An 89,109-nucleotide genomic window follows, 5' to 3' on the forward strand; every position below is an offset into this window, starting at 1 on the left:
GCGCGCCTTCGGCTTCCAGCAACAGCCGGGCGGCCTCGCGGCTGCTCGACACCGCCATCTTGCGCCGCGCGTCGCGCAGCCGTTCGTTGATGGTATGGACCGACAGGTCCAGGCTGCGCGCGATCGATTTCGCGTCATGGCCCCGGACCATCAGGCGCAGCGTCTGCTTTTCCTTCTCGGTCAGCGCCCAAAGGCCGTCTGTCATCCCGCTGGTCATGGCGCCAGATGTACGAAGCCCCCGGTGCGCCAGCTACCCCAAAAAATTCGTATCTTTGGCGGGGCCGGCTAGTCCGACAGGCTGCGCAGATAGGCGATCAGGTCGGCGCGCGCGAGCGGGTCGGGGATACCGCTGAACTGCATCTTGGTGCCGGGCACGAAGCGCTGCGGATTGGCGATCCAGGCGTCGAGCGCCTTGTCGTCCCAATCGCCGCCCTTGGCGCGCAACGCGGCGGTATAGCCGAACCGGGCGCTGTGCTGGCCGATCGGCTGACCGTAAATGCCGTGCAGATTGGGTCCGCCCGTATCGGGGCCGCCGGCGCTGCTGGTGTGGCAGGCGGCGCAGGTGCCGAACAGGCGGGCGCCGGCCTTGGCATCGGCCACCGTCATCAGCTTTTCCAGCGTCGGATTGGGGCCGGCCGCCTTCAACCGCTCGGCGCGGCGATCGTCGGCACAGCCGATCAGGCTCAGGGTCAGCAACAGGGCGGCGGAGGCGGGACGCAACATGGCGCGCCCATGCCCGATCGGCGCGCGCGCGGCCAGCGGACCAATTGTCCTACGACGCCGCCGGTGCGGCCTCTTCCACCAGCCGGGCGCGGATCTGCTGCTTCAGCACCTTGCCGGCGTCATTCTTGGGCAGGGCGTCCCACAGCGCCACCGCCTCGGGATATTTGAAGCGGGCGACGCCATGGCCGGCCAGATGCGCGGCCAGCGCGGCGACGTCGGGCGCGGCGCCGGGCCGCGGCACGATCACCGCCACCGCCCGTTCGCCGGTGCGCGGGTCGGGGACGCCGACGATCGCGATCTCGGCAATGGCGTCATGGCCGACCAGCAGATCCTCGATCTCCTTGGGTGCGATATTCTCGCCATTGCGGATGATCAGATCCTTGATCCGGCCGGTCACCACGAGATGGTCGCCATCGATCCAGGCGCCCTGGTCGCCGCTGCGATAATAGCCGTCCGGATCGAAGCTCGCGGCCTCATCCGCCTTGTGGATATAGCCGACCATCATCTGTGGCCCGCGCGCGCGAATCTCGCCATCCTCCGCGATGCGGACGGTGGCGATGCCGGGGCGGCCGTCGGTCTCGGCGGCATGGGCGACATCGGCCCGGTCGATCACGCCGACGGTCGTGACCGGCAATTCGGTCGATCCATAGACGCGGCTGACCACCGCCTGCTCGAAATAGCCGGCGGCTTCGCGGATCAGCGCCGGCGGCACCGACGCCCCGCCACAGATGAACAATTTGAGCGCGGGCAGTCGCGTCTCCGCCGCGCGCGCCGCCGCCAGCAGATGCTGCAGGAAGGGGGTGGCCCCGGCCATATGGGTGCAATCGGCCTCGGCCATGATCCGCACCGCATCGTCCGGGTTCCACTGTTCCATCAGGATCGCCGTTGCGCCCAGCAGCAGCGGCGTCTCGAACGCATAGATCGACCCGCCAATATGGCTGATCGGCGATGGCACCAGGAAACGGTCGCCCGGCTCGACCAGCCAGTGGCGGCCGATCTGGCGGATCAGCGCATTGATCGAATTATGGCTGTGCATCACCCCCTTGGGCCGGCCGGTGGTGCCGCTGGTGTACATCACCATGCGCACTTCGTCGGCATCCAGCGCGGGCAGGGGCCGGCCGGCCGGGGCCGAAGCCAACAGGGCGTCATAGGCGCAAACCTTGCCATCTTCCGCCCGAACGATGACGATCTCCGGCGGGTTTTCCATCTCCGCCGCCACCCGTTCCAGCATCGCGCCATAATCATGGCCGCGAAAGCGTTCCGGCACGAAGATCATCCGGCTGTCCACATCTGCCAGGATAAAGCGCAGGTCATGGTCGCGCAGCGACGGCAGGATCGGGTTGGCGACCATGCCGGCCAGGGTCGCGCCCATGTAGATGACCGCCGCCTCCTGCCAGTTGGGCAGCATGAAGGATATGACGCTGCCGACCGGGACGCGCGCCAGCAAGGCCTGCGCCAGCCGCTGCGCCTGATCGTGCAGGCCGGCGGCGGTCAGGCAATGATCACCGTCGATCAGCAGGATGCGATCGGGCGTATCGCGCGCTGCATGCGCCAGCGCATCGGCGGCGGTGTCCGATCGCCACCAGCCATCGGCATAAGCCTGCGCTGCCTGATCGGCGTCCCAGCGTATGTCCCATCCTGCGGCGGTGATCCGCCGTCCTGCTCCTGTCCCGGCCATGCTCGCTCCGCTGTCGATGGACGAGCCATGCGAAAGAAGCGCCGACCGGGCAAGCGCGGCGCCGATCCAACGTCCCCGCGATCAAATCGGCGAGCCGGTTCCGACCCTTCCGATCCTCCTTTATGGCCGACCCGATCCGTTTCGAGAGGGCAGCATGCGCATAGTCGACAATTTCATCGGGGGGCAGCATCGCGCATCGGCGTCGACGCGCCTGGGCGACATCTTCAACCCCGCCACCGGCCAGGTGCAGGCGCAGGTCCGCCTGTCGGCGCCCAGCGAACTGGATGAAGCGGTCGCCAATGCGCAGGCCGCGCAACCCGCCTGGGCCGCGATGAACCCGCAGCGCCGCGCCCGCGTGATGTTCAACCTCAAGGCGCTGATCGAACAGCATATGGACGAGCTGGCCGAATTGCTGTCGGTCGAGCATGGCAAGGTTCATTCCGATGCCAAGGGCGATATCCAGCGCGGCCTGGATGTGGTCGAATTTGCCTGTGGCATCCCGCATCTGCTCAAGGGCGAATATACTGAGGGGGCAGGTCCGGGCATCGACGTCTATTCGCTGCGTCAGCCGATCGGCATCGCGGCGGGCATCACCCCGTTCAACTTCCCGGCGATGATCCCGATGTGGATGTTCGCCCCGGCAATCGCCTGCGGCAATGCCTTCATTCTGAAGCCCAGCGAGCGCAATCCCTCGGTGCCGGTGCGCCTTGCCGAACTGGCGATGGAAGCGGGCTTGCCGGCCGGCGTCCTGAACGTCGTCCATGGCGACAAGCAGGTGGTGGACGCGATCCTCGATCATCCCGCGATCAAGGCGGTCAGCTTCGTCGGCTCGTCCGACATCGCCCAATATGTCTATGGCCGGGGCGCTTCGAACGGCAAGCGGATGCAGTGCATGGGCGGCGCCAAGAATCACGGCATCGTCATGCCCGACGCCGATCTGGATCAGGCGGTCGCCGACATTCTCGGCGCGGCCTATGGTTCGGCGGGTGAGCGCTGCATGGCGCTGCCGGTAGTGGTGCCGGTGGGCGAGCAGACCGCCGTGGCGCTGCGTGCCAAGCTGGAGGCGGGTATCGCCGGGCTGCGCGTCGGCGTGCCGAGCGATCCCGACGCTCATTATGGCCCGGTGGTGAGCGCCGCGCACAAGGCGCGGATCGAGAATTATATCCAGATGGCGGTCGATGAAGGCTCCGAACTGGTGATCGACGGTCGCGGCTTCGCGCTACAGGGCTATGAAGATGGCTTCTTCCTTGCCCCAACCCTGCTCGACCGCGTGACACCGCAGATGAAAAGCTATCAGGAAGAGATTTTCGGTCCCGTCCTGCAGATGGTTCGTGCCGAAACATTCGAGGAAGCGATCGGCTATCCGACCAGGCATCAATATGGCAACGGCGTCGCGCTCTTCACCCGCAATGGCGATTTCGCGCGCCGCTTCTGCGCCAATGTCGAGGTCGGCATGGTCGGGATCAACGTGCCGATCCCGGTGCCGGTCAGCTATCACAGCTTCGGCGGCTGGAAGCGCTCGGGCTTCGGTGACATGAACCAATATGGCATGGACGGCGTGCGTTTCTACACGCGGGTCAAGACCGTCACCCAGCGCTGGCCGAGCGGCGGCGCGGTGCTGGATCAGAGCTTCGTCATCCCGACCATGGGTTGACGCGTCTCCTGAGGGGGGAGAAGGCAAGGGCGGGCCGGGCAATCGGACCCGCCCTTGGTCCTTTTGCTGCGTGGTGAAACGCGCGCCGGCCGCTATAAGTTAGGGATCGACCACAGGAGAGAGGCGATCCATGACCCCAAAGGGCGACCAGGCATTATATCAGCGGATACGGCGTTCGGCGCAGGAGGCGGCGGCGCTGATCCCGTCGGGCGCAAAGATCTGCATGGCGTTGGGGACGGGCCAGCCGCCCGCCTTGCTCGCCGCCCTTGCCGAACGCGTCCGGTCCGCTTCTGTCGCTGATCTGCGTATCTATTATATGCTCTGCACCGGGATCGCCGGGGCCAGCCTGTTCGACTTCGCGCTGCGCGACCGGATCACGCCGATGAGCCTGTTCCATGGCGGTGTCGAACGGATGCTGGATCGCCAGCATGGCGACGCGCATCTGCCGATGGTCGATTTCCTGCCCTGCCATTTCAGCCAGGTGCCGCGCGCCATGGTCGAGCATGTCGGCGTCGACACGCTGATCGCGACGGTCGCGCCGATGGATGCGGACGGCAATTTCAGCCTGGGAACCGATGTCGACTATGCGCTGGCGGTGGCGCGCAAGCCCGGCACCCGGATCATCCTGGAGGTGAATGCGCATATGCCCTATGTGCGGGGCGATTGCATGATCCCCCTGTCGGCGGTGACGGCGCTGGTCGAGCATGACGTCGCATTACCGACGCTGCCGGCCATCACCCGCACGGCGGTCGACGACGCGATCGGCGCCACCGTCGCCGGGCTGATCCGCGATGGCGACTGCCTGCAGATGGGGATTGGCGCGCTGCCGGAGGCGGTGTGCGCGGGTCTCGCTAACCATCGGCATCTGGGCATCCATACCGAGATGATGACCACGGGCCTGGCCGGGCTGATGCAGTCGGGTGTGGTCGACAATAGCCGCAAGCAGATCCATGCCGGCAAGGCGATCTATACCTTCGCGCTTGGCGACCAGGCGCTGTATGATTTCCTGCACGACAATCCGGCGGTCGAGGCGCATCCGGTCGATTATGTGAACAACCCGTTCCTGATCGCGCGCAACGACAATATGGTGTCGGTGAACGCCACGCTGCAGGTCGATTTCCATGGCGCCTGCAATTCCGAATTCGTCAACGGGCGACAGTTCAGCGGCACCGGCGGACAGGTGGATTTCGTGCGCGGCGCCTATGCCTCGCGCGGCGGCCGATCGATCATCGCCTGCCATTCGACCGCGGCCAAGGGCACGATATCGCGCATCACCCCGCGTCTGGACGGGCCGGTGACGACGCCGCGCATGGATACGCATCTGATCGTCACCGAATATGGCCTGGCCGACCTCAAGGGCAAATCGGTGGGCGAACGGGCCAAAGCCCTGATCGCCATCGCCCACCCCGATTTCCGGGAGCAACTGGATCGCGCCGCATTCGAAGCGGGATTGTTCGCCGGCTGATCAGCGCGGGCGGATCGTCAGCCATTGCGAGACGGTCCCGATCGCGCCGTCCCGGTCGTGAAGGATGCTGTGGGTAAGGCCGATGCCATCGGCGCCGAAGGAAACGGTGACGTCGCAGCCCAGCCATTCGCCGACCGGCGCGCGGAAGATATGGGCGGTGAGGTCGAGATTGGGAAAGGCGGCATCGGCGGTCGACACCAGGGGTGCCAGGCCATTGGCGGTATCGACCAGCCCCATGGCGCGGGCGAGCGTCGATACCGCCTCATCCTCGATCAGCGCATGGGGCGTGCGGATCCAGCCAATGGCGCGGCCCGGCGCGATAGACTGGCGGCGAGCATCGATGCTGGCGATGAAGCCGCCGGGCCATTCGCCGGTGCCGTCCCAGGGTGCCATGGTTTCCGGGCCGGCAATAGCAGCAAAGCCGCCACCGGCGATCGCGCTTGTGTCATAGGCCTGGGCCAGCCAGGCGCGCAGCAGGATTGCCGGCCGACCGCCATGGCTGAGCCGCGCTTCGACCAGTTCGATGGTGCGGCCGGGACGGATGACGGTGACGTCGATCTCGACCGTATCGAGCGGGATGGTGCCCAGGATATCATAGGACAGGCGCCCCAGTTGCAGTGGATCGGGCCGGCGCGCCTTGGCGTCCACCTCGATCGCATGGGCCAGCAGGCCGATCGCGGGGGCAACATGCTGTTCCGTCACGTTCCAGGCGCCGCCGACCAGTTCCGTCGGGGTGAAATGGCGGGCATCAAGCCGCCGGAAATAGGCCATGGGATCCTCTTCATTGCCGTCTGGGCGGGTTGGAGTTCCCCCTATCAGCAGGAGCCGGCCGGCCGCAAGCTGACGGCGAAGATGACAGTCCGGCGTCGGTCGGATGACGGGTGCCGCCTTCAAAATTTAACCCCATTGCCGCGCGATCGACATCGGCATGACTCATGTGCCCGCTAGGGAGGAGGCAGGGGAATGAGGGATGGCGAAGCCTTTGCGTGCGATATTGGTCGCGAGCCTGGCGGTGTTGGCCGCCACGGGATCGCAGGGCGAAAGCCGGCGGAGCGATACTGCCGGGCTGGCGGTGACCGCGCTGCAGCCGGATAGGCCGCTGTCGGTGATGACCTATAATGTGATGGGCCTGCCCTGGCCTATCGCCCTTGGTCGGGACGAGGCACTGGGCCGCATCGCCGATCGGCTGGCGGCGCTGCGCCGGGCCGGGCGCCAGCCGCATATCGTCCTGCTGCAGGAAGCCTTTTCGCCGCAGGCCGGACAACTGGCGCGCCGTGCGGGCTATGCCCATGTCGCTATCGGCCCGGACAGCGGGTTGCGCACGGCGATTGCCGCGGGACCGGATGACCGCGCCTATGTGCAGGCGGCGCGCTGGGACCGGGGCGAGACGGCGCCCAAGCAGTTGAACAGCGGGCTGCTGATCCTGTCCGATTATCCGATCACCGGCGTCGACCGCATGGCCTTTCCCGATTTCGCCTGCGCCGGCTTCGATTGCCTGGCGAACAAGGGCGTGCTGATCGCTCATCTGGCGGTGCCGGGCTTCGACCGGCCCATCAGCATCGTCAACACCCATCTCAACGCGCGCAAGGCGGCAGGCGTGGCGATCGCCCGGTCGCAACATGCGTTCGACAGGCAGGCCGGGTTGCTGGCCGATTTCGTGCGTGCCCATGTGCCGGCCGGACAGTCGATGATCCTGGGCGGCGACCTCAATATCGGCGGTGATCGCAACCGCATCCAGGGCTTCTTCGCCCATTGGGCGCGCGCGGGCATGGGCTTTGTCGCGGCGCATCTGGGCGGCGCGCGGCGGGCTTTGGCGGACAGCCTGCCATCCGATGCCGGCACGCACCGGGATCTCGAACAGGCGAGCGCGCGGGGCAAGGACTGGCTGTTCGCGCGCGACAATCGTGGTCGGCCGATGCGGGCCATCCACGCGGCCGTGCCCTTTGGTACGGAGGTGGAGGGCGCGCCGCTGTCCGACCATTTCGGTTACATGATCGCCTATGAACCGGAACGTCGCGCCGGGGCCGCTGTCCAGTTGGCGCAGGTGGCGTCATGACGATGATCCGCTGGATGTTGGTGCCGCTGGCAGCCCTGGCGTTCGCGGTCCCGGCATTGGCGCAGACGATTAACTCCGACCATGGCGGCTTTGTGCTGAAACGGCCCTTGCGGTTTTCCCTGCTGCCCGCGCCGCTGGCCGGCGTCACCCATCCCGCGCGCATCTATGCGGTCGAGCTGGCGCCATCGCTGGCCGAGCCGGCGGCGATCGGCATCGCCGTCCAGCGCAAGCGTAACCGTATGGTGGCGCTGCCGGCTCGTCGGATCGGTACGGTACCCCTGCCTACCGACCTGTCTGGTGATGCCCAGCCGCGCAGCAGTCTGATGCTGGTCGACGCCCATGGCAGCCTGCCACTGGCGGACGGCTTGCAGGCCGAACTGGGCTGGCAGGGCGCCAAGCTCAACAATCGCGGGGCCAATGTGACGGCGCTCTATGGCAGCGACGCAATCAAGAGCCGCGACCTGTTCTTGCCGACGGGGCGGCTGGCCTATGACGCCGCGCCCGGCGTCACCCTGCGCGCGGACTATCGCGAAACGATAGAGGCCTATGCCGGGGTCGGCCTGTCGGGTGCGCTGGGGCTGACACGGGAGGCGTTCCGCACGTTGCAGGCCGGTCTGCAGCCGGAACGCGACAGCCGCATGCGGCTGGGCAGCGACTGGATGGTGGCACCGGACCTGACATTGGCGGTCGATGCCTTTGACGGCGAGGTCGAAGACCGGCTGGCCTTCGTCGAGGACGGCTATCTGCCGGTCAATCGCGGGTCGGCGCATGTGCGGGGGCTGGCGATGCGGGCGGAGCATCGGCTGACGTCCGCGCTCAGCCTGTCGGCGCGATACCATATGGCGCAGTTGCGCCAGGACCGGGGCGGCAATGTGCAGGAGCAGCAACTGATGCTGGAAGGACTGTGGGCGCAGGGCCCATGGCGCTGCCGGATCGCTGCCGCGCAGAGCAGCGCGCCGGCGCTGATGCAGGATGATGGTGGCCTGCGGCTGGAGGCCGGCATCGATTATGCGTTGACCGGGCGTCGACCGATGCGGGTTGGCCTGCACCTGACCGATCCCGACCAACTGGCGAGCAGCAGGCTGATGCGCGTTGATGCCTCCGGCGCGGCGCGGCCGGAGGATCAGGCGCAGGCGCTGATGCTGACCGCCGCCCTCGCCTGGTAAGGCAAGGGGCGGCAGGAAGCACCTCAGTTCAGGGCATAGGCGATCAGTGCATCACCCACTGGCGTCTGCATGAAATGATGACCACCGGCCATGATGACCAGATATTGCTTGCCATTCTGGCTGTAGGTCATCGGCGTCGCCTGACCACCGGCGGGCAGCACGTCCTGCCACAGCGTCTTGCCGGTCTTGAGGTCGATCGCGCGGATCAGATTGTCAGTCGCGGCGGCGACGAAGATCAGTCCGCCCGCCGTCACCACCGACCCGCCATTATTGGGCGTGCCGATCGTCAGCGGCAGCATGGAGGGGATGCCGAACGGCCCGTTGGTGCGCGCGGTGCCGAAGGGACGATCCCAGATGGTCTTGCCGGTGGCGATATCGATCGCGCGGATGCCGCCATAGGGGGGCTGCTTGCAGAGCAGGCCGGTGAAGGGCAGGCGCCAGCCGGCATTGACGTCGATCGCATAGGGAGTGTGCGCCTGCGGATCGCCAGCCCCCTCCGCCCCGCCAATCTCGCCACGCGCCTGGTCGCGCGGTGCCCAGCCCTTCTTGTTGGCTTCCTTGCGGGGCACCAGCCGGACATAGTTGGGCATGTCGTTATAATTGGCGACGATCACCCCGCGCGCCGGATCGACGGCGATGCCACCCCAGTCCGTGCCGCCATTGTAGCCGGGATATTCGATCGAGCGTCTGTCGGCTTCGGGCGGCGTGAAGAAGCCCTTGTAGCTCGCCCGGCGGAACTGGATGCGGCAGATCATCTGGTCGATCGGCGACATGCCCCACATGTCCTTTTCGGTGAGGTCGGGCTTGCGCAGCGTATGGTAGAGCGAGATGCGCTGGGTCGCGGCGCGCTGCTCCGGCTCCACGCCGATCTGTGGTGCCTTGATATCACCGATCGGGGTCAGCGGCCGGCCGGTACGGCGATCGAGCACATAGATGTCACCCTGCTTGCTGGGCAGCAGCATCGCCGGCACCGGACCGCGCGCCGTCGGGAAATCGATCAGGGTCGCCTGGGCGCCGAAATCATAGTCCCACACATCCTTGCGCACCGCCTGGAAATTCCATCGCGGCTTGCCGGTCATCACGTCGATCGCGACCAGCGAGGTGGCGTAGCGATTTTCCTCCGGCCGGCGCAGGCTGCTGTAATAATCGGCGGCGCTGTTGCCCATCGGCAGATAGACGAGGCCAAGCTGCTCGTCGCCCGAGGCGATCGTCCACATGTTCGGCGTGCCGCGGGCATAGGTCTGGCCGGCGGGTGGCGGGCCGCTGCGTTCCGGGTGCATCATGTCCCAGGCCCAGCGCATCTTGCCGGTGACCGCGTCATAGGCCTGGATCACGCCGGACGGCGCCCAGCGATCCTGCCCGTCCAGCACCTGATGGCCGGTGACTATCACGCCGCGCACGATGGTCGGCGGCGAGGTGATGGAGACATAGCCCGGAGGCACGCTTCCCATACCGTCGGTGATGCGAACCTGGCCATTGCTGCCGAAGTCGCGACATTGCTGGCCGGTGCGGGCATCCAATGCCATGATCCGCGCGTCGAGCGTGCCGAGGATGATGCGCTGGGCGCAGGGCGTGTCGGCCGCGGCGCCGGGCACGGCATAATAGCTGACCCCGCGACAGGCCGCGGTATAGGGAATGGCCTCGTCCGACACCTTGGGATCGAAGCGCCATTTCTGCTTGCCGGTGGCGGGATCGAGCGCGATCACCATGCTCTTGGGCGTGCAGACATAGAGGGTGTCGCCGATCTTGAGCGGCGTGTTTTCCGCGCCATAGGTGTTGCGGATCTGGGCCGAGGCCGGCAGGTCGCCGGTGTGGATCAGCCAGGCGCGCTTGAGGTTACCCACATTGGCCGGCGTGATCTGGGCGAGCGGCGAGTAGCGCCGGGCGCTGTTGGTGCCGCCATAGGCCGGCCAGTCGGCGCCGGTGGTGCCGATCGAGGGATCGGCCATGGCATAGCGGGCGTCGGGCAGACCCTGCAGCACCGGCGGGATGAAGTTGCCGGCGATGCTCCAGAAAAAGCCGATCGCGACAGCGAAAGTGACAGCCACCCCGACCCATGCACGGCGCCAGCGACCGGCGCTGCGGTCGAGCGTCGGCCAGACGAGTTGCAGCGCGATCAGGAGGACCAGCGGGGCGACGACGCGCGGCACCAGTGCCCAGGGATCAAGGCCCACTTCCCAATAGGCCCAGAGCAAAGTGACAGCGAAGATGACAATGTAGAGCCAGCCGCCCGCCTTGCGCCCGCGTGCCAGCAGCACGCCCGCGACGATCAGGGCGATGCCGGTGACCAGATAATAAGGCGAGCCGCCCGAGATCAGCAGCCAGGCGCCGCCGCCGGTCAGCACCAGCCCGATAAGGCCGAAGACGATGCCCAATATCAGGGCGGCGATCGATCGGCGGGGCGGTGCGTTTGTCATGATCGGATACTCCCTGGGCAGGAGGCACGGGCAGGTGCCGGTTTACAAAGGAGAAACCGACCAGCTTCGTTCCAGACATGAACAAAATTTCATCTTCGTGGCGTGATTGTAGCGCGCATGCAATGCTAATGCGTTTGACTCGCATTCTGGACATGCCTAACGCGCGGCGCAGATAGAGAGCCATCGGGGAAATCAAAATGCGTCTGTCCTTGCGCCACCTCCTGTTGAGCAGCAGCTTTGCCCTTGTCGTGATGCCGCATGCCGCTCACGCGGCAGAAGCGGACAATGCCGCAGAGGACGCGTCGCGGATCGTCGTGACCGCGGCCAACCAGCCGTCCAGTTCCGCCACCGCGCTGTCGCTGTCGGTGCGCGAGACGCCGCAGTCGGTGACGATCATCAATCGCGAACGGATCGAGGATTTCGCGATCACCAACGTCAACGACCTGCTCGACCAGACGATCGGCATCAATGTCGAGCGCGTCGAGACGGACCGCACCTATTTCAACTCGCGCGGTTTCGACGTGTCCAATTTCCAGGTCGATGGCGTCGGCCTGCCGCTGGCCTGGGGCATCCAGTTCGGCGACCTCGACACCGCCCTGTTCGAGAATGTCGAGGCGGTGCGCGGCGCCAATGCGATCATGACCGGCATCGGCAACCCGTCGGCGACGATCAACTATGTCCGCAAGCGGCCGCTCGACGAGTTCCAGGCCAAGGGCACGGCCCAGGTCGGTTCGCGCGACCTGTGGCGCGTGGAAGGCGACATCAATGTCCCGGTGACCGATACGGTGTCGGCGCGCTTCATCTATGCCCATGAGGATCGCGACACCCATCTGGACTATAACCATATCAATCGCGACGTTTTTGGCGCGATTGTCGCCTGGCAGGTGACGCCCGATCTCAAGGCGACGGTCGGTTATACGCGCCAGGAAAATGACGCCGACGGCGTGCTGTGGGGCGCGATGCCGCTGGTCTTCACCGACGGCACGCGGATCGACCATGCGCGTTCGGCAACCACGTCGGCCGACTGGACCTATTGGAACACCAAGGACCAGAATAGCTTTGGCGAACTGGTCTATACCATGGGCCAATGGACGCTGAGCGGCATGTTCACCTACAAGCGCTTCCAGGAGAATGCGAAGCTGCTTTATGCCTATGGCTATCCCGACAAGGAGACGGGCGAGGGCGTCTATGGCATGTCGGGCATCTACCCGTCCGACTATAAGCAATATCTGGGCGATTTCAGCGCCACCGGCCCGTTCAGCCTGTTCGGCCGCGAGCACAAGCTGGTGCTGGGCCTGTCCTATGCCAAGTCGAATGCCAAGGAGTGGGAGAATTTCGCCGAGGACACGGCGCTGGTCTATCCGTCGGTCTATGACTGGGGCAGCGCGCAGGTGACCGAGCCGGATTATCCGGGCGAATATCTGGCCGCCAAATATAGCGACGAACTGACCCGCCTCTATGGTGCGGCGCATCTCAACTTCACCGACCAGCTGAAGGGCGTGGTCGGCGCCAGCGCGATGTGGATCAAGTCGTCCGGCTATTCCTATGGCACCGACCAGGCGCGCGACGACCACAAGATCAGCCCCTATCTCGGCCTGCTCTATGACGTGACGCCCAACGTCACCCTTTATGCCAGCTATACCGACATCTATAACCCGCAGGCGGAAGTCGACGCGAATAATCGCAAGTTGGACCCGGCCAAGGGCACCAGCATCGAGGGCGGCATCAAGAGCAGCTGGTTCGGCGATCGCCTCTATGCCACCGCCACCGTGTTCCGCGCCAAGCAGAAGGGGCTGGCCGACTATGCCGGCACCTTCGACGAAAATGGTCCGGGCAAGGCCGGCGGCAGCTATTATGCCGGCGTCGATACCACCTCGACCGGTTTCGAACTGGAAGTGGCAGGCAAGATCACCGACCAGTGGACGCTGAGCGGCGGCTATACCCAATATGATATCGAGGATGACGAGGGCAACGACACCCGCACCTGGCTGCCGACCAAGTCGTTGAAACTGGCCACCACCTATCAGGTGCCGCAGCTCAACGACCTGAAGCTGGGCGCGCAGATGCGCTGGCAGAACGCGATCAAGACGACGCTGACCGATGTCTATGACGGCGATGTTTACATGGGCGATGTGGTCGTTAAGCAGAAGAGCTATGCCGTGCTCGACCTGATGGCGGGTATCCGGGTGGTCGATCATCTGCGGGCGAGCGTGAACGTGAAGAATGTCACCAACACCAAATATCTGGGCAGCCTGATGTGGGGCCAGGCCTTCTACGCGGCGCCGCGCACGGCGGTGTTCACGCTGAGCGTCGACTATTGACGAAGGCGGCCGCTGTGCGTGCCCGTAGCGGCTGGCGTTATCGCGGCAATGTCGCGCTGCGCACGCTTGCGGGCACGGTGGGCGCCTATGCGGTTGCGGCGCTGGCGGCGATGCTGCTGGCCCGCACCCTGCCGATGGGCCGGCTGGAGGCGGTGACGGTGGCGACCATGTTCTCCTATCTGTTCGCCCCCGCAGTCAGCGTGTGGGCCTTTCTGGCGCGCGGACCCTGGGTCGCTCTGGGCGGCGTTGTGTTGCTGTCCGCCGGGCTGGCGGGACTGGTCTGGACCAGCGGAGGCTTTGCATGAGCGGGGCATCGGCGATGGTGCGGGATGGCGTGCGGCAGGCGATGGCCTGGCTGCACGGCTGGACCGGGCTGCTGCTGGGCTATGTGCTGTTCGTCATGTGCCTGGCCGGGACGCTCAGCGTCTTCAAGCCGGAGATCGGCCGCTGGATGCGACCCGAGGTGACGGCGCAAGCGGACAGCAAGAGCGCGATCGTCGCGGCGACAGGCTGGCTGTCGAAACATGCGCCCGGTTCCACAGGCTGGTATCTGACCGCGCCTGACGGCCGGGCCAATACGGTCGAGGCATCCTATGACCAGGGCAGCGACTATCTGTATCGCGCGCTCGATCCGGTGACCGGCGCGCCGGTCGCGCGCGAGACGCTGGGCGGCGAATTCTTCTACCGCCTCCATTTCGAGCTGGAAATTCCCTATCCCTGGGGCCGGCTGCTCGCCTCGCTGGCGGCGATGGTCATGCTGGTGGCGCTGGTCACCGGCATCATCGCGCACAAGCGCATCTTCAAGGACTTCTTCACCTTCCGCCCGGCCAAGGGCCAGCGGTCCTGGCTCGACGGGCATAATGCGACGGGCGTGCTGGCCATGCCCTTCCACCTGATGATCACCTTCACCGGGCTGCTGACGCTGGCGTCGCTCAACATGCCCTGGCCGATCAGTGCCGGCTATGGTGGCAAGGTAATGGAGATGTATGAGGCGCTGGCACCGGGTTCGGTGACCCGTCCGACGGCCGGAAAGCCCGCGTCGCTGGCGCCGATCGCACCGATGCTGACGGCGGCCGAGCGCGCATTTGGCGGCGGCCATGTCGGCCGCGTCTATGTCTTCAATCCCGGCGACGCGGCATCGGTCGTCACCGTCTACCAGTCCGATGCCGACACGATCGGCTATATGCGGGGGCAGGCGAGTTTTGACGGGACCACGGGCCGGCTGCTCAAAAGCTGGGTCGAGCGGCGGCCGGCGATGCGGACCTATCAGGTCATCTATGGGCTGCACATGGCGCGCTTCGCGCCGATGGCGACGCGCTGGCTCTATGTGCTGGGCGGGGCGATGCTGACACTGGCGATCTCGACCGGCATGGTGCTGTGGATCGCCAAGCGACGCGAGCGCCAGCCGCTCTCGATCGGCAATCGCATCCTCGAACGGCTGAATGTCGGCGTGATCATCGGCGTGCCGCTGGGCGCGGTGGCCTATTTCATCGCCAATCGCCTGTTGCCGATCGGCATGGCGGGGCGACCCGAAGCGGAAGTGTCCGTGGCCTTGTGGACGGCGGCGGCGGCCGTGCTGGCCGGGCTGACGCTGCGTCCGGCCATCGGCTGGCCGCTGATGATGGGGCTGCTGGCCTTTGCCTGCGCGTTGGCGGCGATGCTTGGGCCGGTCTGGTCGACCGAGCCGATCCTGCTGGCCGGCAATCTTCTGTTCCTGGCCATGGCGGCCGCGCTGGCGCTGATCGTGCGTCGGCAGGTGCGGCGGCGCAATGCGCCGACTCCGGCGCGTCGGCGAATGCGGGAGCAGCCGGCATGATCGTCGCGGGGCTGCTCTATATCGGTTTCTTCGCATTGGCGGCGGCGATGACGCGGCATGGACCGGCGCTGCTCGGCCCCTGGCAGCGCCATGGGCTGGCCCGGCATCTGCCGCTGCTCGGCTGGAGCGCGATTGCCCTGTCGCTGCTCGGCGCGATCCTGGCCGGTGCGGACGGGATCGGCATCGTCACCTGGTGCGGGCTGCTGCCGCTGATGGCGGGGGCGGTGCTGCTGGCGCTGACCTATGGCCCCCGGCTGGCGCGCGGCGGGCTGCTGCTGGCATTGGCGCTGATGGTCGTCGGCGCGGTTTAGGCCGCCTTCATCTCGATACTGGCGATCAGCCCGCCATCGGGCGCATTGCGCAGCGCGACGATCGCACCAAAGCTGAGGCCCAGCGACCGCGCGATGGTGAGGCCGATGCCGGTGCCGTGGCGGCCGCCCGGCTGGCTGCTGGCGCCGCGGGTGAAGGGTTCGAACATCTGGTCCAGATCCTGCGGCGGGATGCCGGGGCCATGGTCGCGTATCTCGATCGTGACATGGCCGGGCGTGCGCAGGCAGCTGATCTTTGCGCATCCGCCATATTTGACGGCATTGTCGACCAGATTGCTCATACAGCGGGTCAGCGCATTGGGTTTGACCCGGACCGATGCGCCGCAGCCGGCGGCGAACTGGACGGGCGCTCCCAGTTCCTGCGCATCCTCGGCCATGCTGGCGAGCAGGGAGTCGAGGTCGATCACCGACCAATCCTCATGCGTCTCGGTGCTGGCGGCAAGGTCCAGCCCTTCGCGCACCAGCCGCTGCATCGCCTCATGATCCTGCAGCAGGCGGGCGCGCAGTTCCTCATTCTCGACCAGTTCCAGCCGCAGCCGCAGCCGGGTGAGCGGGGTCTGGAGATCATGGCTGATCGCCGCCAGCAGCTGGGTCCGTTCGGTGAAGCCGGCGCGGACGCGGCGCTGCATCAGGTTGAAGGTGGAGAGGGCGGCGCGCACCTCCTCCGGCCCGCGCTCGGGAATTTCCTCCGGGTCGCGCGACACGGAAAAGGCTTCGGCGGCCTGCGACAGGCGGCGCAGCGGCTTGGCGGCGATCCGGCCGATCAGGATCGAGAGGCCGGCGGCCGACAGCAGGATAACGACCAGATAGGCCGGGCTGAACAGCGAACTGGGCGGCCGGGCGAGGCGCGGGAAGGTGAGCGCCATGCCGCGGCGCTGGCCGGTCGCGTCGGTCATGCGCACGATCCAGCAATCGGGCCGGGGCGCATCGATCAGGCCGGCAGCCCGGCTGCGCCCGGCATCCTTGTCCGGAAAACAGAGGCCGAAGGGCACCTGCCCCGCCTCCGGCTGGGCGCGGGGGCCGAAACGCCGGGCGAGCGCGGCTTCGAGATCGGGATCGGGCTCGTTGATCGAGATGCCGTCAGGGGCGATGGAAGCGCCGACAATGCCATGATTTTCCAGCATCTGCTGGACGCGCACCGGATCGCGGCGCAGCCGGTCGGCGACGTCGAAGGCGCTGGCCAGCACGCGCTGGCGGCGGACGCGCTCGAAATCATGGCGGCGGCCCTGTTCCGACACGGCGAGCGCCAGGATGGCCGAGAGCGAGATGCCGACGGTCAGCAGCACGAAGATATGCCCCGCCATCGAGCGGAAGAAATCCCGCACGCGCTGCACCGGCTGGCCGATCATTCGTAGCGCACCGGGCTGGCGAGGACATAGCCTTCGCCACGGACGGTCAGGATCAGGTCGGCGCCGCCGGTGGCGCCGGCCAGCTTCTGTCGCAGGCGGCTGACCTGCAGGTCGATGGTGCGGTCGAAGGCGGCGGTGGCGCGCCGTTCGGGCAGCAACGTCTCACGCGCCAGCACGACATTGGGTTCCTCGATGAAGCGGGAGAGCAGGCGGAATTCGGCCGAGGACAGCATCACCAGCCGGTCGTCCGGGGCGATCAGCCGGCGTTGCAGCAGATCGAGCCGCCAGGGACCGAAGACGGCATAGCGGGACTGGTCGGCTGGTGCCGGGACCTCGACGCGGGGGCGGCGCAGCAGGTTGCGGATGCGCACCAGCAGCTCGCGCGGCTCGAACGGCTTGGTCAGATAATCGTCGGCGCCCAGTTCCAGCCCCAGCACCCGGTCGATCGCGCTGCCACGCGCCGTCACCATGATGATCTGAATGCCCGATCCTTCGGCGCGCAGCTCGCGGCACAGCGACAGGCCGTCGCCATCGGGCAGGTTGAGATCGAGGACGATCAGGTCGACCGGCTGGTCGCGCAGGGCCTGGCGCAGTTCGGCCAGGTTCGATGCAGAAAGCAGGTCGTAATTTTCCTGCCGCAGCTGATCGACGATCAGACCGCGAATATCGGCATCATCGTCGACGACGATGACGCTGTTGCGGCGGGGATCGGACAGGTCAGCCATGTTGCGCTTCTAGCGGCGGATATTGCAAAAGTCTGTGCCTCTACCGGGGATGATACAGGGCGATACAAAGCGATACGCGTTCGGATGTCACGCGACATGATGATGCGTCAGGATATCAACTTGGTCTAGCAGGATACCGCCCAAATCGCGATCAGGCGATCGTCGGCGCTGCCTGCCGGCGGTAACGATGTGAAGCCATGCCCATTTTCGCAGAGCTCCGGAGCCTCCGGGTCGCACCGATCGCATTATGCATCCTGATCACCGCTTGCGGACAGGAAAAGGCGCCAAAGAAAGGGCCTGTGGAAGTGGGCGTGGTGACGCTGGCGGCACAGAATGTGACCGTCTCGTCCGAATTGCCGGCGCGCACCGTGTCGACCATGCAGTCGGAAGTCCGGCCGCAGATCACCGGCGTGATCCAGAAAAGGCTGTTCACCGAAGGATCGATGGTGACGGCCGGCCAGCCGCTCTACCAGATTGACGAACGGCTCTATCGCGCGTCGCGCGACGAGGCGCAGGCGGCGCTGGTGAGCGCGCAGGCGACGGCGGTGGCAGCGCAGGCCAAGGCGCAGCGCTATCGCGGCCTTGGCGATACCGAGGCGGTGAGCGCGCAGGACCGCGACGATGTGATCGCGACGGCGCGCCAGGCAGCGGCCGCCGTGGGCCAGGCGCGCGCCTCGCTCGACACCGCCAATGTGAACCTGACCTTCACCCAGGTGCGCGCGCCGATCAGCGGCCGGATCGGCCGGACCCTCTTCACCCCCGGCGCGCTGGTGACCGCCAGCCAGACCGATCCGCTGACGACGATCCAGCAGCTTGACCCCATCTATGTCGACGTCACCCAGTCGAGCAGCCAGCTGCTGCAGCTGCGGCGATCGCTGGCGGCGGGCAAGACGCTGCCGGCCAGCGCGACGATCCGGCTGAAGCTGGACGACGGCACCGAATATCCGCTGGAAGGGCGGATCGAATTTGCCGAGCCGATCGTCGATGTCGACAGCGGCACGGTGACGCTGCGCGCACGCTTCCCCAATCCTGACGGCATGTTGCTGCCCGGCATGTTCGTGCGCGTCGTGGCGCCCCAGTCGGTCGTGCCCGGCGCGATCCTGGCGCCGCAGCAGGGCATCGCCCGCGACGCCAAGGGCAATGCGACCGCGCTGGTCGTGACCAAGGACAACAAGGTCGAGCGCCGCACCGTCACCGCCGCGCAGGCGATCGGCGACAAATGGCTGATCACCGCAGGCCTGAAGGCCGGCGACCGGCTGATCGTCGAGGGCACCGACAAGGTCCAGCCCGACGACAAGGTAAAGCCCGTCGCCGTCGCGGCGAAGAAGTAGGAGAGGCCCGGTGCTGAGCCGCTTTTTCATCGACCGGCCGATCTTTGCCTGGGTCATCGCCATCGGCATCATGCTGGCGGGCCTGGGCGGCATGCTGTCGCTGCCAGTCGCCCAATATCCTGACATCGCGCCGCCGGGCGTGGGCATCAGCGCCACCTATCCGGGCGCGTCGGCCGAAACGGTCGAGACCAGCGTCACCCAGGTCATCGAGCAGCAGCTGACCGGCATCGACGGGCTCATGTATTTCTCCTCCTCGTCGACGTCGACGGGGCAGTCGCGCATCACCGTCACCTTCCAGAAGGGCACGGACCCCGACACCGCGCAGGTGCAGGTGCAGAACCGGGTGCAGCAGGCGCTGAGCCGCCTGCCCAGCGCCGTGCAGCAGCAGGGCCTGTCGGTCACCAAGCAGCAGACCGACTTCCTGATGCTGGTGGGTCTCTATGACGAGACCGACAATGCCACCCAGGCGGACATTGCCGACTATCTGGTCAATAATTTCCAGGATTCGATCGCCCGTATCGACGGCATCGGCGCGACCCAGATCTTCGGGTCGCAATATGCGATGCGCATCTGGCTGGACCCCTATAAGCTGGCCGCGGTCAAGCTGATGCCGTCGGACGTCGAAACGGCGATCAAGGCGCAGAATATCGAAGTGTCGGCCGGCCAGATCGGTGCCGATCCGGCACCGGCCAACCAGCAGATCAACGCCACCGTCACGGCGCGTGCGCGCCTGGAAACGCCGGACCAGTTCCGCAATATCGTGGTGAAGACGCAGAGCGACGGGTCGGTCGTCCACCTGTCCGACGTCGCCCGCGTCGAGCTGGGCAATGAAAGCTATACCACCAGCGCGCGCCTCAACGGCCATCCGGCATCGGGGATGGCGTTGCAGCTGGCGCCGGGCGCCGACGCGCTCAAGACCGCCGAGCTGGTGAAGGCGCGCGTCGCCGAACTGGGCGGCAACCTGCCGCACGGCTACAAGATCGTCTATCCGCGCGACACCACGCCCTTCATCAAGCTGTCGGTCGAGGAAGTCGTGCAGACGCTGATCGAGGCGGTCGTGCTGGTCGTGATCGTGATGTTCGTCTTCCTGCAGAGCTGGCGCGCGACGCTGGTGCCCGCGATCGCGGTGCCGGTCGTGCTGCTCGGCACGTTCGGCATCCTTGCCCTGTTCGGCTATTCGATCAACACGCTGACCCTGTTCGGCATGGTGCTGTCGATCGGCCTGCTGGTCGACGACGCGATCGTCGTGGTGGAGAATGTCGAGCGCATCATGGAGGAAGAGGGGCTGTCGCCCCGCGACGCCACGATCAAGTCTATGATGGAGATTGGCAGCGCGCTGGTCGGCATCGCACTGGTGCTGTCGGCGGTGCTGCTGCCCATGGCCTTCTTCGGCGGATCGACCGGCGTCATCTATCGCCAATTCTCGATCACGATCGTGTCGTCGATGCTGTTGTCGGTCGTGGTCGCATTGATCCTGTCGCCGGCCCTGTGCGCCACCATCCTGAAGCCGATCGACAAGGCGCATCGCGAGAAGGGCTGGTTCGGCAAGTTCAACCGCTGGTTCGAGCGGCTGACCAATGGCTATGTCCGCCGCACCCAGGGCGTGATCGGCAAGCGGGGTATCTTCTGGGGCCTCTATGTGGTGGTGCTGGGTATATTGGTCGTGCTGTTCATGCGCCTGCCCACCAGCTTCCTGCCGGTCGAGGATCAGGGCCAGGTGATGGTGCAGGTCACGCTGCCGTCCGGCGCCAAGTCGAGCCGCACCAATGCGGCGATCGACCAGGTGCAGAGCTATTTCCTCAATGACGAGAAGGACAATGTCGCCTTCGCCTTCATCATGACCGGCTTCAGTTTCCAGGGGCAGGGCGAGAATGTCGGCCAGGGCTTCATCAACCTGGCACCATGGGACGACCGCAAGGGCAAGACGAACGAGGCCGGCACGATCGCCAATCGGGCGACCAAGCAGCTGGGCGCGATCCGCGATGCCAAGGTGCTGGCGATGACCCCGCCGGCAATCCGCGGCCTGGGCCAGTCCAACGGCTTCACCTTCGAACTGCTGAACAGCGGCGGCCTCAGCCGCGAGCGCTTCCTGGAGCTGCGCAACCAACTGATCGCGTCCGCGCAGCAGGATCCGGTGCTGGCCGGCGTGCGTGCAGCCTCGCTGGAGGACACGCCGCAGCTCAAGATCGACATCGATACCGAGAAGCTGACCGTGCTGGGCCTGACCCAGGCCAATGTCGACGATGTGCTCAGCTCCGCCTGGGGCAGCACCTATGTCAACGACTTCGTCGATCGCGGCCGGGTGAAGCGCGTCTATATGCAGGCCGACGCCCCCTATCGCGCCTTGCCGAGCGATCTCGACAACTGGATGGTGCGGTCGAGCACGACCGGCGAGATGGTGCCCTTCTCCGCCTTTGCCACCAGCCACTGGGTGATGGGGCCGAGCAGCGTGCAGCGCTTCAACGGCCTGTCCTCCTTCGAGATCCAGGGCCAGTCGGCGCCGGGCGCCAGCTCGGGCGATGCGATGGACCGGATGGTGGCGCTGCAGAAGCAGCTGCCGGCCGGCACCAGCTATGCCTGGAGCGGCCTCAGCTATCAGGAGCAATTGTCCGGCGGACAGGCGCCCCTGCTGTATGGCCTGTCGGTGCTGGTGGTCTTCCTCTGCCTCGCTGCCCTTTATGAAAGCTGGTCGATCCCGCTGTCGGTGCTGCTGGTCATTCCGCTCGGCCTGATCGGTGCGGTGCTGGCGGTAACGCTGCGCGGGCTGGAGAATAATATCTTCTTCCAGGTCGGCCTGCTGACCACCATGGGCCTGGCGGCGAAGAATGCGATCCTGATCGTCGAGTTTGCCGAACTGGCGCATCGCAATGGCCGCAATGCATTGGAAGCGGCGCTGGAGGCGGCGCGGCTGCGCTTCCGTCCGATCCTGATGACCAGCCTGGCCTTCATCGCGGGCGTCATTCCGCTCGCCATCGCTACCGGGGCCGGCGCACAAAGCCGCGTGGCGATCGGCACGGCGGTGGTCGGCGGCATGGTGACGGCGACGGTGCTGGCGATCTTTTACGTCCCGCTCTTCTTCGTCTCGATCGCCCGCCTGTTCGGCATGGACAAGAAGAAGCCGGGAGGCGAGCCGCCGGCCCAGGAACCGCCCGTGGACGGAGTGCCCGCATGACCCGCGCTGCATGGATGATGATGCCGCTGTCGGCGCTGGTGCTGGCCGGGTGCGACATGGCGCCCAAATATGTCCGGCCGCAAACGCCGGTGGCGCCGGCCTTCCCCACGGGTGAGGCCTATGCCCCGGCCAGCGCCGAGCCTGCGGGCCTGCCCTGGACCGCGCTGATCGGTGATACGCGGCTCAAGACCGTGATCGAGCGGGCGCTGGCCAATAATCGCGACCTGCGCGTGGCGCTGGCTAATGTCCAGTCGGCGCGGGCGCAATATAAGGTCGAGCGGGCGGCGCAGCTGCCGACGATCACGGGTGACGCGGCGGCGAGCTTCAGTCGCCAGAATGACAATCGGCAGAACAGCTATAGCGCCGATGTCGGTTTCAGCGCGTTCGAGATCGATCTGTTCGGCCGGGTCAAGAATCTGACCCGGTCGGCGCTGGAATCCTATCTGGCGACGCAGGAAGGCATGCGGTCGACCCGCATCACCCTGATCGCGGAGACCGCGAACGCCTATGTGACGATGGCGGCGGACCAGGAATTGCTGGCGCTGTCGCGCCAGACGCTGGCGAGCGCGGAGCGCAGCCTGAAACTGACGCAGACGCTCAACACATCGGGTCTGGCCGGCAAGCTGGACGTGCATCAGGCCGAAACCACGGTGGAGCAGGCGCGCTCCGACATCGAGGCGAATGTCACCCAAGTGGCGCAGGATCGCAACGCGCTGGAACTGCTGGTCGGTGCGCCGGTCGAGGATGCGTTGCTGCCGCAATCGCTCGACAGCCTGTTGCAATCGACCGCGAAGGTGCCTGCCGGCCTCTCCTCCGACGTGCTGTTGCAGCGACCCGATGTGTTGCAGGCGGAGCATCAGCTCAAAGCCGCCAATGCCGATATCGGCGCGGCGCGGGCGGCGATGTTCCCCAAGATCAGCCTGACCACGGCGATCGGCGTGGCCAGCTCTGCCCTGTCCTCGCTGTTCAGCGATGGCGGATTTGCCTGGTCGGCGGCGCCATCGGCCAGCATGCCGATCTTTGGCGGGGCGGCGCGCGGCAATCTGGACTATAGCAAGGCGCAGCGCGACCTCTATGTCGCGCAATATGAGAAGGCGATCCAGACCGCCTTCCAGGAAGTATCTGACGGGCTGGCGCGGGCCGGCACGATCGACCGGCAGCAGGCGGCACAGCAGGCGCTGGTGACGGCGAACCAGCGTTATTATGCGCTGGCGGACCAGCGCTATCGGGCGGGCATCGACACCTTCCTCAATTCGCTGACCAGCCAGCGGTCGCTCTACAGCGCGCAGCAATCGGCGATCGCGACACAGCTGGCGGCGGCGCAGAATCGCATCCTGCTCTACCGGGTGATCGGCGCCGACCAATAGGCGCCGATCTGCCCTCTTCTCCCGCTTTTCCATGCCCGCGAATCCTGTTATTCTGCGCGCATAAAGAAGAAGGAGAGGGCCATGGCATTTCTGGCTCGGTGTCTGGACTGGCTGTGCGGTATCTGTGCATCCGCCGCGCAGGATGAGTGCGTCATCAACCAGCTGATCTCCAGCGTGACGCGATCCCGACATACGCCCTGAACCCTTCGCAGCCGCAACATAGTTCTTCACCTGCGCGCGCCGCCGTGTAGACTGGCGCTGCGGCAGGATGCGCCGCAGGCTTGGGACATGGGGTGGCGCAAATGGCTCCCGACAGTCGTGATGCAGGCGATCGGCCCTGGTGGAAGGGTGCGGTCCTCTATCAAATCTATCCCCGCAGCTTTCAGGATTCGAACGGCGATGGCATTGGCGACCTGCCGGGCATCACCGCGCGGCTGGAGCATGTCGCGCGGCTGGGCGTGGACGCGATCTGGATTTCGCCCTTCTTCCCCTCGCCGATGCGCGATTTCGGCTATGATATCGCCGATTATTGCGGGGTGGACCCGATCTTCGGCACGCTCGCCGATTTCGATGCGCTGGTGGCGCGCGCGCATGAACTGGGGATCAGGGTCACGATCGACCAGGTCTATGCCCATAGTTCCGACCTGCATCCCTGGTTCGCGCAGAGCCGGCAGGACCGGGACAATGACAAGGCGGACTGGTTCGTCTGGGCCGACCCCAGGGCGGACGGCACCCCACCCAACAACTGGCAGTCGGTGTTCGGCTGCCCGGCCTGGACCTGGGACGCGCGGCGGCGGCAATATTATATGCACCAGTTCCTGACCAGCCAGCCGCAGCTCAACGTCCATAATGTTGCGGTGCAGGATGCGCTGCTGGGCGCGATGCAATTCTGGCTGGACCGGGGCGTCGATGGCTTTCGCCTCGATGCGCTCAACCATGCGATGCACGACCCGGAATTGCGCGACAATCCGCCCGCGCCCGAGGGGGAAGGGCCGCGCACCCGGCCGTTCGACTATCAGATTCGCCGCTACAGCCAGTCGCATCCCGGCGTGGTCGATTTCGTCGCGCGCATCCGCGACCTCACCGATCGCTATGGCGCGATCTTCACCGTGGCGGAGGTGGGCGGCGACCTCGCCGAGCAGGAGATGAAGGCCTATACGGCTGGGGAGGGTCATCTCAACAGCGCCTATGGCTTCAACTTCCTCTATGCCCCGGCGCTGACCCCCGGCCTGATCGCCGATACGCTGGCGCGCTGGCCGGACGAACCGGGCATGAGCTGGCCGAGCTGGGCGTTCGAGAATCATGATGCGCCGCGCGCCCTGTCGCGCTGGTGCGCGCCGGAGGATCAGCCCGCCTTCGCCCGGCTCAAGATGCTGCTGCTGATGGCGCTGCGCGGCAATGTCATCCTCTATCAGGGCGAGGAACTGGGCATCACCCAGGTCGATATCCCGTTCGAGAAGTTGCAGGATCCCGAGGCGATCGCCAACTGGCCGCTGACCCTGTCGCGCGACGGCGCACGCACGCCGCTACCCTGGTCGGTCGATGCGGCGGAAGCCGGTTTCACCGATGGCGAGCCCTGGCTGCCATTGGGTGCGGAGAATGTCGCGCGGGCGGTGGCAGCGCAGGAGGGCGACCCCGCGTCGCTGCTGCACTTCACCCGCGCGATGATCGCGCTGCGCAAGGCCAATCCGGCGATGCGCCATGGGCGCCTGGATATCATGCGCGCCGACGACCAGTGCCTGGCCTTCCGCCGGGTGGCAGAGGATCAGGCGCTGACCTGCATCTTCAACCTGTCGCCGACCCTCGCGCCCTGGCCGCAGGAAGTGGAAGGGCGCGGCGCGATCATCGCGGCGATCGGCGATGCGGCGCCGGGGATGGCATTGCCGCCTTATGCGGCGCTGCTGCTGGCGCAGGAATAGGTCAGCCTACCGGCGCGAGTTCCGGCGTGACGAGGCCGGCGAGGCGGCGTTGGATAATCGCGGTGGCGTCCTCGACGATGCGGGTGATGAGGTCCTGACAGGTCGGGATGTCGTGGATCAGGCCCTGAATCTGGCCGGCCCAGATCAGGCCGGCGTCGAGATCGCCGGTTTCGAGCGCGATCCGGCCCTTGGCGCCTGACACGAGCGGCTGGATGTCGGGGAAGACCGATCCTTCGCGTAGCGAGATTTCGACCACCTCGTCCGACACGCTGTTCTTGGCGACGCGCCCGGTATTCTTGAACTTGCGGAAGATGAGGTTGGTGCCGCGTTCGTCATTGTCGACCAGGAACTGCTTCACATTCTGGTGGATCGGCGCTTCGACCGTGGCGCAGAAGCGGGTGCCCATGTTGATGCCCTCGGCACCCAGCGCCAGCGCGGCGGCGAGGCCGCGCCCGTCACCAAAGCCGCCGCTGGCGATCATCGGGATGCTGAGCTTGTCGGCCGCCGCCGGGATCAGGATGAGACCGGGAATATCGTCCTCGCCCGGATGGCCGGCGCATTCAAAGCCGTCGATCGAGATGGCGTCGACGCCCATCCGCTCGGCCGAGAGGGCATGGCGGACGGCAGTGCATTTATGGACGACGATGATGCCATGCGCCTTGAAATCATCGACATGTTCCTGCGGCTTGTGGCCGGCGGTCTCGACGATCTTGACGCCGCTGTCGATGATCGCCTGGCGATATTCCGCATAGGGCGGCGGATTGACCGAGGGCAGGATGGTGAGGTTCACGCCAAACGGCTTGTCGGTCATCGTCCGGCAGCGGTCGATCTCGCGGCGCAGGTCGTCGGGCGTCGGCTGGGTGAGGGCGGTCAGGATGCCCAGCCCCCCGGCATTGGAGACGGCGGCGGCCAGTTCGGCGCGGCCGACCCACATCATGCCGCCCTGCACGATCGGATGCTCGATGCCGCACAATTCGGTGAAACGCGTCTTCAAAGCCATCACAGTGCCTCCACGATCGTCACATTGGCGATGCCGCCGCCTTCGCACATGGTTTGCAGGCCATAGCGCTTGCCCCGCGCCTTGAGCGCATGAACGAGCGTGCTCATCAGCTTGGTGCCCGATGCGCCGAGCGGATGGCCGAGCGCGATCGCGCCGCCATGGACGTTGAGCCTGGCCGGATCGGCGCCGATCGCCTTGAGCCAGGCCATGGGGATGGAGGCGAAGGCCTCGTTCACCTCGAACAGGTCGATATCGTCGAGTTTCAGGCCCGAGCGTTCGAACGCCTTGCGGGTGGCGGGGATCGGCTCCTCCAGCATGATGACCGGATCGCCCGCCGTGACGGTCAGGTTGATGATGCGGGCAAGCGGCGTGAGACCGAAGCGCTTGATCGCCGCTTCGCTCGCCACCAGCACGCCCGACGCGCCGTCGGTCATCTGGCTGGCATTGGCGGCGGTGATGGTGCCGCCTTCCTCCAGCGTCTTGACGCTGGCCATCGCCTCCATCGTGCCGCCGCGGCGCACGCCGTCGTCGGTGTCGAAAATCCCTTCGGGGGTCAGGACGGGGACGATCTCCGCCTTGAAGGCGCCGCTGTCGATCGCGGCCGCCGCCTTGGCATGGCTGGCCAGCGCATAGGCGTCCATATCCTCGCGGGTGAAGCCATATTTGTTGGCGATCGCCTGGGCGCCATGGAACTGGCTGAACTCGGCGACGCCATAACGTTTCTGGATGCTCTTGGGCCAGGGACCATCGCCCAGGCCGGCGGCGGCGTGGAGCTGGAAGTTGGAGCCCATCGGCACGCGGGTCATGCTTTCGGCGCCCGCCGCTATCACCAGATCCTGGGTGCCGGACAGGATCGCCTGCGCCGCGAAATGCAGCGCCTGCTGCGAGGAGCCGCATTGCCGGTCGATCGTCACGGCCGGCACGCTGTCGGGCAGCTTGGAGGCGAGGACGAGGTTACGGCCGAAGGCGAAGCTCTGTTCGCCCGCCTGGCTGACGCAGCCGACGATCACATCCTCGATGGCGGCGGGATCGATGCCGGTGCGGTCGACCAGCGCGTTGAGAATGGTGGCGCCCAGATCGGCGGGATGGACGTCGATCAGCCCGCCCTTGCGGGCGCGGCCGCCGGCGGTGCGGACGGCATCGACAATATAGGCCTCGGCCATGGATCAGGCTCCTCTGAAATTGGGGGGACGCTTGGCGAGCAGGGCGGCAAGCCCTTCCTGCGCCTCACCGGCGCCGGCGACCGCCATCGATCGGAGTTCACGGTCGAGCTGGGTCTCGAAGCCGGTGTCGAAACTGTCATGCAGCAGGGTGCGGGCGGCGCCGTATGCTGCCGTCGGCGCATCGGCGAGGCGGGCGGCGAGCGCCAGCCCTTCCGCCTCCAGCGCCTCATCATCGACCAGCCGGGTGACAAGGCCGATCGCTTCGGCCTCTTCGCTTTTGATGCGGCGGTTGGTGAGGATGATTTCCTGCGCGCGGCGCAGGCCGACCAGGCGCGGCAACAGCCAGCTGAGCCCGCCATCGGCGGTGAGGCCGATCGCGCCATAGGCGGCGGTATAATGGGCCGAGCGGGCCGACAGAACGACATCGCCGAGGATGGCCAGGCTGAAGCCCGCGCCGGCAGCGGGACCATTGACCAGCGTCACCAGCGGCTTGGCCATGCGGGCGAGGGGCAGGTCGATCGCATTGCCGACGGCTGGCCGGTCGAGCATGATCCGGGCGATGCCGTCGGCGATCGCCAGCGTCACGCCGCTGCCCGACCCGTTCATCAGCGCGGCGCCATGCGGATGGCGCCGTCGAGGCGGATCACCTCGCCATTCAGCATCGGGTTGCGGACGATCGATTCGACCAGCTGGGCATATTCGGCCGGCTTGCCGAGGCGGCTGGGGTGGGGCACCTGCGCGCCTAGCGCATCCTGCACATGCTGGGGGAAGGCCTCCAGCATCGGCGTCAGGAAGATGCCCGGCGCGATCGTCATGACGCGGATCTTGTGCTGGGCGAGATCACGGGCGATCGGCAGGGTCATGCCGACCACGCCGCCCTTCGACGCGGAATAGGCGGCCTGGCCGATCTGGCCGTCATAGGCCGCGACCGAGGCGGTGTTGACGATGACGCCCCGCTCGCCGTCCATCTCCTCGGCCGCGGCCGCGCGGGCGGCGAATTTGGAGATCATGTTGAAGGTGCCGATCAGGTTGACGGTGATCGTCTTGCTGAACGTGTCGAGCGGATGAGGCACATTTTCCTTGCCCACCGTCTTCACGGCCGGGGCGATGCCGGCGCAATTGACCAGGATGCGGGCGGTGCCATGGGCGGCTTCCGCCGTGTCGAGCCCGGCGGTGACGCTGGCATCGTCGGCAACATTGACGCCGACATAAAGCCCGCCGATTTCGGCGGCGACCGCCTTGCCGGCGTCCTCATTGAGGTCGAAGATCGCGACCTTGGCGCCCTGCGCCGCGAGCATGGTGGCGGTGGCACGGCCGAGGCCGGAGGCGCCACCGGTGACGATGGCGGCCAGTCCCTTGATATCCATTATCTGTCCTCTCCCGGCAGAATTATACGAGTTCGACGGCCATGGCGGTGGCTTCGCCGCCGCCGATGCAGAGGCTGGCGACGCCGCGCTTGAGGCCGCGGGTTTCCAGCGCGCCCAGCAATGTGGCGACGATGCGCGCGCCCGATGCGCCGATCGGATGGCCGAGCGCGGTGGCGCCGCCATTGACGTTGAGCTTGTCGGCCGGGATGCCCAGTTCCTTGGCGGCGATCATCGCGACCACGGCAAAGGCTTCGTTGACCTCGAACAGATCGACATCCTCGACCGACCAGCCGGCCTTGGCTAGCAGCTTGCGCATCGCGGGCACCGGCGCGGTGGTGAACTTGGCGGGCTCATGGGCATGGGCGGCGGTGGCGACGACCTTCGCGACGATCGTCAGGCCCTGCTTTTCCGCGACGCTCTGGCGGGTCATCACCAGCGCGGCGGCGCCATCCGAAATGGACGAGGCATTGGCGGCGGTGATGGTGCCATCCTTGACGAAGGCGGGCTTGAGGCCGGGGATCTTTTCCGGTCGGGCCTTGCCGGGCTGTTCGTCGGTATCGATGACGGTGTCGCCGCCCCGGCCCGATACGGTGACCGGCGTGATCTCGCGGACGAAGGCGCCGCTGCCGATCGCCGCATTGGCGCGGTCGAGCGAGCGGATGGCATAATCATCCTGGTCGGTGCGGGTGAACTGATAGTCGCGCACGGCCTCTTCGGCGAAGACGCCCATCGCCTTGCCGGGTTCATAGGCATCCTCCAGCCCGTCCATCATCATCGTGTCGATGATGCGGTCATGGCCGATGCGGGCGCCGCTGCGATGCTTGGGCAGGGCATAGGGGGCGTTGGTCATGCTCTCCATGCCGCCGGCGATGACGATATCGGCCGCGCCGGACGCCAGTGCCTCATGCGCCATGATCGCCGCCTGCATGCCCGACCCGCACATCTTGTTGACGGTCGTCGCCTCGGTATTGAGGCCGAGGCCTGCGCCCAGCGCCGCCTGGCGCGCGGGCGCCTGGCCAAGGCCGGCGGGCAGGACGCAGCCCATATAGATACGATCGATGGCGTCAGTGGCGACGCCGGCCCGCTCGACCGCGGCCTTGACCGCCGTCGCGCCAAGATCGGTGGCCTTGACCGCCGAGAGCGCGCCCTGGAACCCGCCCATGGGGGTGCGGGCATAGCTCGCAATGACTACCGGATCGTCCTGCATCCTAATTCTCCTTCAAAGACTGCGCGCAATGACCATGCGCTGGATGTCCGACGTGCCCTCGTAAATCTGGCACACGCGGACATCGCGGTAGATTTTCGCGATTCCAAATTCTTCAAGATAGCCATAGCCACCCAGCGTCTGCATCGCGCCGGATACCACCGCCTCGGCCGCTTCGGAGGCGAACAGCTTGGCCATCGACGCCTGGGTCAGGGCTGGCTGGCCGCTGTCCTTCATCGCGGCGGCGGACAGGACGAGCTGGCGCGCGGCCTCCAGCCGGGTGGCGAGGTCGGCAAGGCGGAAGCCGACCGCCTGATGCTCGATGATCGCCTTGCCGAAGCTCTTGCGGTCCTTGGCGTAAGCGATGGCGATCTCCAGCGCGGCCTGGGCCATGCCGACGCACTGGGCGGCGATGCCGATGCGGCCGGTCTCCAGATTGGCCAAAGCGATGCGATAGCCCTGGCCCGGCTGGCCGATCAGCAGATCATCCTCGACGAACATATCCTCGAACCGCAGCGCGCAGGTGTCCGACGCGCCCTGGCCCATCTTGTGTTCGACCTTGTCGACCGCATAGCCGGGGCGGTCGGTCGGCACGATGAAGGCGGACAGGCCCTTCTTGCCGGCGTCGGGATCGGTGACGGCGATGATCATCACCAGCCCGCCAATCTTGCCGGAGGTGATGAACTGCTTGGCGCCGGTGATGCGCCAGCCGCCATCGACCTTGACCGCGCGGGTGCGCACGGCCGATGCGTCGGAGCCGGCGTCGCTTTCGGTGAGGGCGAAGGCGCCGATGGTGCGGCCGCCGATCAGGTCGGGCAGGAAGCGGGCCTTCTGCGCCTCGCTGCCATCCTTGAGCAGGCCGGAGACGAGGATCGAATTCTGGATCGAGACGATGGTGGAGAGCGCGCCGTCGGCGGCGGCCAGTTCCATCAGCGCGAGGGCATAGGAAACGGAGTCCGCCTCCGCGCCGCCATAGGCTTCGGGCGCGGTCATGCCCCAGAGGCCAAGGCCGGCCATCTCCTCGAACAGCGAACGGGGATAGCCGCCCTCCGCCTCGAACCGGGCCGAATGCGGGCGGATCGTCGCCTGGGCGAAATCCCGGACGGTGTCGCGAATCGCGCTCTGGATTTCGGTCAGCATAAACCCTTGCGTCTCTCCTATACTCATGAGTAGGTTGCGCCTGTTGCGATTTCTTGTCAACAGGCGGCATGGAGGAACAGCGAGTGTCGGCGAAAAGCGCAGTGGCGATCCCGTCTCCCTTCCGCACGCGGGAGGAGAAGGCGCGCGAGCGGGAGGAAAAGCGCGAGGCGGTGCTGCGCGCGGCGGTGCGCATGTTCAACGCGCGCGGTTTCCATGCGACCTCGCTGGACGATGTCGCCGCGAGCCTGGGGATCAGCAAGCCGACCATCTATCATTATCTGGGCAACAAGGAGCAGGTGCTGATCGAATGCGTCACCCGCGGCCTGGAGATGCTGCGCGCGGCGGCCGATGAGGCCCGCGCGGGGGAAGGCAATGGCCTGGCCCGGCTCGGCTATTTCCTGCGTCGCTATGGCGCGGTGATCATGGATGATTTCGGCGCCTGCGTGGTGCGGACGGGCGACGAATGCTTGTCGGCCGAAGGGGCGATCCTGTTCCGGTCGCGCAAGCGCGACATCGACCTGGCCATGCGTGGGCTGATCGCCGATGCGGTGGCGGACGGGTCGATCGCTCCGGTCGACGTGAAGCTGGCCGCCTTCACCCTGGCCGGCGCACTCAACTGGTCGGCGCGTTGGCGCGATCCTGCCGGCGCGATGAGCGCCGAGGCGATCGCGGCGGCGCAGGTCGACCTGCTGATCGCGGGGCTCGCCCCGCGCGGCTGAGGACGCCCGCTTCCCTCCTGTCCGAATTGGTCAAGCGACGCGCCATGGCGCGCGCCTATGACCGGCCCATGGACAGACAGCCCGCCGCGACGGGCGGGAAGGAGAGGGCCGGATGGAGAGTGCCGCGACGCAGGTGCAGGCGATGCTGGACAAGGAGGCGATCCGCGATTGCCTTGCCCGGCTGGCGCGCGGCGAGGACCGGCGCGACGCTGATCTGATCCGGGCCTGCTGCTGGCCCGACGGCAGCACCGATTATGGCGTGTTCGCCGGCGATTTCGATGCCTATCTTGCCTGGGTGGTGCCCGGCGCCGACGCGATCTTCTGCACCCAGCATCTGCTGGGGCAGAGCGTCATCGACCTGGCGGGCGACACGGCGCGGGTCGAAACGCAGGTCCAATCCTATCATCGTATCGACATGGGCGATGCGCAGCGCGACGTCATGATCGGCGGCCGCTATCTCGACCTTTTCGCGCGGCGCGAGGGCCAGTGGCGGATCGCGCGGCGCACCATGCTCTACGACTGGGTGCAGGATATCGGCGTCTCAGCCGACTGGAGCCAGGGCGTCATGGGCATGGCGTTCAGCGCGCCGCATTTCACTGGCCGCGCGAACGGCGATCATAGCGTGCGCTTCTTCGCGCGCGAAACCGACTGAGGGAGAGGATCATGAAACCGCTGGACGGCAAGGTCGCGATCGTCACCGGCGCGAGCCGGGGCATCGGCAAGGGCATGGCGCTGGCGCTCGCCGAGCAGGGGGCGACCGTCTATGTCACCGGGCGCACGGTCAAGGCGGGCGACCATGAATTGCCGGGCACGGTCGGCGAGACGGCGGCGCAATGCGATGCGCGCGGCGGCCGGGGCATCGCGGTGCAGGTCGACCATGGCGACGACGCGCAGGTGGCGGCGCTGTTCGATCAGGTGCGGCGCGAACAGGGGCGGCTCGACCTGCTGGTCAACAATGCCTTTGCGATCCCCGAGGACCTGACCGTGCCGGGCAGCTTCTGGGAAAAGCCCTTGTCCAACTGGGACATGGTCGATGTCGGCGTCCGTTCCAACTTCGTCGCTGCGCGCCATGCCGCGCAGATGATGGTGCCGCAGGGTTCTGGGCTGATCGTGGCGATATCGGGCTATGTCGGCGTCACCTACACCTATGGCGTGGTGTTCGGCACTGCCAAGTCGGCGGTCGACCGCATGGCGCGCGACATGGCGATCGAGCTGCAGCCTTATGGCGTCGCCTCGCTCTCGCTGTGGCAGGGGCTCACCATGACCGAGCGGGCGCAACGCAACATCGCCGCCAATCCGGCGATGAAGGCGCTGACCGTCACCAATCCGCTGGTCGGCTGCTCGCCCGAATTTCCCGGCCGGGTGATCGCCGCGCTGCTGGCCGATCCGGCGATCATGGCGCGATCGGGCGGCACCTTCATCACCGCCGAACTGGCACAGGATTATGGCATCACCGATGTCGACGGAAAGACCATCCCGTCGCTGCGGGCCGAGCGCGGCGCGCCGATCTGGCAGCCGATCGCCCCACGGACGGAGGCATAGGATGGACGCGGATCGCCAGGCGCGGATCGACGCGCTGCTCGACCGGCAGGATATTGTCGACTGTCTGACCCGGTTCAGCCGGGGCATGGACCGGTTCGACCGCAACCTGTTCCTGTCGGCCTTCCATGATGACGCCACCGTCGCGGCGGGCAGCTTCGTCGGCGCGCCCGATGCGCTCTATGCCTGGGCCAGCGCCCTGCACGAGGGCGGGCAGGTGGCGACGCATCATAATCTGCTCAACATGACCATCGATATCGATGGCGACAGCGCCCATGCCGAAACCTATTATCTGTTCGTCGGCCGCAACCGGGACGAGAGCAACTGGATCGCCGGGGGCCGCTATCTCGATCGGCTGGAACGGCGCGATGACCAGTGGAAGATTGTGCTGCGCACCAACATGATCGAATGGTCCGGGCTGGTGCCGACGCTGCCGCTCCCCTTTGGCGACATACCGGACCTGCATGCCAATGGCGCGCCGGCACGGGACAAGAGCGATCCCTCCTATCAGCGGCCGCTGGTCAATCTGCGGGCGCCGCATATTCCCCAATAGCGCGCATCGCGGGGTCGATCCTTGGGCGGGGACATTCTGTCCACGTTGACGCCGCCTGCCGCGCATCCCACCTTCGCATCGAAATGGGGCCATGCTGCGTTGGACGCAGCGACGGGTGCGCCCTGCGCCCCTTGCCCCGCATCCTGCCGAAGAAGGTGATCCGATGACCATAGCCCTTGCCGACCCCAGCCTGCTGCGCGAACAATGCTATGTCGACGGCCAGTGGATCGGCGCCGCCAGCATCGACGTGACCGATCCGGCGACGGATGAGCGGCTGGCCGGAATTCCAGCGATCGACGAGGCGGGCACGCGCGCGGCGATCGAGGCGGCCGAGGCGGCACTGCCGGCCTGGAAGGCGAAGACCGCGGCCGAACGCTCGCGCATATTGCGCCGCTGGTTCGAGCTGCTGATCGAACATCAGGATGACCTGGCCATGATCCTGACCCGCGAGCAGGGCAAGGCGCTGACCGAGGCCAAGGGCGAGATCGCCTATGCCGCCAGCTTCATCGAATGGTTCGGCGAAGAGGCCAAGCGCATCTATGGCGAGATCATCCCCAGCCATCGCGCCGACAGCCGCATCGTCGTCATCAAGCAGCCGGTCGGTGTGGTCGCGGCGATCACGCCGTGGAATTTCCCCGCCGCGATGATCACGCGCAAGGCGGCACCGGCGCTGGCGGCGGGCTGCACCATGGTGCTGAAGCCCGCCACCCAGACGCCGCTGACCGCGCTGGCGCTGGCCGTGCTGGCCGAACGGGCGGGCGTGCCCAAGGGCGTGTTCAACGTCGTCACCGGATCGTCGCGGGTGATCGGCGCGGAACTGACCGGCAACCCGCTGGTACGCAAGCTGAGCTTCACCGGATCGACCGAGGTCGGCAAGACGCTGATGGCGCAATGCGCGCCGACGATGAAGAAGCTGTCGATGGAACTGGGCGGCAATGCGCCTTTCATCGTCTTTGCCGACGCCGATCTGGATGCGGCGGTCGAAGGCGCGATCGCGTCCAAATATCGCAACAGCGGCCAGACCTGCGTATGCGTCAACCGCATCCTTGTCCAGCGCGACGTCGCGCCGGCCTTTGCCGAAAAGCTGAAAGCCGCCGTCGCGAAGCTCAAGGTCGGGCCGGGCACCGAGGCGGGCGTCACCCAGGGGCCGCTGATCGACGAGAAGGCGGTGGAGAAGGTCGAGGAACATGTCGCCGACGCGCTGACCAAGGGCGGCACGCTGGTGAGTGGCGGGCATCGCCACGCGCTGGGCCACAGCTTCTTCGAGCCGACCATCATCAGCGGCTGCACGCCGGAGATGAAGCTGGCCGACGAGGAGACGTTCGGGCCGCTCGCCGCGCTCTTCCTGTTCGATACCGAAGAGGAAGCGGTCACGCTGGCCAACGCCACCGAGGTCGGCCTGTCGGGCTATTTCTATACCCGCGACCTGTCGCGCGCCTGGCGCGTGGGCGAGGCGCTGGAGGTCGGAATGGTCGGGATCAATACCGGCCTGATTTCGACCGAAGTGGCGCCGTTCGGCGGCATCAAGGAATCGGGCATGGGCCGCGAAGGATCGCGCCATGGCATCGAGGACTATGTCGAGATCAAATATCTGTGCATGTCCGGGATCTGACGCAGACTATCGAAAGGGGATGATGATGGCAGGAGTGGTGGCGGTAACTGGCGCGGCCGGTGCGCTGGGCCGGGCGGCGGTGCAGGTTCTGCGCGCGGCCGGCTGGACGGTGGCGGGTATCGATCTGGGCGATGTGCCGGCCGATAGCGTCGACCTGGCGCTGGGCGGCATCGACCTGTCCGACGAGCAGGCGGTGGCCGGCGCAGCGGACAAGATCGGCGAAGCGCTGGGCGGGCTCGACGCGCTGGTCAATATCGCCGGCGGTTTCAGCTGGGAGACGGTGGAAGACGGGTCGGTCGCCACCTGGGACCGGCTCTATGGCATGAATGTCCGCACCGCGCTGATCGCGACTCGCGCCTTGTTGCCGCTGCTGCGCGATGGCGGCGGCGCGATCGTCAATATCGGGGCAGCAGCGTCGGCAAAGGCGGCGGCCGGCATGGGCGCCTATGCCGCGTCCAAGGCGGGCGTCGCGCGCCTGACCGAAGCGCTGGCCGAAGAATTGAAGGATGCGGGCGTGCGGGTGAATGCGGTGCTGCCCAGCATCATCGACACGCCGGCCAACCGCGCCGACATGCCCGACGCGGATGCCAGCCGCTGGGTCTCGCCCGAGGCGCTGGGCGGGGTGATCGCCTTCCTGCTGTCGCCCGCCGCCGCGCCGATCACCAGCGCGCTGATCCCGGTCACCGGCCGGGTCTGATCGCGATCGACCGGTTGCCGTTGCAAGGCGCGCAACCGGTCGATGGCGTTTCGTGCAACTGGCTTTGGCGCCTTTGCATTTGCGAAAAAAGCCGGGGAGGACCAGATGAACCTCGATGCTGCGACGCAGCAATATTCTTGTCCGAGGTTCTTATGTTTTCGCTCATCTCGCTCTATTTCGCCTATCGCCGGGACGTCGTCACCGCCGAGCGTTATATCGCCGCGCTGACCCCCGCTGCCGAGCCGGTTTCGGCCGACGTCGTGACCTTCCCGGTCGCCAAGGAAGAAAAGCTGGCCCGCGCCGCCTGATCGGCGCGCTAGCTGACGACTGACTACCTCTCCCGCTGACTGCCCATTTTCGGGGCAGCGCCGCGGCCAGAAGGCCGCCAAGGGATCGCCACAGCGCTAACAGCGCCGGCCCGCCGCTCCGCCATTGCAAGTCAACATATGTGTTGATTAACAAAATGGCGAGAACAGCGATCCCCAGGAGAGGTCATGACCTGCAAGCCGACGCAGACGCCTGCGGCTGACACATTCGATATCCCGACCCTGCGCGAGAAATATCGCGCCGAGCGCGACAAGCGGATGCGCGCCGACCGGGAAGGCCAATATCAGCCGACCACCGACGACACGACGCACAGCTATGACGTCGACCCGCATATGCCGGTCGTCGCCCGTGACCCGATCGTCGAGGAACTGGATGTCGTGGTGCTGGGCGGGGGCTTTGCCGGCCTGCTTGCCGGCTATCATCTGACCAAGCAGGGCATCACCAATTTCCGCAACGTCGACCATGGCGGCGACTTCGGCGGCGTCTGGTACTGGAATCGCTATCCCGGCATCCAGTGCGACAATGACGCCTATTGCTATCTGCCGCTGCTGGAAGAAACCGGCTTCATGCCGTCGAAGAAATTCGCCGATGGCGCGGAGATCCAGGCCTATTGCCGCCAGATCGCCGAAAGCTTCGGTTTCGCCGAGAAGGCGCTGTTCCACACCCTCATCACCTCGCTGAAATGGGACGAGACGATCCAGCGCTGGCGCGTCGGCACCAGTCGGGGCGACGAACTGCTGGCCCGCTTCGTGGTGATGGGTTGCGGCGTGCTCAACATGCCCAAGCTGCCCGGCATCGCCGGCATCAACAGCTTCAAGGGCAAGATATTCCACACCGCCCGCTGGGACTATGAGTATAGCGGCGGCAGCTACGCCAATCCGGTGCTCGACAGGCTGGCCGACAAGCGCGTCGCCATCATCGGCACCGGCGCGACCGCGATCCAGGCGGTGCCCTATCTTGGCCGCTACGCCAAACAGCTCTATGTCATCCAGCGCACGCCATCGACTGTGGACGAGCGGCCCAATCCGGCGACCGACGCCGACTGGGCGGCGTCGCTCCAGCCCGGCTGGCAGGCGGATCGCCAGGCCAATTTCCACCGCGCCGCGATGGAGTCCTTCGCGCCGGGCGAGCCTGACCTGATCTGCGACATCTGGACCGAGATTGCCCGCAACCTGTCGGCCGAACTGGAAGCCGAAGGCTGGCCGGAAATGTCGATCGAGCAGTTCATGGCCAAGCGCGAGGTGGTCGATTATCGCGTGATGGAGCGGCTGCGCGCCCGCGTCGACGAGATGGTCGAGGACCAGGCGACGGCCGAGGCCTTGAAGCCCTGGTATCGCTTCCTCTGCAAGCGTCCGCTGTCGAGCAATGAGTTCTACCCGACCTTCAACCGGCCCAATGTCACGCTGATCGATGTCGCCGACAGCAAGGGGCTGGAGAAGATCACCGAGAAGGGCTTCGTGTCGGGCGGCGTCGAATATGAGGTCGACTGCATCATCTTCGCCAGCGGTTTCGAGGTGACGAGCGAGCTGAAGCGTCGCTGGGGCATCGATGCGGTGGAGGGGCGCGATGGCCTGTCCATCTACGATCATTGGGCCAATGGTCCGCGCACCCTGCACGGCACCATGACCCATGGTTTCCCCAATCAATTCTTCATCGGCTATATCCAGGGCGGCCTCAACGCCAGCGTGACCGAACAGTTCGGCCGCCAGGCGGAACATATCGCCCATATCATCCATGCGGTGATGGATAAGGGCGCCAAGGTGGTCGAGACCACCCTGCTGGGGCAGGAGGATTATGTCCGCCATTTCGAGGAAATGGAAATCGACATGACCGCCTTCCAGCAGGAATGTACCCCCAGCTATTTCACCAATGAGGGCCAGGTGAAGGCGCCCTGGGCTTTGTTCCGCGGCTATGGTCCGGGCTGGGGCGCATTCCAGAAACTGGTGCAGGACTGGCGCGCGAAGGGCGATCTGGACGGCATGGAATTGCGGTCCTGAGCCATGGGCCGGATCGCCCCGGGGATGGTTCGTGGCGGTCGCCGCTCTTCCCTTGGGGCGCTCCCGCCAGTTGCGATAGGCAGGTTGAAAATATTGTCCTTGCGGACCCGGCGAGCGGACTCGCGGGCCGTACCCATCGGGCAACGCGGACGTTGCAGGAGGATGCCATGAGCAAGATCGACAATATCGATGTGGAGGCACTGGCCAAGCCGCTGACCTACCCGACCGAGGCATTCCTGTCGAAGGACTATGCCCTGGCGGAGAAGGAGAAGCTGTGGCCCCATGTCTGGCAGATGGCAGCGCGGGTCGAGGAACTGCCCGATGTCGGCGACTGGATGACCTACGACATTTGCGATGAGTCGATCATCATCGTGCGGACCGCGCCCGACACGTTGCGCGCCTTCTTCAATGTCTGCCCGCATCGCGGCCGCCAGCTGGTCGACGTGCCCAAGGACGTGCATTCGGTGCGCGGCAAGAACCGGCGCAGCTTCGTCTGCGGCTTCCATGGCTGGACCTTCGATACCGAGGGCAACAACACCTATATTCTCGACCCGCAGGACTGGCAGGGCGCGCTCAATGCCGAATGCACCCGCCTGTCGGATGTGAAGATCGACATATGGGGCGGCTGGATCTGGATCCATATGGACCTCAATGCCGAGCCGCTGATCGATTTCCTGGGCGATGCCGGCCGCATCCTGTCCCACTTCGAAATGGACAAGATGCGCTACAAATGGCGCAAATGGGTGGTCTATCCGGCCAATTGGAAGACCGCGCTGGAGGCTTTCATGGAGCCTTATCATGTCGCGGGCACCCATACCCAGCTGCTCGATTATGGCGATTATTACGCATATAGCGCGGCCTATGGCCTGCATGGGGTGAGCGGTTTCGACCAGCGCGACCCGGCCTTCCAGATGAGCCAGAGCAGCAGCGTCACCCGCGCCGGCAAGGGCGACGATCCGCGCCGCTCCACCTATGAGCTGATCCGCGAAAATTACGAGACATTGAACTATGCCGCCTCGACCGAGACTTTGGTCAATGCGGCGAGCCGGCTGGTCGACGAACTGCCCGAGGGCACGGCGGCCGGCGACGTCATCGCCCATTGGCTGAAATCCGCCAAGGCGGACGATGCCGCGCGCGGCGTCATCTGGCCGGAAATTCCGCCCGAGGTGATGGCCGAGGCGGGCCTCGCCTGGCACGTCTTTCCCAACATGTCGGTGCTGCAGGGGATCACCTTCGCCCTTTGCTACCGCACCCGTCCCTATGGCGACGATCCCGACATGTGCATCTTCGAATCCTACGCGATCGAGCGCTTCCCCGAGGGCGAAGTGCCGGTGACCGAATGGGAAGAGACGGAGGCGACCGCCGAGGGCTGGGGCGCCGTCCTCGCCCAGGACTTCTCGAACATGGAATGGGTGCAGAAGGGCATGAAGTCGCGCGGCTTCCGCGGACCGCTGCCCAACCCCCACCAGGAACGCAAGATCACCAATTTCCACCGCAACCTAGCCACGTACATGGGTACGGGCGCACCGAGGTTACTCAAATGAGCTATGACGATCCCAAGCCCGCCGTCAACGTGAACGCCACCGACAAGAAGGGCACGCCGGTCTACAAGCGGATGCTGGACCTGTTCGAGGCCGAAGGCATCAACACGCTGTTCGGCATTCCCGACCCCAATTTCGTCCACATGTTCCTGGAGGCCGAACGGCGCGGCTGGACCGTGGTTGCGCCCCATCATGAGGCCGCTGCCGGCTTCATGGCCGAGGCCGCGTCGCGGATCACCGGCAAGCCCGCCGTCGCCATCGGCACGCTGGGGCCGGGCATCGCCAATATGGCGCCCGCCATCCAGTGCGCGCTGGTCGAAAATTCGCCGGTCATCTTCCTGTCGGGCCAGCGCGCCCGCGTCACCGAACAGCGTGTCCGTCGCGGCCGCATCCAGTTCGTCAAGCAGATGCCCCTGTTCGAGAATAGCGTCAAATATGCCGCCTCGATCGAATATGCCGACCAGACCGACGAGGTCGTGCGCGAGGGCATTCGCAAGGCGATGGGCGGCACCCCCGGCCCGGTCTATATCGAATATCCCAGCCACATCATCCTGGAGGAGCTGGACCTGCCCGCGCCGCTGGCACCGGACCGCTATCGCCTGGTCAATCAGGGCGCGGACATCGACCGTGTCAAGGAAGCGGCCGACCTGATCCGCGCCGCCAAGAACCCGATCCTGCTGGTCGGCCATGCCGTCCACACCTCGCGCTCGGGCGCGGCGGTCAAGGAGCTGGCAGACCTGATGAACTGCCCGGTGATCCAGACCTCCGGCGGCACCAGCTATATCAAGGGGCTGGAAGACCGCACTTTCCAGTACGTCTTCTCCAAGGCGTCGATCGAGGCGGTCACGGAATCGGATCTGGTGCTGGCGCTGGGCACCGAACTGGGCGAGCCGGTCCATTTCGGCAAGTGGCGCTACTGGATGAAGAATGAAGCGATCCGCAAATGGATCTATGTCGAGCAGGATCCCGCTGCGATCGGCGTCAACCGCCCGATCGACGTGCCGCTGGTCGGCGACCTGCGCGGCGTCGTGCCGCAGCTGGTCGAGGCGCTGAAGGATACGCCGCGCCCGCCCGCGCCGATGCTGGAAGCCTTCATGCGCGACGGCCAGGCCGAGCTGGACGAACTGGCGGCGGAATCGCGCACCAAGAGCGACGGCACCGGCGACCTGCCGATCCATCCCGCCCGTCTGGCGGTGGAAGCGACCGAGGCCTTCCCCAAGGACGGCATCCTGATCCGTGACGGTGGCGCCGGTGTGATCTTCCAGTGGACCTATTCGCAGTGCAAGCCGAACGACGTCATCTGGAACCAGAATTTCGGTCATATCGGCACCGGCATTCCCTATGCCACCGGCGCGATGCTGGCGGACAAGGCGGCCACCGGCGTCAGCCGTCCGGGCCTGCTGCTGACCTCCGACAGCAGCTTCATGTTCCATATCGCCGAGCTGGAAGTGGCGGTGCGCACCAAGCTGCCGCTGGTCTGCGTCGTCGGCGTGGATAATCAGTGGGGCCTGGAAGTGGGCGTCTACAAGCGTACCTTCGGCCAGGGCACGGAAGAAACCGGCACCCATTGGAGCAAGGAAGTCCGCTTCGACAAGATCGGTGAGGGCTTTGGCTGCCACGGCGAATATGTGACCCGCGCGGAGGACATCAAGCCGGCAATCGCGCGTGCCTATGCCAGCGGCAAGCCGGGCGTCGTCCATGTCGTGATCGACCCCAAGGCCAATTCGGAAGAAATGCCGAAATATGCCGAATTCCGCACCTGGTACGCCGAAGGCACCCAGTAAAACGCCCTTCCTCCCCGGATAAGGGGAGGGGGACCGCCGCAGGCGGTGGAGGGGTGTTACTCCGGCGGACACACCCCTCCGTCTGGCCTTTGGCCAGCCACCTCCCCTTCAAGGGGAGGATTTTGGAGAGGATGGGACATCGACATGCGCGACTATCGGAACTTCTATATCGACGGCCAGTGGGTCGCCCCGGTCGAACCGAAGACCGCGGATGTCATCAACCCCGCGACCGAGGCGGTGGCCGGCACCATTTCGCTCGGCGGTGTCGCCGACGTGAACAAGGCGGTGGCCGCCGCGCGCAAGGCCTTTGCCGGTTGGTCGCAGACCACGCGCGAACAGCGGCTCGACCTGCTGCTCGCCATCCAGGCGGAATATGCGCGGCGCCAGACCGAGCTGGGCGACGCGATTATCGAGGAAATGGGGGCGCCGTCCTCGCTGGCCCATGGCTTCCATGTCGGGCTGGGCGCGGGGCATCTGCAGACCGCGATCGAGGTGCTGCGCGAGTTCAGGTTCGACGAGCCGCATGGCGCGACCATGATCGCGCGCGAGCCGATCGGCGTCTGCGCGCTCATCACGCCGTGGAATTGGCCGATGAACCAGACCTGCGTCAAGATTTTCCCGGCGCTGGCGACCGGCTGCACCATGATCCTGAAGCCGCCACAGCTCGCCCCCTTCTCGGCTCAGATCCTGGCCGAAATTCTCGACACGGCGGGCGTGCCGGCGGGCGTGTTCAACATGGTTCAGGGCAGGGGCAGTGTGATCGGCACCGCGCTCTCCACCCATGAGGATGTCGACATGGTGTCCTTCACCGGGTCGGAGCCGGTCGGCGTCCAGATCCAGAAGGATGCCGCGACCACGATCAAGCGGGTCGGGCTGGAACTGGGCGGCAAGAGCGCCTTCATCGTCTTGGATGATGACGCGCTGGCCGCCAATGTCGCGGGCGCGACCGGCGGCATGATGGGCAATTCGGGCCAGACCTGCAGCGCGGGATCGCGCCTGCTGGTGCCGGCAGCGCGCATGGATGAGGTGGTGGCTGCAGCCAAGGGCGCAGCGGACGCGGTGACGGTCGGTGATCCGACCGGCAATGTCGCCATGGGCCCGGTCGTGTCGAAGAGCCAGTACAACATCATTCAGGACTATATTCGCAAGGGCCTGGACGAGGGCGCGACCCTGATCGCTGGCGGCGCCGGTCGCCCGGACGGGATCGACAAGGGCTGGTTCGTGAAGCCCACCGTCTTCGTCGGCACCAACGACATGGTGATCGCGCGCGAGGAGATATTCGGCCCGGTGCTGGTGATCATCGGCTATGACGATATCGACCATGCGGTCGAGATCGCGAATGACAGCAATTTCGGCCTCGCCGGCTATGTCAGCGGCACCGATGTCGACCAGTGCCGTGCCGTCGCCCGGCGGATGCGCACCGGCTGGATCAGCATCAATGGCGGCTTCGATTTCCATGCGCCCTTTGGCGGTTACAAGCGCAGCGGCAATGGCCGCGAATGGGGCGAGCATGGCTTCCTCGAATATCTCGAAGTGAAATCGCTGCTGGGCTACGCCTGAGATGGCGGTCCAGTCCGGGCGCTATGGCGCTGCCAGTGCTGCAGTCGCTGCCGAGGGCTGGTCCCTTGCGCGGCTGACTCCGCCCAGCCGGCTGCACGGCGCCAATGGCCTGGCGACCGGGCCGGACGGGCGCCTCTATGTCGCACAGGTCGGTGGCAGCCAGGTCAGCGCGATCGATGTCGACAGCGGCGCGATCGAGACGATCAGCGCGATGGGCGGCGCCATCGTCGCGCCTGACGATCTGGTGTTCGACGATGCCGGCAACCTCTATCTGACCGAAATTACCGAGGGCCGGGTCGCGATGCGCACGCCATCGGGCGATGTTCGCGTGATCCGCGGCGACATTCCGGTCGCCAACCCGATCACCTGGCATCAGGGCCGGCTGATCGCGGGCGAATGCCGCATCGGCGCGCGGATCATGGAACTGGACCTGGATGGCGGCGAGCCGCGCGTCATCCTCGACAATATACCGATGGCCAACGCCTTTCAGGTCGGCCCGGACGGCAAGCTCTATTTTCCCGTGATGGGCGCCAACGAGATTTGGCGGGTGGATATCAATGGCGGCGCGCCCGAGGTGGTGGCCGGCGATCTGGGCGTGCCGGATTCGGTCAAGTTCGACAGCAAGGGGCGGATCGTCACGACCCAGGTGGCCAGCGGTCAGGTGTTGCGGCTCGATCTGGTGAGCGGCACGCGCGAAGTGCTGGCCGACCTTGGCCCCGGCCTCGACAATGTCAGCTTCATCGGTGACCGCATCTTCGTGTCGAGCATTCCGGGCGAGATCACCGAATTGCTGGGCGACGGCAAGGTCCGCTCCGTCGTGCCCCGCGCACTGCAATGGCCGCTGGGCCTGGCCATGGGTGCGGACGGCGCGCTGTTCGTCGCCGATGGCACCTTCGGTTACACGCTGCAACCCGGCGAGGCACTGACCCTGGCCGGCATGATCTTCTACCCCGGCTGCCCCGGATATATGCGCGGCGTCGCAGCCGGCGCGCAGGTGGGCGAGTGGATCATCAGCACCGGGCTTGGCGCGGTGGCGCGCTATCGGCCGGGGCAAGGGGAAAGCGATTTCCTCGCCACCGGCCTCGACCAGTTGATGGGCGTGGCGGTCGCGCCGGGCGGGGCGGTGGTCGTCGCCGAATATGGCACTGGCCGGCTGCTCTCGATCGAGAATGGCGCGGTCAGCGAACTCGCGACCGGCCTCGACAAGCCGATGGGCGTGGCGCTGGCCCCGGATGGGACAGCCTATGTCGCCGAGGCAGGGGTGGGGCGCGTGCTGCGCATCGCGGGCGGTCGCAGCGAGACGATCGTCGATGGTCTCGGCCGACCGGAAGGGCTGGCGATCCATGACGGGCAATTGTTCGTCGTCGATACGCGGGCCAAGACATTGGTCGCCACCGACCTGTCGGGCGGCGCGCGCGAGACGATTGCCAGCGCCCTGCCGGTCGGCGCACCGGCGGGCGTGACGCCCAAATTCCTGGGGCCGATCGGCGACATGGCCGGGCCGATGATCAATTTCGCCGATGTGACGGCGGGACCGGACGGCACGCTCTATGTCTCGGGCGACGCTGAAGGCAGCGTGCTGGCGCTACGCCGCCGGTAGGGGACGGTCGCCGCTGAGCTGCTCGCTGAGCGCGGCGGCCGCCTCGACCAGCGCCTGTTGCAATGCGCCCAGCCCCTCGCGTTGCAGCGCCGCGCCGATGCCGATCGCGACCAGCGCATGGACCGGGCGGCCCGCGCCTTTCCACACCGGCGCGGAGACGACAGTGACGCCGGCAATATATTGGCCCTCGTCCACCGCGAAGCCCTGCGCGCGGGTCTGGCGCAGTTGCTCCATCCAGTCGGCGAAGGGCGGCGGATCGTCCCAGCGCAGCGTGTCGAACCGCGCCTTCAGCTCCTGCTCGCCATAATCGCCAAAGGCGGCGATGCAGCGGCCGGTGGCGCTGATGAGGGCGGGGAAACGGCTGCCGACCTGGGCGCTCAGCTGAAAGCCGCTGCCCGACTGCGCCATGGCGACGACGATCATATGATCGAGGCCCACCGCCTGCACCCCCAGCATGGTGAGGCCGAAGCGCTGGGCCAGCCGATCCAGCACCGGCTGGGCAAGGTCGTTGAAGGCGTCGCGGCGCAGCCAGTTGCGCGCCAGCGTCAGCACGCCGGCCTGCAGCGCATAGCGTTTGGTGTCGGGATCGAAGGCGACCAGTTCCTCCTCCACCAGCGCGCGCAGCACATAGAGGCAGGTGCTGGGCACCAGCCCCAGTTCCTTGGCGATCGCCTGTACGCCCAGCGGCCGGTCGCTCTTGCCCAGCAGGCGCAGGATCGCGGCGGCACGGGCAATGGCGGGCGCCTTGCTCTCCTGCACGGCCTTGGCGACCTTGCGGACGGTGGAGGGCGGGCGGGGCGTGGTGCGGCTGTCGGTCATGGCGTCATCCTATCGCGACGCCGATGGCCTGTCATTCGAAATATAGAACATCATTCACCATTTACAACAAATGAGTCGCTGTGACATCGCTTGTTGCAAGCAGCGACGGGGTTTCGACCCGTTCGCCCGGTTGAATGCCGGACCGATGGGATGGGATGATGGCGAAGCTAACCGACTATCGCAGCTATGCCGATGCACAGGCACATGCGACCTCAGCGGCGCTGTGGGATCTGTTCGACGGCGACCGCGAAGACCTGAACATCGCCCATGAATGCATCACCCGTCATGCCGACGGATCGGGCCGCGCCGCCGTGCGCATCGCTCATGCCGCCAATGGTGATGATGGCGGCCGGGACGAGATATTGAGCTTCGACGCGATCGCGGCGGGGGCCGCGCGCTTCGCCCATTGGCTTGATGCCGAGGGTATTCAGCCGGGCGAACGCATCGCCTTCATGCTGGAGCCTTCGCTGCCCTTCTATGTCTGCCTGTTCGGCGCGATGCAGACCGGCGCGATCTCGGTACCGCTCTTCACCCTGTTCGGCCCGGATGCATTGCGGCTGCGGGTCGATGACTGCAAGCCGACCATCCTGATCACCAATGCCGAAAAGGCGGAGCTGGCGCGCAGCATGGACGGCCCGCGCGTGATCGTCGCCGACGACGCATTGCTGGCCGATCTCGCCCGCTTCCCGGCGACTTACAGCCCGAAGACCAAGGCCAATGACCTGGCCGTCTTCCAATATACGTCGGGCACCACCCGCGAACTGCCCGAGGCGGTGAAGCACAGCCATCGCGCGCTGGTGACCTTGATGTTCGCCGCCCTCTACGGCACCGGCATCCGGCCGGGCGACGAATTTTTCTGCCCCTCCTCGCCGGCCTGGGGCCATGGCCTGTGGCATGGCACGCTGGCGCCGCTGGGGCTGGGCGTGACAACGGGCACCTTTGCCGGCCGGTTCGATCCGGTGCGGCTGATGCAGGCGCTGGAAGCCTATGGCATCACCAACATGTCGGCCGCCGCGACCCATTATCGCATGATGAAGAATAGCGGCCGGGCCGCCGACTTCGCCTTCCATTTCGACAAGCTGTCCTACACCGGCGAGCCGATCGACCCGGCGACGCTGGAGTTCATCGACGCCCATTTCAAGGTGCCGGCCTGTTCCATGTACGGCACGACCGAGATTGGCGTGGTGCTGGTCAACTATCCCGGCGCGCAGGATTTCATGGTGAAGCCGGGTTCGCTGGGCAAGGCGGTGCCGGGCCAGAGGCTGGAGGTGCAGCGCCCCGACGGTAGCGCCTGCGATCCCGGCGAGATTGGCGAGCTGATGCTGTGGCGCCGCGACCGGTGGGAAACCACCAAGGACCGGGCGAAGATCGACGCCGACGGTTATTTTTACCATTGCGGCCGCGCCGACGACGTCATCATCTCGGCCGGCTGGACGATGAGCGCGGTCGAGATCGAGAATACGCTGCTCAAGCATGAGGCGGTGCTGGAATGCGCGGTGATCGGCGTGCCCGACGACAAGCGTGGCCAGGTGGTGAAGGCCTTCATCATCCTCAATCGCGACGGCAGCGACGCGCTGGTCCGCGAACTGCAGGACTTCACCCGCGAGAAGCTCGCCCAGCATGAATTCCCCCGCATCGTCGAATTCGTGACCGACCTGCCCAAGACGCCGGCCGGCAAGGTCCACCGCAAGATTTTGAGAGATCGTGAGGCCGCCAAGGCGGTCGAACTCGCCAACTGAAGTCAGGAGAAGAGAGATGGCAACATTGGCCGACGCGCCCGTGAACAAATTCCCCAAGATCACCGAGGAGGGGCTGGACGACCTGCGCAAGCGCATCGGCGTCAAGATCGAGAATACCGTCGAACCGTGGAACTACGAAGCCACGCGCGACGCGATCCGCCATTATGCCCATGGTATCGGCGACGATAATCCGCTGTGGTGCGATCCGGCCTATGCCGAAAAGACCAAGCATGGTTCGCTGGTCGCGCTGCCCAGCTTCCTGTTCACCACCAGCCGCATCATCTCGGGCTATTGCGGTGGCCTGTCGGGCGTCCATGCGATGTGGGCGGGCGCCGACTGGACCTGGCACAAGCCGGTGCTGCGCAACGACACCATCCGCACCGAGGCCTATTTGAAGGATCTGGTCGAGCATCAGACCAAGTTCGCCGGCCGCAGCTTCCAGCAGATCTATCATGTCGATTTCTTCAACCAGTCGGGCGACAAGGTCGCCGAAGGCGACAGCTGGGTGTTCCGCACCGACCGCGACGAAGCGCGCGAGCGTGGCACCAAGTACACCGAAGCCCGTGGCCGGGTGGAGCCCTTCACCGACGAACAGCTGGCCGAAATGTACAAGCTGTACGAGAAGGAAGAAATTCGCGGCGCCACGCCCCGTTATTGGGAAGATGTGCAGGTCGGCGACGAGCTGCCGCGCATGATGAAGGGGCCGATGACCGTCACCGGCTTCATCTGCTACGCGCAGGGCTGGGGCGGCCTCTATATCCGCGCCAACAAGCTCGCCTGGAAGATGCAGCAGAAGCATCCCGGCACCGGCATCAAGAACCGCTTCAACGTGCCCGACTGCCCGGAACGCGTCCATTGGGACGAGGCGTTCGCGCTCGAAGTCGGCGCGCCGGGCGCTTATGACTATGGTCCGGAACGCTGCAGCTGGCTGACCCATCAGGTCACCAACTGGATCGGCGACGACGGCTTCCTGCACAAGAGCAAGTGCCAGATCCGCCGCCACAATCCCGATGGCGACGTGATCTTCATCGACGGCAGCGTGATCCGCAAGTTCGAGGAGAACGGCAAGAAATATGTCGAGATCCAGCAGCGCGCGGAAACCCATCGCGGCGAAGTCTCGGCCTTCGGCACCTCGATCGCCGAACTGCCCAGCCGCCCGGCCTGATCCGCGCGCGGCGGACCGTTCCTTCCCCCTGGGGAGGATTTGGGATGGGACGGTCCGCTGGACGATACATGATGGACGGCCACGACAACAGTATATGGGCAGGGCCGCTGGCCGGGGTGCGGGTGCTGGATTTCACCCGCGTCCTGGCCGGCCCCTCGGCTGCATTGGCGCTCGCGGATCTGGGCGCGGAGGTGATCAAGGTGGAGCCGCCGGGCAGCGGGGATGACACCCGCAGCTTCCCGCCGCTGCGCGACGGCGAGAGCCATTATTTCCTCAGCGTCAATCGCGGCAAGAAGAGCATCGTGCTCGACCTCAAGGCCCCCGAGGGGCTGGCGATCGCCCGCGATCTGGCGGCCAAGTCCGACATCGTCATCGAAAATTACCGGCCCGGCGTGATGGACCGGCTGGGCCTTGGCTATGAGGCGCTGTCGGCGCTCAACCCCGGCCTCATCTATTGCGCCATTTCCGGCTTCGGCATGACCGGGCCACTCAAGGACCGTCCGTCCTTCGACATCGTGCTGCAGGCCATGTCCGGCGCGCTCAGCGTCAATGGCGAACCGGGCGGGCTGCCGACCAAGCTCGGCATTCCGCTGGGCGATCTGGTCGGCGGCATCAACGGGCCGATCGCCATCCTCGCCGCCCTGCACGAACGCCATGCCACCGGGCGCGGCCGGCTGATCGACATCAGCCTGATGGACGGGATGATCGGCCTGCTCGGCTATCTGGCGCAATTGAGCTTCTTCACCGGACAGGATCCGGTGCCGCAGGGATCGCAGCATCCCAATCTCGTCCCCTATGGCATCTTCCCGGCCAGCGACGGGTCGATCGTCATCGCCTGCCTCACCAATCATTTCTGGGGCAAGATCTGCGCCGCACTGGGGCTGGACGCGCTGGCTGACGATCCGCGCTATGACAGGCTGGACAAGCGGCGCGAACGGCGGGCGGAGGTGAACGCCCTGCTGTCGGCGGTGACGCAGACCCGTACCGTGGCCGACCTCGCCGACCTGTTCGCCGCGCATCAGGTGCCGCACGCGCCGATCCTGACCATCAGCGAGGCGCTGGCCCAGCCGCAGACGCTGGCCCGCAACATGGTGGTGGAGACCGAGCACAGGACGCTGGGCATGATCCCGATCGTCAACCGCCCGTTCCGCTTTCCCGGCGCAGAGCAGCCGGTGCCGAGCGCGCCGCCGGTGCTGGGCGAGCATAGCGACGCGGTGCTGGCAGACCTTCTCGGGATGGACGCGGAGGCCATCGCCCGGCTGCGCGACGCCGGGATCGTCGCCTGAGCGATCATTTGGCGCCACGCTTGGGGCGACGGCACCGCCGTCGCTAAGCTCCCCGCCAATCATCATCCGGGAGAGAGACTATCATGCTGCGATTTGACGACCGTGTCGCCCTGATCACCGGCGCCGGGCGTGGCCTCGGCCGGGCCTATGCGCTGTTGCTGGCGGCGCGCGGCGCGAAGGTCGTGGTCAATGATCCCGGCGTCAGCATGCAGGGCGAGGGGACCGATGCCGGCCCGGCCCAGTCGGTGGTGGACGAAATCCGCGCCGCCGGCGGCCAGGCGATCGCCTCGACCGACAGCGTCGCCACCCCCGAAGGCGGGCAGGCGATGATCGACCTCGCCCGCGACCATTTCGGCAGCATCGACATCCTTATCCACAATGCCGGCATCGTCCGGCGCGGCGGTCTGGCGGAGCTCAGCTATGCTGATTTCGAGACGGTGCTCGACGTTCATCTGCGCGGCGCCTTTCATGTCGTGCGTGCCGCCTTCCCGTATATGTGTGCGGCGAACTATGGCCGCATCGTCCTCACCGGATCGATCAACGGCCTCTACGGCAATGCCGGCGTGGTCAATTACAGCGTCGCCAAGGCGGGGATGATCGGCCTGTCCAACGTCGCCGCGATCGAGGGCGCGGCCCATGGGGTGAAGAGCAACATCATCCTGCCCGGCGCCGTCACCCGCATGGCCGAAGGGCTGGACACCAGTGCCTATCCGCCGATGGATCCGGAGCTGGTCGCACCCGCCGTCGGCTATCTCGCGCATCAGGATTGCGCGGTCAGCGGCGAAATGCTGATTGCCATGGCCGGGCGTGTCGCGCGGGCCTATACGATGGAGACGGTCGGCGTGTTCCAGCCCGACTGGACGATCGAGCAGATCGCCGATCGGCTGGCGGCGATCCGCGACACGCAGGACGCATTGCTCTTCCCGCCGGTGCCGACCGGCCATCTCGACCATCTGCGCTACAGCTTCGCGATGGCCAGTCAGGGTGCAAAACAGGGCTGATCGCTCAGCCCTGTTTTGCCGCCATCATCGCCTGGATCAGTGGCTTGATCTGGGCTTCCACCGGCGCCGGGTTGAAATGCTCGGCGACCGATGCGATCCGACCATCGCGGATGCGCAGCAGGAAGACATAGCGATTGGCGAAGGGCTCGCCATTCACCAGCGTGCCGGCCGACTGCACCTCGGCCGCGATCCGGTCCTCTTGCGCCGTCAATGAATCGACGGTGAAGCTCAGCCCGCCCTGGAACAGCGACCCCAGCATCGCCACGCCGCGCTGATAGGCAGCGCGCGGCGCATCGACGCCCGACGTCGTCGTCCAGGCGGTCATGTCGTCGGTCAGCAATTCATCCGGCAGTGCCGCCGCCGACAGGGCGGCGAAGAAGCGGCGGGCGAGGTCATGATGGGCCTGCGTCATCGGATCAGGCCTTCACGGGAATCGAGAAGCGGTCGGTATAATCCTTGAAATGGGCGTGGATCTGCGCCCGATCCAGCCCATAATCGGCCAGGTCATAGCTGTGCTTGCCATGCTTGCCCTGTGGATTGGCGGCCAGCATCGCGGTCATGCCGGCTTCCGCTTCCGCCGTGAACGGTTCGTCGAAGCGAGCATAGAGCTTGCGCATCTCGCCGATCGGGTCACGCAGCTGGTCGTCATACTGGATGTCGTGGATCGCATCCTGGCCATGCTTTGCGCGATAGGCCAGCATCCGCTCGATCATCAGGTCGAAGGTGCGCAGTTGCGAGCGGCCGACCTCGACCGGGTCGACATCGGCGCTGAACATCTTGCGCACCTGATAGACGAGGGAGCAGGCCGAACCGACGACATCGGCCGGATCGCGATGGGTCATCACCAGCTGGGCATCGGGATAGACGGTGGTGAGGTCGTCCAGGAACAGCGGATGCCAGGGATTCTTCAGCGTCCAGCGGCCGCCATTTTCCGCCTGCAGCAATTGCAGCAGCCGCTTGTGATAGCGGAAGGCAGGCAGGTAGCTCGTGGCGAACAGCCATTTCTGGTAGCTCGGCACATGCAGCACCGAGTCATAATATTGGGCGCAGAAGGACGGCGCCATGGCGAACTGGCACTCGGTCGGGCTGTCGGCATCCTCATGATGGATGGCCGAAATATGCGGCGCATATTTGAGCGACATGTCGAGCCGCGCCTGCTCCGCGACATAGCGCGGATCGCTGCTGAGCGTGCCGGCCGCAGCGGGTGGCGCCGAATTGAACGCTTCCCAGCGCAGGAAGGAGCGGCGAGCCGGATCGGCGTTCAAGAGGTTGATCGTCAGGGTCGTGCCGGTGCGTGGCAGGCCGAAGACGAACATCGGCTTCTCGATCGGCGCCTCGAGCAAGGCGGGATGGCGGGCGAGCCAATCCTCGACCTGCAGCCGGTTGGCGAGCGTCGCGGTCAGTTGCTGCGCCCAACGGCCCTGCGCCGCCTCGGTGAGGTTGGCCTCGCGATTGATCGCATCGACGAGCACGTCCAGCCCTTCCAATATGGCGTCGTCGCCCAGGTCGGTGAGGCCGGTCTGTTCGCGCGCGGCGGCGACCAGGGCGTCGGCGTCGAGGCCGATGGTGTCGGTGGTCATGATCCTCTTCCCTTCTGTTTTTCAGGCGACCTGCGCCGCGATCTCGGCCAAGGCCCCCAGCACCATGTCGGCATGTTCATGCCTGCATATGAGGAGGTCGGGCATGTAGGTGTCTTCTTGGTTGTAGATGAGCGGCGATCCATCGATGCGGGATGCGTGGAGGCCGTGGGCGAGTGCGACGGCGGCGGGGGCGCAGCTGTCCCATTCATATTGGCCACCGGCGTGGAGATAGATGTCGGCCTGGCCCAGGATCACGGCCATGGCCTTGGCGCCAGCTGAGCCCATGGGCACCAGTTCGGCGCCCAGCGCCTCTGCCACCGCGACCGCCTGGGGTGCCGGCCGGGTGCGGGAGACGACCATGCGGAGCTTCTCGGGCGCGGGCGGGATGGCGCGCGGCTGGTCGGTACGCAGGACGATGCCGTCGCCATGGCCCGGCAGCGCAACCGCGCCGATGGTCGGCACGCCGTCGATGGCAAGACCGACATGGACGGCCCAGTCGGCGCGTGCCTCGCCATATTCGCGAGTGCCGTCGACCGGATCGACGATCCACACCCGGCTGTGCTGGAGCCGCGCGCCGTCACAGGCCATCTCCTCGGAGAGCAACCCGTCTTCGGCCCGCTGCTCCCGCAGCGCATGGACGAGGAACTGGTTGGCGGTGTGATCGCCGGCCTTGCCGAGCGCCTTGGCGCTGAACAGGCCCGAAGCGCGGACCTCCAGCAACAGGCGTCCTGCGGTTTCGGCGAGATGGGCGGCGAGGTCCGCGTCCGTCATGCTTTCCTCCCTCATTTGAGCGGCATGATCTGACGGATGATATGCTCGGCGGCTTCCTGTGGGGTCATCTCGACAGTGTTGACCCGGATTTCGGGGCTGATGGGCGCCTCATAGGGACTGTCGATGCCGGTGAAGTTCTTGAGGCTGCCCGAACGGGCCTTCTTGTAGAGACCCTTGACGTCGCGCGCCTCGGCAACCTCGAGCGGGGTATCGACGAAGATCTCGATGAACTCGCCGTCCGGCAGCATCTCGCGCACCATGTCGCGCTCGGCGCGGAAGGGGGAGATGAAAGCGGTCAGCACGATCAGGCCCGCATCCGCCATCAGCTTGGCAACCTCGCCGACGCGGCGGATATTCTCGATCCGGTCGGCCTCGGTAAAGCCCAGATCCTTGTTGAGGCCATGGCGGATATTGTCGCCATCCAAGAGGAAGGTGTGGCGGTTCATCAGCGCGAGCCGCTTTTCCACCTCATTGGCGATGGTCGACTTGCCCGAGCCGGACAGGCCGGTGAACCAGAGGATGCGGGGCAGCTGGTTCTTGAGCTGGGCATGGTCCTCGCGGCCGATGTCGGTTGCCTGCCAATGGACATTCTGGGCCCGGCGCAGCGAGAAGTGGAGCATGCCCGCCGCCACGGTGCGGTTGCTGATCTTGTCGATCAGAATGAACCCACCCAAGGTGCGGTTATCGGCATAGGGCTCGAACGTGATGGCCTTGTCGGTCGCCAGTTCGGCAACGCCAATGGCATTCAAGTCCAGCGTCTTGGCGGCCAGATGCTCCATGGTGTTGACGTTGACGACATATTTGGGCGCCTGGACGGTGGCCGAGACGCTCTGTGTGCCGATCTTGAGCCAATAGGGCCGGCCCGGCAGCATCGCCTCGTCATCCATCCACACGATGGTCGCCTCGAACTGGCTGGAGACCTGAGGCGGATTGTCGGCGATCGCGATCACGTCACCGCGCGAACAGTCGATCTCGTCGGCAAAGCAGAGCGTGACCGACTGGCCGGCGATCGCCTCGTCGAGATCGCCATCAAGGGTTACTATGCGACTGATCGTTGATGTCTTGCCCGAGGGCAGCACGCGCACGGTGTCGCCGGGCTTGACCGATCCGCTGGCGATCAGGCCGGCAAAGCCGCGAAAGTCGAGGTTCGGGCGATTGACCCACTGGACCGGCATGCGGAAGGGCTTGGCCGCCGCGGTGGTGGCATCGACCTCGACGCTTTCGAGATGGGCCATGAGCGTTGGCCCCTGATACCAGGGGGTGTTGTCGGACCGGGCGGTGATATTGTCGCCCTTGAAGCCGGAGATGGGGATCGGCGTGAAGGCGCTGATGCCGATCGAGTGGGCGAACTCGGCATAATCCTTGACGATGCCGTCGAACACGGCCTGGTCATAGCCGACCAGGTCCATCTTGTTGACGGCCAGCACGATGTTGCGGATGCCGATCAGGTGGGCGAGGTAGGAGTGGCGCCGCGTCTGGGTGAGAATGCCCTTGCGCGCGTCGATCAGGATGACGGCCAGGTCGGCGGTGGAGGCGCCGGTGACCATGTTGCGGGTATATTGTTCATGGCCCGGCGTATCGGCGACGATGAACTTGCGCTTCTCGGTAGCGAAGAAGCGATAGGCGACGTCGATGGTGATGCCCTGTTCGCGCTCGGCGGCGAGGCCATCGACCAGCAGGGCGAAGTCGATCTCGCCGCCTTGCGTGCCGACGCGCTTGCTATCCGCCTGCAATGCCTCGAGCTGATCCTCGAAGATCATCTTCGAATCATAGAGCAGCCGCCCGATCAGGGTGGACTTGCCATCGTCGACCGAGCCACAGGTGATGAAGCGCAGCATGGTCTTGTGCTGATGGACGTCGAGATAGGCGTCGATGTCCTGCGCGATCAGCGCATCGGTCTGGTAGACGGGGTCCTGTGTGATCACGTCGGACATCAGAAATACCCCTCCTGCTTCTTCTTCTCCATGCCGGCGCCGCCGGCATCCTTGTCGATGGCGCGGCCCTGGCGCTCGGATGTGGTGGTGAGCAGCATCTCCTGGATCACCTCCGACAGGGTGCTGGCCTCGCTCTCGACTGCGCCGGTGAGCGGATAGCAGCCCAGCGTGCGGAAGCGGATCGATCGCTCGACCGGCACTTCGCCGGGCGCCAGCGGGAAGCGGTCATCATCGACCATCAGCAGCATGCCGTCGCGCTCGACGGTGGGGCGGGGGGCGGCGAAATAGAGCGGCACGATCTCGATGCCTTCCAGCTGGATATATTGCCAGATGTCGAGCTCGGTCCAGTTGCTGATCGGGAAGACGCGGATGCTCTCGCCCTTGGCCTTCTTGGCATTATAGAGGTTCCACAGTTCGGGCCGCTGGTTCTTGGGGTCCCAGCCATGGCTGGCGGTGCGGAAGGAGAAGATGCGCTCCTTGGCACGGCTCTTCTCCTCGTCGCGGCGCGCGCCGCCGAATGCCGCGTCGAAGCCGAACTTGTCGAGCGCCTGCTTCAACCCTTCCGTCTTCCACATGTCGGTGTGGAGGGCGCCATGGTCGAACGGGTTGATGCCGCGCGCCTGGGCCTCGGGATTATGATGGACCAGCAGTTCCATGCCCGCGTCGCGCGCGGCCTTGTCGCGCAGATCATACATCGCCCGGAACTTCCAGGTGGTGTCGACATGGAGCAGCGGGAAGGGCGGCGGCGAGGGATAGAAGGCCTTCTTGGCCAGATGCAGCATCACCGCCGAATCCTTGCCCACCGAATAGAGCATCACAGGCCGATCCGCCTCCGACACAACCTCCCGCAATATATGTATGCTCTCCGCCTCTAGGCGCTCCAAATGGGTAAGACTGCGTGCCATGATTATGCTTCCTGGAATGGGTGTCAGGCGGCCGGGAGCCGCTTGTCGGCGTCGGCGATTTCCGCCTTCAGCCACATGGTTTCGGACAGGTTTGTGCCGCCGCTGCGGGCGAGCAATTGTTCGAGCGCGGCCTTCTTGACGGTCAGCGCCGCCTCATGGTCGGGCGCGACGCCCAGCGCGATGTCGAGCAGGTGCAGCGCCTCGAGCGGGCGCCCCGCGGCGGCATGGACATGGGCGCGGGCGGCGAGCGCCCCGGCGCCGCCGGCCAGTTCGACCAGATCGGGATAGACGGTCGGGCGCGGCACGCCGTAGAGGGCGGTGGTGCCATCCTCATAATGGAACCAGCCGGCATTTTCCTCCCAGATGGCGCGGACGACCCAGCTGGTCTTGCCATGGAATTCACCGATGCGGATATCCTCTGGCAGGACGATCTCGCGCATCAGATCCTGGACAGGACGGCCGGCATTCATGCCGGCGATCGTCTCGCGTTCGATATAGGTGACGGCGGCGTGCATCCGGTCGAGATCGGCGCGGATCGTGTCTGCGCCGCGGATCGGATCGCCATGGCCGGTGATAACCAGTTCGGGCTCCAGCGACCGGACATGCTCGAGCGACTGGAGATAGGCGCGCACCAGCCGGGGGCGGTCGCCGCGCATCGTCACCAGATTGGGCATGGAGCGCCACACCGGGCCGAACAGATTGCCGGTGAAGATGATCTTTTCCTCGGGCATCCAGACGAACACCGAGCAGAGCGTTTCGCCGCCGGGCGTCTTCACCACCTCGAACTTGCGGCCGCCCTGTTCGAAGGCATGGACGGTCTCGACCATCCGGTCGGGGACGATGCGGGGCGGCTTGGGCGGCGGGCCGTCGCGCCGGGTCATCGACGCCCAGAGCTTGCCCGATCGGATGCCGAGGAACGGGCCGAGCCGGTCGAAATAATCCTCCGTGTCGACGAAGTTGACACCCGTGATCACCTGCGTGCCCGGCTCCTGCTGGTCGGGCAGGGCGCCATAATGGTCGGGATGGGCCTGGGTGACGATGATGCGTTTCAGCGCGCCGGTGCGGTGCGGCGCGAACAGCCCCTTGTTGCGCGCGCCATTGCCCAGGAAGCCGGTATTGACCAGCAGGTCGCCGTCCGCCGTCGTCACCAGATAGGCGTTGGAAATATCCTTCACCATGAAGATGCTGTCGGTGATCGCTTCCGCCTCGGTCTGGCCTTGCCCGGCCATGACAAGCGCGCCAAGCGGAGTTTGGGGCGGCGTCTGTGGCTTTTCGGTGGGTTGCGTGCTCATGCGTCGGCTCCCTCGAACTCGATCATGACCTTGGCGGATTGCGGGCGGGCGGCGATCTCCAGCCCCTCCATAACCTGCGCGAAGGGCAGCTTGTGGCTGATCAGCGCCGCGATCTTGTCCTTCAGGCGCGGCATGGCGGCGATCACATCGGGCATTTCGGTTGGATAGCCGACCGCCGTGGTGATCGTCATTTCGGTCGTCAGCATCGGGCCGGCGGGCAGCTCGATCGGCTTCATATAGGCTGCGGTGATGACATGGCGGGCATGGGTCTTGGCCATGGCGATCACGTCGGACAGGATGGAGGGCGCGCCGGCCGCATCAATATAGGCGTCGGTCTGCGCCTTTTCGCGGCCGAACACGGTGGTGGTGCCATGGATCGCCTTGATCCGGGCGATCACATCTTCCTTGGCCGGATTGATCGTGTGGGCGCCGAGCGCGCGGGCCCGCTCCAGCCGTTCCTCGGCCAGGTCGAGCGCGATCACATCCTGGCACCCCCGGTCGATCGCCCAGAGCACCATGCCAAGGCCGATCGGGCCGCAGCCGAAGATGACGACCTTGTCGCCCGCCTTGGCCTGCGCCCGGTTGACGCCGTGCATCGCCACCGACAGCGGTTCGCACATGGCGGCGACATCATAGGATATGCCGTCCGGGATCGGCAGCAGGCTGTCGCCCAGCCGCGCGTCGCGGACCAGCAATTCCTCGGTAAAGGCGCCTTCCGGTCCGCCGCTGCCGATGAAGCTGGGCGTCATCATCGGGTTGATGATGACGCTCTGGCCGATGCTGACGCCCGCGACCTCGTCACCCACGATCATGATCTCGCCCGCGCCCTCATGGCCGAGCGCGGTCAGCTTGCCGGGGCCGGGAATGCCGCCATTCTTGATATAGCTGAGGTCGCTGCCGCAAATGCCGCAGGCCTTCATCTTCACGACGACGTCCTTCGGACCTGGCTCGGGCCGCTGATAGGCGTCGAGCCGGACATCATTCACATCATGGATGTTGAGCAGGTGCATCGGGGCGCTCCTTCGATCGGCTCAGAAGGCGTAGGGCGGATAGACGAGGCTGCCGCCGTCGATGACGATCGTGTCGCCGCTATGGTAACGCGAGGCGTCGGAAGCGAGATAGGCACCGATGCCCTCGAAATCCTCGATCGCGCCGGGGCGATGGATCGGCGTCTTGGCCGAGAAATGGGCGTCAACGGCGGCCATGCGGGCCTGCATCTCCGGGCTCATCTCGCCATCGCCGCCGATGCCGGTCTTGATATAGCCGGGCGCGATGCTGTTGGCGCGGATCTCGTACTTGCCCAGTTCCGCCGCCATGCCGCGCACGGCGGCGCCCATGCCGCCCTTGGACGCGGCATAATTGTTGATCCCGGCAATGCCATGGAACATCGACAGGCTGCCGCAATAGACCAGGCTGCCGCCCGGCTCGCCAGCCTCGGCGCGGGCGACCATCGCCTTGGCCCCTTCGCGCAGGGTGAAGAAGGCGCCGTGCAGGTTCACCGCCAGCAGGTCATGCCATTCCGCCGAATCCAGCGTCAGCACCGAGCGCGAGCGCGAGGCGCGGCCTGAATTGGCGAAGACGCAGTCGATGCGGCCGAAATCGGCGAGCAATTTGGCATAGCCGTCGACGATCGCCTCTTCCGACGCGACATCGACCTGATAGGTTTCGACCCGGCCGGCGCCCGCTGCGCGCAGGGCGGCGGCGGCGGCTTCGTTCTTGTCCGCATTGCGCGCCCAGATGGCGATGTCGCCGCCCATCTTGGCGACGCCCATGGCGAAGCCCAGGCCAATGCCGCCATTGCCGCCGGTGACCAGCGTGACCTTGCCCGTGCAGTCGAAAAGACCCTTAGCCATTCATCTCTCTCCATAGGGTGCCGCATCGTTGGCGGCTTGCCTGATGGCCCAAGGATGGGGGCGACTCCGGCGCCGACGCAATTGACCAGACTATCGAGAATGAGCCATAGTGCAGCGATAGGGCCAAACATGGCCAGAGAGCGGGGGAGCGATGGCGGAATCCTATGCCAGGTCGGTTTTCGAGGCCGAGATTGCGGTGCCGCAGGCGCAGGCACGGATCATGCGGCTCGATCTGGCGGGGCCGACCGACCGCATTTTCCGGCGCGAGCGCCATTATTGGCTCGACATGTGTCTGACCCCCCGGCCCGAGCGGGTGCGCGGCTGCTATGCCGACCATTGGGGACCGCATCGCTATGAGCGGCTGGGCGAGATTTTCCTGGTGCCGCCGGGGCAGGCATTGCGGTTGCGGACCGAAGGACAGGGTAGCCAATCCTCGGTCGTGTGCGAGATCAAGGCGGAGGCGATCGACCGCTGGCTCGATGGGCCGATCGAATGGACCGACAGTCGGCTGGCGGCCTGCCTCGACATCGCCCATCCGCATATGCGCGCCTGCCTGTTCCGCCTGGCGGAGGAGGTGAACCGGCCGGGGCCGGGCAGCATCGTGCTGACCGAACTGATCGCCGGCCAACTGGCGATCGAGGTGGCGCGCTATTGCCAGGCGATCGCCGAAGGACCGGCGACCGGGGGGCTTGCCACCTGGCGGCTGCGGCGGATTGACGAGCGGCTGCAGCTGGGCGGCGCGGCGCCTTCTCTGGAGGAGCTGGCGACGCTGTGCAACCTGTCGGTGCGGCAATTGACGCGCGGCTTTCGCGCCAGCCGGGGCTGTTCGATCGGCGATTATATCGTCCAGTGCCGGATCGATGTCGCCAAACGCTATCTGGGATCGAGCGAGAGCATCAAGGAGATCGCCTTCGCGCTCGGATTCGCTTCGCCCTCCAGCTTCGCCTTCGCCTTTCGCCGTGCCACCGGGGCGACGCCGCGCCAGTTTCGCCAGCATCTGACATCGCGCCCGCGATAGGGGCTGGCCGCGCGCTTCTGATATGGCCCGATATCGATAGTGCGGCCGGGCCGCTTCATCGGGTGGCATTGGCGCGCATCGCCCTGCTGCCCATGATGGCGGCAAAAGACATCAGGAGAGACATGCCATGGGCGCTGCTTTGGTTGCCGACGCGCTGATCGACCGCGCGATCAAGGCCACCGGCCTCGATCGCTTCGATTCCGACAGCTATCGCGAAGGGCTGGACATATTGCTGGCCGACGCGAACCAGGCTGGCCTGTCGGACAGCGGCCATGCGCGGATGGAGGCCAATGTCGTCGACCTCCTGTCCAATCGCCTCCGGACCACCGACTATCTGGCGCAGCGGCCCGAGCTGCTGGAACGGCCGGTCGAGCGGCCGGTCTTCGTCTTCGGCATTCCGCGCACCGGCACGACCCTGCTCAGCAATCTGCTGGCCTGCGATCCGGCGCGACGCTCGCCGCTGACCTGGGAGATTGACGAACCGGTGCCGCCGGCGACCAGCGCCACGCTCAAGAGCGATCCGCGTGCCATCGCCCGGCTGGAACAGGAAAAGGCGATGCTCGCCGCCCGGCCGGAAATGGGCAAATATTATCGCAATTCGGCCGTCTACCCCAATGAATGCATCTTCTTCATGGCGCATGATTTCAAGGCGCTGGCGCTGGAATCGCGGGGGAAGCTGCCCAATTATCGCGACTGGCTGTTCTCGACCGACATGACGTCGGCCTATGAATATCACAAACGCTTCCTGCAATTGCTGCAGGCCGATGCGCCGGGTGTGTGGAACCTCAAGATGCCGAGCCACAGCCTGTGGATCGAGACGATCCGCAAAATCTATCCCGATGCCCGTTTCATCTGGACCCATCGCGATCCCTATACCGCCATGGGCAGCTTCTGTTCGATCATCAGCCTGGGGCAGATGGCCTTTACCGGCCGGGTCGACGGCGAGTGGCTGGCGGAAAACTGCACCTATCAGGCCAAGCTGCATGCCGACCGCATCATGGATGCGCGCGAGCGGCTGGGCGAGGACAGCATGGTCGACGTCCATTATGCCGACCTCACCAGCGATCCGATCGGCACGATGAGGCGGCTCTACGCAGCGCTGGGCGATGAGTTCACGCCAGAGGCAGAAGCAGCAATGCAGGCCTGGCTCGACGACAACCCGCAGGGCAAGTTCGGTCGCCACGACTATAAGCTCGCCCAATATGGCCTGTCGGTCGAGCAACTGGCGCCGCATTTCGAGCGCTATCTGTCGCGCTATGACGTCGCACGGGAGGGCTGAGCCATGCTGACCGGCCATCATTTCCAGAACGCCTATGTCACCCGCAATGTCGACAAGGCCGTCGCCCAGTTTCGCGATCAGGCCGATGTCCGCACCCTCTCCGAAATCGAGGTGCCGGTGCAGCTCTGGACCCCGCAGGGCGAGGGGCAGGGCGTGCAGAAGCTCGCCTTCGTCTGGGTCGACGACATGCAGTTCGAACTGATCCAGCCGATATCGGGTGACGTGCTGGCGCTCTATCGCGATGCGCTGCCCGCCGACGACCGGCTGGTCTTCCACCATATCTGCAACCGGGTCGATGACTGGGCCGCCTTCATGGCGCGGGTCGAGGACCAGCCCTATCCGGTGGTGCTCAAGGGCGGGACGCCGGGCATGCTGGAATTCGTCTATCTCGATACGCGCGAATGGCTCGGCCATTATGTCGAATATGTGTGGATGGGACCGGACCGCTGGCGCGGCATGGGCGGGTTATGAGGGAGAGAGCAATATGATCAGTATGGCCCGTTTCGGCACCCGCGACCTGAATGGTGCGAAGACATTCTATGACGGCATTGCCGAACTGCTGGGCGCGGTGCGCGCCTATGACCGGCCCGATCTGGTCGCCTACAAGACGGCCGAGGGCGGCATGCTGCTGATCGGCATTCCGTTCGAGGGGGATGCAACGCCGGGCAATGGCAATCAGGTCGGCATCCAGGCGGACAGCCGGGCACAGGTCGATGCGGTCCATGCCCGCGCGCTCGAACTGGGCGGCAAGTGCGAGGGCAAGCCCGGCATTCGCGGCGATGATCCCAACGGCTTCTATGGAGCCTATTTCCGCGATCTGGACGGCAACAAGATGACGATCTTCCGCTTCGGCCCGCCCGACGCCTGATTCACAGCAGGCTGCCGCCGTCGACGGGATAGACCTGGCCGGTGATGAAACCGGCCTGGTCCGACGCCAGATAGACGGCGAGCGAGGCGACTTCCTCGGCAAAGGCGACGGGGCGGCCCAGCACCGTCTGGCGCGACCGCTTCTCCATGTCCTTCGGGCTGGTGCTGGCAAAGGCCCGGCCAAAGAAGTTGCGATCGGGGTGGAATCGGCTGCCGCTGGAGAAGGCGGCGGGATCGCGCGACACGGTGCCATAGGGGGCGATGCAATTGACGCGGATGCCGTGCGGTCCGACTTCCTTCGCCAGCACTTTGGTAAAGCCGTGGACCGCCGCCTTGGCCGCAGAATAGACGGGCAGCATATAGTCGCCCACGATACCCGCGGTGGAGCCGATATTGACGATCGCGCCCGCCTTGCGCGCGATCATGCCGGGCAGTGTCGCATGGGTCATGCGCAACAGCGTGCCGAGGTTGAGATCGATGTCGCCGGCCCAGCTTGCCGGATCGGAATCGACGAAGAATCCCGCGCCGATATTGCCGCCGACATTGTTGACCAGGATCGCGACCTCGCCCAGCGCGGAGGCCGCCGCCAGTATCTGCCCCGGCGCGGCCGGGTCGCTGAGGTCGGCGGCCACGAAACGGGCGTCCTGCGCGCCGGCGGCGATGGCCTGCTCCACCAGCCGCGCGCCGGCCGCCTGATCGCGCCCCACCGCGACCAGCTTCACCGCTTCGGTCGCCAGCCCCAGGCTGATGGCGCGACCGATATTGGCGGTCGCGCCGGTCACGATCGCAACCCTGCCCGTCATTTGCATGTCCATTGCGCTCTCCCCTCTCATGCGCCATCGGCTGGTGATCATGCAGGGGGAAAGGGCAGGCGCAAATCGCCTGGGGGATCAGTGACGATCTGGTGGAATCGCGATGGCGATATGTCGCCATCTGCAAGGCGGTCGGGCTTCTCGGGCCGCCAATATCAGGCATAACGAGAATCAACCAAAGCAAAAAAGATCACTGCATCAATGGTGACTCAATAGTCAACATGATGTTTATTTGGGGAGGCTTCACTTATGAATCGCATGTCGGCCTATTATTTGATCGGCGCGAGTGTCGCGGCACTCACCATCGCGACGCCGGCTCTTGCCCAGGCGCCCGAGGAACAAGCTGCAACCAGCAACACCGGTTTCGACGCCCAGATCATCATCGTCGAGGCGCGTCGTCGCGGCGAAGACATTCAGGACGTGCCTGCGGTGGTCAACGCGGTCACCGAACAGGCGATCGGCAACCTCAACATCCGCACCTTCAACGAGGTCCAGGCGCTGGCGCCAGGCCTTGAACTGACCAACAATGCCAATGGCATCGGCGGCAATGCGCGCCTGCGCGGCGTGAATTTCGACGCCAATGCCAGCGGCAACAGCGGCACCATCCAATTCTACTTCAACGACGCGCCGCTCTCGCCGGGCGCCGTGCTGCAGCAGATGTACGACATCGGCCAGATCGAAGTGCAGCGCGGGCCGCAGGGCACGCTGCGCGGCCGCGCTTCGCCGTCGGGTTCCATCACCATCACCACGCGCAAGCCCGACCTCAACCAGTTTGGCGGCTTCATCGACTGGACCGGCAACGATATCGGCACGCTCAACTTCAAGGGCGGGCTCAACCTGCCGATCATCGAAGGGATTGCCGGCATCCGCGTGTCGGGCGTCTGGAACGAGGATGATGCCGATCGCGTGCGGCCGCTCAGCGGCGGACCGAGCCCCTGGTCGCGCACCAAGAGCACGCGCATCGTCGGCACGATCGAGCCGACCGACTGGCTGAAGCTGGAGGGCACCTATCAATATATGGACCGCGATGCGCGGACCTATGACCAGGCGATTTCCTTCAGCGAAGCCAATCCCGACGCCACGCCCAGCCCGGTGCTGATCACGGCCAAGGATCGCCTGTCGATCCAGGAACAGCCGCGCATCATCAACCAGCGCTTCGACATCTTCAACTGGCGGTCGGAACTGGCTTTTGCCGGCCAGCGCCTGATCTATCAGGGCATGTATACCAAGCAGAAATTCCATTCGACCGACAATGTCGACGATGGCAATTTCTTCATTGGCCGCGACGTCAATCAGGTCACCGACACGGTGGCCAAGGAAACCTCGCATGAAATCCGGTTGCAGAATGAAGAGCGTGTCTTCGACATGTTCGACTATGTCATCGGCTTCTTCGACGACCGGCTCAACCCGCCGACCCACCTGACCTCGCCGACCATCGTGCGCCTGCCTGCTGCCCTTGGTGGTCGGATTGCCTCGATCGTGCAGACCGAGATCGATCGCACCGGCAAGTCGCACGAACAGTCCTTCTTCGGCAACCTGACCGCCCATTTCGGCGAGGCGACCGAACTGGCGGGCGGCCTGCGCCAGATCAAGTATAAGTCGAACAACTATCTGGCGGTCAACGGCAACACCATCGCCGCGGACTCGCAGGATGCCGACAAGCTGATCTACAGCGCGTCGATCAAGCATAATTTCACGCCGGACTTCCTGGTCTATGCCGCCACCGGCAGCTCCTTCCGTCCGGGCATCAACGTGGTCGGCGACTTCAACATCGCGCCGTCGGCGCTGGAGCGCTCCTTCCTCGACCTGCCGCCCGAAACCTCCAAATCCTATGAGCTGGGCTTCAAGAGCACGCTGATGGGCGGGCGGATGCGCTTCAACGTCACCGCCTATCACCAGAAGTACAAGAACTTCCCCTATCGCGTGCCCAACAACGGCGTTTATTATGTGAACACCGTCGCCGTCCGCAATGCGGCTGGCCAGGTGACCGGCACCGCGCAGCAGGTCGGCTCGTTCAACTTCGTGGGCGCGGTCCCGGTCGAGGTGAACGGCGTGGAAAGCGAACTGGGCTTCGACATCACCCGCAGCTGGAACGTCAACCTGACCGGCAGCTATTCGCTCGGCAAGATCAAGAACGGCACCATTCCGTGCAACGACCTGAACGGCGACGGCATCCCCGATCCGGTCGGCAATGCGCCCAGCCTGGCGGAACTGCAGGGTGCGGTCGGTGCCGACAATCTCTCGGCTTGTCAGGTGAACCAGCGCGCGGCCTTCCTGCCGCCGATCACCGCCACGCTGCAGAGCGAGTTCCACACGACCATTTCGGGCAAGACCGACGGTTTCATCCGTGGCCTCGTCAATTATAACGGCAAGTCGAAGGGCGATCCGGGCAATAATTATGACGATGTCAGCGCCTATGCGCTGGTCAATCTCTATGCCGGTATCCGCGATCCCGATGGCGGCTGGGAAATCTCGCTGTTTGCCAAGAATCTGTTCGACACGACCAAGGTGCTGACGCGGACCACCCCGCTCTTCACCGGCTATCAGCAGATCACCGGCTTCACCGCGACCGGCGCGACCACGGCGGCGGCGACCTATACCAGCACCTATACCGGTGCCACGGTCACCCCGCCGCGCGAATTTGGCGTCAATCTGCGCTTCGCCTTCGGTTCGCGCTGATCCATCCGCGCCAAGGACCAGACGATCGGCCGGGCAGCCCCAGGGGTTGTCCGGCCGATCGGCGTTTGGGGCCATGGCCTTCGCGGGAGCGATGAGGGCGCGGCCGCCGGGCCGCAGCGATTGACTCTGGCCCCGGAGCGGGCAGGGATGGAGCCGATCAACAGGGCTGATCATTATAGGCTCTGAACGATCAACCTAGGTGAGGCAGCATGACGGACATTCGGAAAAGGCGCGCCCGCGATCCCGTGGCGACCCGTGAGGCCATATTGGAAGCCGCCCGTGCGCTGCTGGCCAAGGATGGGCCGGATGGCGTCAGCCTGTCGGAAGTGGCCCATCTCGCCGGCGTCAATCGCGGCACCGCCTACCAGCATTTCGAAACCCGCGAGAAGCTGATCGAGGCGACTGCGGACTGGGTGTCGGAACGCATGTTCCGTTCGGTCTTCGGCGATCCCGAGACGATCGGCGAGCGCCGGGTCGAGGAAGTCGACATTGCCGACACCACCGACCGGCTGGCTTTGTTCGCGATGGACAATCCCGAGCTGTGCCGCATCTGGCTGCTCCAGCTTCTGGCCTCGCCCGATCCGATGGCCGATCCCTTCTGGCGCGAATATGAAGGTTCGCTCCAGCGCTTCGCCCACAGCGATCTCGCTGAAGACGGCGTCGATGCCGAAGTCCTGTCGGTGCTGATGCTGGCCGGTGCCTTTCTCTGGCCGATCTGGGCGCGCAGCCATGCGCGCGAAGAGGGGGAACGGAGGGCCCTTGGCCGTCGCCTCGCCCAGGAATGCCTGCGCCTGTGCATGTTCGGATCGATGCGCAGCGACAAATTCCCCGACATTGCCGAGCGGCTCGGCCGTCCGCTCGCGCCGCTTCCCAGGGTTGCGCAGGGATAGGCTGCCCGATTTCCCTTTCTCTCTTCAAGAAGGACCGACCGCATGTTTTCCGCCATCCTGATCGAAAAGACCGACGACAAGCAGAGCGTGTCGCTCGCGCAGGTCGATGAGGCGCAGCTGCCCGAGGGCGATGTGACCATCGACGTCGATTATTCGACCCTGAACTACAAGGATGGCCTGGCGATCACCGGCGCCTCGCCGGTGGTGCGCAAATTTCCGATGGTGCCCGGCATCGATCTGGTCGGCACCGTCCGCAGCTCCGACCATGGTGACTGGAAGGCCGGCGACAAGGTGGTGCTGAACGGCTGGGGCGTGGGCGAGGGCCATTGGGGTGGCCTCTCCCAGGTCGCCCGGCTGAAGGGCGACTGGCTGGTGCCGCTGCCCAGCGCCTTCACGCCCAGCCAGGCGATGGCGATCGGCACGGCCGGCTATACCGCGGCGCTCTGCGTCGAGGCGCTGGTGAAGGCGGGCGTGACCCCCGATCAGGGCGAAATCCTGGTCACCGGCGCGACCGGCGGCGTCGGCAGCGTTGCGGTTGCCCTGCTCAAGAAGGCGGGCTTCACCGTGATCGGCTCGACCGGCAAGTCGGCCGAGGGCGACTATCTCAAGACGCTGGGCGCCGACGGCGTGATCGACCGCGCCGAACTGTCGGAAAAGGGCAAGCCGCTGCAGAAGGAGCGCTGGGCCGGCGTGGTCGACTCGGTCGGCAGCTTCACCCTCGCCAATGCCTGCGCCCAGACCCGCTATGGCGGTGCGGTCGCCGCCTGCGGCCTCGCTCAGGGCGCCGATTTCCCGGCGACCGTCATGCCCTTCATCCTGCGCGGCGTGCGCCTGCTCGGCGTCGACAGCGTGATGGCGCCCAAGCCCGTGCGCCTCGCCGCCTGGGCGCGGCTGGCGCGGGATCTCGATCCGGCGCTGCTGGAGGTGATCGCGCAGGAAATCTCGCTCGGCGATGCGATCGGCGTCGCCGCCGACCTGCTCGCCGGCAAGGTGCGCGGCCGCGTCATCGTCGACGTCAACCGCTAAGCCGATGGCTGCGCTCTCGATCGTCGCCGGCCCGCATCTGTCGGAAGAGGAGGGCCTTGGCACGCTGACGCTCGGCGGCTGGCTGCGTGAGGTCACGCAGGCCCATGCCGGGCGGGAGGCGCTGGTCTTCCACGGACCCGATGGCGTGGTCCGCTGGAGCCATGACGATCTGTGGGCGCAGGCCAATGCGGTCGCCCGGTCGCTGGTCGCCTGTGGCGTGGGCAAGGGCACGCGGGTCGGCGTGCTGATGACCAACCGGCCGGAATTTCTCTCGGCCGTGTTCGGCGTCGCGCTGGCGGGCGGCGTCGCCGCCACGCTCAGCACCTTCTCGACCCCGGCCGAACTCGACCATCTGGTCCAGTCCTCGGCCTGCTCCGTGCTATTGCTCGAACGCGCGGTCCTCAAGAAGGATTTCGGCGCGATCCTCGCCGATCTGGAACCGGCGATCGGCGTCGCGGGCGACGGCCGGCTCGTCTCCACCCGCTTCCCCTTCCTGCGCCATCTCGCCGCCGTCGACGGAGCGATGGGCCGGATCGAGGACTGGCGCGACTTCCTCGCGCGCGGTGACGCGGTCGATCAGGCGCTGGTCGATGCCGCTGCCGCCACCGTCATGCCGGCCGATCCGGGCGTGCTCTTCTTCTCCTCCGGCTCCACCGCCAAGCCCAAGGGCATCATCAGCGCCCATCGCGGCCCGACCTTGCAGCTCTGGCGCTGGAAGCGCTTCCTGCAAGCGAAGCCCGATGCCCGCGCCTGGTCGGCCAACGGCTTTTTCTGGTCGGGCAATTTCTGCATGGCGATCGGCGGCGCGCTGACCGGCGGCGGCAGCCTGATCCTGCAACAGACCTTCCAGCCGGCGGAAGCGCTGAGCCTGATGGAGGCGGAAAAGGCGACCATGGCCTTTGCCTGGCCGCATCAATGGGCGCAGCTGGAAGCCGCGCACAATTGGGGCGATGTCGACCTGTCCTCGCTCTATTATGTCAATCCGGCCAATCCGCTCGGCCGCCATCCGACCGTCAGCACAAACTGGCAGGAACCGATGGCCGCCTATGGCAATACCGAGACCTTCACGATCAGCTCGATCTTCCCGTCGGGCACGCCGGAAGAGCGGATCGCCGGCAGCCATGGCGCGCCGCTGCCCGGCAATATCTTCAAGATCGTCGATCCGCTCACCGGCGCGGTCGTGCCGCTCGGCGAACGGGGCGAGATCGCGGTCAAGGGACCGACCTTGATGCTGGGCTATGTCGGCATCCCGCTCGATGACTCGGTCGATGGCGAGGGCTTCTTCCGCACCGGCGATGGCGGCTGGTTCGACACGGAAGGACGGCTGCACTGGGAAGGGCGGCTCAACGACATCATCAAGACCGGCGGCGCCAATGTCTCGCCGATCGAGATCGACAGCGTCATCAAGACCTGTCCGGGCGTCAAGGTGACCCAGACCGTCGGCGTCCCGCATGAGACGCTGGGCGAGCTGGTGGTCACCTGCATCGTCCCGCATGCGGATGCCACGCTGGACGAGGACGGCATTCGCGGCTTCGCCAGGGAGCAACTGGCCAGCTTCAAGGTGCCCCGCCGCGTCCTCTTCTTTGCCGAGAGCGATCTGGAACTGACCGGCAGTGCCAAGATCAAGACCGCCGACCTCAAGACATTGGTGGTGAAGCGGCTGGAGGTCGAGGCGGCGTGACCGATCCGGCCGGGCACTTGCGGGCGCCGCAATGCCTTGGTCGCCGGTCGCTGCTGCTGGGCGGTGGCGCGGCCTTGTTGCTGCCGGGCCAGGTGGCGGCGAGGCGCGGCGCATCGACGCTGGGCCTGGCCGACACGACCGTGCGCAAGGAACTGGCGCGCGACTATGCCGGCACGCTGCGCGCGGTGGCGGCGATGGGCTATGGCCGGTTCGGCTTCCGCCTCGCTTCCTATGTCGCCAACGACCCGTCCGAACCCATGCCGCAGGACAAGGCCCGCATGGTGCGCGACGCGGGCATGACGGTGGGCGTGGTCCGGCTCGGCGTGCGCGGCGCGGACTATGACCGGCAGTTCGATCAGGCGGCGGCGATCGGCGCGAACATCGTCGCGCTGACCACCGCGCCGATCTTCATCGCCAGCCGCACCCTGGGCCAGACGACCCGCGCCGCGCTCGACGCCTATATCCCGCAGCTTGCGGCGCTGGGGGAAAAGGCGAAGGCGGCCGGCCTGACGCTCGCCTATCATAATCACTGGTATGATCTGATGCCGATCGACGGCGACCGGCCGCTCGACCTGATGGCCAGCCGGATCGCGCCGGACCTGCTCTCGTTCGAGGTCGACCTGGCCTGGACCTGGTATGCCGGCGTGGCGCCGCTCGAACTGCTGGCCGCGCTGGGACCGCGCGTGGTGTCGATGCATCTCAAGGATATTGATCGCGCACGTGGCACGGCAATTACCGACCATGCGGTCACCCCCGGCCGTGGCGAGATGGACTATGCCGCGCTGATGCCGCGCATCGCCCGGCTGACCCGCGCGACCGGCTATGTCGAGGTGGACAATCCCCAGGATGGGCTGGCGGCTGCACGCGCCGCCATGGCCTATCTGCGCGGGCGATAGGGTTTCAAACAGAATAGGAGGCAGAGGATGGCGGGACGTTTCGCGGGGAAGACCGTATTGGTTACGGGCGGCGCGGCCGGTCTGGGCCGCGCTTATGCGCTCGCCTTTGGCGGCGAGGGCGCGCATCTGATCCTGGCCGACATCAACGAAGCGGGGCTGGCCGAAAGCAAGGCGCTGGTCGAACAGCTTGGCGCCACCGCCGCCGTGCATCGCGTCGACATGAGCGACGAGGCGGATATCCAGGCCTTCGCTGCTGATGTGCTGGCCGTCCATGACCGGCTGGATGTGCTGATCAACAATGCCGGCCTCCATGCTGGCGAGATTGCGCGCGGTTTCTTCGGTCTGGGTCAGGCCAAGTGGCAGCATTATTTCGCGGTCAACACCATCGGCCCGCTGCTGCTGGCCGAAGCGCTGCGACCGGCGCTGGCCAAGGCGAAGGGCGTCATCATCAACAAATCGTCGATGGCCAGCTACAACCCGGCCACCGCCTATGGCATCACCAAGGCCTCGCTCAACATCTTCACCCATGCGATGGCGATGCAGTTCGGCCAGGACGAGATACGCTGCGTCGGCATCGCGCCGGGCCTGATGGCGACCGAGGCGGCGCAGGACGGCGTTGCCGCCGACAATTGGGAGCGGCTGAAGGGCATGCAGTCGGTCAAGCGCCAGGGCACGGCCGAGGATATCGCCAATCTCGGCCTGTTCCTCGCCTCCGACGAGGGCAGCTTCATCAATAATCAGGTGATATTGTGCGATGGCGGCAACCAGATGCGCGGTTTCCGTTTCTGATGGCCACGCCCGATTTCGCCGACTGGCTGGCCATCGCCAATGTGAAGGCGCGCTATTGCCGCCTGCTCGATACCAAGGACTGGGACGGCTTTGCCGCGCTGTTCACGCCCGACTTCCGGCTCGACGCCACCGGATCGGGCGGGCCGCTGCTGGAGGGGCGCGATGTCGCGATCGCCAGCGTCCGCGCCTCGATCGACGCGGCGCGCACCGTCCATCATGTCCATTCGCCCGAAATCGCCGTCGACGGCGACACCGCGACCGCCATCTGGGCGATGCAGGACCATCTGGTCTGGCCCGATGGCCGCAGCCTGATCGGCCATGGCCATTATCATGAACAATATCGCCGCGAAGACGGCCACTGGCGCATCGCCCGATCCCGTCTCACCCGGCTGGCGATCGACATGAAGGCGCCACCGACCTGAACGGGAAGGCGGGCACCATGTCGTCATGTGTGGGGGATGTTGCCTTGTCCGCGCCACATATGTCCTCGATAAGGGATCATGACAGATCAAAGACATGATGCGGCCACGACGCTGGACCGCATCCAGCAAAATTTCCTGGCACGCTCCGAACGCCAGCTTCTCACCTGGTTGTGCGCTCGGATGCCGCGACAGGTCACGCCGGACCTTTTGACCCTGCTGGGGCTGATCGGCGCGCTGATGACCTTCATCGGTTATACCGCCAGCAATGTCGGTGCATCCTGGCTGCTGCTCGCGATCCTGGGCTATGTCATCCAGTGGTTCGGCGATTCCATGGATGGCAGCCTGGCGCGCTACCGCCGGATCGAACGCCCCTCCTATGGCTATTTCATCGACCATAGCTGCGATGGATTGGTGACCTTGCTGATCCTCGCCGGCATCGGCCTCAGCCCCTATGTCACCATGGATGTCGCCCTGGTGGCGCTCGCCGGCTATCTGCTGCTGTCGATCCACGCCTATCTCTCCGCCCGCGTACTGGGGGAGTTCAAGCTCTCCTATCTGTCGGCTGGCCCGACCGAATTGCGGCTGATGCTGATCGCGCTGACGGTGATGATGATGGTGCTGGGCGACAAGCCCGGCCTGTTCGGGCGCTGGTCCGGCTTCGACATCTTCGTCGGCACGGTCGGGGTGATCCTGATCATCCTGTTCGTCGGCCAGACGCTGGTGACCGGGCGCCGCCTCGCCGCGCATGAGTCGGCAAACGGACGGGGCTGATCACCTCTATCCGCCGCCGGGCTCGGGTCCGAAGGACAGGCCCGACGGCGGCGTCTCGCCCGGCCAATGTGCGCGCTGCGCCGCGACCTGCGCCACCGCCCGGTCCCAATAGGCGCGGTTGTTGGCGAGCATCCTGATGTCGAAGCTGTCGGCGCCGCGAAATTCCAGCACCTCGACGCCCTGGTCGCCGGGCACATAGGTGTAGGGGACGTTGGCGCCGACGAAGAAGCCGTCGCCCGCGCCCAGTTCCTCCGTGCCGATGCGCAATGATCCGGCGAGGATGAAATAGAGGCAGTCGACATCATGGCTGTGGCGCGGCAGCGGAAAGCCGCTGCGGAACCAGGCATGGGTGAGGCTGAGGCCCGGCATGGAAAAGAGCAGCTTCACCCGCGTGCCTTCCAGCATGCCGGCCTCGACCGCGGCGATCGATCCTGCCATCTCGATCGGCGTCGGCGGCACCGTCGCCATCAGGCCGCTTTCCTCGAAATCGGTCGCGTCCTTCGCGCGGAACAGGGCGAAGCGGGGCGCGGCTACAGGGTCGGTCATCACGCGTCCTTCCGGCATGATTGCCGCGCCAGGATGGGGAGCACTGCCGACAGGGTCAATTCGCGCCCGCCTCTCAATGCCCCGGCGATCATTGGCCGGCGGCTCTGGCATGTGCGGGGCATCCATGCTGGATTGCCGCCGCACACAGGGTCGGGACCAGCCGGCCGGGCAGCCGGGGACGAGGAATGAGCCTGTATACCACCATCCATCTGCACAATGTCGCGGCCGGCCGCGAGGAGGATTATGCCCGCTGGTTCGACGGCGCGCATCAGGCGGATCTGGCCCGGCTGCGCGGCTTTCGGTCGGCCGATCGCTATGAAGTCACGCCGCAGCAGATCATGCCCGACATTCCCCAGCCCTGGCGCTTCCTGTCGGTCTATGAGTTCGATTATGCCGCGCCGGAGATCGACCTGCCGGCGCTAGCGCCCTTGCTGGCCGATGCGCGCGACGCGGGGCTGATCGACGACAGCGACGAAAGCGAGCGCATCCACAGCTACGCCATGTATTCGGACTGGGTCGCCAGCCCCAATCACCAGGCCGACCAGCCCTTTTCCGGGGTCTCGATCATCCTCGCCAATTTCGTCGCCGGGCGGGAGGCGGAATATCATCACTGGTATGACATGGTCCACGGCCCCGAAGTGACCCGCGTACCGGGCAAGGTAGCGATGAAGCGTGGGCGTCTCTCGCCGCTTCAGGTCGAACCGCGCCGCTATTGTCCCGGCAGCGACCTGGTCTTCTGCGCCCAGCAGACCGACGACCTGCTGTTCACGGTCAAGGATTTCAGCGCCCGCGCGCGCGGCGTCAGCCCCAGCGGCGTCGCCTTCCAGCCGCGCTCCTCGGCCGGCTCCTTCGCCCGCACGGTCCATTATTTCGGCAGGGTCAGCGGCACCCGCTTCTGGCCCGGCGGCATCGCCTATGATGGCGACCTGTCCGTCTATCCGGCCGATTTTGCGCGGCCGGCGGGCTGAGGGCGGGAACCATCGCAAGCGCGATGCGGCATGGCCTTGCCCGGCCGAAGAAGCCATGCGCTATTAGCATGAAGTTTGAAAAGAACAGGTGGAGCGAGAGGTGAGGAAGGTCATCGTCATTACCGGTGCGGGCGACGGGCTGGGACGCGCATTGGCGCGGCGGTTCGCGCGCGATGGCGAAACCGTCATCCTGCTGGGCCGTACCCTGTCGAAGGTCGAGGCGGTCGCGCAGGAACTGGGCGAACCCCATTTCGCGGTCGAATGCGATGTCGGCAATCCCGATTCCGTCCGCGCCGCCTTTGCCACGATCGCGCAGCGTCATCCCCGGATCGACGTGCTGATCAACAATGCCGCCATCTACGAACCCTTCACCCTGGCCGAGGTGCGCGACGAGCAGATCGCAGCATTGCTCGCCACCAATGTCGCAGGCCCGATCCATTGCGCGCGCGAGGCGCTGCCGCTGCTGCGCGGGGGCGGCCATATCATCAATGTCACCAGCGAATCCGTGCCGCTGAAAATGCCGATGCTGTGGCTCTATGCCGGCGGCAAGGCGGGCCTTGAACTGATGTCGGACATGTGGGCGCGCGAACTGGAGCCCGAGGGCGTGCGCGTCACCGTGGTCCAGGCCGGCATGATGATGGACGAGACCAAGACCGGCAGCAGCTGGCCGATGGATGTCGCGATCCGCTTCGCCCAGGAAAATGCCAAGGTCGGCCTCAACCTACGCGAGCGCGGCATCAGCCATTATAATTCGGTCACCGACGTCTTCCGCGCCGTGCTCGACATGCCGGCGGACCTGCACATCGGATCGGTCGCCCTGAGCGCGCGCAAGCGCTGACCGGGCGACTTATCCACAACATCCACAGAAGTTATCCACAGGAAGGCGATCATGGCCACTCTTCCCGAAGCCAAGCTCTATATCGACGGCGTGCTGCGCGGTGCCGAAGGCGGCAAGACCTTTGAGGTGATCGGCCCCTGGACCGGCGAGCCGGTCGGCAGCGCCGCCGATGCCTCGCCCGCCGATGTCGAGGCCGCGATCGTCGCTGCCCGCCGCGCCTTTGACGAAACCGACTGGTCGACCAATGTCGACCTGCGCGTCGCGCTGGTGACGAAGCTGCGCGACCTGTTCCAGGCGAACAAGGAACGGCTGTCGGATTTGGCCCGGCATGAGGCCGGCGCCGCCATGGGCGCGGTCGGCCGTGCCCATGTCGACATGGCGCTCGATGGCTGGGACGATTATCTCGCCGTCTTTCCCAAGCTGGAATGGGAAAAGGATTATGGCGGCCGCACCGGCTATGGCTTCGAAAGCCTGCGCAAGGCGGTCTATGAGCCGGTCGGCGTGGTGGCGGCGATCACGCCCTGGAACGTGCCGCTCTATGTGAATGTCGGCAAGGTCGTGGCCGCGCTGCTGGCTGGCTGCACCGTGATCCTGAAGCCCGCGCCCAACACGCCGGGCATGGGCGCCATCTTCGGCGAACTGGCGGCGGAGGCGGGCTTCCCCGCCGGCGTCATCAACGTCGTGTTCGGCAGCGACCCGGCGCTGGCCGGCGAGATGCTGGTCACCGATCCGCGCGTCGACCTTGTCTCCTTCACCGGATCAACCGGCGTGGGCAAGCGCATCATGGAACAGGGCGCCGCCACGCTGAAGCGCGTCTTCCTGGAACTGGGCGGCAAGTCGGCCAAGATCGTGCTCGACGATTCCGCCAATTTCGCGATGGACGTCGCCCAGACCATGCTGGTCTTCCATGCCGGCCAGGGCTGCGCCGTCCATTCGCGCCTGCTGGTGCCGCGCAGCCGCTATGAGGAAGCGAAGGCGATCCTGAAGCATGCCTATGCCAGCTTCGGCGACAATTGGGGCGATTTCGACAATCCCCAGCACATCATGGGGCCGGTCATTTCCAAGCGGCAGATGGAGCGGGTGCTGTCCTATGTCGATATTGGCCAGGCCGAGGGCGCGACCCTGCTGGCCGGCGGCAAGGCGCGGCCGGACAAGGGCGGCGGCTATTTCATCGAGCCGACCTGCTTCGTCGACGTCACCAACGACATGCGCATCGCCCAGGAAGAGATTTTCGGGCCGGTGCTGGTGGTCATCCCGTTCGAGGATGATGCCGATGCCGTGCGCATCGCCAATGAAAGCAGCTATGGCCTGTCGGGCGGCGTCAGTTCGGGCAATCTTGACCGGGCGATCAATGTCGCCAAGCAGATCCGCAGCGGATCGATCAGCGTCAATGGCGGCATGTGCATCGCCGGCGACTTGCCTTTCGGTGGCTACAAGGCCAGTGGTGTAGGCCGCGAATGGGGCCTCGAAGGGATCGAGGAGTTCCTGGAAACCAAGCTGATCGCCTGGCGCGCCGCCTGAGGCGCGCGACGGGGCATGGATAGGACGGGTTTTGACGGCAAAGGCATCGATTGCGGCGGACGGGCCGTCGGAACCCAAGGGCCGGGGACGGGCCACCAAGGCGCTGAGCCATAATCTCAATGGCCAGCGCCTGGGTCGCAAGGGGCGCGACACGCGCGAGCGTATCCTGGCGGCGACCAACGAATTGTTGGCGGGGCCGGTGGATGTCGAAATCTCGCTGAGCGCGGTCGCGCGCCAGGCCTCGCTCGGCATGACGTCGCTCTACAATTATTTCTCCGATCTCACCGAATTGCTGCTCGCCGTGCTGGAGCCGGTGATGGCCACGGCCGAGGCCGACTATGTCGGCCTGCTTCGGACCCGATGGAGCGAGGAGGAACTGGGCGAGAAGGCGCTGGCCTTCGTCACTGCCTATCATGGCTTCTGGGTCAAGCATTCCCGCCTGCTCCACCTGCGCAACAATATGGCCGATCGCCAGAATGAGCGGATGATGCTGCATCGCGTCCATGCCGCCCAGCCGGTGATGCGGCTGCTGGTCGATCAGATGGATGGCGGCAGCGAAGAGGCCGGATCGCCGGTGTTCAGCATGGGCACCGCGCTGATGACCGGGCTGGAGCGTGTCGTCACCGTCACCACCGACATGGCGCTGCAGAATATCCTCCATTCCCCCCATCCGCTGGCGCGCACCCATTTGCTGCGGGCCGAGGCGCGGCTGATGGAGCTGGGCATCCGCGACTATCGCGCGATGCTGCGCGACGCGCGCGCCTGAGGCCAGCGCGCGTTCGACTTATCCACAGGGTTATCGACAGAAGTTATCCACAGCTTTTCCCACGCCTATCTGTGGAAAAAGCTGTGGATAAGTGTGTGGATGGGAGAAGGAAAACTCAATCCTTCTTGCCGCCAATGCCCTTCAAATAGCGTTCCATCCCCTCCAGATAGGCGGGGTTCAGCATCAGTGCGCTATTGGCCATGCGTTCGACATGGCGGCCCATGGACGGGCCGACTTCGGCGGCCAGTTCGATCGCGATCTTGGCGGCGCCCATCTGCTCGCCATTCTGCTTGGTGAGATGGCGACAGAAGGCGAGGGCCGCGTCCTCGAAACCCTCGTCGGGCATCACGTCATGCACCAGGCCCATGATCAGCGCCCGGTCGGCATCGGCCTTCTGGTTGCCCATGATCAGCCAGCGCGCCCAGTGCGGGCCGCAGATGCGGGTCAGGCGGCTGACCCCGTTGGAGGCCGGCAGCACGCCGAACAGCCCCTCGGGGAAGGAGAAGGCTGCGGATTTCGCGGCCAGGCGGAAATCGCAGGACAGGGCCATTTCCAGCCCACCGCCGACGCAGGTGGCGTGGATGGCGCAGACGATCGGCTTTTCCACATGCTCCATCTCGTCATAGATGCGCTGCATCCCGTTGAGCTGGAGCCGGTGATTCTCGCGGATGCCGCTGGGCGTGCGGGGATATTCCCTGGGCGACCCGCCGCTTTTCATGTCCGCGCCGGAACAGAAATAGCGGCCGGTCGATCGGACCAGCATCACCTTCAGGTCCGGCGTGTCGCGGAAACGGATCAGCGCCGCCTCGAACAGCGCCATCGTCTCCGCCGACAGGGCATTGAGCTTGTCCGGCCGGTTCAGCGTGGCGATGAGGATGCCATCCTGTTCCTGCGTCAGCAGATGGGGCGCGTCGTCCGTCATGCGATCTTCCTCAGGCGCGGGTGCGCGGCAGGCCGAGGCCCTTTTCCGCGATCATGCTGCGATGCACCTCGCTGGTGCCGCCATAGATGGTTGCGCCCTGCGCGTGGCGATAGAACATGTTGATCTCCTCCGCCGGCCCCTTGCGCTTGGACAGCGAGGCCGGGGCGGTGAGGTCGAGCAGATCGCGCGCGTCGGTCAGGAACTTCTCCGAACTGAACATCTTGGCCATCGGGCCATAGGCGTGGTTCGGCTTCTTTTCCGACATCACCCATTGGGCGCGATAGGTGATGAGTTCCGACGCCCACAGATTGGCGGCGGTGCGGGCCAGCCGCGCCTGTGCGCCGCCATCCTCGATCAGCGGCCTGCCCCTGTGGATAAGTTCCCGGCACAGCGCTTCGCCGGCCTGCAGCATCTTGCGCTGATATTTGGCGAAGCCGCCGCCATGTTCCAGCTCCAGGCTGGCGCTCATGGTGCGCACGCCGCCGTCGATCTCGCCCAGTCGCCAGCTGTCGGGGATGCGCACGCCGTCATAGAAGGTGATGTTGGTGCGCTCGTCCTGGAAGGTGTGGACCGGCTGCACCGTCACGCCATCGGCCTTCAGCGGCACGATGAACATGGTGAGGCCCTTGTGCTTGGCCACGTCCGGATTGGTGCGGCAGAGCATCAGCACATAGGTGGACAGGTTGGCGCCCGATGTGAACATCTTGGTGCCGTCGATCCGCCAGCTGCCGTCGGCCTCCTGCGTGGCGCGGCATTGCGCCGCGAACACGTCGGAGCCCGATCCGGGTTCGGAATAGCCGAGTGAGCAGATCACCTCGCCGCGCATGATTTCGGGCAGCACCGCCTGCTTCAACTCGTCGGTGCCGAAGCGGTGGATGATGAGCGACACCATTTGCGTCACATTGGCGGCGGGGTTATTATATCCCTGCTCCTCGAAGGCATCCATCGCCGCCGTCTTCTCATAGGCGGACAGGCCCCGGCCACCGACATCCTTGGGCAGGCCGAGATAGAGGAGATTTTGCGCCGCCAGCTTGCGGTTGAGTTCGGGGTTATAGCCCTCCCAGCTATAGTGGAAGGTCGCCCGCATCTCCGGCGTCACATTGGCGGCGAAGAAGGCGTTGATCTCGTCCTTGATCGTCTGCGCGGCTTCGCCCAGGTCGAAATCGACCGGCATCGGCCCGGCGTCGGGCAGGGCGGCGGCCTCATCGGCGTAGAGCCGGCGCCCGGCCTCGTCGAGCCAGCGCTGCGGATCGCCGCCGATCAGCGGCCAGGCCTTGGCCCGCAGATTATAGAGGAAGATGTCATATTCGGTGGTGAGGCCATAGCCGCCGAAGGTGTGGAGCGATTGCGCCACCGCCTTGGCCGCGCTCTGGGCGTTCCACCAGGCCGCGATCGATATCGCGCCCCCGGCTTCGGGCGCGCCATCGGCCAGGTCGCGGATCGCCTTCCACACCAGGAACTTGCCGCCGTCGATCTCGCAGAGAATGTCGGCCAGCGGATGGGAAATGGCCTGGAACTGGCCGATATATTGGTCGAACTGCTTGCGCTCGCAGGCATAGGCAGCGGCGAGCTTCAATGCCTCGCGGCCGATGCCGGCCAGACCGGCGGCGATCAGCAGCTTCCATTCCTCGATCCCGGCGGCGAAGGTCGCCAGCGCCTCGGCGCCCGAAGCCAGCACCGTGCGCGGATGCGCCGACAGGTCGATCTCCGCGATCGGGGTGGAGGCGAGATTATCCTCCGCCTTGCGCGCCTCTGCGGGCACGGTGACGAGGATGATATCGTCGCCCGACCGGGCCAGCACGGCTTCGGCCACCAGGCCACCGCCAATCCACTGGACGGGTGTGTCCGCCACATCCTCGAAGGCGAAGCTGGCGACCGCATCGCCCGCCAGTACGCGGCCGAGCAGGTCGGCCGTCGCCTCGCCGCCCAGCTGCGCCAGCAAGCGCGCCGCCACCAGCGCTTCGGCCAGCGGCCCCGAAGCCAATGTCCGTCCCGCTTCCTCCATCAGGATGGTCGCGTCGAACAGGCCGAGGCCGAGACCCCCGGCCTCTTCGGGCACGCGGATCGACAGCGCGCCCAGTTCCGCCAGCCCCTGCCACAGGGCCTGGTCGAAGCCGGTCGGCGCGGCGGCGCGGACCCGCGCCATGCTGCTATGTTCGTCCAGGAAGCGCGCGAACATGTCGCGCATCATCTCCTGATCGTCGGTCAGGTTGAAATTCATGGGGTTCAGGCCTCGGCGGGCGCCGAACGCCGCATCATGACGCTGAGGTCCACCTGGCCGGTGGCGACGCCGCCCATGAAGCCGCCATCGACCGGGAAGACCACGCCATTGACGATGCCGGCCAGATCGCTGTTCAGCAGCACGATGCCGCCCGCCTGTTCGGCCGGGGTCGAGTAACGGCCCATCGGTTCGGCGGCGGCGGCGACCACATCCTTGCCGGATGCGGCCTCGAACGTCGCCATCATCGGCGTCTGGGTGGGCGAGGGCAGGGTGCAGTTGATGCGAATGCCCTTCTTGATGAGATGCGCGCCCATATACTGGGTCCAGACGATCACATTCTCCTTGGAGAAGCTGTAGCCTTCCTTGACCACATCATCGAGATGCGCCTCGCACCAGGCGACGGCGGCGTCATAGCCCTTGGTGGTGACGAACTCCATGTTGGTCGGGATGCGGCGGCTCCAGCCCAGCCCGCCGGTGGAGGCGATGCTGGCGATCGCGCCGCCCGGTCCCATCAGCGGCAGCACCTGTTCGGTCAGGTGGCGCAGGCCGATGAAGTTCACCTTCATGACGTCGAGCGGCGGGAAGGACTGGGGCAGGCCGGCGCAGTTGAACAGCGCATCCACCTTGCCGCCGATGCCGGCCACCGCCGCCTCGATCGAGGCCGGGTCGCGCAGGTCGACATTGGTGAAGGAGGCGAGCGGCAGGCTGCTGTCCCTGAAGTCGAGGCCATGGACCTCGGCGCCCAGCTCCAGCAGCAGCTTGGCGGTCGCCTCCCCCATGCCGGAGAAGCAGCCGCTCACGATCACGCGCTTGCCCTTATAGCCCAAAATGTCGCTCATCTCGCTCTCCCGGATTCTCTGAATTATGCCTTGGCCTTGGGCGGCCAGCTGATGCTGCCATCATCTTCCTCGACGACGATGATGCGTTCGGGGCAGGCGCGCGCGCCGCGCTTGGCGGTCTGCTGCTCGCCATCTGCCACGTCGAAACCCTCGGTCGCGATATAGCCGTCCTCGTCCAGCGGATACATGTCCTCGGACACGGCGGCGCAGCGGGCATTGCCCACGCAGCCTGACTTTTCGATGCGGATTCTCATCTGCCCTCTCCGGCTATTCTGACCTTCCTTAGAAAGGAGATTGCGGCCCCGATCAACGTGGCGCCCGGCACAATCGCCATCGCGATACGGAGCCGCGGCGCGGATCGTCAGTGCGTTATGTCGCCGTGGTCATGCGCGATCATTTGCCTTTGCCGGATGGCCGGGCAAAACGGTCCGACAAGAAGGGACGTGCCTCGCGCACGCCCGCCCAAGCAGGGACAGACGGAGAGAATCATGGCCCACGCCACCTTGAGCCCCGCCGCGCCACAGCCGGCCCATGTGCCCGACGCGCTCGTCTATGATTTCGATGTCCATGCCGATCCGGGCCTGCTGGCCGATCCGCATGCGCGCATCCTCGACCTGCTGAAGACGGCGCCGCCGGTCTTCTGGACACCGCGCAATGGCGGCGGCTGGGTCGCGCTGACCCATGCCGCCAATTATGAGGCGTCGCGCGACACCGAAACCTATTCCAGCGAGTTCGTGCCAGCCGACAAGATGAAGGCGCTGCTCGCCTCGCTGCCGCCGGGCGCGCCGCATATCCCGCAGCCGATCCCGATCACGCTCGATCCGCCCGAGCACACCAAATATCGCCAGCCGCTGCAGAAGGTCTTCTCGCCCAAGACGATCGCAGCCCTGAAGGACAGCATCCGCGAACTGGCCGGCGAACTGATCGACGCGATCAAGGCCGATGGCCAGTGCGAATTCATGAGCTCGGTGGCCGAGCCGCTGCCGGTGCAGGTCTTCCTCAAGATGCTGGGCCTGCCGCTCGAACGGCTGCCGGAATATCGCCAGATCGTGAAGGAGCATATGGAAGCGATCGATACCGATCGCGAAGGATCGATGCGCCGCTTGCAGCGCATTGCCGCAGCGATGCGCGATACCGTGCTGGAGCGCAGGGACAATCCGAAGGACGATATCATCTCCATGCTGTGGAAGCTGGAGGTGGACGGTCAGCCGAGCACGCTTGCCGACATGGAGAATTACGGCGTGCTGCTGTTCATCGCCGGCCTCGACACGGTGATGAACGGCATGGGCCTTGCCATGCGCGGCCTGGCGCTCGACCTGCCGCTGCAGGCCAAGCTCCGCGCCGAGCCCAAGCTGGTGGCCGAAGCGGCTGAGGAAATGCTGCGCCGCTATACCTTCACCGTGCCGATGCGGGTGATCAAGAAGCCCGCCGAACTGGCCGGTGCCAAGATGATGCCCGGCGACATGCTCAAGCTGTTCCTGCCCGCCGCCGATCTGGATGCGAAGGAGTTTCCGCAGCCCGACAGCTATGATCTTGATCGCGAGAACAATGTTCACATCGCCTTCGGCGTCGGCCCGCATCGCTGCCTGGGTTCCCACCTCGCGCGCGTGGAGTTGCAGGTTCTCTATGAGGAGATGCTGGCGCGCCTGCCCGAATTCCGGCTCGATCCGGCCAAGCCGACGGTCTTCCATGGCGGCCATGTGATCGGCATCGAAAGCCTGAACCTGGTCTGGGACGTCTGATGGTCTGGCAACGTTCGCGCCCGCGCCTCGATCGGGAAAATCGCGCCTTCTGGACCGGCGGGGCGGAGGGGAAGCTCAACATCACCCGCTGTGATGATTGCGGCCAGTTCACCCATCCTCCGCGCGAGATTTGCCGTCATTGCCAGTCGGAAAATGTCGGCCCCCATGCGGTCGCCGGCACCGGCGCGGTCGATACCTATACGATCAACTATCAGGCCTGGGCCAAGGATATGGAGGTGCCCTTCGTCATCGCCCGCGTCCGGCTCGACGATGTGCCGGGCGTCTATCTGACCACCAATATCGTCAATTGCCCGGTCGATGCCGTCGACATGGATGACCGCGTCCGCGTCACCTTCGAGGAGCAGGACGGCATCTGGTTTCCCCTGTTCGAGAAGGTCGCATGAGCATGGCGCGCGAAGCCTATATCACCGGCATCGGCATGTCGGAGGTCGGCGTGCGGCTGACCCGGTCGCCGCTGGGCCTGACGCTGGACGCCGTGCGCGAGGCGATTGCCGACGCTGGCCTGACGCTCGACCAGATCGATGGCGTCGCCACCTATCCCGGCAAGATGTCGACCTTCCTCGGCTTCTCGCCGGTCAGTGCCGATGATGTGATCGAGATATTGGGGCTCAACACACGCTGGCATATCGGCGCGGCCGAGGCGACGGCGCAGCTGGGCGCGATCGCCGAGGCGGCAATGGCGGTGAAGGCCGGCCTTGCCCGCCATGTCCTGTGCTTCCGCACCGTCTATGAAGCGGCGGCGCTGGCCCGTCCCGACGAATTTCCGCCGATGGAACGGCGCAAGGATGTGTCGGGCAATTCGCAATGGGTCTCGCCCTTCGGCGCCTTTTCGGCCGCCAACTGGACCGCGCAATTCGCGATGCGCCACATGAAGCGCTATGGCCTGACCCGCGAACAGCTCGCCCAGGTGGCGCTGAACGATCATGCCAATGCCGCGCGCAACCCGCGCGCGATCGTCAAGAAGCCGCTGACCATGGACGAGTATATGGCGGCGCGGATGATCAGTTCGCCCTTCTGCCTCTATGATTGCGACCGCTTCACCGACGCCTCGACCGTGCTGATCGTGTCGGCGGGCGATGCGCTGGGCGAGGTGAAGACCACCCCGGTCCGCATCGCTGCCAGCGCCGGATCGGTCGAGCGCTACAGCTGGGACCAGGCCGAATGGGCGAGCGCCTATCCGACCGGGCGCGACCTGTGGAAGAATACCGACTACAGCGCCAAGGATGTCGATACCGTCCAATTTTATGACGGCTTCGCCTTCCAGCCGATCACCTGGCTCGAAGGACTGGGCTTCTGCGATGTCGGCGAGGGCGGCCAATTCCTCGAAGGCGGCAAGCGCATCGCGCTCGACGGCGAATTGCCGATGAACACCGGCGGCGGCCAGCTTGGCTGGGGGCGTCTGCATGGCTTCGGCTTTGCCTATGAATCGGTGGTGCAGTTGCGCGGCGAGGGCGGCGAACGGCAGATCGCCGGCGACCCGAAGGTGGCCGTGGCGACATCGGGTGGCGGCCCGATGGCGGCGGCGCTGCTGCTCGCAAGGGACTGATTGCGATGGACAGCGGCATGCTGGACATGCTGCCCGGCTTTCGCCGTCGCTTCCTGGTGACGCCGCTGCCGGGCCGGGTGACCGCCGCGGTCGAGGATGACTATCACAGCATGGCCGTCATCCTGCATCATGATGGCGCGCGCATCAGCGGTGTCGACGCGATCATGGAGCGGGTGCCCTGGACCACCTGTCCGGGTGCGCCGGCGGTGCTGCAGGCGACCTTCACCGGAGTCGCGCTTGGCGATGTCGCGGCGCGCGGCGAGAAGAAGGCGAACTGCACCCATCTGCACGACCTGGCCGTGCTGGCGGCAGCACATGCCGGCGACGAGGCGCCGACCCGCTATGAGATTCTCGCCTGCGACCCGATCGAGGGCGAGGCGGTTGCGGAAATCAGGCGCGACGGCATGCCGCTGTTACAGGTCGCCCATCGCAGCCATGTCATGACTGCGCCAGCCGACATTGCCGGCCAGTCGCTGATGAAGCTGCGGCCCTGGATCGACGCGCTGGACGAGCCCCAGCGTGAGGCCGCCCGGCTGCTGCAATGGGGCACGATCCTCGCCAATGGCCGGCTGATCCCGATGGAGCGGCAATCGACCGCGACCCGCGTGCCGCCCAACTGCTTCACCTTCCAGCCGGAAAATGCGGTCAAGGCGCAGCGCGTCGGCCGGGTGATCGACTTCACCGCCGAACCTTTGGTGCCGCTCGACCATTTTGATGGCGCGGCCTATGACCGGCCGCGCGACGCACAATAGAGGAAACGGGACGATGGACGAGGCGCGGCAACTGGTAGCCCCCGAATTGCGCGCGGCGCTTGACCTCTTCCCGCCGCTCGATCTCAGCGACCAGAGTATCGCCGCCTTCCGCCAGCCCTTTGCTAACCGGCCCGCCGAACCGATGCCCGAAGCGCTGGCCGCCGTGCAGCGCGAAGAAATCTTCCTGCCCGGCGCGCCCGGATCGCCCGATGTCCGCTGCCTGCTCTATCGCCCGGCAGAGACCGTTGGCGATGCGCTGCGGCCGGCCTATCTCCATATCCATGGCGGCGGCTTCGTGCTCGGCATGGCCGACATGAGCGACCTGTCCAACCGGGCGTGGGTGGCGCAACTGGGCTGTGTCGTCCTGTCGGTCGATTATCGGCTGGCGCCCGAAACCCCGTTCCCCGGCGCCCGCGACGATTGCTACGCCGCGCTCGCCTGGCTGCATGACCAGGCCGACGCGCTGGGCATCGATCCGACCCGCATCGCCATCGGCGGCGAGAGCGCGGGCGGCGGCCATGCCGTGGCGCTGGCGATCCATGCCCGCGACCTTGGCGCCTATCCGATCTGCTTCATGCTGCTCGACGCGCCGATGCTGGACGATCGCACCGGCAGCAGTGCGGCGCTCCACCCCGTCACCGGCCGGTTCGTCTGGACCCCGGTGCAGAATCGCTATGGCTGGGGCGCACTGCTGGGTCAGGAAGCGGGGACCGACCGCGTGCCCATGGCGGCCGTGCCGGCCCGCTGCCCCGACCTGTCCGGCCTGCCGCCCGCCTTCATCAGCGTCGGCGCGCTCGACCTGTTCCTGGAGGAGGATATCGACTTCGCCCGCCGGCTGCTGGCCCTCGGCATCGCGGTCGAACTCCATGTGACGCCCGGCGCCTATCATGGCTTCGGCCTGGCCGGCCCCGATACGCCGCAGATGCAGGCACTCCAGGCGATGCGCCTCGCTGCCCTCCGCCGCGCCTTGCAGGGGAACTGACGCCGCCCTTCAGAATGCGGGCATGACCTTGTCGGCGAACAGTTGGGCATAGGGCTGGAACTTTGCTGGCGGCAGGCCGGGCGGGAGCATCATCATGATATGTTCGACATTGATGCGCTGCTGCATCGCGCGGAAATGGTCGATCGCCGTGTTGGGGGTGAATATCTGCAGGATGCCGCTGCGCTTGAAGGCCTCTAGCGACATGGGTTTCAGCGCCACCTTGTCGATGCCCGATGCCTGATCCTCGGCCAGCCAGGCGCCATAGGTCTCGTTCACATGGTGGAAATAGGGGGTCATCTCTTCCATCGCCGCCTCGGGGTCTTCGGCGACCAGGGTGAACAGGCTCTGGATGCGGATGCGCGCGGCGGCCGGGTCTTTCCCCTCGGCGCGCAGCTTGTCGGCATAGAGGCCGCATACCTCCTCATTGCCGAAATAGCCGTCGGCATATCGGGCCACCCGCGCCAGCGCCTTTTCGGCAAAGCCGCCAATATAGAGGGGGATGCGGCCGCGCGGCGCAGCCGGGCGCAGGGACGCGCCGGTCACATTATAATGCTGCCCGGCAAAATCGACCGTCTCGCCGGCCCAGAGCCGCTGGACGATTTCCAGAAACTCGTCGAAGCGCGCGCCGCGCTTGCCGAAATCGACGCCATAGGCCTGGGTCTCGCGCCGGCGGTAGCCAATCGCCAGCGCCATCTCCAGCCGGCCATCGGACAGGATATCCAGCACCGCGCATTCCTCGGCAAAGCGGACCGGATGATAGAGCGGGGCGAGCGCGATCGCCGATCCCAGCCTGATCTTGCTGGTGCGCGCCGCGATCGCCGCCAGCGCGACATTGGGGGCGGGCATGTAACCATCCTGCGCGCCATGATGTTCGGGCACCCAGGCACCGGCAAAGCCCGCCGTCTCGCTCCAGGTGACGAAATCCAGTATCTCGGCATAGAGATCGGCCGGTCGCCTTTCCCATTGGGGCGGGTTCCGGAAATCATAGAGATAACCGAAGGTCAGCGGGGTGCTCATGACGATGCTCCGGGGGCAGGGCAAAACGCCCGCCAACCCGGTTGGGCGGCGGGCGTGGAAAGGCCGGACGGCCGATCCTTATTCGAAGGGTTCTTCGCCCTGCAGCTTGGTGCGGTGCATCATCCGGTTGCAGTCGGGATCATATTTCTCGGCCCGGTGCATGGTGCCGGTATTGTCCCAGATCACCAGGTCGCCGACGCTCCATTCATGGCTGTAGCTGAATTCCTCGCGGGTCGCCCATTCGCGCAGCCCGACCAGGATTTCGGCGCTGTCATAGGGATCGAGATCCTTGACCCGCTGGGCGGTGCAGCCCAGCACCAGCGACTTGCGGCCCGACTTGTGGTTCCATACCAGGGGCAGCTCATTCTCGCCAACCTGGCGCATGCCCTTCAGCTTGGCGAGGCTGGGCTCGGGCTCATAATAGAAGACCGTCGCCCAGACCGAGTGGATCACGCGCAGCGTCTCATATTCGGCCTTCTGCTCGTCGGTCAGCGCCTCATAGGCGGCATAGGTGTTGCAGAAGCCGGTATTGCCGCCCCAGGTCGCGGGCACCTTGCACGACAGCAAGGAGGCGAGGATCGGCACATCGTTCATCGTGCCGTCGATATGCCAGTAGAGCGATCCCTTGAGATATTCGGCGCTCTGCGGATTTTCCTTCACGTCGAGGGTGATCTTGTGGATTTCCTCGCCACCGCGATGCTCGGGGGCAAAGGCGCCCAGCGTCTTGGTGAAGGCGATCTGTTCCTCGTCGGTGAAGTCGATCTTCGGGAAGACCAGCACGCCGCGCTGTTCCAGCAACTCGCGAATCTGCGGCGCCAGTTCGCCGGCCAGCAGCTCCTCCTTGCTGTTGAGGATGCGGCTGCCGATGCTCGGCTTGATATCTTCATGCACGAAACGGGTAATGGTGGTGGCGGACATGCCTTGCTCTCCTATGCATCCCTGCGCGTTTGAACACATGTTCAACATGCCTGCATGGAAAAGTCAATGCCTCTCATTTTTCGGGCGGCAGCAATTCGTCCAATAGCGCCTCGACCGAAGCGCGCGCGTCGGCATGGCCGCTCGCGACCCCCATGTCGGCTTCCATCACCAATGTGCGGCCCACCGCCGCGAGGAGCAGGCTGAGGCCCGCTGCCGTCACCTTGTGATCGGCGAGTCGATCGCCCAGCAACTGCTCCATCAACTGGGCCTGGCGATCCCGCATCGCTTCGCTGTGGCGGGCGATCTCGGCACGGATCGCCTTGCGATGATTGGCCATGGCGACGAATTCCATCGCCAGCGCGTTGCGGCTGGGGTCGGAAAAGAAGCGCCACAGCGCCCGCACCGGATCGGCGCTGGTCAGCGCCGCCTCGATCATCGCGTCGCTCTGCTCCGCGCCGCGGCGGAACACTGCCAGCAGCAGGTCGTCGGTGGTCGGGAAATAATAATGGACCAGCGAGGGCGGCAGTTCGGCGCGCAGCGCCACCCGGCGCGAACTGGCGGCGGCATAGCCTTCGTCGCGGATCACCTGTTCGGTGGCCTCCACGATCCGGGCGCGGGTTTCGGAGCTTTCGGCGCCGACGCGACGTTTCTGGACCATGGCCGGAGCATAAATGGCCGGGCCGCCCATGCAAGCGTCCCGGCTCCCGTCGCCAGATGCGGTCCTGTTAATGCGACCCCATATAG

At 65.9% G+C, this 89,109-nt stretch carries 80 protein-coding genes; 49 read left to right on the forward strand and 31 right to left on the reverse strand.

What is annotated here, in order from left to right:
* From CG471_RS06415 to CG471_RS06425, 3 genes are all read right to left on the reverse strand, one after another.
* A partial coding sequence (locus CG471_RS06415; protein ID WP_143560154.1) for a LuxR C-terminal-related transcriptional regulator occupies window positions 1-217 on the reverse strand: 217 nt, incomplete at its 3' end.
* A gap of 68 nt (window positions 218-285) precedes the next feature.
* A complete protein-coding gene (locus CG471_RS06420) occupies window positions 286-723 on the reverse strand; it encodes a cytochrome c family protein (RefSeq protein WP_099231258.1) in 438 nt (145 codons plus the stop codon).
* 49 nt (window positions 724-772) lie between these two features.
* Window positions 773-2,401 (reverse strand): AMP-binding protein, encoded by a 1,629-nt coding sequence (locus CG471_RS06425; RefSeq protein WP_099231260.1) that lies wholly within the window; start codon window positions 2,399-2,401, stop codon window positions 773-775.
* 154 nt (window positions 2,402-2,555) lie between these two features.
* Between CG471_RS06425 and CG471_RS06430 the strand changes: the two genes are divergently transcribed.
* Window positions 2,556-4,055, forward strand: a complete 1,500-nt coding sequence (locus CG471_RS06430) for a CoA-acylating methylmalonate-semialdehyde dehydrogenase (protein WP_099231333.1) — start codon at window positions 2,556-2,558, stop codon at window positions 4,053-4,055.
* Between the two features lie 130 nt (window positions 4,056-4,185).
* The gene (locus tag CG471_RS06435) at window positions 4,186-5,520 is read left to right on the forward strand and encodes an acetyl-CoA hydrolase/transferase family protein (RefSeq protein ID WP_099231262.1); all 1,335 of its coding nucleotides are present in this window, start codon (window positions 4,186-4,188) and stop codon (window positions 5,518-5,520) included.
* Here the strand turns inward: CG471_RS06435 and CG471_RS06440 are convergent, their stop codons facing one another.
* The gene (locus CG471_RS06440; RefSeq protein WP_099231264.1) at window positions 5,521-6,291 is read right to left on the reverse strand and encodes a thioesterase family protein; all 771 of its coding nucleotides are present in this window, start codon (window positions 6,289-6,291) and stop codon (window positions 5,521-5,523) included.
* Between the two features lie 199 nt (window positions 6,292-6,490).
* Here CG471_RS06440 and CG471_RS06445 point away from each other — a divergent pair, with 199 nt between their 5' ends.
* A complete protein-coding gene (locus CG471_RS06445) occupies window positions 6,491-7,576 on the forward strand; it encodes an endonuclease/exonuclease/phosphatase family protein (RefSeq protein ID WP_099231266.1) in 1,086 nt (361 codons plus the stop codon).
* Complete coding sequence (locus CG471_RS06450) at window positions 7,573-8,742, forward strand: TonB-dependent receptor domain-containing protein (RefSeq protein ID WP_099231268.1); 1,170 nt, start codon at window positions 7,573-7,575, stop codon at window positions 8,740-8,742. The genes CG471_RS06445 and CG471_RS06450 overlap by 4 nt, the downstream gene beginning before the upstream one ends.
* 23 nt (window positions 8,743-8,765) lie before the next feature.
* On the opposite strand, the gene CG471_RS06455 is transcribed toward CG471_RS06450, so the two are convergent.
* On the reverse strand, window positions 8,766-11,159 hold the full coding sequence (locus tag CG471_RS06455; protein ID WP_099231270.1) for a membrane-bound PQQ-dependent dehydrogenase, glucose/quinate/shikimate family: 2,394 nt from the start codon (window positions 11,157-11,159) through the stop codon (window positions 8,766-8,768).
* A 197-nt stretch (window positions 11,160-11,356) separates the two neighbouring features.
* Here CG471_RS06455 and CG471_RS06460 point away from each other — a divergent pair, with 197 nt between their 5' ends.
* Genes CG471_RS06460 through CG471_RS06475 form a run of 4 tightly spaced genes read left to right on the forward strand, consistent with a single transcriptional unit; the run spans window position 11,357 to window position 15,607 of the window.
* Window positions 11,357-13,480 carry a TonB-dependent siderophore receptor gene (locus tag CG471_RS06460; protein WP_099231272.1) on the forward strand — a complete coding sequence of 708 codons (2,124 nt, stop codon included), beginning with the start codon at window positions 11,357-11,359 and terminating at the stop codon, window positions 13,478-13,480.
* A gap of 14 nt (window positions 13,481-13,494) precedes the next feature.
* Entirely contained in the window at window positions 13,495-13,785 is a 291-nt protein-coding gene (locus tag CG471_RS06465) for a ketohydroxyglutarate aldolase (RefSeq protein ID WP_257211445.1), read from the forward strand.
* Window positions 13,782-15,296 carry a PepSY domain-containing protein gene (locus tag CG471_RS06470; RefSeq protein ID WP_099231276.1) on the forward strand — a complete coding sequence of 505 codons (1,515 nt, stop codon included), beginning with the start codon at window positions 13,782-13,784 and terminating at the stop codon, window positions 15,294-15,296. Before CG471_RS06465 ends, CG471_RS06470 begins: the two co-directional genes overlap by 4 nt.
* Window positions 15,293-15,607, forward strand: a complete 315-nt coding sequence (locus tag CG471_RS06475; RefSeq protein WP_017500810.1) for a DUF3325 family protein — start codon at window positions 15,293-15,295, stop codon at window positions 15,605-15,607. The genes CG471_RS06470 and CG471_RS06475 overlap by 4 nt, the downstream gene beginning before the upstream one ends.
* Here CG471_RS06475 and CG471_RS06480 read toward each other — a convergent pair.
* Both CG471_RS06480 and CG471_RS06485 read right to left on the reverse strand, forming a co-directional pair.
* Window positions 15,604-16,974, reverse strand: a complete 1,371-nt coding sequence (locus tag CG471_RS06480) for an ATP-binding protein (RefSeq protein WP_010336210.1) — start codon at window positions 16,972-16,974, stop codon at window positions 15,604-15,606. The two genes, CG471_RS06475 and CG471_RS06480, sit on opposite strands and share 4 nt — an antisense overlap.
* Window positions 16,971-17,699, reverse strand: coding sequence for a response regulator (locus CG471_RS06485; protein WP_099231278.1), 729 nt, complete (start codon window positions 17,697-17,699; stop codon window positions 16,971-16,973). Before CG471_RS06485 ends, CG471_RS06480 begins: the two co-directional genes overlap by 4 nt.
* A 197-nt stretch (window positions 17,700-17,896) precedes the next feature.
* Here CG471_RS06485 and CG471_RS06490 point away from each other — a divergent pair, with 197 nt between their 5' ends.
* From CG471_RS06490 to CG471_RS06505, 4 genes are all read left to right on the forward strand, one after another.
* Window positions 17,897-19,030 carry an efflux RND transporter periplasmic adaptor subunit gene (locus CG471_RS06490; RefSeq protein WP_180275628.1) on the forward strand — a complete coding sequence of 378 codons (1,134 nt, stop codon included), beginning with the start codon at window positions 17,897-17,899 and terminating at the stop codon, window positions 19,028-19,030.
* Between the two features lie 10 nt (window positions 19,031-19,040).
* A complete protein-coding gene (locus CG471_RS06495; RefSeq protein WP_037508511.1) occupies window positions 19,041-22,202 on the forward strand; it encodes an efflux RND transporter permease subunit in 3,162 nt (1,053 codons plus the stop codon).
* Complete coding sequence (locus CG471_RS06500; protein WP_099231280.1) at window positions 22,199-23,569, forward strand: efflux transporter outer membrane subunit; 1,371 nt, start codon at window positions 22,199-22,201, stop codon at window positions 23,567-23,569. Before CG471_RS06495 ends, CG471_RS06500 begins: the two co-directional genes overlap by 4 nt.
* Before the next feature lie 302 nt (window positions 23,570-23,871).
* Window positions 23,872-25,488 carry an alpha-amylase family glycosyl hydrolase gene (locus CG471_RS06505; RefSeq protein ID WP_099231282.1) on the forward strand — a complete coding sequence of 539 codons (1,617 nt, stop codon included), beginning with the start codon at window positions 23,872-23,874 and terminating at the stop codon, window positions 25,486-25,488.
* 1 nt (window position 25,489) lies between these two features.
* On the opposite strand, the gene CG471_RS06510 is transcribed toward CG471_RS06505, so the two are convergent.
* The 6 genes from CG471_RS06510 to CG471_RS06535 are packed head-to-tail and all read right to left on the reverse strand — an operon-like array spanning window position 25,490 to window position 31,362.
* On the reverse strand, window positions 25,490-26,488 hold the full coding sequence (locus CG471_RS06510) for a nitronate monooxygenase family protein (RefSeq protein ID WP_099231284.1): 999 nt from the start codon (window positions 26,486-26,488) through the stop codon (window positions 25,490-25,492).
* The gene (locus tag CG471_RS06515; RefSeq protein WP_099231286.1) at window positions 26,488-27,651 is read right to left on the reverse strand and encodes an acetyl-CoA C-acetyltransferase; all 1,164 of its coding nucleotides are present in this window, start codon (window positions 27,649-27,651) and stop codon (window positions 26,488-26,490) included. Before CG471_RS06515 ends, CG471_RS06510 begins: the two co-directional genes overlap by 1 nt.
* 3 nt (window positions 27,652-27,654) lie before the next feature.
* Window positions 27,655-28,257 carry an enoyl-CoA hydratase-related protein gene (locus CG471_RS06520; protein ID WP_099231288.1) on the reverse strand — a complete coding sequence of 201 codons (603 nt, stop codon included), beginning with the start codon at window positions 28,255-28,257 and terminating at the stop codon, window positions 27,655-27,657.
* Window positions 28,257-29,018 (reverse strand): 3-hydroxyacyl-CoA dehydrogenase, encoded by a 762-nt coding sequence (locus CG471_RS06525; protein WP_097384871.1) that lies wholly within the window; start codon window positions 29,016-29,018, stop codon window positions 28,257-28,259. The genes CG471_RS06520 and CG471_RS06525 overlap by 1 nt, the downstream gene beginning before the upstream one ends.
* 22 nt (window positions 29,019-29,040) lie before the next feature.
* A complete protein-coding gene (locus tag CG471_RS06530) occupies window positions 29,041-30,225 on the reverse strand; it encodes an acetyl-CoA C-acyltransferase (protein ID WP_099231290.1) in 1,185 nt (394 codons plus the stop codon).
* Between the two features lie 12 nt (window positions 30,226-30,237).
* Window positions 30,238-31,362 carry an acyl-CoA dehydrogenase family protein gene (locus CG471_RS06535; RefSeq protein WP_099231293.1) on the reverse strand — a complete coding sequence of 375 codons (1,125 nt, stop codon included), beginning with the start codon at window positions 31,360-31,362 and terminating at the stop codon, window positions 30,238-30,240.
* An 83-nt stretch (window positions 31,363-31,445) separates the two neighbouring features.
* Here CG471_RS06535 and CG471_RS06540 point away from each other — a divergent pair, with 83 nt between their 5' ends.
* The 12 genes from CG471_RS06540 to CG471_RS06590 all read left to right on the forward strand — a co-directional run bounded on the left by CG471_RS06540 (window position 31,446) and on the right by CG471_RS06590 (window position 45,291).
* On the forward strand, window positions 31,446-32,081 hold the full coding sequence (locus CG471_RS06540; RefSeq protein ID WP_004209084.1) for a TetR/AcrR family transcriptional regulator: 636 nt from the start codon (window positions 31,446-31,448) through the stop codon (window positions 32,079-32,081).
* A 112-nt stretch (window positions 32,082-32,193) separates the two neighbouring features.
* Window positions 32,194-32,733 (forward strand): nuclear transport factor 2 family protein, encoded by a 540-nt coding sequence (locus CG471_RS06545; protein ID WP_099231295.1) that lies wholly within the window; start codon window positions 32,194-32,196, stop codon window positions 32,731-32,733.
* Between the two features lie 11 nt (window positions 32,734-32,744).
* Window positions 32,745-33,623 carry an SDR family NAD(P)-dependent oxidoreductase gene (locus CG471_RS06550; RefSeq protein WP_099231297.1) on the forward strand — a complete coding sequence of 293 codons (879 nt, stop codon included), beginning with the start codon at window positions 32,745-32,747 and terminating at the stop codon, window positions 33,621-33,623.
* A gap of 1 nt (window position 33,624) precedes the next feature.
* Complete coding sequence (locus CG471_RS06555) at window positions 33,625-34,173, forward strand: nuclear transport factor 2 family protein (RefSeq protein WP_099231298.1); 549 nt, start codon at window positions 33,625-33,627, stop codon at window positions 34,171-34,173.
* A gap of 163 nt (window positions 34,174-34,336) precedes the next feature.
* Window positions 34,337-35,785 (forward strand): NAD-dependent succinate-semialdehyde dehydrogenase, encoded by a 1,449-nt coding sequence (locus CG471_RS06560; protein WP_099231299.1) that lies wholly within the window; start codon window positions 34,337-34,339, stop codon window positions 35,783-35,785.
* Between the two features lie 19 nt (window positions 35,786-35,804).
* Entirely contained in the window at window positions 35,805-36,482 is a 678-nt protein-coding gene (locus CG471_RS06565; protein WP_099231300.1) for an SDR family NAD(P)-dependent oxidoreductase, read from the forward strand.
* 137 nt (window positions 36,483-36,619) lie between these two features.
* A complete protein-coding gene (locus tag CG471_RS30555) occupies window positions 36,620-36,790 on the forward strand; it encodes a hypothetical protein (protein WP_155276487.1) in 171 nt (56 codons plus the stop codon).
* Between the two features lie 186 nt (window positions 36,791-36,976).
* Window positions 36,977-38,806 (forward strand): NAD(P)/FAD-dependent oxidoreductase, encoded by a 1,830-nt coding sequence (locus CG471_RS06570; RefSeq protein ID WP_099231301.1) that lies wholly within the window; start codon window positions 36,977-36,979, stop codon window positions 38,804-38,806.
* Window positions 38,807-38,973: 167 nt separating this feature from the next.
* Window positions 38,974-40,350, forward strand: coding sequence for an SRPBCC family protein (locus CG471_RS06575; RefSeq protein WP_004209075.1), 1,377 nt, complete (start codon window positions 38,974-38,976; stop codon window positions 40,348-40,350).
* Window positions 40,347-42,131: a thiamine pyrophosphate-binding protein gene (locus CG471_RS06580; RefSeq protein ID WP_069337302.1), complete on the forward strand. Its 1,785-nt coding sequence runs from the start codon at window positions 40,347-40,349 to the stop codon at window positions 42,129-42,131. The genes CG471_RS06575 and CG471_RS06580 overlap by 4 nt, the downstream gene beginning before the upstream one ends.
* 144 nt (window positions 42,132-42,275) lie before the next feature.
* The gene (locus CG471_RS06585) at window positions 42,276-43,691 is read left to right on the forward strand and encodes an aldehyde dehydrogenase family protein (RefSeq protein WP_099231302.1); all 1,416 of its coding nucleotides are present in this window, start codon (window positions 42,276-42,278) and stop codon (window positions 43,689-43,691) included.
* 1 nt (window position 43,692) lies between these two features.
* A complete protein-coding gene (locus CG471_RS06590) occupies window positions 43,693-45,291 on the forward strand; it encodes an SMP-30/gluconolactonase/LRE family protein (protein ID WP_099231303.1) in 1,599 nt (532 codons plus the stop codon).
* Here the strand turns inward: CG471_RS06590 and CG471_RS06595 are convergent.
* Window positions 45,277-46,110: an IclR family transcriptional regulator gene (locus CG471_RS06595; protein WP_099231304.1), complete on the reverse strand. Its 834-nt coding sequence runs from the start codon at window positions 46,108-46,110 to the stop codon at window positions 45,277-45,279. The genes CG471_RS06590 and CG471_RS06595 overlap by 15 nt on opposite strands.
* Before the next feature lie 155 nt (window positions 46,111-46,265).
* Between CG471_RS06595 and CG471_RS06600 the strand changes: the two genes are divergently transcribed.
* From CG471_RS06600 to CG471_RS06615, 4 genes are all read left to right on the forward strand, one after another.
* Entirely contained in the window at window positions 46,266-47,849 is a 1,584-nt protein-coding gene (locus CG471_RS06600) for an acyl-CoA synthetase (RefSeq protein ID WP_373562047.1), read from the forward strand.
* A 16-nt stretch (window positions 47,850-47,865) separates the two neighbouring features.
* Window positions 47,866-49,014: a MaoC family dehydratase N-terminal domain-containing protein gene (locus tag CG471_RS06605; RefSeq protein WP_004209068.1), complete on the forward strand. Its 1,149-nt coding sequence runs from the start codon at window positions 47,866-47,868 to the stop codon at window positions 49,012-49,014.
* 68 nt (window positions 49,015-49,082) lie between these two features.
* The gene (locus CG471_RS06610) at window positions 49,083-50,300 is read left to right on the forward strand and encodes a CaiB/BaiF CoA-transferase family protein (protein ID WP_099231305.1); all 1,218 of its coding nucleotides are present in this window, start codon (window positions 49,083-49,085) and stop codon (window positions 50,298-50,300) included.
* Window positions 50,301-50,383: 83 nt separating this feature from the next.
* Window positions 50,384-51,301, forward strand: coding sequence for an SDR family NAD(P)-dependent oxidoreductase (locus CG471_RS06615; RefSeq protein WP_099231306.1), 918 nt, complete (start codon window positions 50,384-50,386; stop codon window positions 51,299-51,301).
* 4 nt (window positions 51,302-51,305) lie between these two features.
* Here CG471_RS06615 and CG471_RS06620 read toward each other — a convergent pair whose 3' ends face one another.
* The 8 genes from CG471_RS06620 to CG471_RS06655 are packed head-to-tail and all read right to left on the reverse strand — an operon-like array spanning window position 51,306 to window position 59,636.
* Window positions 51,306-51,713, reverse strand: a complete 408-nt coding sequence (locus CG471_RS06620) for a nuclear transport factor 2 family protein (protein WP_099231307.1) — start codon at window positions 51,711-51,713, stop codon at window positions 51,306-51,308.
* Window positions 51,714-51,717: 4 nt separating this feature from the next.
* Window positions 51,718-52,881, reverse strand: a complete 1,164-nt coding sequence (locus tag CG471_RS06625; protein WP_099231308.1) for a sulfotransferase — start codon at window positions 52,879-52,881, stop codon at window positions 51,718-51,720.
* A 21-nt stretch (window positions 52,882-52,902) separates the two neighbouring features.
* Entirely contained in the window at window positions 52,903-53,652 is a 750-nt protein-coding gene (locus CG471_RS06630; RefSeq protein ID WP_180275629.1) for a 3'(2'),5'-bisphosphate nucleotidase CysQ, read from the reverse strand.
* An 11-nt stretch (window positions 53,653-53,663) separates the two neighbouring features.
* Window positions 53,664-55,586, reverse strand: coding sequence for a sulfate adenylyltransferase subunit CysN (gene cysN / locus CG471_RS06635; protein ID WP_099231310.1), 1,923 nt, complete (start codon window positions 55,584-55,586; stop codon window positions 53,664-53,666).
* The gene (cysD, locus tag CG471_RS06640) at window positions 55,586-56,491 is read right to left on the reverse strand and encodes a sulfate adenylyltransferase subunit CysD (RefSeq protein WP_004209061.1); all 906 of its coding nucleotides are present in this window, start codon (window positions 56,489-56,491) and stop codon (window positions 55,586-55,588) included. The genes cysN and cysD overlap by 1 nt, the downstream gene beginning before the upstream one ends.
* Window positions 56,492-56,514: 23 nt before the next feature.
* The gene (locus CG471_RS06645) at window positions 56,515-57,783 is read right to left on the reverse strand and encodes an alkyl sulfatase dimerization domain-containing protein (protein ID WP_099231311.1); all 1,269 of its coding nucleotides are present in this window, start codon (window positions 57,781-57,783) and stop codon (window positions 56,515-56,517) included.
* Window positions 57,780-58,793 (reverse strand): zinc-binding dehydrogenase, encoded by a 1,014-nt coding sequence (locus CG471_RS06650; RefSeq protein WP_099231312.1) that lies wholly within the window; start codon window positions 58,791-58,793, stop codon window positions 57,780-57,782. The genes CG471_RS06645 and CG471_RS06650 overlap by 4 nt, the downstream gene beginning before the upstream one ends.
* A gap of 21 nt (window positions 58,794-58,814) precedes the next feature.
* Window positions 58,815-59,636: an SDR family oxidoreductase gene (locus CG471_RS06655; RefSeq protein WP_099231313.1), complete on the reverse strand. Its 822-nt coding sequence runs from the start codon at window positions 59,634-59,636 to the stop codon at window positions 58,815-58,817.
* A 151-nt stretch (window positions 59,637-59,787) separates the two neighbouring features.
* On the opposite strand from CG471_RS06655, the gene CG471_RS06660 reads away from it, so the two are divergent.
* From CG471_RS06660 to CG471_RS06675, 4 genes are all read left to right on the forward strand, one after another.
* Entirely contained in the window at window positions 59,788-60,654 is an 867-nt protein-coding gene (locus CG471_RS06660; RefSeq protein ID WP_037518834.1) for an AraC family transcriptional regulator, read from the forward strand.
* Between the two features lie 127 nt (window positions 60,655-60,781).
* Window positions 60,782-61,933: a sulfotransferase gene (locus tag CG471_RS06665; RefSeq protein WP_099231314.1), complete on the forward strand. Its 1,152-nt coding sequence runs from the start codon at window positions 60,782-60,784 to the stop codon at window positions 61,931-61,933.
* 3 nt (window positions 61,934-61,936) lie between these two features.
* Window positions 61,937-62,404 (forward strand): VOC family protein, encoded by a 468-nt coding sequence (locus CG471_RS06670; RefSeq protein WP_099231315.1) that lies wholly within the window; start codon window positions 61,937-61,939, stop codon window positions 62,402-62,404.
* 13 nt (window positions 62,405-62,417) lie between these two features.
* Window positions 62,418-62,801 (forward strand): VOC family protein, encoded by a 384-nt coding sequence (locus CG471_RS06675; protein ID WP_099231316.1) that lies wholly within the window; start codon window positions 62,418-62,420, stop codon window positions 62,799-62,801.
* A 1-nt stretch (window position 62,802) separates the two neighbouring features.
* Here CG471_RS06675 and CG471_RS06680 read toward each other — a convergent pair whose 3' ends face one another.
* A complete protein-coding gene (locus CG471_RS06680) occupies window positions 62,803-63,603 on the reverse strand; it encodes an SDR family NAD(P)-dependent oxidoreductase (RefSeq protein ID WP_257211446.1) in 801 nt (266 codons plus the stop codon).
* Window positions 63,604-63,861: 258 nt separating this feature from the next.
* Between CG471_RS06680 and CG471_RS06685 the strand changes: the two genes are divergently transcribed.
* The 8 genes from CG471_RS06685 to CG471_RS06720 all read left to right on the forward strand — a co-directional run bounded on the left by CG471_RS06685 (window position 63,862) and on the right by CG471_RS06720 (window position 72,766).
* Window positions 63,862-66,291 carry a TonB-dependent receptor gene (locus CG471_RS06685; protein WP_099231318.1) on the forward strand — a complete coding sequence of 810 codons (2,430 nt, stop codon included), beginning with the start codon at window positions 63,862-63,864 and terminating at the stop codon, window positions 66,289-66,291.
* A gap of 209 nt (window positions 66,292-66,500) precedes the next feature.
* Complete coding sequence (locus CG471_RS06690) at window positions 66,501-67,181, forward strand: TetR/AcrR family transcriptional regulator (RefSeq protein ID WP_004209050.1); 681 nt, start codon at window positions 66,501-66,503, stop codon at window positions 67,179-67,181.
* A gap of 42 nt (window positions 67,182-67,223) precedes the next feature.
* Window positions 67,224-68,207: an MDR family oxidoreductase gene (locus CG471_RS06695; protein WP_017501844.1), complete on the forward strand. Its 984-nt coding sequence runs from the start codon at window positions 67,224-67,226 to the stop codon at window positions 68,205-68,207.
* Between the two features lie 4 nt (window positions 68,208-68,211).
* Complete coding sequence (locus CG471_RS06700; protein ID WP_099231319.1) at window positions 68,212-69,888, forward strand: class I adenylate-forming enzyme family protein; 1,677 nt, start codon at window positions 68,212-68,214, stop codon at window positions 69,886-69,888.
* A complete protein-coding gene (locus CG471_RS06705; protein ID WP_099231320.1) occupies window positions 69,885-70,784 on the forward strand; it encodes a sugar phosphate isomerase/epimerase in 900 nt (299 codons plus the stop codon). Before CG471_RS06700 ends, CG471_RS06705 begins: the two co-directional genes overlap by 4 nt.
* Window positions 70,785-70,811: 27 nt before the next feature.
* The gene (locus tag CG471_RS06710) at window positions 70,812-71,573 is read left to right on the forward strand and encodes an SDR family NAD(P)-dependent oxidoreductase (protein WP_004209045.1); all 762 of its coding nucleotides are present in this window, start codon (window positions 70,812-70,814) and stop codon (window positions 71,571-71,573) included.
* Window positions 71,573-71,995, forward strand: a complete 423-nt coding sequence (locus tag CG471_RS06715) for a nuclear transport factor 2 family protein (protein ID WP_099231321.1) — start codon at window positions 71,573-71,575, stop codon at window positions 71,993-71,995. The genes CG471_RS06710 and CG471_RS06715 overlap by 1 nt, the downstream gene beginning before the upstream one ends.
* Window positions 71,996-72,073: 78 nt before the next feature.
* Complete coding sequence (locus CG471_RS06720) at window positions 72,074-72,766, forward strand: CDP-alcohol phosphatidyltransferase family protein (protein ID WP_099231322.1); 693 nt, start codon at window positions 72,074-72,076, stop codon at window positions 72,764-72,766.
* A 6-nt stretch (window positions 72,767-72,772) separates the two neighbouring features.
* Here the strand turns inward: CG471_RS06720 and CG471_RS06725 are convergent, their stop codons facing one another.
* Entirely contained in the window at window positions 72,773-73,312 is a 540-nt protein-coding gene (locus tag CG471_RS06725) for a cupin domain-containing protein (RefSeq protein WP_099231323.1), read from the reverse strand.
* Window positions 73,313-73,497: 185 nt separating this feature from the next.
* On the opposite strand from CG471_RS06725, the gene CG471_RS06730 reads away from it, so the two are divergent.
* From CG471_RS06730 to CG471_RS06745, 4 genes are all read left to right on the forward strand, one after another.
* Window positions 73,498-74,280 carry a hypothetical protein gene (locus tag CG471_RS06730; protein WP_099231324.1) on the forward strand — a complete coding sequence of 261 codons (783 nt, stop codon included), beginning with the start codon at window positions 73,498-73,500 and terminating at the stop codon, window positions 74,278-74,280.
* A gap of 100 nt (window positions 74,281-74,380) precedes the next feature.
* Window positions 74,381-75,118 (forward strand): SDR family oxidoreductase, encoded by a 738-nt coding sequence (locus CG471_RS06735; RefSeq protein ID WP_099231325.1) that lies wholly within the window; start codon window positions 74,381-74,383, stop codon window positions 75,116-75,118.
* Between the two features lie 51 nt (window positions 75,119-75,169).
* Window positions 75,170-76,639, forward strand: a complete 1,470-nt coding sequence (locus CG471_RS06740) for an aldehyde dehydrogenase family protein (RefSeq protein ID WP_099231326.1) — start codon at window positions 75,170-75,172, stop codon at window positions 76,637-76,639.
* 31 nt (window positions 76,640-76,670) lie between these two features.
* Entirely contained in the window at window positions 76,671-77,405 is a 735-nt protein-coding gene (locus CG471_RS06745; protein ID WP_010336464.1) for a TetR/AcrR family transcriptional regulator, read from the forward strand.
* Between the two features lie 115 nt (window positions 77,406-77,520).
* On the opposite strand, the gene CG471_RS06750 is transcribed toward CG471_RS06745, so the two are convergent.
* The 4 genes from CG471_RS06750 to CG471_RS06765 are packed head-to-tail and all read right to left on the reverse strand — an operon-like array spanning window position 77,521 to window position 81,641.
* Entirely contained in the window at window positions 77,521-78,327 is an 807-nt protein-coding gene (locus CG471_RS06750) for an enoyl-CoA hydratase/isomerase family protein (protein ID WP_097384832.1), read from the reverse strand.
* A gap of 10 nt (window positions 78,328-78,337) precedes the next feature.
* On the reverse strand, window positions 78,338-80,548 hold the full coding sequence (locus tag CG471_RS06755) for an acyl-CoA dehydrogenase (RefSeq protein WP_099231327.1): 2,211 nt from the start codon (window positions 80,546-80,548) through the stop codon (window positions 78,338-78,340).
* 5 nt (window positions 80,549-80,553) lie between these two features.
* Complete coding sequence (locus tag CG471_RS06760; protein WP_010336461.1) at window positions 80,554-81,387, reverse strand: coniferyl-alcohol dehydrogenase; 834 nt, start codon at window positions 81,385-81,387, stop codon at window positions 80,554-80,556.
* Between the two features lie 23 nt (window positions 81,388-81,410).
* Window positions 81,411-81,641, reverse strand: a complete 231-nt coding sequence (locus CG471_RS06765; RefSeq protein WP_004209034.1) for a ferredoxin — start codon at window positions 81,639-81,641, stop codon at window positions 81,411-81,413.
* Between the two features lie 234 nt (window positions 81,642-81,875).
* Between CG471_RS06765 and CG471_RS06770 the strand changes: the two genes are divergently transcribed.
* Genes CG471_RS06770 through CG471_RS06790 form a run of 5 tightly spaced genes read left to right on the forward strand, consistent with a single transcriptional unit; the run spans window position 81,876 to window position 86,430 of the window.
* Window positions 81,876-83,129, forward strand: a complete 1,254-nt coding sequence (locus CG471_RS06770) for a cytochrome P450 (RefSeq protein ID WP_099231328.1) — start codon at window positions 81,876-81,878, stop codon at window positions 83,127-83,129.
* Entirely contained in the window at window positions 83,129-83,533 is a 405-nt protein-coding gene (locus CG471_RS06775) for a Zn-ribbon domain-containing OB-fold protein (RefSeq protein WP_004209032.1), read from the forward strand. The genes CG471_RS06770 and CG471_RS06775 overlap by 1 nt, the downstream gene beginning before the upstream one ends.
* On the forward strand, window positions 83,530-84,696 hold the full coding sequence (locus CG471_RS06780) for a thiolase family protein (RefSeq protein ID WP_099231329.1): 1,167 nt from the start codon (window positions 83,530-83,532) through the stop codon (window positions 84,694-84,696). The genes CG471_RS06775 and CG471_RS06780 overlap by 4 nt, the downstream gene beginning before the upstream one ends.
* Window positions 84,697-84,701: 5 nt before the next feature.
* Window positions 84,702-85,448: a DUF2889 domain-containing protein gene (locus tag CG471_RS06785; protein ID WP_099231330.1), complete on the forward strand. Its 747-nt coding sequence runs from the start codon at window positions 84,702-84,704 to the stop codon at window positions 85,446-85,448.
* 13 nt (window positions 85,449-85,461) lie between these two features.
* Window positions 85,462-86,430 (forward strand): alpha/beta hydrolase, encoded by a 969-nt coding sequence (locus tag CG471_RS06790; RefSeq protein ID WP_099231331.1) that lies wholly within the window; start codon window positions 85,462-85,464, stop codon window positions 86,428-86,430.
* A 9-nt stretch (window positions 86,431-86,439) separates the two neighbouring features.
* On the opposite strand, the gene CG471_RS06795 is transcribed toward CG471_RS06790, so the two are convergent.
* The 3 genes from CG471_RS06795 to CG471_RS06805 all read right to left on the reverse strand — a co-directional run bounded on the left by CG471_RS06795 (window position 86,440) and on the right by CG471_RS06805 (window position 89,053).
* A complete protein-coding gene (locus CG471_RS06795; protein ID WP_099231332.1) occupies window positions 86,440-87,447 on the reverse strand; it encodes an LLM class flavin-dependent oxidoreductase in 1,008 nt (335 codons plus the stop codon).
* Window positions 87,448-87,525: 78 nt separating this feature from the next.
* Window positions 87,526-88,365: a TauD/TfdA family dioxygenase gene (locus CG471_RS06800; protein ID WP_037512962.1), complete on the reverse strand. Its 840-nt coding sequence runs from the start codon at window positions 88,363-88,365 to the stop codon at window positions 87,526-87,528.
* Window positions 88,366-88,438: 73 nt separating this feature from the next.
* The gene (locus CG471_RS06805; protein ID WP_037512964.1) at window positions 88,439-89,053 is read right to left on the reverse strand and encodes a TetR/AcrR family transcriptional regulator; all 615 of its coding nucleotides are present in this window, start codon (window positions 89,051-89,053) and stop codon (window positions 88,439-88,441) included.
* Window positions 89,054-89,109 lie beyond the last annotated feature (56 nt).

Origin of the sequence: Sphingobium sp. IP1, assembly GCF_002708645.1 — a bacterium.
In the GTDB taxonomy this organism is placed as follows: Bacteria; Pseudomonadota; Alphaproteobacteria; order Sphingomonadales; family Sphingomonadaceae; genus Sphingobium; species Sphingobium yanoikuyae.

Excerpts from the sequence above, each read along its gene's own strand:
- CG471_RS06420 (WP_099231258.1), bottom strand. The coding sequence starts at position 723 with ATGTTGCGTCCCGCCTCCGCCGCCCTGTTGCTGACCCTGAGCCTGATC.
- CG471_RS06425 (WP_099231260.1), bottom strand. The coding sequence starts at position 2,401 with ATGGCCGGGACAGGAGCAGGACGGCGGATCACCGCCGCAGGATGGGAC.
- CG471_RS06430 (WP_099231333.1), top strand. The coding sequence starts at position 2,556 with ATGCGCATAGTCGACAATTTCATCGGGGGGCAGCATCGCGCATCGGCG.
- CG471_RS06435 (WP_099231262.1), top strand. The coding sequence starts at position 4,186 with ATGACCCCAAAGGGCGACCAGGCATTATATCAGCGGATACGGCGTTCG.
- CG471_RS06440 (WP_099231264.1), bottom strand. The coding sequence starts at position 6,291 with ATGGCCTATTTCCGGCGGCTTGATGCCCGCCATTTCACCCCGACGGAA.
- CG471_RS06445 (WP_099231266.1), top strand. The coding sequence starts at position 6,491 with ATGGCGAAGCCTTTGCGTGCGATATTGGTCGCGAGCCTGGCGGTGTTG.
- CG471_RS06450 (WP_099231268.1), top strand. The coding sequence starts at position 7,573 with ATGACGATGATCCGCTGGATGTTGGTGCCGCTGGCAGCCCTGGCGTTC.
- CG471_RS06455 (WP_099231270.1), bottom strand. The coding sequence starts at position 11,159 with ATGACAAACGCACCGCCCCGCCGATCGATCGCCGCCCTGATATTGGGC.
- CG471_RS06460 (WP_099231272.1), top strand. The coding sequence starts at position 11,357 with ATGCGTCTGTCCTTGCGCCACCTCCTGTTGAGCAGCAGCTTTGCCCTT.
- CG471_RS06470 (WP_099231276.1), top strand. The coding sequence starts at position 13,782 with ATGAGCGGGGCATCGGCGATGGTGCGGGATGGCGTGCGGCAGGCGATG.
- CG471_RS06475 (WP_017500810.1), top strand. The coding sequence starts at position 15,293 with ATGATCGTCGCGGGGCTGCTCTATATCGGTTTCTTCGCATTGGCGGCG.
- CG471_RS06480 (WP_010336210.1), bottom strand. The coding sequence starts at position 16,974 with ATGATCGGCCAGCCGGTGCAGCGCGTGCGGGATTTCTTCCGCTCGATG.
- CG471_RS06485 (WP_099231278.1), bottom strand. The coding sequence starts at position 17,699 with ATGGCTGACCTGTCCGATCCCCGCCGCAACAGCGTCATCGTCGTCGAC.
- CG471_RS06490 (WP_180275628.1), top strand. The coding sequence starts at position 17,897 with ATGCCCATTTTCGCAGAGCTCCGGAGCCTCCGGGTCGCACCGATCGCA.
- CG471_RS06500 (WP_099231280.1), top strand. The coding sequence starts at position 22,199 with ATGACCCGCGCTGCATGGATGATGATGCCGCTGTCGGCGCTGGTGCTG.
- CG471_RS06505 (WP_099231282.1), top strand. The coding sequence starts at position 23,872 with ATGGCTCCCGACAGTCGTGATGCAGGCGATCGGCCCTGGTGGAAGGGT.
- CG471_RS06510 (WP_099231284.1), bottom strand. The coding sequence starts at position 26,488 with ATGGCTTTGAAGACGCGTTTCACCGAATTGTGCGGCATCGAGCATCCG.
- CG471_RS06515 (WP_099231286.1), bottom strand. The coding sequence starts at position 27,651 with ATGGCCGAGGCCTATATTGTCGATGCCGTCCGCACCGCCGGCGGCCGC.
- CG471_RS06520 (WP_099231288.1), bottom strand. The coding sequence starts at position 28,257 with ATGAACGGGTCGGGCAGCGGCGTGACGCTGGCGATCGCCGACGGCATC.
- CG471_RS06525 (WP_097384871.1), bottom strand. The coding sequence starts at position 29,018 with ATGGATATCAAGGGACTGGCCGCCATCGTCACCGGTGGCGCCTCCGGC.
- CG471_RS06530 (WP_099231290.1), bottom strand. The coding sequence starts at position 30,225 with ATGCAGGACGATCCGGTAGTCATTGCGAGCTATGCCCGCACCCCCATG.
- CG471_RS06535 (WP_099231293.1), bottom strand. The coding sequence starts at position 31,362 with ATGCTGACCGAAATCCAGAGCGCGATTCGCGACACCGTCCGGGATTTC.
- CG471_RS06545 (WP_099231295.1), top strand. The coding sequence starts at position 32,194 with ATGGAGAGTGCCGCGACGCAGGTGCAGGCGATGCTGGACAAGGAGGCG.
- CG471_RS06550 (WP_099231297.1), top strand. The coding sequence starts at position 32,745 with ATGAAACCGCTGGACGGCAAGGTCGCGATCGTCACCGGCGCGAGCCGG.
- CG471_RS06555 (WP_099231298.1), top strand. The coding sequence starts at position 33,625 with ATGGACGCGGATCGCCAGGCGCGGATCGACGCGCTGCTCGACCGGCAG.
- CG471_RS06560 (WP_099231299.1), top strand. The coding sequence starts at position 34,337 with ATGACCATAGCCCTTGCCGACCCCAGCCTGCTGCGCGAACAATGCTAT.
- CG471_RS06565 (WP_099231300.1), top strand. The coding sequence starts at position 35,805 with ATGATGATGGCAGGAGTGGTGGCGGTAACTGGCGCGGCCGGTGCGCTG.
- CG471_RS06570 (WP_099231301.1), top strand. The coding sequence starts at position 36,977 with ATGACCTGCAAGCCGACGCAGACGCCTGCGGCTGACACATTCGATATC.
- CG471_RS06575 (WP_004209075.1), top strand. The coding sequence starts at position 38,974 with ATGAGCAAGATCGACAATATCGATGTGGAGGCACTGGCCAAGCCGCTG.
- CG471_RS06580 (WP_069337302.1), top strand. The coding sequence starts at position 40,347 with ATGAGCTATGACGATCCCAAGCCCGCCGTCAACGTGAACGCCACCGAC.
- CG471_RS06585 (WP_099231302.1), top strand. The coding sequence starts at position 42,276 with ATGCGCGACTATCGGAACTTCTATATCGACGGCCAGTGGGTCGCCCCG.
- CG471_RS06590 (WP_099231303.1), top strand. The coding sequence starts at position 43,693 with ATGGCGGTCCAGTCCGGGCGCTATGGCGCTGCCAGTGCTGCAGTCGCT.
- CG471_RS06595 (WP_099231304.1), bottom strand. The coding sequence starts at position 46,110 with ATGACCGACAGCCGCACCACGCCCCGCCCGCCCTCCACCGTCCGCAAG.
- CG471_RS06600 (WP_373562047.1), top strand. The coding sequence starts at position 46,266 with ATGATGGCGAAGCTAACCGACTATCGCAGCTATGCCGATGCACAGGCA.
- CG471_RS06605 (WP_004209068.1), top strand. The coding sequence starts at position 47,866 with ATGGCAACATTGGCCGACGCGCCCGTGAACAAATTCCCCAAGATCACC.
- CG471_RS06610 (WP_099231305.1), top strand. The coding sequence starts at position 49,083 with ATGATGGACGGCCACGACAACAGTATATGGGCAGGGCCGCTGGCCGGG.
- CG471_RS06615 (WP_099231306.1), top strand. The coding sequence starts at position 50,384 with ATGCTGCGATTTGACGACCGTGTCGCCCTGATCACCGGCGCCGGGCGT.
- CG471_RS06620 (WP_099231307.1), bottom strand. The coding sequence starts at position 51,713 with ATGACGCAGGCCCATCATGACCTCGCCCGCCGCTTCTTCGCCGCCCTG.
- CG471_RS06625 (WP_099231308.1), bottom strand. The coding sequence starts at position 52,881 with ATGACCACCGACACCATCGGCCTCGACGCCGACGCCCTGGTCGCCGCC.
- CG471_RS06630 (WP_180275629.1), bottom strand. The coding sequence starts at position 53,652 with ATGACGGACGCGGACCTCGCCGCCCATCTCGCCGAAACCGCAGGACGC.
- cysN (WP_099231310.1), bottom strand. The coding sequence starts at position 55,586 with ATGTCCGACGTGATCACACAGGACCCCGTCTACCAGACCGATGCGCTG.
- cysD (WP_004209061.1), bottom strand. The coding sequence starts at position 56,491 with ATGGCACGCAGTCTTACCCATTTGGAGCGCCTAGAGGCGGAGAGCATA.
- CG471_RS06645 (WP_099231311.1), bottom strand. The coding sequence starts at position 57,783 with ATGAGCACGCAACCCACCGAAAAGCCACAGACGCCGCCCCAAACTCCG.
- CG471_RS06650 (WP_099231312.1), bottom strand. The coding sequence starts at position 58,793 with ATGCACCTGCTCAACATCCATGATGTGAATGATGTCCGGCTCGACGCC.
- CG471_RS06655 (WP_099231313.1), bottom strand. The coding sequence starts at position 59,636 with ATGGCTAAGGGTCTTTTCGACTGCACGGGCAAGGTCACGCTGGTCACC.
- CG471_RS06660 (WP_037518834.1), top strand. The coding sequence starts at position 59,788 with ATGGCGGAATCCTATGCCAGGTCGGTTTTCGAGGCCGAGATTGCGGTG.
- CG471_RS06665 (WP_099231314.1), top strand. The coding sequence starts at position 60,782 with ATGGGCGCTGCTTTGGTTGCCGACGCGCTGATCGACCGCGCGATCAAG.
- CG471_RS06670 (WP_099231315.1), top strand. The coding sequence starts at position 61,937 with ATGCTGACCGGCCATCATTTCCAGAACGCCTATGTCACCCGCAATGTC.
- CG471_RS06675 (WP_099231316.1), top strand. The coding sequence starts at position 62,418 with ATGATCAGTATGGCCCGTTTCGGCACCCGCGACCTGAATGGTGCGAAG.
- CG471_RS06680 (WP_257211446.1), bottom strand. The coding sequence starts at position 63,603 with ATGACGGGCAGGGTTGCGATCGTGACCGGCGCGACCGCCAATATCGGT.
- CG471_RS06685 (WP_099231318.1), top strand. The coding sequence starts at position 63,862 with ATGAATCGCATGTCGGCCTATTATTTGATCGGCGCGAGTGTCGCGGCA.
- CG471_RS06690 (WP_004209050.1), top strand. The coding sequence starts at position 66,501 with ATGACGGACATTCGGAAAAGGCGCGCCCGCGATCCCGTGGCGACCCGT.
- CG471_RS06695 (WP_017501844.1), top strand. The coding sequence starts at position 67,224 with ATGTTTTCCGCCATCCTGATCGAAAAGACCGACGACAAGCAGAGCGTG.
- CG471_RS06700 (WP_099231319.1), top strand. The coding sequence starts at position 68,212 with ATGGCTGCGCTCTCGATCGTCGCCGGCCCGCATCTGTCGGAAGAGGAG.
- CG471_RS06710 (WP_004209045.1), top strand. The coding sequence starts at position 70,812 with ATGGCGGGACGTTTCGCGGGGAAGACCGTATTGGTTACGGGCGGCGCG.
- CG471_RS06715 (WP_099231321.1), top strand. The coding sequence starts at position 71,573 with ATGGCCACGCCCGATTTCGCCGACTGGCTGGCCATCGCCAATGTGAAG.
- CG471_RS06720 (WP_099231322.1), top strand. The coding sequence starts at position 72,074 with ATGACAGATCAAAGACATGATGCGGCCACGACGCTGGACCGCATCCAG.
- CG471_RS06725 (WP_099231323.1), bottom strand. The coding sequence starts at position 73,312 with ATGACCGACCCTGTAGCCGCGCCCCGCTTCGCCCTGTTCCGCGCGAAG.
- CG471_RS06730 (WP_099231324.1), top strand. The coding sequence starts at position 73,498 with ATGAGCCTGTATACCACCATCCATCTGCACAATGTCGCGGCCGGCCGC.
- CG471_RS06740 (WP_099231326.1), top strand. The coding sequence starts at position 75,170 with ATGGCCACTCTTCCCGAAGCCAAGCTCTATATCGACGGCGTGCTGCGC.
- CG471_RS06750 (WP_097384832.1), bottom strand. The coding sequence starts at position 78,327 with ATGACGGACGACGCGCCCCATCTGCTGACGCAGGAACAGGATGGCATC.
- CG471_RS06755 (WP_099231327.1), bottom strand. The coding sequence starts at position 80,548 with ATGAATTTCAACCTGACCGACGATCAGGAGATGATGCGCGACATGTTC.
- CG471_RS06760 (WP_010336461.1), bottom strand. The coding sequence starts at position 81,387 with ATGAGCGACATTTTGGGCTATAAGGGCAAGCGCGTGATCGTGAGCGGC.
- CG471_RS06765 (WP_004209034.1), bottom strand. The coding sequence starts at position 81,641 with ATGAGAATCCGCATCGAAAAGTCAGGCTGCGTGGGCAATGCCCGCTGC.
- CG471_RS06770 (WP_099231328.1), top strand. The coding sequence starts at position 81,876 with ATGGCCCACGCCACCTTGAGCCCCGCCGCGCCACAGCCGGCCCATGTG.
- CG471_RS06775 (WP_004209032.1), top strand. The coding sequence starts at position 83,129 with ATGGTCTGGCAACGTTCGCGCCCGCGCCTCGATCGGGAAAATCGCGCC.
- CG471_RS06780 (WP_099231329.1), top strand. The coding sequence starts at position 83,530 with ATGAGCATGGCGCGCGAAGCCTATATCACCGGCATCGGCATGTCGGAG.
- CG471_RS06785 (WP_099231330.1), top strand. The coding sequence starts at position 84,702 with ATGGACAGCGGCATGCTGGACATGCTGCCCGGCTTTCGCCGTCGCTTC.
- CG471_RS06790 (WP_099231331.1), top strand. The coding sequence starts at position 85,462 with ATGGACGAGGCGCGGCAACTGGTAGCCCCCGAATTGCGCGCGGCGCTT.
- CG471_RS06795 (WP_099231332.1), bottom strand. The coding sequence starts at position 87,447 with ATGAGCACCCCGCTGACCTTCGGTTATCTCTATGATTTCCGGAACCCG.
- CG471_RS06800 (WP_037512962.1), bottom strand. The coding sequence starts at position 88,365 with ATGTCCGCCACCACCATTACCCGTTTCGTGCATGAAGATATCAAGCCG.
- CG471_RS06805 (WP_037512964.1), bottom strand. The coding sequence starts at position 89,053 with ATGGGCGGCCCGGCCATTTATGCTCCGGCCATGGTCCAGAAACGTCGC.